112 protein-coding genes, 3 tRNA genes and 4 pseudogenes (2 of these 119 cut by a window edge) are annotated in these 110,880 nt (G+C 62.0%); 46 read left to right on the top strand and 73 right to left on the bottom strand.

Translation table 11 applies throughout. From position 1 onward, the window contains the following. From AC56QP_RS03365 to AC56QP_RS03375, 3 genes are all read left to right on the top strand, one after another. Positions 1–412: the end of an undecaprenyl-phosphate glucose phosphotransferase gene (locus AC56QP_RS03365; RefSeq protein ID WP_489860942.1), read on the top strand. 1,124 nt of this gene lie to the left of the window's left edge; the window shows 412 of its 1,536 coding nt (coding positions 1,125–1,536); its start codon lies off the left edge, out of view; the stop codon is at positions 410–412. Further along, positions 409–1,677, top strand: a complete 1,269-nt coding sequence (locus tag AC56QP_RS03370; protein WP_489860941.1) for an O-antigen ligase family protein — start codon at positions 409–411, stop codon at positions 1,675–1,677. The genes AC56QP_RS03365 and AC56QP_RS03370 overlap by 4 nt, the downstream gene beginning before the upstream one ends. A 56-nt stretch (positions 1,678–1,733) precedes the next feature. Next, positions 1,734–1,810 (top strand) — tRNA-Pro (locus tag AC56QP_RS03375). A gap of 163 nt (positions 1,811–1,973) precedes the next feature. On the opposite strand, the gene AC56QP_RS03380 is transcribed toward AC56QP_RS03375, so the two are convergent. The 3 genes from AC56QP_RS03380 to AC56QP_RS03390 form a co-directional block, all read right to left on the bottom strand. Continuing rightward, on the bottom strand, positions 1,974–2,471 hold the full coding sequence (locus tag AC56QP_RS03380; protein ID WP_489860940.1) for a hypothetical protein: 498 nt from the start codon (positions 2,469–2,471) through the stop codon (positions 1,974–1,976). Between the two features lie 474 nt (positions 2,472–2,945). Beyond that, positions 2,946–3,407: a YbaK/EbsC family protein gene (locus AC56QP_RS03385; RefSeq protein ID WP_489860939.1), complete on the bottom strand. Its 462-nt coding sequence runs from the start codon at positions 3,405–3,407 to the stop codon at positions 2,946–2,948. A gap of 184 nt (positions 3,408–3,591) precedes the next feature. Further along, positions 3,592–4,173: a helix-turn-helix domain-containing protein gene (locus AC56QP_RS03390; RefSeq protein WP_489860938.1), complete on the bottom strand. Its 582-nt coding sequence runs from the start codon at positions 4,171–4,173 to the stop codon at positions 3,592–3,594. On the opposite strand from AC56QP_RS03390, the gene AC56QP_RS03395 reads away from it, so the two are divergent. From AC56QP_RS03395 to AC56QP_RS03405, 3 genes are all read left to right on the top strand, one after another. After that, on the top strand, positions 4,154–4,768 hold the full coding sequence (locus tag AC56QP_RS03395; RefSeq protein ID WP_489860937.1) for a hypothetical protein: 615 nt from the start codon (positions 4,154–4,156) through the stop codon (positions 4,766–4,768). The two genes, AC56QP_RS03390 and AC56QP_RS03395, sit on opposite strands and share 20 nt — an antisense overlap. A gap of 197 nt (positions 4,769–4,965) precedes the next feature. Continuing rightward, positions 4,966–5,163 (top strand): hypothetical protein, encoded by a 198-nt coding sequence (locus AC56QP_RS03400; protein ID WP_256750795.1) that lies wholly within the window; start codon positions 4,966–4,968, stop codon positions 5,161–5,163. 256 nt (positions 5,164–5,419) lie between these two features. Next, positions 5,420–6,397, top strand: coding sequence for an ATP-grasp fold amidoligase family protein (locus AC56QP_RS03405; RefSeq protein WP_489860936.1), 978 nt, complete (start codon positions 5,420–5,422; stop codon positions 6,395–6,397). Positions 6,398–6,472: 75 nt separating this feature from the next. Here AC56QP_RS03405 and AC56QP_RS03410 read toward each other — a convergent pair whose 3' ends face one another. Both AC56QP_RS03410 and AC56QP_RS03415 read right to left on the bottom strand, forming a co-directional pair. After that, positions 6,473–6,775: an MDR/zinc-dependent alcohol dehydrogenase-like family protein gene (locus AC56QP_RS03410; RefSeq protein ID WP_489860935.1), complete on the bottom strand. Its 303-nt coding sequence runs from the start codon at positions 6,773–6,775 to the stop codon at positions 6,473–6,475. A gap of 91 nt (positions 6,776–6,866) precedes the next feature. After that, entirely contained in the window at positions 6,867–7,406 is a 540-nt protein-coding gene (locus AC56QP_RS03415; RefSeq protein ID WP_127412982.1) for a MerR family transcriptional regulator, read from the bottom strand. Here AC56QP_RS03415 and AC56QP_RS03420 point away from each other — a divergent pair. Then, positions 7,405–7,587, top strand: a complete 183-nt coding sequence (locus AC56QP_RS03420; RefSeq protein ID WP_489860934.1) for a hypothetical protein — start codon at positions 7,405–7,407, stop codon at positions 7,585–7,587. The two genes, AC56QP_RS03415 and AC56QP_RS03420, sit on opposite strands and share 2 nt — an antisense overlap. 37 nt (positions 7,588–7,624) lie before the next feature. Here AC56QP_RS03420 and AC56QP_RS03425 read toward each other — a convergent pair whose 3' ends face one another. From AC56QP_RS03425 to AC56QP_RS03445, 5 genes are all read right to left on the bottom strand, one after another. Continuing rightward, entirely contained in the window at positions 7,625–7,948 is a 324-nt protein-coding gene (locus AC56QP_RS03425; RefSeq protein ID WP_111545727.1) for an integration host factor subunit alpha, read from the bottom strand. Between the two features lie 103 nt (positions 7,949–8,051). Further along, a complete protein-coding gene (locus tag AC56QP_RS03430) occupies positions 8,052–9,023 on the bottom strand; it encodes a beta-ketoacyl-ACP synthase III (protein WP_489860933.1) in 972 nt (323 codons plus the stop codon). Positions 9,024–9,032: 9 nt separating this feature from the next. After that, positions 9,033–10,103, bottom strand: a complete 1,071-nt coding sequence (gene plsX / locus AC56QP_RS03435; RefSeq protein WP_489860932.1) for a phosphate acyltransferase PlsX — start codon at positions 10,101–10,103, stop codon at positions 9,033–9,035. A gap of 113 nt (positions 10,104–10,216) precedes the next feature. Next, complete coding sequence (locus AC56QP_RS03440; RefSeq protein WP_489860931.1) at positions 10,217–10,765, bottom strand: YceD family protein; 549 nt, start codon at positions 10,763–10,765, stop codon at positions 10,217–10,219. A gap of 11 nt (positions 10,766–10,776) precedes the next feature. Beyond that, positions 10,777–11,319, bottom strand: a complete 543-nt coding sequence (locus AC56QP_RS03445; protein WP_489860930.1) for a ubiquinol-cytochrome C chaperone family protein — start codon at positions 11,317–11,319, stop codon at positions 10,777–10,779. 115 nt (positions 11,320–11,434) lie between these two features. Here AC56QP_RS03445 and AC56QP_RS03450 point away from each other — a divergent pair, with 115 nt between their 5' ends. Then, positions 11,435–11,950 carry an outer membrane protein assembly factor BamE gene (locus AC56QP_RS03450; protein WP_489860929.1) on the top strand — a complete coding sequence of 172 codons (516 nt, stop codon included), beginning with the start codon at positions 11,435–11,437 and terminating at the stop codon, positions 11,948–11,950. Positions 11,951–12,258: 308 nt separating this feature from the next. Here AC56QP_RS03450 and AC56QP_RS03455 read toward each other — a convergent pair whose 3' ends face one another. Then, positions 12,259–14,400, bottom strand: a complete 2,142-nt coding sequence (locus AC56QP_RS03455) for a sodium-translocating pyrophosphatase (RefSeq protein ID WP_489860928.1) — start codon at positions 14,398–14,400, stop codon at positions 12,259–12,261. A gap of 723 nt (positions 14,401–15,123) precedes the next feature. On the opposite strand from AC56QP_RS03455, the gene AC56QP_RS03460 reads away from it, so the two are divergent. After that, the gene (locus tag AC56QP_RS03460) at positions 15,124–15,903 is read left to right on the top strand and encodes a glycosyltransferase family 25 protein (RefSeq protein ID WP_489860927.1); all 780 of its coding nucleotides are present in this window, start codon (positions 15,124–15,126) and stop codon (positions 15,901–15,903) included. 82 nt (positions 15,904–15,985) lie between these two features. Here AC56QP_RS03460 and AC56QP_RS03465 read toward each other — a convergent pair whose 3' ends face one another. The 16 genes from AC56QP_RS03465 to AC56QP_RS03540 form a co-directional block, all read right to left on the bottom strand. Further along, positions 15,986–16,735, bottom strand: coding sequence for an ABC transporter permease (locus AC56QP_RS03465; protein ID WP_091578128.1), 750 nt, complete (start codon positions 16,733–16,735; stop codon positions 15,986–15,988). Continuing rightward, complete coding sequence (locus tag AC56QP_RS03470) at positions 16,732–17,670, bottom strand: ABC transporter ATP-binding protein (protein ID WP_489860926.1); 939 nt, start codon at positions 17,668–17,670, stop codon at positions 16,732–16,734. The genes AC56QP_RS03465 and AC56QP_RS03470 overlap by 4 nt, the downstream gene beginning before the upstream one ends. Next, positions 17,667–18,833, bottom strand: a complete 1,167-nt coding sequence (locus tag AC56QP_RS03475) for an ABC transporter permease (RefSeq protein WP_489860925.1) — start codon at positions 18,831–18,833, stop codon at positions 17,667–17,669. Before AC56QP_RS03475 ends, AC56QP_RS03470 begins: the two co-directional genes overlap by 4 nt. 55 nt (positions 18,834–18,888) lie before the next feature. Then, complete coding sequence (gene osmF / locus AC56QP_RS03480; RefSeq protein WP_489860924.1) at positions 18,889–19,800, bottom strand: glycine betaine ABC transporter substrate-binding protein OsmF; 912 nt, start codon at positions 19,798–19,800, stop codon at positions 18,889–18,891. Positions 19,801–19,977: 177 nt separating this feature from the next. After that, on the bottom strand, positions 19,978–21,195 hold the full coding sequence (locus AC56QP_RS03485; RefSeq protein ID WP_489860923.1) for an MFS transporter: 1,218 nt from the start codon (positions 21,193–21,195) through the stop codon (positions 19,978–19,980). After that, positions 21,192–21,599: a transcription antitermination factor NusB gene (gene nusB, locus AC56QP_RS03490; protein ID WP_489863698.1), complete on the bottom strand. Its 408-nt coding sequence runs from the start codon at positions 21,597–21,599 to the stop codon at positions 21,192–21,194. The genes AC56QP_RS03485 and nusB overlap by 4 nt, the downstream gene beginning before the upstream one ends. Positions 21,600–21,697: 98 nt before the next feature. Beyond that, positions 21,698–22,153, bottom strand: coding sequence for a 6,7-dimethyl-8-ribityllumazine synthase (locus tag AC56QP_RS03495; protein ID WP_489860922.1), 456 nt, complete (start codon positions 22,151–22,153; stop codon positions 21,698–21,700). A 99-nt stretch (positions 22,154–22,252) separates the two neighbouring features. Further along, entirely contained in the window at positions 22,253–22,870 is a 618-nt protein-coding gene (locus AC56QP_RS03500) for a riboflavin synthase (RefSeq protein WP_489860921.1), read from the bottom strand. Between the two features lie 62 nt (positions 22,871–22,932). Next, positions 22,933–24,057 carry a bifunctional diaminohydroxyphosphoribosylaminopyrimidine deaminase/5-amino-6-(5-phosphoribosylamino)uracil reductase RibD gene (gene ribD, locus AC56QP_RS03505; RefSeq protein ID WP_489860920.1) on the bottom strand — a complete coding sequence of 375 codons (1,125 nt, stop codon included), beginning with the start codon at positions 24,055–24,057 and terminating at the stop codon, positions 22,933–22,935. A 2-nt stretch (positions 24,058–24,059) separates the two neighbouring features. Then, complete coding sequence (gene nrdR, locus AC56QP_RS03510; protein ID WP_091578115.1) at positions 24,060–24,539, bottom strand: transcriptional regulator NrdR; 480 nt, start codon at positions 24,537–24,539, stop codon at positions 24,060–24,062. A 438-nt stretch (positions 24,540–24,977) separates the two neighbouring features. Beyond that, entirely contained in the window at positions 24,978–26,291 is a 1,314-nt protein-coding gene (gene glyA, locus AC56QP_RS03515) for a serine hydroxymethyltransferase (RefSeq protein ID WP_091578113.1), read from the bottom strand. 172 nt (positions 26,292–26,463) lie between these two features. Beyond that, entirely contained in the window at positions 26,464–28,104 is a 1,641-nt protein-coding gene (locus AC56QP_RS03520; protein WP_489860919.1) for a Na+/H+ antiporter, read from the bottom strand. Between the two features lie 104 nt (positions 28,105–28,208). Beyond that, complete coding sequence (locus tag AC56QP_RS03525) at positions 28,209–29,462, bottom strand: L,D-transpeptidase family protein (RefSeq protein ID WP_489860918.1); 1,254 nt, start codon at positions 29,460–29,462, stop codon at positions 28,209–28,211. A gap of 492 nt (positions 29,463–29,954) precedes the next feature. Next, positions 29,955–30,470: a transcriptional regulator LdtR gene (ldtR, locus tag AC56QP_RS03530; protein ID WP_013896002.1), complete on the bottom strand. Its 516-nt coding sequence runs from the start codon at positions 30,468–30,470 to the stop codon at positions 29,955–29,957. A gap of 240 nt (positions 30,471–30,710) precedes the next feature. Next, positions 30,711–31,133, bottom strand: coding sequence for a DUF6163 family protein (locus tag AC56QP_RS03535; RefSeq protein WP_489860917.1), 423 nt, complete (start codon positions 31,131–31,133; stop codon positions 30,711–30,713). Further along, positions 31,130–32,173, bottom strand: coding sequence for an enoyl-CoA hydratase/isomerase family protein (locus AC56QP_RS03540; protein ID WP_489860916.1), 1,044 nt, complete (start codon positions 32,171–32,173; stop codon positions 31,130–31,132). Before AC56QP_RS03540 ends, AC56QP_RS03535 begins: the two co-directional genes overlap by 4 nt. A 187-nt stretch (positions 32,174–32,360) precedes the next feature. On the opposite strand from AC56QP_RS03540, the gene AC56QP_RS03545 reads away from it, so the two are divergent. The 3 genes from AC56QP_RS03545 (at position 32,361) to AC56QP_RS03555 (ending at position 35,170) form a co-directional block, all read left to right on the top strand. Beyond that, complete coding sequence (locus AC56QP_RS03545) at positions 32,361–33,185, top strand: DUF8605 domain-containing protein (protein ID WP_489860915.1); 825 nt, start codon at positions 32,361–32,363, stop codon at positions 33,183–33,185. Positions 33,186–33,271: 86 nt separating this feature from the next. Then, positions 33,272–34,303, top strand: a complete 1,032-nt coding sequence (gene hemB, locus AC56QP_RS03550) for a porphobilinogen synthase (protein ID WP_489860914.1) — start codon at positions 33,272–33,274, stop codon at positions 34,301–34,303. Between the two features lie 219 nt (positions 34,304–34,522). Beyond that, positions 34,523–35,170, top strand: coding sequence for a dihydrofolate reductase family protein (locus AC56QP_RS03555; protein ID WP_489860913.1), 648 nt, complete (start codon positions 34,523–34,525; stop codon positions 35,168–35,170). Positions 35,171–35,221: 51 nt separating this feature from the next. Here the strand turns inward: AC56QP_RS03555 and ppk2 are convergent, their stop codons facing one another. Then, positions 35,222–36,142, bottom strand: coding sequence for a polyphosphate kinase 2 (ppk2, locus tag AC56QP_RS03560; RefSeq protein ID WP_489860912.1), 921 nt, complete (start codon positions 36,140–36,142; stop codon positions 35,222–35,224). Positions 36,143–36,414: 272 nt separating this feature from the next. Between ppk2 and AC56QP_RS03565 the strand changes: the two genes are divergently transcribed. Next, positions 36,415–37,458 carry an aldo/keto reductase gene (locus AC56QP_RS03565; RefSeq protein WP_489860911.1) on the top strand — a complete coding sequence of 348 codons (1,044 nt, stop codon included), beginning with the start codon at positions 36,415–36,417 and terminating at the stop codon, positions 37,456–37,458. A 130-nt stretch (positions 37,459–37,588) separates the two neighbouring features. Here the strand turns inward: AC56QP_RS03565 and AC56QP_RS03570 are convergent, their stop codons facing one another. Next, the gene (locus AC56QP_RS03570) at positions 37,589–38,560 is read right to left on the bottom strand and encodes a glycosyl transferase family 90 (RefSeq protein ID WP_489860910.1); all 972 of its coding nucleotides are present in this window, start codon (positions 38,558–38,560) and stop codon (positions 37,589–37,591) included. 196 nt (positions 38,561–38,756) lie between these two features. Between AC56QP_RS03570 and AC56QP_RS03575 the strand changes: the two genes are divergently transcribed. Beyond that, positions 38,757–38,903 (top strand): hypothetical protein, encoded by a 147-nt coding sequence (locus AC56QP_RS03575; protein ID WP_489860909.1) that lies wholly within the window; start codon positions 38,757–38,759, stop codon positions 38,901–38,903. Between the two features lie 54 nt (positions 38,904–38,957). Here AC56QP_RS03575 and AC56QP_RS03580 read toward each other — a convergent pair whose 3' ends face one another. Next, positions 38,958–39,191: a DUF982 domain-containing protein gene (locus tag AC56QP_RS03580; protein ID WP_244529578.1), complete on the bottom strand. Its 234-nt coding sequence runs from the start codon at positions 39,189–39,191 to the stop codon at positions 38,958–38,960. Positions 39,192–39,323: 132 nt separating this feature from the next. Next, positions 39,324–39,989 carry a GntR family transcriptional regulator gene (locus AC56QP_RS03585; RefSeq protein ID WP_489860908.1) on the bottom strand — a complete coding sequence of 222 codons (666 nt, stop codon included), beginning with the start codon at positions 39,987–39,989 and terminating at the stop codon, positions 39,324–39,326. 171 nt (positions 39,990–40,160) lie between these two features. Here AC56QP_RS03585 and AC56QP_RS03590 point away from each other — a divergent pair, with 171 nt between their 5' ends. Then, positions 40,161–41,420, top strand: coding sequence for a multidrug efflux MFS transporter (locus tag AC56QP_RS03590; RefSeq protein WP_489860907.1), 1,260 nt, complete (start codon positions 40,161–40,163; stop codon positions 41,418–41,420). 134 nt (positions 41,421–41,554) lie between these two features. Here AC56QP_RS03590 and istB read toward each other — a convergent pair whose 3' ends face one another. Continuing rightward, positions 41,555–42,448, bottom strand: a complete 894-nt coding sequence (istB, locus tag AC56QP_RS03595; RefSeq protein WP_352722235.1) for an IS21-like element helper ATPase IstB — start codon at positions 42,446–42,448, stop codon at positions 41,555–41,557. After that, positions 42,445–43,959 carry an IS21 family transposase gene (gene istA / locus AC56QP_RS03600; RefSeq protein WP_489859523.1) on the bottom strand — a complete coding sequence of 505 codons (1,515 nt, stop codon included), beginning with the start codon at positions 43,957–43,959 and terminating at the stop codon, positions 42,445–42,447. Before istA ends, istB begins: the two co-directional genes overlap by 4 nt. 226 nt (positions 43,960–44,185) lie before the next feature. Here istA and AC56QP_RS03605 point away from each other — a divergent pair, with 226 nt between their 5' ends. Continuing rightward, positions 44,186–44,482 (top strand): DUF423 domain-containing protein, encoded by a 297-nt coding sequence (locus AC56QP_RS03605; protein ID WP_497100777.1) that lies wholly within the window; start codon positions 44,186–44,188, stop codon positions 44,480–44,482. Positions 44,483–44,600: 118 nt separating this feature from the next. Here AC56QP_RS03605 and AC56QP_RS03610 read toward each other — a convergent pair whose 3' ends face one another. Together AC56QP_RS03610 and AC56QP_RS03615 are read right to left on the bottom strand one after the other, a co-directional pair. Further along, on the bottom strand, positions 44,601–44,747 hold the full coding sequence (locus AC56QP_RS03610) for a hypothetical protein (protein ID WP_489860905.1): 147 nt from the start codon (positions 44,745–44,747) through the stop codon (positions 44,601–44,603). 61 nt (positions 44,748–44,808) lie between these two features. Beyond that, on the bottom strand, positions 44,809–44,952 hold the full coding sequence (locus AC56QP_RS03615; RefSeq protein ID WP_489860904.1) for a hypothetical protein: 144 nt from the start codon (positions 44,950–44,952) through the stop codon (positions 44,809–44,811). A gap of 157 nt (positions 44,953–45,109) precedes the next feature. On the opposite strand from AC56QP_RS03615, the gene AC56QP_RS03620 reads away from it, so the two are divergent. Further along, entirely contained in the window at positions 45,110–46,186 is a 1,077-nt protein-coding gene (locus tag AC56QP_RS03620; RefSeq protein WP_489860903.1) for a LacI family DNA-binding transcriptional regulator, read from the top strand. A 21-nt stretch (positions 46,187–46,207) separates the two neighbouring features. Here AC56QP_RS03620 and AC56QP_RS03625 read toward each other — a convergent pair whose 3' ends face one another. Then, a complete protein-coding gene (locus tag AC56QP_RS03625; RefSeq protein WP_489860902.1) occupies positions 46,208–47,455 on the bottom strand; it encodes an OpgC family protein in 1,248 nt (415 codons plus the stop codon). Between the two features lie 202 nt (positions 47,456–47,657). Between AC56QP_RS03625 and AC56QP_RS03630 the strand changes: the two genes are divergently transcribed. Further along, positions 47,658–48,323 (top strand): alpha/beta hydrolase, encoded by a 666-nt coding sequence (locus AC56QP_RS03630; RefSeq protein WP_489860901.1) that lies wholly within the window; start codon positions 47,658–47,660, stop codon positions 48,321–48,323. 86 nt (positions 48,324–48,409) lie between these two features. On the opposite strand, the gene sthA is transcribed toward AC56QP_RS03630, so the two are convergent. Next, complete coding sequence (sthA, locus tag AC56QP_RS03635; protein WP_489860900.1) at positions 48,410–49,798, bottom strand: Si-specific NAD(P)(+) transhydrogenase; 1,389 nt, start codon at positions 49,796–49,798, stop codon at positions 48,410–48,412. Positions 49,799–50,009: 211 nt separating this feature from the next. Here sthA and AC56QP_RS03640 point away from each other — a divergent pair, with 211 nt between their 5' ends. From AC56QP_RS03640 to AC56QP_RS03650, 3 genes are all read left to right on the top strand, one after another. Further along, the gene (locus AC56QP_RS03640; protein WP_489860899.1) at positions 50,010–50,480 is read left to right on the top strand and encodes an RDD family protein; all 471 of its coding nucleotides are present in this window, start codon (positions 50,010–50,012) and stop codon (positions 50,478–50,480) included. Between the two features lie 138 nt (positions 50,481–50,618). Continuing rightward, positions 50,619–51,383: an arginyltransferase gene (locus AC56QP_RS03645; RefSeq protein WP_489860898.1), complete on the top strand. Its 765-nt coding sequence runs from the start codon at positions 50,619–50,621 to the stop codon at positions 51,381–51,383. Between the two features lie 118 nt (positions 51,384–51,501). After that, the gene (locus AC56QP_RS03650) at positions 51,502–52,398 is read left to right on the top strand and encodes a DMT family transporter (protein WP_489860897.1); all 897 of its coding nucleotides are present in this window, start codon (positions 51,502–51,504) and stop codon (positions 52,396–52,398) included. 27 nt (positions 52,399–52,425) lie between these two features. On the opposite strand, the gene AC56QP_RS03655 is transcribed toward AC56QP_RS03650, so the two are convergent. Both AC56QP_RS03655 and parC read right to left on the bottom strand, forming a co-directional pair. Further along, positions 52,426–53,640 carry an AI-2E family transporter gene (locus tag AC56QP_RS03655; RefSeq protein ID WP_489860896.1) on the bottom strand — a complete coding sequence of 405 codons (1,215 nt, stop codon included), beginning with the start codon at positions 53,638–53,640 and terminating at the stop codon, positions 52,426–52,428. A 223-nt stretch (positions 53,641–53,863) separates the two neighbouring features. Beyond that, positions 53,864–56,116: a DNA topoisomerase IV subunit A gene (gene parC, locus AC56QP_RS03660; RefSeq protein ID WP_489860895.1), complete on the bottom strand. Its 2,253-nt coding sequence runs from the start codon at positions 56,114–56,116 to the stop codon at positions 53,864–53,866. Here parC and AC56QP_RS03665 point away from each other — a divergent pair. Further along, on the top strand, positions 56,072–56,341 hold the full coding sequence (locus AC56QP_RS03665; RefSeq protein WP_489863713.1) for a hypothetical protein: 270 nt from the start codon (positions 56,072–56,074) through the stop codon (positions 56,339–56,341). The genes parC and AC56QP_RS03665 overlap by 45 nt on opposite strands. 102 nt (positions 56,342–56,443) lie before the next feature. Beyond that, positions 56,444–57,634: an aq_1923 C-terminal domain gene (locus AC56QP_RS03670; RefSeq protein WP_489860894.1), complete on the top strand. Its 1,191-nt coding sequence runs from the start codon at positions 56,444–56,446 to the stop codon at positions 57,632–57,634. Positions 57,635–57,750: 116 nt separating this feature from the next. Here AC56QP_RS03670 and aspS read toward each other — a convergent pair whose 3' ends face one another. Further along, on the bottom strand, positions 57,751–59,541 hold the full coding sequence (aspS, locus tag AC56QP_RS03675; protein ID WP_489863697.1) for an aspartate--tRNA ligase: 1,791 nt from the start codon (positions 59,539–59,541) through the stop codon (positions 57,751–57,753). Between the two features lie 198 nt (positions 59,542–59,739). Here aspS and AC56QP_RS03680 point away from each other — a divergent pair, with 198 nt between their 5' ends. Both AC56QP_RS03680 and rnd read left to right on the top strand, forming a co-directional pair. Continuing rightward, a complete protein-coding gene (locus AC56QP_RS03680) occupies positions 59,740–60,984 on the top strand; it encodes an MFS transporter (protein WP_489860893.1) in 1,245 nt (414 codons plus the stop codon). Positions 60,985–61,060: 76 nt separating this feature from the next. Then, positions 61,061–62,212, top strand: a complete 1,152-nt coding sequence (gene rnd, locus AC56QP_RS03685; RefSeq protein ID WP_489860892.1) for a ribonuclease D — start codon at positions 61,061–61,063, stop codon at positions 62,210–62,212. A 40-nt stretch (positions 62,213–62,252) separates the two neighbouring features. Here the strand turns inward: rnd and AC56QP_RS03690 are convergent, their stop codons facing one another. The 3 genes from AC56QP_RS03690 to guaB are packed head-to-tail and all read right to left on the bottom strand — an operon-like array spanning position 62,253 to position 64,775. Beyond that, positions 62,253–62,672: an MAPEG family protein gene (locus AC56QP_RS03690; protein WP_489860891.1), complete on the bottom strand. Its 420-nt coding sequence runs from the start codon at positions 62,670–62,672 to the stop codon at positions 62,253–62,255. 29 nt (positions 62,673–62,701) lie between these two features. After that, complete coding sequence (locus AC56QP_RS03695; protein ID WP_489860890.1) at positions 62,702–63,322, bottom strand: hypothetical protein; 621 nt, start codon at positions 63,320–63,322, stop codon at positions 62,702–62,704. Beyond that, positions 63,273–64,775 (bottom strand): IMP dehydrogenase, encoded by a 1,503-nt coding sequence (gene guaB, locus AC56QP_RS03700; protein WP_091577517.1) that lies wholly within the window; start codon positions 64,773–64,775, stop codon positions 63,273–63,275. Before guaB ends, AC56QP_RS03695 begins: the two co-directional genes overlap by 50 nt. A 285-nt stretch (positions 64,776–65,060) precedes the next feature. Between guaB and AC56QP_RS03705 the strand changes: the two genes are divergently transcribed. Then, complete coding sequence (locus AC56QP_RS03705; RefSeq protein ID WP_489860889.1) at positions 65,061–66,482, top strand: MFS transporter; 1,422 nt, start codon at positions 65,061–65,063, stop codon at positions 66,480–66,482. 10 nt (positions 66,483–66,492) lie between these two features. Here the strand turns inward: AC56QP_RS03705 and AC56QP_RS03710 are convergent, their stop codons facing one another. Next, on the bottom strand, positions 66,493–67,275 hold the full coding sequence (locus AC56QP_RS03710; protein WP_489860888.1) for an RlmE family RNA methyltransferase: 783 nt from the start codon (positions 67,273–67,275) through the stop codon (positions 66,493–66,495). A 58-nt stretch (positions 67,276–67,333) separates the two neighbouring features. Beyond that, positions 67,334–68,746 (bottom strand): Ppx/GppA phosphatase family protein, encoded by a 1,413-nt coding sequence (locus AC56QP_RS03715; protein WP_489863696.1) that lies wholly within the window; start codon positions 68,744–68,746, stop codon positions 67,334–67,336. Between the two features lie 320 nt (positions 68,747–69,066). On the opposite strand from AC56QP_RS03715, the gene AC56QP_RS03720 reads away from it, so the two are divergent. Further along, a complete protein-coding gene (locus AC56QP_RS03720) occupies positions 69,067–69,999 on the top strand; it encodes a lysylphosphatidylglycerol synthase domain-containing protein (RefSeq protein ID WP_489860887.1) in 933 nt (310 codons plus the stop codon). A 170-nt stretch (positions 70,000–70,169) separates the two neighbouring features. After that, positions 70,170–70,243: transfer RNA gene (locus tag AC56QP_RS03725), tRNA-Gln, on the top strand. Here AC56QP_RS03725 and AC56QP_RS03730 read toward each other — a convergent pair. Both AC56QP_RS03730 and AC56QP_RS03735 read right to left on the bottom strand, forming a co-directional pair. After that, on the bottom strand, positions 70,211–71,800 hold the full coding sequence (locus tag AC56QP_RS03730) for a recombinase family protein (protein WP_489860886.1): 1,590 nt from the start codon (positions 71,798–71,800) through the stop codon (positions 70,211–70,213). The two genes, AC56QP_RS03725 and AC56QP_RS03730, sit on opposite strands and share 33 nt — an antisense overlap. A gap of 386 nt (positions 71,801–72,186) precedes the next feature. Next, the gene (locus tag AC56QP_RS03735) at positions 72,187–72,777 is read right to left on the bottom strand and encodes a hypothetical protein (protein ID WP_084555669.1); all 591 of its coding nucleotides are present in this window, start codon (positions 72,775–72,777) and stop codon (positions 72,187–72,189) included. A gap of 136 nt (positions 72,778–72,913) precedes the next feature. Here AC56QP_RS03735 and AC56QP_RS03740 point away from each other — a divergent pair, with 136 nt between their 5' ends. Beyond that, the gene (locus tag AC56QP_RS03740) at positions 72,914–73,150 is read left to right on the top strand and encodes a helix-turn-helix domain-containing protein (RefSeq protein WP_489863695.1); all 237 of its coding nucleotides are present in this window, start codon (positions 72,914–72,916) and stop codon (positions 73,148–73,150) included. Between the two features lie 204 nt (positions 73,151–73,354). Here AC56QP_RS03740 and AC56QP_RS03745 read toward each other — a convergent pair whose 3' ends face one another. From AC56QP_RS03745 to AC56QP_RS03770, 6 genes are all read right to left on the bottom strand, one after another. After that, the gene (locus AC56QP_RS03745; protein WP_489863694.1) at positions 73,355–74,107 is read right to left on the bottom strand and encodes a GntR family transcriptional regulator; all 753 of its coding nucleotides are present in this window, start codon (positions 74,105–74,107) and stop codon (positions 73,355–73,357) included. A 16-nt stretch (positions 74,108–74,123) separates the two neighbouring features. Next, positions 74,124–75,407: a TRAP transporter large permease gene (locus AC56QP_RS03750; protein WP_352463692.1), complete on the bottom strand. Its 1,284-nt coding sequence runs from the start codon at positions 75,405–75,407 to the stop codon at positions 74,124–74,126. A gap of 2 nt (positions 75,408–75,409) precedes the next feature. After that, on the bottom strand, positions 75,410–75,931 hold the full coding sequence (locus tag AC56QP_RS03755) for a TRAP transporter small permease (protein ID WP_489860885.1): 522 nt from the start codon (positions 75,929–75,931) through the stop codon (positions 75,410–75,412). Positions 75,932–75,984: 53 nt separating this feature from the next. Beyond that, the gene (locus tag AC56QP_RS03760) at positions 75,985–76,950 is read right to left on the bottom strand and encodes a TRAP transporter substrate-binding protein (protein WP_489860884.1); all 966 of its coding nucleotides are present in this window, start codon (positions 76,948–76,950) and stop codon (positions 75,985–75,987) included. A gap of 73 nt (positions 76,951–77,023) precedes the next feature. Then, complete coding sequence (locus tag AC56QP_RS03765) at positions 77,024–77,419, bottom strand: hypothetical protein (RefSeq protein WP_489860883.1); 396 nt, start codon at positions 77,417–77,419, stop codon at positions 77,024–77,026. Continuing rightward, positions 77,419–78,777 (bottom strand): aminotransferase family protein, encoded by a 1,359-nt coding sequence (locus AC56QP_RS03770; protein ID WP_489860882.1) that lies wholly within the window; start codon positions 78,775–78,777, stop codon positions 77,419–77,421. Before AC56QP_RS03770 ends, AC56QP_RS03765 begins: the two co-directional genes overlap by 1 nt. A 135-nt stretch (positions 78,778–78,912) precedes the next feature. Here AC56QP_RS03770 and AC56QP_RS03775 point away from each other — a divergent pair, with 135 nt between their 5' ends. From AC56QP_RS03775 to AC56QP_RS03785, 3 genes are read left to right on the top strand one after another with little or no spacing between them, the layout of a single operon-like run. Next, entirely contained in the window at positions 78,913–79,482 is a 570-nt protein-coding gene (locus AC56QP_RS03775; protein WP_489860881.1) for a putative glycolipid-binding domain-containing protein, read from the top strand. A gap of 45 nt (positions 79,483–79,527) precedes the next feature. Next, positions 79,528–80,811: a RuBisCO large subunit C-terminal-like domain-containing protein gene (locus tag AC56QP_RS03780; RefSeq protein WP_489860880.1), complete on the top strand. Its 1,284-nt coding sequence runs from the start codon at positions 79,528–79,530 to the stop codon at positions 80,809–80,811. Then, a complete protein-coding gene (locus AC56QP_RS03785; RefSeq protein WP_489860879.1) occupies positions 80,804–82,117 on the top strand; it encodes a four-carbon acid sugar kinase family protein in 1,314 nt (437 codons plus the stop codon). Before AC56QP_RS03780 ends, AC56QP_RS03785 begins: the two co-directional genes overlap by 8 nt. A 231-nt stretch (positions 82,118–82,348) precedes the next feature. Here the strand turns inward: AC56QP_RS03785 and AC56QP_RS03790 are convergent, their stop codons facing one another. Together AC56QP_RS03790 and traA are read right to left on the bottom strand one after the other, a co-directional pair. After that, positions 82,349–82,564, bottom strand: coding sequence for a helix-turn-helix transcriptional regulator (locus AC56QP_RS03790; RefSeq protein WP_489863693.1), 216 nt, complete (start codon positions 82,562–82,564; stop codon positions 82,349–82,351). 130 nt (positions 82,565–82,694) lie between these two features. After that, entirely contained in the window at positions 82,695–85,739 is a 3,045-nt protein-coding gene (traA, locus tag AC56QP_RS03795) for a Ti-type conjugative transfer relaxase TraA (RefSeq protein WP_489860878.1), read from the bottom strand. Positions 85,740–85,912: 173 nt separating this feature from the next. Between traA and AC56QP_RS03800 the strand changes: the two genes are divergently transcribed. Then, the gene (locus tag AC56QP_RS03800) at positions 85,913–86,239 is read left to right on the top strand and encodes a conjugal transfer protein TraD (protein WP_489863692.1); all 327 of its coding nucleotides are present in this window, start codon (positions 85,913–85,915) and stop codon (positions 86,237–86,239) included. Position 86,240: 1 nt separating this feature from the next. Continuing rightward, on the top strand, positions 86,241–86,489 hold the full coding sequence (locus tag AC56QP_RS03805; RefSeq protein ID WP_489860877.1) for a conjugal transfer protein TraD: 249 nt from the start codon (positions 86,241–86,243) through the stop codon (positions 86,487–86,489). Positions 86,490–86,577: 88 nt separating this feature from the next. On the opposite strand, the gene AC56QP_RS03810 is transcribed toward AC56QP_RS03805, so the two are convergent. From AC56QP_RS03810 to AC56QP_RS03820, 3 genes and pseudogenes are all read right to left on the bottom strand, one after another. Continuing rightward, positions 86,578–86,652, bottom strand: a tRNA-Ala gene (locus tag AC56QP_RS03810). A 536-nt stretch (positions 86,653–87,188) separates the two neighbouring features. Further along, a pseudogene (locus AC56QP_RS03815) lies at positions 87,189–87,633 on the bottom strand (Ros/MucR family transcriptional regulator). 98 nt (positions 87,634–87,731) lie between these two features. After that, positions 87,732–88,055, bottom strand: coding sequence for a hypothetical protein (locus tag AC56QP_RS03820; RefSeq protein ID WP_489860876.1), 324 nt, complete (start codon positions 88,053–88,055; stop codon positions 87,732–87,734). Between the two features lie 310 nt (positions 88,056–88,365). Between AC56QP_RS03820 and AC56QP_RS03825 the strand changes: the two genes are divergently transcribed. Next, positions 88,366–88,623, top strand: coding sequence for a hypothetical protein (locus AC56QP_RS03825; protein WP_489860875.1), 258 nt, complete (start codon positions 88,366–88,368; stop codon positions 88,621–88,623). 25 nt (positions 88,624–88,648) lie between these two features. Here the strand turns inward: AC56QP_RS03825 and AC56QP_RS03830 are convergent, their stop codons facing one another. Beyond that, the gene (locus tag AC56QP_RS03830; RefSeq protein WP_489860874.1) at positions 88,649–89,017 is read right to left on the bottom strand and encodes a hypothetical protein; all 369 of its coding nucleotides are present in this window, start codon (positions 89,015–89,017) and stop codon (positions 88,649–88,651) included. Next, positions 89,014–89,307, bottom strand: coding sequence for a hypothetical protein (locus AC56QP_RS03835; protein ID WP_489860873.1), 294 nt, complete (start codon positions 89,305–89,307; stop codon positions 89,014–89,016). The genes AC56QP_RS03830 and AC56QP_RS03835 overlap by 4 nt, the downstream gene beginning before the upstream one ends. A gap of 59 nt (positions 89,308–89,366) precedes the next feature. Between AC56QP_RS03835 and AC56QP_RS03840 the strand changes: the two genes are divergently transcribed. Next, entirely contained in the window at positions 89,367–89,549 is a 183-nt protein-coding gene (locus tag AC56QP_RS03840) for a hypothetical protein (RefSeq protein ID WP_489860872.1), read from the top strand. On the opposite strand, the pseudogene AC56QP_RS03845 reads toward AC56QP_RS03840, so the two are convergent. Together AC56QP_RS03845 and AC56QP_RS03850 are read right to left on the bottom strand one after the other, a co-directional pair. After that, positions 89,546–90,262: pseudogene (locus tag AC56QP_RS03845) on the bottom strand (SOS response-associated peptidase). The gene AC56QP_RS03840 and the pseudogene AC56QP_RS03845 sit on opposite strands and share 4 nt — an antisense overlap. Positions 90,263–90,340: 78 nt before the next feature. Beyond that, a complete protein-coding gene (locus AC56QP_RS03850; protein ID WP_489860871.1) occupies positions 90,341–90,562 on the bottom strand; it encodes a DUF768 domain-containing protein in 222 nt (73 codons plus the stop codon). A 130-nt stretch (positions 90,563–90,692) separates the two neighbouring features. On the opposite strand from AC56QP_RS03850, the gene AC56QP_RS03855 reads away from it, so the two are divergent. Then, the gene (locus AC56QP_RS03855) at positions 90,693–90,938 is read left to right on the top strand and encodes a hypothetical protein (protein WP_489860870.1); all 246 of its coding nucleotides are present in this window, start codon (positions 90,693–90,695) and stop codon (positions 90,936–90,938) included. An 8-nt stretch (positions 90,939–90,946) separates the two neighbouring features. Here AC56QP_RS03855 and AC56QP_RS03860 read toward each other — a convergent pair whose 3' ends face one another. Further along, a complete protein-coding gene (locus AC56QP_RS03860) occupies positions 90,947–91,171 on the bottom strand; it encodes a hypothetical protein (RefSeq protein WP_489860869.1) in 225 nt (74 codons plus the stop codon). Next, positions 91,158–92,014: pseudogene (locus AC56QP_RS03865) on the bottom strand (ATP-dependent DNA ligase). Before AC56QP_RS03865 ends, AC56QP_RS03860 begins: the two are co-directional and overlap by 14 nt. A gap of 127 nt (positions 92,015–92,141) precedes the next feature. Here AC56QP_RS03865 and AC56QP_RS03870 point away from each other — a divergent pair. After that, positions 92,142–92,405, top strand: a complete 264-nt coding sequence (locus AC56QP_RS03870) for a hypothetical protein (RefSeq protein WP_489860868.1) — start codon at positions 92,142–92,144, stop codon at positions 92,403–92,405. Between the two features lie 432 nt (positions 92,406–92,837). Then, positions 92,838–93,053, top strand: coding sequence for a Y4oE-related protein (locus AC56QP_RS03875; RefSeq protein WP_489860867.1), 216 nt, complete (start codon positions 92,838–92,840; stop codon positions 93,051–93,053). Between the two features lie 61 nt (positions 93,054–93,114). On the opposite strand, the gene AC56QP_RS03880 is transcribed toward AC56QP_RS03875, so the two are convergent. The 3 genes from AC56QP_RS03880 to AC56QP_RS03890 all read right to left on the bottom strand — a co-directional run bounded on the left by AC56QP_RS03880 (position 93,115) and on the right by AC56QP_RS03890 (position 95,097). After that, positions 93,115–93,339, bottom strand: a complete 225-nt coding sequence (locus AC56QP_RS03880) for a hypothetical protein (RefSeq protein ID WP_489860866.1) — start codon at positions 93,337–93,339, stop codon at positions 93,115–93,117. A 680-nt stretch (positions 93,340–94,019) separates the two neighbouring features. Beyond that, positions 94,020–94,316 (bottom strand): hypothetical protein, encoded by a 297-nt coding sequence (locus AC56QP_RS03885; protein ID WP_489860865.1) that lies wholly within the window; start codon positions 94,314–94,316, stop codon positions 94,020–94,022. A 580-nt stretch (positions 94,317–94,896) separates the two neighbouring features. Then, positions 94,897–95,097 carry a hypothetical protein gene (locus AC56QP_RS03890; protein WP_489860864.1) on the bottom strand — a complete coding sequence of 67 codons (201 nt, stop codon included), beginning with the start codon at positions 95,095–95,097 and terminating at the stop codon, positions 94,897–94,899. A 984-nt stretch (positions 95,098–96,081) separates the two neighbouring features. Here AC56QP_RS03890 and AC56QP_RS03895 point away from each other — a divergent pair. Continuing rightward, a complete protein-coding gene (locus AC56QP_RS03895) occupies positions 96,082–96,408 on the top strand; it encodes a hypothetical protein (protein ID WP_497100776.1) in 327 nt (108 codons plus the stop codon). 580 nt (positions 96,409–96,988) lie between these two features. Here the strand turns inward: AC56QP_RS03895 and AC56QP_RS03900 are convergent. The 6 genes and pseudogenes from AC56QP_RS03900 to AC56QP_RS03925 form a co-directional block, all read right to left on the bottom strand. Continuing rightward, positions 96,989–98,794, bottom strand: a complete 1,806-nt coding sequence (locus AC56QP_RS03900) for an OmpA family protein (RefSeq protein ID WP_489860862.1) — start codon at positions 98,792–98,794, stop codon at positions 96,989–96,991. 372 nt (positions 98,795–99,166) lie between these two features. Continuing rightward, positions 99,167–100,444, bottom strand: coding sequence for a class I SAM-dependent methyltransferase (locus tag AC56QP_RS03905; protein WP_489860861.1), 1,278 nt, complete (start codon positions 100,442–100,444; stop codon positions 99,167–99,169). A gap of 1,562 nt (positions 100,445–102,006) precedes the next feature. Further along, a pseudogene (locus tag AC56QP_RS03910) lies at positions 102,007–104,492 on the bottom strand (caspase family protein). A 280-nt stretch (positions 104,493–104,772) separates the two neighbouring features. Then, complete coding sequence (locus AC56QP_RS03915; RefSeq protein ID WP_489860859.1) at positions 104,773–105,183, bottom strand: curlin; 411 nt, start codon at positions 105,181–105,183, stop codon at positions 104,773–104,775. Between the two features lie 171 nt (positions 105,184–105,354). Next, positions 105,355–105,753: a curli-like amyloid fiber formation chaperone CsgH gene (csgH, locus tag AC56QP_RS03920; protein WP_489860858.1), complete on the bottom strand. Its 399-nt coding sequence runs from the start codon at positions 105,751–105,753 to the stop codon at positions 105,355–105,357. A gap of 69 nt (positions 105,754–105,822) precedes the next feature. Further along, positions 105,823–106,260: a curlin gene (locus AC56QP_RS03925; protein ID WP_489860857.1), complete on the bottom strand. Its 438-nt coding sequence runs from the start codon at positions 106,258–106,260 to the stop codon at positions 105,823–105,825. Between the two features lie 629 nt (positions 106,261–106,889). Here AC56QP_RS03925 and AC56QP_RS03930 point away from each other — a divergent pair. The 6 genes from AC56QP_RS03930 to AC56QP_RS03955 all read left to right on the top strand — a co-directional run. Then, complete coding sequence (locus AC56QP_RS03930; protein ID WP_489860856.1) at positions 106,890–107,318, top strand: divalent metal cation transporter; 429 nt, start codon at positions 106,890–106,892, stop codon at positions 107,316–107,318. 24 nt (positions 107,319–107,342) lie between these two features. Beyond that, the gene (locus AC56QP_RS03935) at positions 107,343–107,975 is read left to right on the top strand and encodes an NRAMP family divalent metal transporter (protein ID WP_489860855.1); all 633 of its coding nucleotides are present in this window, start codon (positions 107,343–107,345) and stop codon (positions 107,973–107,975) included. 132 nt (positions 107,976–108,107) lie between these two features. Continuing rightward, positions 108,108–108,650, top strand: a complete 543-nt coding sequence (locus AC56QP_RS03940; protein ID WP_227347342.1) for a Chromate resistance protein ChrB — start codon at positions 108,108–108,110, stop codon at positions 108,648–108,650. Between the two features lie 31 nt (positions 108,651–108,681). Beyond that, complete coding sequence (locus tag AC56QP_RS03945) at positions 108,682–109,899, top strand: MFS transporter (protein WP_489863691.1); 1,218 nt, start codon at positions 108,682–108,684, stop codon at positions 109,897–109,899. 46 nt (positions 109,900–109,945) lie between these two features. Further along, positions 109,946–110,497 carry a phosphatase PAP2 family protein gene (locus tag AC56QP_RS03950; RefSeq protein ID WP_489860854.1) on the top strand — a complete coding sequence of 184 codons (552 nt, stop codon included), beginning with the start codon at positions 109,946–109,948 and terminating at the stop codon, positions 110,495–110,497. Positions 110,498–110,562: 65 nt separating this feature from the next. Further along, a protein-coding gene (locus AC56QP_RS03955) for a flagellar basal body-associated protein FliL (RefSeq protein ID WP_489860853.1) crosses the window boundary here: on the top strand, positions 110,563–110,880 show its 5' end (the start). 345 nt of this gene lie beyond the right edge of the window; 318 of the gene's 663 nt are visible here — the first part of the coding sequence; it begins with the start codon at positions 110,563–110,565; the stop codon falls past the right edge of the window.

A 110,880-nucleotide genomic window follows, 5' to 3' on the forward strand; every position in this document is an offset into this window, starting at 1 on the left:
GGACCGGTCGGACCCGACCGCCAAGCAGACGGTGACCAGGAACGACCCGCGCGTCACCCGCGTCGGCCGCTTCATCCGCAAGACCTCGATCGATGAGCTGCCGCAATTCTTCAACTCGCTGCTGGGCTCGCTGTCGCTTGTCGGCCCGCGCCCGCACGCCATCGCCGCGCAGTCTCACAACCTTCTCTACAACGAAGTGGTCGACGGCTATTTCGCCCGCCATAAGGTCAAGCCCGGCGTTACCGGCTGGGCGCAGATCAATGGCTGGCGCGGCGAGATGGACACCAACGAGAAGATCCGCATGCGGACGGAGTACGACCTCTATTACATCGAGAACTGGTCGCTGCTGTTCGACTTGCGAATCCTGTTCCTGACGCCGATCCGGCTGCTGAACACGGAAAACGCTTATTGAGCGCGATTTCCCACGAGCTGCCACTGGGCGCTGTCAACGCCAAGCTGATCGCGCTGATCTCATCGGCGGCGGTTTTCCTCGGCATATTCCTGTCCGGCTTCGTCATCAGCGAACCGGCGCCCTATGAACTCTACATGGCGGGGCTGATCGCCATCTGGGCGCTCTTCGGCCTGAGGATTTCGCGTGCGGCGCTGCCGCTGCTGGTGCTGCTGGTGACGATGAACATCGGCGGCATGATCGCCATGACGCAAATGTCGGACCTCGCCAACACCCCGCTCTATCTCTCCGTTTCTCTGTTTCTCGCCTTCACCGCCGTGTTCTTCGCCTCGGTGACGGCGGTGCAGCCCAGCCTCTACCGGCTGATCTTCTTTGCCTATGTCGTGTCGGCGGTGATCACGTCGCTGCTCGGCATTGCCGGCTATTTCCATGCCTTCCCGGGCGCGGAGATGTTCACCAAATACGACCGCGCCGCCGGTGCCTTCCAGGACCCGAACGTCTTCGGGCCGTTCCTCGTGCTGCCTGGCATCTATCTGCTCTACCTGCTCTTGACCGGGCCGATCCCGCGCATGCCGCTGCTGGCGGTACCGCTGCTGATCATCACCGCCGGCATCTTCTTCTCCTTCTCGCGCGGCGCCTGGGGCATGTTCGCTGTCTCGGCCATCCTGCTCACCGGCTGCTTGTTCCTGCAGAGCGCCAGCGGCATGTTCCGGCTGCGCGTCGTGGTGATGACGATCGCCGCGCTATCGCTACTGGTCATCGCCATGATCGTCATCTTGCAGTTGCCGGGCGTGGCGGAGATGTTTTCCAACCGCGCCCATCTCGAACAGAGCTACGACACGGCCCGTCTCGGCCGCTTCGCCCGCTACGCGATCGGCTTCCAGATGGCGCTCGAGCACCCATTCGGCATCGGCCCGCTGGTCTTCGGCACGATCTTCGGCGAAGACACGCACGACATCTGGCTGAAGATGCTGATGGACTATGGCTGGCTCGGGTTCGTGTCGTTCCTGACGCTCGTTGCCTGGACGATAGCGGCCGGTTTCCGCATCCTGCTGCGCGACCGGCCGTGGCAGCCCTATCTCCTGTGCGCCTATGTCGCCTTCATCGGCAATATCGGGCTCGGCACCTTCATCGACATCGATCACTGGCGCCACGTCTATCTGCTGCTCGGGCTGATCTGGGGCGCAATCGCGCTGGAATACCAGCATCAGCGGCTGTTGCGGCCGGCATTGCCGGGTTCTCCCTCACCCGCAATCGCAGCAAGATAAAAGTCGCCGAATTCGGTTGACCCGAGCGGGGTTATCACGATACATCGCGACCGGTCCGGAGTGTAGCGCAGCCCGGTAGCGCACTTGACTGGGGGTCAAGGGGTCGTCGGTTCGAATCCGGCCACTCCGACCATTAGTTCCTTGAAGTCCCTGGTTTTGTCGAAGGCGCCGAAAGGCGCCTTTTCTCGTTTTCGGAACGAAGGCGCTCAGATTTCCCGCTTCGGAACCCGGAGTCCCGGACACGGGGGCGAAGGCTGGCATCATCGACGCCTCCGGTGATGGTCAGCGTCGGAAGGCTAAAATAACTGACATCCTACCGGCACATTCGGCGTGATGCAGGGTTGGGGACGGGTGGTGTCGAATGCGCCATTGTATGGAACAATGCCCCAGCTTTCCTTGCGCTTCAATTTGCCGTGGTCGTAAGGATCTGGAAAGACGGTCCCATCGGGCATCTGCTCTACAATGCTCAGCCACTTCCTGCCCTGTTCGGGCAGGCTGCTGACCCAAAGGTAGAATCCGAACGCCGCGCCACCGAGAAGCGCGAGGCCTGCAACCAAGGCGGTGATACGGCGGCTCTCCCACGCGCTGAATAGAAAATGCCCGGCGAAGATAAGATTTCCACCAATGCTGAGGGCTCTCAACAAACCGTCATTATCTGTAATCTCGAGATGGTGGCCGGTGATCCACTCGTAGGCTCGAACAACCCCTTCAACAAAGACGTAGAAGGCGAAGATCGCGCCAAGCGTGAAAATCGGCTCAACAGTCGGCTCATGCTTCTGCTGCTCAGCGCTCATCTCGCTCTAACCGAAAGCTTCGCCGCCACCGATCGGCGCGCATATAATACCTCGGGTTATCGATCTTGCCAGCCTTTCAAACCACGGAACGCGCGTTCACGAAAGCACCAGCGCCGCGATTGAAAATATGCCCTCCAGTTTGGATTTCAGATGACCAGACCACAGGTCCACGAGGCGCTTCTACGGCCGAGGTTTGCGCCTTGCGACGCCTCGGCATTAGATCGCTCTCGAGGATAGGTCAAAATTCCAATCCACGCGCCCCCACGGACAACTAAAAATTGGCCGGCGCCGCATATAGGAGAGAGGGCAGCGCCGGCCTGGCGGAACAGGTCCGCTGCGGGGCAAAAAACGCAGGAATTTCTGCCGGGGCAACCTGTAGGTCATCCCGCCCACGCCATTGGGAGCCGCGTTCATCATGTTAGCGGCGACACCATGTCTGAGCCCGCGCTATGCGCCGCCCTCAACCTATCGCTCCTACCCCTGGCACACATCGACCCACTCAGCCCCGGTAAGCTCAACCATCCTCCGCGGCGCAAGTCGCACGGCGGCGTTGGTGGCGCCGGCGGCGGGCACGACCTCGTCGAATCCGCGCAGCGACACGTCGCAGTAGACCGGCAGCGGCGCTGGCAGGCCGAACGGGCAGACACCGCCGACAGGATGGCTCGTGGCGGCGACAACCTCCTCAGCATCCAGCATGCGCGGCTTGCCGCCGAACTGGTCCTTGAACTTGCGGTTGTCCAGCCTGGCGATGCCGCTGGTGACGACGAGCATGGTGCGGTCGCCAACGCGAAGGCAGATCGTCTTGGCGATCTGCGCCGGCAGTACGCCATGCGCCTCGGCCGCCAGCGCCACTGTCGCCGAACTCGCCTCCGTCACGATGACGTCGATGTCGGGCGCTTGGGCGGCAAAGAAGGCACGAACGGATTCCAGGCTCATATCGAAAAACCCACGGTTCAAACTTGGACGGCCGACTTGATGGGCAACAGTGAATCTGCCCGCCCGCATAAACACGGGCGATATACCAATCGGCAAGCCGCAGCGACGGGAACACTGCTGCTCCAACAAACAAACCCGCCAAGGGTATAACCTGGCGGGTTCCGTGGGCATGCCTGGTGCTGATTTATGCCAGGGATCGACCTTGTGCGGCGCGCACGTCTGAACCGATGAAAGCGTCCTGTGGAAGTCGAAGCGCGGACGCAATACGACGCAGCTTCGACGGGTCGACCGCCCTGCCGTTCTCGATATCCTCAATCTCGTCGGCCGCCAGACCGCAGGTCAGGGACAGTTTTTCCACGCTGTATCCGAGGGTCTCCCGGATCGCTTTGAGGGTGCTGTAATCTGGCCCGATCCCGTTGGCTACCGGTTCGGAGAGGGCTTCGCTTCTTGCATTGTGGGGCATTGGCAACTCCGTGGGCTGAAAGAGTTTGGTAAAATGACGATGTTGCCTGAGACGATCGAGAAGATGCCCGCTCGCCGGCAGTTTGCCAAGTGCCAATCGGACCGTCACGGTATCGTGAACCAGGCGCCCGCGCGGCCGCCTCGCGCGCACGCCGCGATCAAGTTGTTTTGAATGCTCGGGCCCCTTTTTGCCCAGTGGTTTCGGCCCACCTGTTCGTTGTTCTGATGCGCTGGCGTGAAAACCATCCGGTTCCAGCCAGCTATTTCCCGGAAGGATTTCTGCAATGAACTTCAAGACATTCATGGTCGTGCTCGGCACCATCTCCAGCCTCACCGTTGCCGGTACGGCCGGCGCTCAAGCGGCGGACGCGCTGCGGGTGCGCGGCACGGTGGTCAGCTTCGAGTCATCGCTGCTCACCGTGAAAACCCGCCAGGGCGATACAGATGCGATCAAGCTTGATGCCGGCTGGAAGATCTCGGGCGTCGCCAGCGCATCCGTGAAGGACATCAAGCAGGGTGATTTCCTCGGCGTCGCATCCGTCTCGAAAGCGGATGGCGGCAGCGGCGCCCTGGAGGTGGTGGTCTTTCCAGCCGCTTTGAAAGGCACTGGCGAGGGTGACCGTCCCTGGGACCTGCAGCCAAACAGCCGCATGACCAACGGCACCGTCGCCGACGTAACCGATATAAACGGGCGAGCCGTCACACTGACCTACGACAATGGGCAGACAAAGAAGATCTCGATACCCGACAACACGCCTGTCGTGACCTTTGCGACCGCCACGCCGACCGATCTCAAGCCAGGCGCGACGGTCTTCGTTGTCGCTCAGCGTGACGGTGACGGCACACTGAGCGCCGGTCGCGTCGTGGTCGGAAACAACGGTGTGGTTCCGCCGATGTAGGCGAAACAGGCGGCAAGGTCGCGGCCTTTCGGCCTTTGTCGATGATGGTGGTGGAAGCCCGTTTCGTCAGAAACAGTCCAGACACAAAAATCTACAGTCGGGAAATACTGACGAAAAAATTCAGGAGCGTAATCCCACTCGCGGCGGTCGGGCTGTCGCCCCGGTCTATGTCAGCCTGCTAGAAAAGGAAACGATCCATGAAGAAGTCCCTCCTCTCGGCCCTCGGGCTTGCGGTTGCACTTGCTTTCACGGCGCCGGTGATTGGCGCGACGAGCGCGGATGCTGCCCCCATGGCAAAGCATCATCGTCACCACCATCATCATCGCTACCACCACCGCCATCACCACGTTCATCATCACCACCACGTGAAGAAGATCGTGAAGAAGGCCTACTAAGCACTGCCAACGAGAAGACCTGCCTTGGCTTCTTGTTCAAGGCTGGTCTTCTCGTGGTAACGCAACGCGAAGCGCGACGCGGGCACCTCGAATTTCCCCCCAATGGCGGTGCTGGTTCCAGGATCCCGGCGCAAAAACCACCACGGCGACGCTGGCCAACCTTTCACGCGAAGGCAAATCGCGGTACGGCAAGGGATGTTTCTGACCGGCGCACTCCCACCGGATCAGGCTTTGCCAACGAGGCCCAGGTATCCTGATGACGGCCAAGGCCGATGTTTCGTGGACAAGCCGCATTGTCCTGTCGACCGCGCGCCTCTGGCTCACCCTTCGGCATCCGGCTCTGATCTTGCGCTTCGTGCGCCGGCTGGGTTACCTGCCAAACCCGGCGGAACCCAGGAGCTACCATGAGCGATTGCTCTGGCGAAAGATCGTCGACCGCAATCCGCTGTTCGTAACGCTGACCGACAAGTTGGCGGCGAAGACCCATATCCATAATGCCTGCCCGGATCTGAAACTGCCCGCAACGCTGTGGGCCGGCAGCGACCCGGCGGCGATCCCACCGGCATTGCTGGCCGGCGACGTGGTGGTGAAAGTCAACCATGGCTGCGAGATGAACATGTTCGTCGCCGATGGCCTGCCGGATCGCGACGCCATCGTCTATCGCACCAGCCGCTGGCTGAGGAGGCGTTTCGGCGTTCGCGACGGCGAATGGGCCTATTGGCCGATTGTTCCGGCCGTCTTCGTCGAACAGCGGCTGGCGCTAAGCGGCGGAACGATCGCCACCGACATCAAGGTTCATGTCTGCAGCGGCGTGATATCCCATGTCTGGGTCGAGGATACGCAAGCCAGTCGTTCGCTGCTGTTTGATCGCGAAGCCAATCCGCTGCCTGGTCGCGATCCCGACTATCCTCGCGAGGATCAGGCCTTGCCCGTCAATGCGCGGCTGATCGATTATGTTCGCCAGGCGATCTCGATCGCGCCAGCCATCGCCGGCGACCTCGACTACATCCGTGTCGACTTCCTCGTCACCGACGACTGTCTCTATGCCGGCGAGATCGCCGTCTATTCGGCGGCGGGCTATGCCACCTGGACCAACCCGGCGATCGTCAGGGAAATCGAGCGATGCTGGCGGCTTGACCAATCCGCATTCCTGCGCCGGCGGCACAGCGGTGCCGTGCGCCTCTACGCCGAGGCGCTGAGCGCCAGATGCCAGAGCGACAGCAGAAATCGCTAATCGTCGGGTCCGGTGAACGCCTCGGGGGAAGGCGCCTGGGCCCGAACTGCGGGAAGGCGATCCGAGGCTTGCCGCTCAACGCCTGCTGAACAGCAGACTGGCGACGAGACCAACCACGACAAGGCCGACCGCTGCCGCCACCGCCGGATGGTCGCGAGCCGATCTCTCGATCACCCTGCCCTGCTTGCGGATTGCCGGCATCGCCTCCCGCAAACGCCCTGCGAGATCGGAATAGGTGTCGAGCGCGGCATCACGACCGTCTTCGTAGACGGCGCCGCCTCGCGTGGAGACCGCCTTTTTCAGAGCCGCCAGTTCCCTGGAGAGAGCAGCAACCTGCTTGTCCAGATCGATATCCGAGAGGGTCGAGAACGATGCCATGATGTGTTTCCTTGCTTGCAGAAGGAAACGTAACGCGTCACCCGCAGGCGGGTTCCGGTTTTCGGGATATCACCGGCGCTTCGGGCGCCGGTCAGCGCACCTGGTCGAGCAGCCGCTTGCATTCCAGGAGGTCGAACAACGCTTCCTGCAGCAGGGCGCGATTGTCGCGCGAGAGTTTCGACGCATCCGGCTGGACCGGACCTTCCTCATCGCTCTTGCCGAGACCAAAAAAGCGCCGGCTTGGCTTTACGCGCGGTTGGCCAACCAGTTCGTCATCCATGCCGCGCGGCTGGGCTGCCGGTGTCAGTGGCACTTGATCGGCCTGCCTACGCTGCGAGATCGCCTCGACGGCGGCCATGTCGCCATTGCCGATGGCGACGAGGAAATGATTGCCATTCTCGCGCAACAGCTTTTGCACGCCCTTGATGGTGTAGCCCTGGTCGTAGAGCATGTGCCGGATGCCCTTGATCAGTTCGACATCCTGCGGCCGGTAGTAACGACGGCCGCCACCGCGCTTCATCGGCTTGATCTGGTTGAAACGCGTTTCCCAAAAGCGCAGCACATGCTGCGGCAGGTCGAGATCCTCGGCGACCTCGCTGATTGTACGGAAGGCGTCAGGGCTCTTGTCCATGGGCGAAATCCTCACGCTGGAGCGTGATCCGGAACGGTCTTCAGACGAGATCACGCTCACCAAAGAGAGAAGCTCATTCCGTTTCCGCGGAATGGATCATACGCAGAACACCAATCCAGCCATGCTGCCGAATCGGGCCTTATTTCAGCGGTTTGTGAAGCAATATTCAAGCCCGGCGTGATGACGGGGTCGGTTTTCAACCGCGCAGTAGAACGAGACTACTTGCCGCCTTTGGCCTTTCCGCTTTGATGAGACCGCAAAATGCGGCTCTTCAACACGTTCGACGATTTGAAGGTCATCACCCGGCGCGGCAGGATCGGCACCTCTTCGCCGGTCTTCGGGTTGCGGCCGATGCGCTCGTTCTTGGAACGGACGTGGAATGTCGCGAAGGACGACAGCTTCACCGTCTCGCCACGAACGATCGCTTCGCAGATTTCGTCCAGAACCGCTTCAACGAGTTCAGCCGATTCAGTGCGTGACAGGCCGACCTTTCGGTAGACGGCCTCGGCAAGGTCGGCGCGCGTAAGTGTCTTTCCCCCCATGCGACCGTCCCATCAGCTCAAAACATAAAATTCGGCACAACAACGGCAGAGCCTAAGTAATTGATCCGGCAAGGTCAAGGACCGAAACCGGACCGTTCGGCACTTACCAGCGAACGAGAACAGCGCCCCATGTGAAGCCGCCACCCATCGCTTCCAGAAGCACGAGATCGCCCTTCTTGATGCGCCCGTCGGCGACGGCAACCGAAAGCGCCAGCGGCACGGAAGCCGCCGAGGTATTACCGTGCAAATCGACCGTTACCACCACCTTTTGCTCTTCTATCCCGAGCTTCCTGGCGGAAGCGTCAATAATGCGTTTATTGGCCTGGTGGGGCACGAACCAGTCGAGATCCGCGGCGGTGATGCCAGCTTGCGAGAACGTCGCCTCGATAACGTCGGTGATCATGCCGACCGCATGCTTGAAGACTTCGCGGCCTTCCATCCTGAGATGGCCGACGGTCCCCGTGGTCGATGGCCCGCCGTCGACAAAAAGCTTGTCCTTGTGCGTGCCGTCGGAGCGCAGGCTGGCCGCCAGAACGCCGCGGTCGGCGATCGTGCCTGCGCCCTCGCCCGCCTCGAGCACCAGCGCGCCCGCGCCGTCGCCGAACAGCACACAGGTCGAGCGGTCGCTCCAGTCGAGGATGCGCGAGAATGTTTCCGAGCCGATCACCAGCACGCGCTTGGCCAAGCCGCCACGGATGTAGAGGTCGGCGGTTGTCACGGCATAGACGAAACCGGAACAGACCGCCTGCATGTCGAAGGCAAAGCCGTGATGCATGCCGAGCCGGTTCTGGATCTCGACCGCGGTGGCCGGAAAGGTGTTGTTGGGCGTCGAGGTCGCCAGCACGATCAGATCGATGTCATCGGGCGTCAGGCCCGCATTGGCAAGTGCGGCGCGCGCGGCCGCTTCACCCAGCGAGGCCGTCGTCTCGTCGTCACCCGCGATGTGACGCTGGCGGATACCAGTGCGCTGGGCGATCCACTCGTCCGAGGTTTCGACCATGCCTTCGAAATCGGCATTCTTCATGATGCGGCGGGGCAGCGCGGCGCCCGTGCCGCGCACGACTGATCTGATCAATGCTCTTTCCTATTCCTTCGCGTCGGTAACGACGTCGGATTTCCTAGATGTCATGGCATGCGGGTTGCGCGCATGAAACAGGTCCAGATCGGCCTCGATGCGGTCAAGCAAATTGTTGCGCACCATGTCGTAGCCGAGCTCGATCGCCGCGGCGAACCCGTCCGAATCGGCCCCGCCATGGCTTTTGACGACGATGCCGTTCAGCCCCAGGAAAACACCGCCGTTGGAGCGGCCGACGTCCATCTTTTCGCGCAGGCGGTCGAAGGCCCCCTTGGCGAAGACATAGCCGATCTTGGCCATCAGGGTGCGGCTCATCGCGGCGCGCAGGTAACCTGCTATCTGGCGCGCGGTGCCTTCCGCGGTCTTCAGCGCGATGTTACCGGCGAAGCCTTCAGTGACCACCACGTCAACCGTACCCTTGCCGATATCGTCGCCCTCGACAAAGCCGTGATAATTCATCGAGGCCATATTGGCCTCGCGCAGCATGCGTCCCGCTTCCTTGACCTCTTCCTGGCCCTTGATCTCCTCGACGCCGACATTGAGCAGGCCAACCGTCGGCCGGGCGATGCCGAACACGGAGCGCGCCATGCCGGTGCCGAGAATGGCAAAATCAATGAGTTGGTGCGCGTCGGCACCGATGGTGGCGCCGACGTCCAGCACCACGCTTTCGCCGCGCAATGTCGGCCAGAGTGCCGCGATCGCCGGGCGATCGATGGTCGCCATGGTGCGCAGGCAGAATTTCGACATCGCCATCAGCGCGCCTGTGTTGCCGGCGGAGATACAGGCATCCGCCGCGCCCGACTTGACCGCTTCGACCGCCTTCCACATCGACGACTTCCAGCGGCCGTGGCGCAGCGCCTGGCTCGGCTTGTCGTCCATCCTGACCGCTACCTCGCAATGGATGAACTCGCTGACATCGGCCAGCTTGGGAAACTTGGCCAGTTCAGGGCGCACCGCATCCTCGCGCCCGTAGATGACGAACCGGATGTCGGGACGGCGGGTCGCGACCGTCATGAGCGCCGGAATGACCACGGCTGGTCCGTGATCGCCGCCCATGGCATCGATGGAAATCCTGATCACGCGGTATTCATCTCACGGTTAGGCGGCAGGTCGCTTTAGCGATCGCGAAGGTTCGGCGAAAATAACGGTTTTGGGCTGCCGCACAACCGACTTTTCCGTCGCGGGCGAGGTTTTCAGGATTTTCCAAGCAAGGATCGCAGTTTTTGCTGAAATTCATTTTCCGCCGGTTCGATCTCTCCGCCGGCATCCAGCGATGCGCCCTGCTTGCGCGGATAAGGGTCGATGGCCAGCCCGAAGAACTGCTCGGCGAGCGCGCCGACATCGATCGTGTCGCCGGAAAATGTTTCCGGGCTGTCAGGACCGTCCGCATCGATCAGGATCTCGCCGCCGCCATCGAAACCCTGCCGTCCGAGCTTGGAGTCATCCGGCAGGAACAGCGCCTCGATCGCCTCGTCGATATGCGCTTCGACAGGCTCGAGCGTGACGATGCAGGCCTGGGTTATGTCGGCCTCGACGCGGCCGCTGACTTTGACGCCGTTGCGCTTCCATGGCTCCACCAGGAGCTCCACGCGATAGGTTTCGACCGACAGCAGGTCATGCTCTGCGGCAAGAGCCGCGCGTTGGGCAGCGTCGGCGGTGATGACCACCGGCAGCCCCTTGTGCGGCAAGCGGGCGACATTGGCGATGAAGGACACCGGGCCTTGTGGTTCTGCATGTTTCATCGCTGCCTCCTTCAGTCTGCCTTGGCGGTTGGAAACGTCACCGTACCGGAGAGAATCGATTCGGTCGGCTGAGCGGCAAGATGCGTTGCCGCATCGGCGACATAGAGGGCCAGCCGTGACGCCTGCGGCCAGGCGCCGGCGTCGGGCCGGACATTGCGGGCAAGGGCAGCGGTGAGCCCGTCGTGGTCGTTTCGCTGCAGGGCATCATCATAAGCGGCGGTTCGGCCATAGAACATCTTCGCCAGCTTTTTCATGCGTTTGGGCACGCCGACGTCGCCAATGCCCAACTCCCGCAGCGAATGATCGACGTCGAGGAAGAACTCATCGATCAGCACCTGGGCGACCTCTTGGGCCGCACCGCCTTCGCCGCGCAACCGGTGCTGGAACAGGAACATGTGCAGCGACAGCATCTCGAAGCGACCAAGCGGCGTGTCGGGTACATTCCAGTGGGAATAAAACACAGTCTGCCGCGCCGCCGCCACGATTTGTGCGTAAAGCGCCTCGGTGATGGCGCGGTTGGCATGGCGTTCGCGGCCAAAAAGGCGCTGGAACATTGGGGATGGTCTCCCGGGACCGTTTGTTTAGTTGGCCTTGTTGCATCGGCAGGCAAGCTGGTTTACCGGTTTTGCGGCCCAGCGCAAGTTGCGGCGATATAATGGAGAATTGTTGTTGCGCGCGCTGAATTTCAAGTCGTCCTTCTCGTCCAGGCCCGCCGGTGCGATCACGCTGCTGCTCGCCGTTTCGGCGCTGTCGGCGTGCCACACCAACAAGATGATCGGTGACCTAAGCCCGAGCGAGACGCTGACGCAGGGCTATGTCATCGACCAGCAGGCGATTGACCTGGTGCCGGTCGGATCGAGCCGCGAACAGGTGCTTCTGGCACTCGGTACGCCGTCGACCACGGCGACGTTCGACAACGAGGCCTTCTACTACATTTCCCAGACGCGCAAGCGCTACGTCGCCTTCGACAAGCCCAGGCTCATCGACCAGCATGTGCTGGCGGTCTATTTCGGCCCCGACGGTCGCGTCACCCAGATCGCCAATTACGGCTTGAAGGACGGCAAGATGTTCGACTTCATCGCGCGCACGACGCCGACCGGCGGCAAGGACCAGAACTTCCTCAGCCAGATCATCAACGGCGCCAGCAAGCTGGCGCCCGGCATTCCCGGCGGCGGCACTCCCTGATCCTCGGACCTGCCTTCCCGGGTCCTCCAGGAAGCAGCAACATCTCAGGCAACTAAAAACCCGCGGGAGCGATCCCGCGGGTTTTGTTATGACCAGACGGAGCGGTCCTGGCGGCATGCTAAACAGCAAGGGGAGTGGCTTCCCCATGGCCATCCCGTGAACCGAACCTGAAGGAAATGCCTGCGCTCGAATGCAAGCATTTCCTGGAGCCGACAAAGAGAAGAGCTGAAGGGTCCGCACCTCATTCGCCTCAACAAAAACCCGCGGGATCGCTCCCGCGGGTTTTGACTTTGAGCGTTGGACGCCGTTCAGCCGTGCGCGAGCACGGCGAGCAACAACAGCGCGACGATGTTGGTGATCTTGATCGCCGGGTTGACGGCCGGGCCGGCGGTGTCCTTGTAGGGATCGCCGACCGTGTCGCCGGTGACCGAGGCCTTGTGCGCCTCGGAGCCCTTGAGATGCTTGACGCCGTCCTTGTCGACAAAGCCGTCCTCGAAGGACTTCTTCGCGTTGTCCCAGGCGCCGCCACCCGAGGTCATCGAGATGGCGACGAAGAGGCCATTGACGATGACACCAAGCAGCGAGGCGCCAAGTGCCGCAAAGGCGGAAGCCTTCGAACCCGAGATCAGCAGCACGCCGAAATAGACGACGAGCGGCGCCAGCACCGGCAGCAGCGACGGGATGATCATTTCCCGGATCGCCGCCTTGGTCAGAAGATCGACCGCGCGCGCATAGTTCGGCTTCGAGGTGCCAGCCATGATGCCCGGATCCTCGCGGAACTGCTTGCGCACTTCCTCGACGATGGCACCGGCGGCGCGACCGACGGCTGTCATGGCGATGCCGCCGAACAGATACGGGATGAGGCCGCCGAAGATCAGGCCGGCGACGACGTAAGGGTTGGAGAGGTCGAAGGAAATCTCGCCCATGCCCTGGAAGTAAGGATATTTGTCGCCATTGGCGGCAAAGAACTTCAGGTCGTTCGAGTAGGCGGCGAACAGCACCAGTGCGCCGAGGCCGGCCGAACCAATGGCATAGCCCTTGGTTACGGCCTTGGTGGTGTTGCCGACCGCGTCGAGCGCGTCGGTGGAATGGCGCACTTCCTTGGGCAGACCGGCCATTTCGGCAATGCCGCCGGCATTGTCGGTCACCGGGCCAAAGGCGTCGAGCGCGACAATCATACCGGCCAGGCCGAGCATGGTGGTGACCGCGATCGCGGTACCATAGAGGCCGGCCAGCTGGTAGGTCGAGATGATGCCGCCGACGATGACGATCGCCGGCAGTGCCGTCGATTCCAGCGAGACCGCAAGGCCCTGGATGACGTTGGTGCCGTGACCGGTCACCGAGGCCTGGGCGATGGAGTTCACCGGGCGCTTGCCGGTGCCGGTATAATATTCGGTGATCACCACGATGAGACCCGTCACCAGGAGGCCGATCAGGCCGCAGATGAACAGGTTCTTGCCAGTGATGACCATGCCGGCGACGGTGCCGATCTCGCCCCAGCCGAGGCATACCGAAGTGGCAACGCCAAGACCGACGATGGACAACAGGCCGGTGACGATCAGCCCCTTGTAGAGAGCACCCATGATCGAACCGTTGGCGCCGAGCTTGACGAAGAAGGTGCCGACGATCGAGGTCAGGATGCAGGCGCCGCAGATGGCCAGCGGATAGAGCATCGCGGCTCCGAGAACGGCGGTGCCGCCGAAGAAGATGGCGCCAAGGACCATGGTGGCGACGACCGTCACCGCATAGGTCTCGAACAGATCGGCGGCCATGCCGGCGCAGTCGCCGACATTGTCGCCGACATTGTCTGCGATGGTGGCCGGATTGCGCGGATCATCTTCCGGAATACCTGCTTCGACCTTGCCGACCAGGTCGCCGCCGACGTCAGCACCCTTGGTGAAGATGCCGCCGCCGAGACGGGCGAAGATCGAGATCAGCGAGGCGCCGAAGCCGAGTGAAACCAGCGAGTCGATGACGATGCGGTCGTTGGGCTGAAGGCCCATGAAATGGGTCAAGACAAGGTAGTAGATCGACACGCCGAGCAAGGCGAGGCCCGCCACCAGCATGCCGGTGATGGCGCCCGACTTGAAAGCGATGTCGAGGCCGGCGGCGAGGCTGTTGGAGGCCGCCTGCGCGGTGCGCACATTGGCCCGCACCGAAACGTGCATGCCGATGAAACCCGCGGCGCCGGACAGAACGGCGCCGATCAGGAAGCCGATCGCGGCGGTGATCGAAAGCAGCCACCAGGCGAGCACGAGCACGACCACGCCGACGATGGCGATGGTGGTGTACTGGCGCGCCAGATAAGCTTGCGCGCCCTCGCGGATGGCCGCGGAGATTTCCTGCATGCGTGCATTGCCCTGATCGGCCGCAAGAACCGAACGTGTCGCCCAGATGGCGTAAAGGACAGAAAGCAGACCGCAGGCGATGACGGCGGAAATAATTGTCATTGCCGGATTTTCCTCGATTGATGGCCCAAAAGAACCCCTCCCTGGGCCGTTGAGACAGAGACCGGATTCCGCAGGCGGAATCCGACCCTTCGCAGCGGTGTATGCGAAACAGGGCTCGGAACGTCAAGATATTGTTCGGTTTTTGCCCGGCTTTCGCCGTAATGCTTTCGTGCAAACCGATTGAATTGCATTCAGGCCGCGCCGTGCCCGGCGCTGAAGGGCTTGTCGTGGCCCTGAAAGCGCGCCGCTCGGCGTCCAGCCACCAAGCGACCTGCTCGTCCGTCGGCCCGTCAGATCAGGCGGCATGTCCTGAACTTTGTCCCAGCCGCGCGCGGCGAAAAAGAGTCTATCGCCTTGTGGTCCTGCCAGTAGTCGCGGAGGAAGGCTGGCCAGCACCGGGCACAGATGTTCGGGCGACACCCAAGAGACCTGGTAATTCTTACCGCGCCGTGGGCGTCCCAAGGGCAGGCTGTTGCGTCAGATTCTGGGGATGTTCGCGAGGGCCTCCGCAAAGGTACGGGCCATAGCTTTTTGCTGTCCTATTATGCTCTTGGAGCACGCCAACCTGGCCCAATGGCCGCGACCACAGTGGCGCTCAGGGAAGGTTTAGCGCGCCCGTATACAATTTCGACAGGCGACAATAACTGATGGTCAACTTTCCGCATAAGTATAGAGCGCATATAATTCTTTTATGCCCGGGGGGGGTCGGTAGTGAGGTGTCTGGTGATCAATCTTGACCGATCAATTGATCGGCTCGCTGACGTCACGGCAGAATTTTCCCGCATTGGAATTCCTTTTGAACGCGTTGCAGCTGTCGATGCGACTGCCGGGGCTCCGTTCATCGCGGCCCCGCTCACCGAGGGGGAAATCTGTTGCTTCCTTAGCCACCGCCTCTGCTGGCAAAGGATCGCCGATGGCCCTGATCGGTATGGCGCAGTCTTCGAGGATGACGTTGTTTTCAGCCACGACGCCGGAGCAATGCTTGCCGATGATACCTGGGTTCCGCGAGACGCAGACGTGGTCAAGCTCGAAACATTCTTTGGGCGGGTGAGGATTGGGAGCCAGTCCGTTCAAGTTAAGAATGGATACTTCACAACGCGGCTGTTCGGACAGCACCTGGGCGCGTGCGGGTATCTGATTTCTAAAAAGGCCGCCCAAAAACTGCTCAAGGACACGAAGCGCCTCAAGGCAGCGGTCGATCTCGCGCTCTTCAGTCCAAACGAGATGACGACCGCACGCAACACCACCTACCAGTTGATGCCCGCGCTCTGCGCCCAGGCCCAGTTCGTTTCTGAAAGCGGCGGCCCTGCGACCTTGATCCAATTCGCTCGGCCGCCCCACAGAAACAAGCGGGTCATCGACAGAATCCAGGCAGAGGCGACTCGCGGCTTTGGATATCTTCGGAACAGAAACTTCTTGGCTACGAAGAAGGTCGATGCCGTGCCGTTGCGTTTTCCGTTGGCGGCGCACGCCGATATGGATACCGCGCCCGTGCCCGCTTAGAATAGAAATGTTGCGCAAATGAACGGAGTCAAACCTCCAAGATTTAGAACTGCTTCCTGCTGACGCCAGGTGAGATCGTAAACTACGCTGTCTCCCTGCCCATGCGGCGCGCGGTATAGCGTTCGACCGCCGACAGCCCGTCATAAATGAGCACGGCAAGTGCCGCCACGATCAGGCCGCCCTGAAGGATGAAGGCGAGGTTGTTGGACAACAGCCCAGCGATGATCACCTCGCCCAGCGTCTTGGCGGCCACGGTCGAGCCGATGGTGGCGGTGGCAAGGCCGATGACAACCGACAGCCTGATACCGCCGAGTATGATCGGGGCGCTGAGCGGCAGCTCGACCTTGACCAGTCTTTGCCAGCCGGTCATGCCGGCGCCGCGCGCCGCCTCCATCACATTGGCCGGCAGCGTCGTCAGGCCGGTCAGTGCATTCTCGAAGATCGGCAGCAGGCCATAGAGAAACAACGCGATCAATGTCGGCTTTTCGCCAAAGCCGACCGCCGGCACCGCAAGCGCCAGCACCGCCACCGGCGGAAAGGTCTGGCCGATATTGACCAGGCTGCGCGATAGCGGCAGGAACTCGGCACCGGCGGGCCTGGTGACCAGGATGGCAAGCGCCACCGCAACGATGGTTGCCGCCATGGTGGCGATCAGCACGATGCGCAAATGCAACAGCGTCAGGGTCAGCAGGCTGCCCTGGTTATAGATCACCGGGGCGTTGTTCTCGGTCAGCGGCTTCAGCAGCGGTTCGAACCAGCCGGGATTGGTGAGGAAGGCGACGAGCAGCACGACCAGGGCCAGTCGCAGCAGCGCCGGAAGCCAGGCTTTCATGCCGGCCTCGCCGAGCGTTTGACCAGACCGTCGAGGGTGACGCGGCCGAGCGGCTTGCCGTCGGCGCCTTTCACCGGCAACGCCGGCCGGCCCGACCACAGCAATTCCGCCAACGCATCGCGCTGGCTGGCATCGCCGGGGATCGCCTCGCCATCAGCGGTGCCCTTCTCCACCGCGTCGCGCACCCGGCCGAGCGACAGCAGCCGAAACGGCCGTTCGCTGGCGCCGACCAGGGTCTCGACGAAGGCATTGGCCGGTCTCGCCAGGATCTCGGCGGGCTTGGCGTATTGCACGAGCTTGCCGGCATCCATCACGGCGATCTTGTCGCCCATATGCACGGCCTCCTCCATGTCATGGGTGACAAGGATGATGGTGGTGCCGAAGCGCTTCTGGATCGTCAGCAGGTCTTCCTGCGCCTTGGTGCGAATGATCGGATCGAGGGCGCCGAACGGCTCGTCCATCAACAGCACGTTGGGCTCGGCGGCGAGCGCGCGGGCAACGCCGACGCGCTGCTGCTGGCCACCGGAAAGCTCGTGCGGGTAGCGCGGGCCAAACGCCTCGGGATCGAGCTGGTAGAGCGTCATCAGCTCTTCGACGCGGGCCTTGATGCGGGCCTTGTCCCAGCCGAGCAGAACCGGCACGGTGGCGATGTTCTGCGCCACCGTGCGATGCGGAAACAGGCCGTGGCCCTGGATGGCATAGCCGATGCTGCGGCGCAGTTCATAGCCAGGCAGCGAGCGGTTGTCGGCGCCGTCGAGCTTGATGACGCCAGCGGTCGGCTCGACCAACCGGTTTATCATGCGAAGCAGCGTCGTCTTGCCGGACCCGGACGTGCCGACAATGACGGCGATGGTGCGCGGCTCGATGACCATCGAGACGTCGTCGACCACCGTTGTCGCATCGTAGCGCTTGGTAATGCCTTCGATCTCGATCATGCCGGGCTTGCCTCGCGTCGTCTGGTGGAGGTCATTTCGATCACCGCGTCGAGTATGATGGCGGCGGCGAAGGCGAGCGCGACCGTCGGCACCGCGCCGAGCAGCACCAGATCCATCGCCGTCTGGCCAACGCCCTGGAAGACGAACACGCCAAAGCCACCGCCGCCGATCAGCGCGGCAATCGTTGCAAGGCCAATGTTTTGCACCAACACGATGCGGATACCGGTGAGGATCACCGGAAAGGCCAGCGGAAACTCGACGCCGAACAGACGTTGCCTGTCGGTCATGCCCATGCCGCGGGCAGCGTCATTGGCGGCGCGTGGCACGCCGGCGAGGCCGACCACCGTGTTGGCCACCACCGGCAGCAGTGAATAGAGGAACAAGGCGACGAAAGCCGGCGCGGTGCCGATGCCGCGAATGCCGAGCGCCGCAGCCCCCGGCACATGTGACGCGATCCAGCCGAGTGGCGCGATCAGCAGCCCGAAAAGCGCGATCGAGGGAATGGTCTGGATGATGTTGAGCACGTTGAGGACGCTCGCACGCAGCCTCTCGACGCGATGGCAAAGGATGCCGAGCGGCAGGCCGATGATCACCGCGGCAAGCAGCGAACCGAGTGCCAGCGTCACATGCTTGGAACCTTCGGCCCAGAAGCTGTCGGCGCGGTTGGCGTATTCCTTGAGGATGGACAGGTCGTTCCAGCTTCCCGAAATCAACAGCAGACCGACCGCCGCGCTAGCCACTACCAGCACGCCGACGCGGCCCCAGGGGGAAAGCTCCAGCCTCGTCAGAACGTCGGCCAGCAAGAGCGTGAAAGCAAAGATGAGGATCCAGAAGCCCGAGGCCGGCGAAATCCTCGTAAAGGTGTTGCCGGCAGGCGTGAGGAACGTGCCGGCGACGCCGATCAGCAGCGCGAGCGCGGCAAGTGCCGCCACGCTGGCGGCAAGGCGCAGCATCAGCGGCGTCTTGAACAGCGCGACAAGTGCGGCAGCGATAATGATGGCGAGCAGCAATGGCCCGGTGGCTGGCGGCAACGCCTCGATAATCGAACGCGCCTGGCCGGGAACGATGCGGTTGGCACGGAACGTGGCAAAGGGCGCGGCGAAAGCCGCGTAGGCTGCTATCGCGGCGATGACCACGCCGAGCTTGTCGAAGCGGATTGGCACGCCCTCCCCCGTCAGTCGTTCCGGCGCGCCACGAATGCGGCGCGCCGGAATCGCTCTACTTCAGGAAGCCGTTCTTCTTCAGGAAGTCTTCGGCAACGCCCTTGACCGGCTCACCGCCGACCTGGACGCGGCCGTTCAGCTCCTGCAGCGTGACGAGGTCGAGCTTGGCGAAGACCGGCTTCAGCAGCGTCTCGATCTCGGGATGCTGCTTGAGCACCGCTTCGCGGATGATCGGCGCCGGCTGGTAGACCGGCTGCACGCCCTTGTCGTCGTCGAGCACGACGAGACCGGACGGCGCGATGCCGCCATCGGTGCCGTAGACCATGGCGGCGTTGGCGCCGCTAGTCTGGTTGGCGGCCGCCGCGATGGTCGCCGCCGTGTCGCCGCCTGAGAGCGTGATCAGTTGCTCGGGTTTCAGCGTGAAGCCATAGGTGGTTTGGAAGGCCGGAAGCGCTGCCGCCGAATTGACGAATTCTGCGGAAGCCGCCAGCACCACCTGGCCGCCGCCAGCGACATACTTGCCGAAGTCGGAGAGCGTGGCGAGCTTGTTGGTTTCGGCAACCTCCTTGCGCAGCGCGATCGCCCAGGTGTTGTTGGCTGGCGACGGCGACAGCCAGACTATCTTGTTGGCGTCATAGTCGAGCTTCTTGGCCGTCTCATAGGCCTTGGCGGCATCCTTCCAGACCGGGTCGTCGGCCTTCTCGAAGAAGAAGGCGGCATTGCCGGTGTATTCGGGATAGATGTCGATCTCGCCGGCGGTGATCGCCTTGCGCACCACCGGCGTGCCGCCGAGCTGGATGCGGTCGGTGGTCTTGATGTTGTTGGCGTTGAGAACGAGCTGGATGATGTTGCCGAGCACGCCACCCTCGGTGTCGATCTTCGAGGAGACAACCACCTGGGCGCTCGCGGAGGCAGCGGTGATGCCGAGCGCAAGCGCCGCGCCGGCCAGAGCCTTGATCGAAAACATAGTGAAATCCCCTTGCAATGAACCGAAATTCGGTAGCCGCATATGAGCATGGCCCAAACGCGCCGTCGGGGCATACGGTTTCATAAGAACAGGGATCGGCGCAATAATTTTGTTCGGGCGTCGACGCCTTCGCCGAGTCCATCCTGACAGCATCGTGTCAAGCAAAGCGATCCGGGGTCAGGCGCCGGCTCTGCGAGTGCCCGTCAGCTTCAGCGCGCCGAGGGCCACGAAGCACAGAACGGTGACCGGAAAGATCATCCAGTTCAGCATTTCCCAGCCCCAGGCGTTGTAGACCATGCCCGACATCAGCGAAGCGCAGGCCACAGAGCCGAACAGGACGAAGTCGTGGAAACCTTGCACCTTGCCCTTTTCCGACGGCCGGTAGCTGGCCGCCACCATCGCCGTGGCGCCGATGAAGCCAAAATTCCAGCCAAGGCCGAGCAGGATCAGCGCCGTCCAGAATTGCCACAGCGCCAGACCCGACAAGGCGACAATGGCGCAGCCGGTCAACAGGATCAGGCCGATGGCCACGATCCGCTCGGCGCCGAAGCGATGGATCAGCGAGCCGGTGAAGAAGCTCGGTGCGAACATGGCCATGACGTGCCAGGAAATGCCCAGCGTCGCATCGTCTTCCGACAGGCCGCAGCCAACCATGGCCAGCGGGGCGCCGGTCATGACGAAGCTCATCAGCGCGTAGCTGCCGACCGCGCAGAACAATGCGGCGACGAAACGCGGCCGCGTGACGATTTCAGCCAACGGCCTGGCGTCGCTGTCGGCGATTTCCGCTTTCCCTGTTGCCTTCGCCGGCAGTCGCAGGAACGACAGGACGATGGCGCCGACCGCGGCCAGCGGCAGGATGGAAGCGAACGAGCCGGCAAACATCACCGGCGCGAACAATTCGCGGGTGAAGATGACGATCTGCGGCCCTAGGATGGCGGTGACGATACCGCCGGCCAGCACGAAAGAGATGGCGCGCGCCTTGAACGCCGGTGGCGCGTTGTCCGCGGCGGCAAAACGGAACTGCTGGACGAAGGCACCGCCGACCCCGATCAGCAGCAGGCCGAAGGCAAACAGCCAGAAGCTGCCATGGAAAAGCGCCAGGGTGGCGACCAGCCCGCCAAACGCGGTAACGACAGTGCCGGTCATGAAGCCGCCGCGCTGGCCCAGCCTGCGGATGATCGCCGCTGCCGGCAGCGCGCCGAGCGCCACGCCGAGGTTGAAGCCGGTGATCGGCGCCGTCGCCAGCGACTTGTCGGCGGCAAGCAGATATTGCCCGGCCAGCGCACCCATGGAGATGGCGATGGGCGCAGCCGAGCCAACGATCGCCTGCGAGGCGGCGAGGATCAACGCGGTGCGACGCGCCTCCTTGCCTGCCTCGACGGCGATTGCCGTCATGATGCGTCCTTGCCGCGCCCTTCGCCACGCACCCGGCGTGACACGCGGTCGAGTACGGCGTTGACCAGCTTCGGCTCGTCTTCCTCGTAGAAGGCCTTGGCGATGTCGACATACTCGGAAACGATGACTGCGACGGGCACGTCCTCGCGCTTCATCAGTTCGTAGACGCCGGCGCGCAGGATGGCACGCAGTGTCGAGTCGAGCCTTGACAGCGGCCAATCCTCGGTCAGCGCCTGGCGGATGATCGGATCGACGGTCTTCTGGTTCTCGACGACGCCGGAGAGAATGGCGCGAAACCATTGCGCATCGGCCTCGCGGTAGAGCGCCCCGTCAACTTCCTTGCCGAGGCGAAAGGCCTCGTATTCGGCTGTGATCTCGAAGACACCGCTGCCGGCGACATCCATTTGGTAGAGTGCCTGCACGGCAGCCAGACGGGCAGCGCCACGCTTGTTGGCCTGGCGCACCGGCGGTCGGTCCTTGTCTCCGGATTGCGTCACGCCGTTCAGGCTCCGAGCCGTTTCTTCACCGCGATCATGGTCAGTGCGGCACGGGCCGCAAACCCACCCTTGTCGCCTTCCGTGCGCCGGGCGCGGGTCCAGGCCTGTTCGTCGTTCTCGGTGGTCAGGATGCCGTTGCCTATGCAGACGGCCTCCTGCACGGACAAATCCATCAGGGCGCGCGCCGATTCGTTGGCGACGATGTCGAAATGATGCGTCTCGCCGCGGATCACGGTGCCGAGCGCAACGTACCCGTCATACTCGGCACCCTCGCCTTCGGCGGCGTCGAGTGCAAATGAGATCACAGCCGGAATTTCCAGCGCACCCGGCACGGTGACGACATCGTACTTGGCGCCTGCCTCATCCAGCGCGGCCTTGGCGCCGTCGAGCAGCGCATCCGCCAAATCGTCATAGAAGCGCGCTTCAATGATCAGCAGCTTGAGTTTCTTGTTCCTGGGCATTTTGGCTCACGTTTCCGGCGGAGCCGGTGACTTAGGCCGAAGCCGACAAGTTCGCAAGCTTTCCGAAGGTGACCCTGGGTCGAAATTCCAGGCAGTCGCTCAAAACCCTTCCTTCGCGGCCTCGACAAGGCGTGCCGCGTAGCGGGCCATGGTGTCGATCTCAAGATTGACGCGGTCGCCGACCTTGCGCTCGCCCCAGGTGGTCACGGTCAGCGAGTGGTGGATCAAAAGCACGTCGAAGCGCGTGCCTTCCACCCTGTTGACGGTGAGCGAGGTGCCATCGAGCGCGACCGAACCCTTGGGCGCTATGAACTTCGCCAGGTCGCGCGGCGCCTCAAGCGTGAAGCGCACTGCATCGCCCTCATCCTTGCGCTCGATGATCTCGGCCATTCCGTCGACATGACCCGAAACGATGTGACCGCCGAGTTCGTCGCCGATCTTCAGCGCCCGCTCCAGGTTGATCCGCGTGCCCGATTTCCAACCTATCGCCGTCGTCAGTCTGAGCGCCTCTTCCCAGGCCTCGACTTCGAACCAGCGCGCGTTCGAGCCACTGTCTGGCAAGGCCGTAACTGTCAGGCAGACACCGGCGCAGGAGATCGAAGCGCCGATGGCGATGGTCTGAGGGTCATAGGCCGTGTCGATGCGCAGCCCCACCCCTTCCCTGAGCGGTTTGACGGCCGCGACAGTGCCGACATCGGTGACAATCCCGGTGAACATCAGATCCTATCTTTCCGATTGACCACGATCCTATCCCGGTTCCCACTTTTCGGGACCATGATCTAGATATCCCTTACCCACTCTGCATAGCTGTCTTCGCCGAAACGCATGTCGCGAAGCTTGCGAAATCCTGCCGGGATGTGGTCAGCGTCGATCGGCGATCCAATGCCGTCATCGCCGATCGCTTCGGGCCCCTGGAACAGCACGATACGGTCGACCAGCCCATCGGCCAGGAAAGCCTTGGCCACCTTGGCGCCGCCCTCGACCAGGACACTTGCCATGCCGAGCGCGGCGAGATCCTCGAGCAGCTCCGGCAGCGCGACGCCGCCTTCATGTGTTTCTGTGCCGATGAAGCGCACGCCGGCGCGTTCGAGTGCTGCCCGCCGCAGCGGATCGGCCTCCAGGCAAGCGGCGACGTAGAGCGGCACCCGGTCCACGCCCGAAACCAGCTTGGAGGCCTCCGGCAACCTGATCTGCCTGTCGAGCACGATGCGCGCTGGCGAACGGTTCTCCAGTCCGGGCAGCCGCACCGTCAGTGCCGGATCGTCCTCCAGCGCGGTGCCAATGCCGACCAGTATGCCGTCGGCCTCGGCCCGCATCAGATACACCTCGCGACGGGCGATATCACCGGTGATCGACACCTGCCCCTCGCCTTCCCTGCCGATCTTGCCGTCGCTGGAAAGCGCAAGCTTGAGAATCACTTCGGGCCGTTTTTTCAACGATCGAATCAGATAGCCGGCCATCTGCTCGGCGGCTTCCACCGCCAGTACCTTTTCGACCACCTCGACACCCGCGGCGCGCAGGATCGCATAGCCCTTGCCGGACACGCGCGGATCGGGATCGCTGGCGGCGCCGACGACGCGAGCGACACCGGCATTGACCAGCGCGTTGGCGCAAGGCGGCGTCCGGCCATGGTGGGCGCAAGGTTCCAGCGTCACATAGGCGGTGGCGCCACGCGCCAGCTCGCCGGCCTCGGCCAGGGCCTCGGTCTCGGCGTGCGGGCGGCCGCCGACCGCGGTGACGCCGGTGCCGACGATCATCGGCCCGGCGCCGTCATCGCGTATGATCAGCGTGCCGACGGAGGGATTGGTCGAAGTGCGCCCGGCATTCTTCCGCGACAGTCTGAGCGCCGCCGCCATGAAACGGCGATCAAGGGCGGCCTGTCCGGTCTTGTCGCTTGCGGTCATGCTCAGCTGGCGTCCTCTTCGCCCTTTGTTTCATCTCCCTTGAGCTCGCCGAGCAATTCGTGGAAATCCTTGGCCTCGCGAAAATTGCGGTAGACCGAGGCGAAGCGCACATAGGCGACATCGTCGAGCGACTTCAGTGCTTCCATGACCAGCCGGCCGACTTCGCCGGAGGCCACTTCCGTTTCACCGGAGCTTTCGAGCTGGCGCACGATGCCTGTCACCGCTCGGTCGATGCGCTCCGGATCGACATTGCGCTTGCGGACGGCGATCTCCACCGAGCGCAGCAGCTTGTCGCGGTCGAACGGCACTTTTCGGCCGGACTTTTTCACCACCACCAGGTCGCGTAGCTGGACGCGTTCGAAGGTGGTGAAGCGGCCGCCGCAATCGGGGCAGACACGCCGCCTGCGGATCGCCGCGCCATCCTCGGCGGGGCGCGAATCCTTCACCTGCGTATCTTCGGACTGGCAATAGGGACAGCGCATGGAGAGCCTTGGGTTCGCGAATCTCGTGGGACGAAAGGCTTAGTGCTTTTTACAACGATGGCAAAGCATGCACGGCCCTTCGCGCCTCAGAGATAGCGAGGCGCAAGGAAAATTGCGAGAGCAGCCAGCAGCCGGACGGCGATGCCGCCAAGCACGGCCAGCCGGTAGTCGACCTTGTCGGAAGGCGAGATAGGCGGGGATGGTCACCCCGGCCAGACAGGCCTCGCGAAAGGCCACGGCCGTGGTCTGAGCCGGGGCAGCTTGCGTGGGTGCGGTTTAGGCCAAGGTGATGCCTGGGAGCGGCAGGGCGGCCAAAGCGGTCGGGGCGCGCGCGGCGCCGCCGAGACGAAACATGCCTATCATCAAGGCTCCTGTGGATCACACCGGCCTTGCCGCGACGCTTGTCGTCGTGACAAGGCGGCGAGACCCGAAGTCTCGTCAGCCGAGATAGGGATAGAGCGGGAAACGATCGGTCAGCGCCATCACCTTGGCCTTGACCGCCGCTTCGACAGCAGCATTGCCCTCGTCGGAGTTGGCGACCTTGAGACCATCCAGCACTTCGGCGATCAGCTTGCCGATCTCGCGGAACTCGGCCTGGCCGAAGCCTCGCGTGGTACCGGCCGGGGTGCCGAGACGCACGCCCGAGGTGACGAAAGGCTTTTCAGGGTCGAACGGAATGCCATTCTTGTTGCAGGTGATGTTGGCGCGACCGAGCGCTGCCTCGGCGCGCTTGCCGGTGGCGTTCTTGGGACGCAGGTCGACCAGCATCAGGTGGTTGTCGGTGCCACCGGAGACGATGTCGAGCCCGGTTTCCTTCAGGCTCGCGGCCAGCGCCTTGGCATTGGCGGCGACGCTTTCGGCGTAGACCTTGAAGCTCGGCTTCAGCGCCTCACCGAATGCGACCGCCTTGGCGGCGATGACATGCATCAGCGGGCCACCCTGTAGGCCGGGGAACACCGCCGAGTTCATCTTCTTGGCGATCTCCTCGTCATTGCACAGGATCATGCCGCCGCGCGGGCCGCGCAGCGATTTGTGCGTGGTGGTCGTGACCACATGCGCGTGCGGCAGCGGCGACGGATGCACGCCGCCGGCGACGAGACCGGCGATATGAGCCATGTCGACCATCAGATAGGCGCCGACCGCATCGGCGATCTCGCGAAAGCGCTTCCAGTCCCAGACGCGCGAATAGGCGGTGCCACCGGCCAGGATCAGCTTCGGCTTGGTCTCGTGGGCGGTCTTCTCGATGGCGTCCATATCGAGCAGATGGTCATCCTTGCGCACGCCGTAGGAGACCACCTTGAACCATTTGCCGCTCATGTTGACCGGCGAGCCGTGGGTCAGATGGCCGCCGGAATTGAGGTCGAGGCCCATGAAGGTGTCGCCGGGCTGCAGCAGCGCCAGGAACACCGCCTGGTTCATCTGGCTGCCGGAGTTTGGCTGGACGTTGGCGAAGTTGCAGCCGAAGAGCTTTTTCGCCCGCTCGATGGCCAGTTCCTCGGCCACATCGACGAACTGGCAGCCGCCATAGTAGCGCTTGCCCGGATAGCCCTCGGCATATTTGTTGGTCATGATCGACCCCTGCGCTTCGAGCACGGCGCGCGAGACGATGTTTTCAGAGGCAATCAGCTCGATCTCGTGGCGCTGGCGACCAAGCTCGTTGCGGATGGCGCCGAAAATCTCCGGATCGGCATCGGCAAGCGTGGTTTCGAAGAAGGATTCGAATTTGTTCGACACTGCCGCTGCTGTTGCCATGGCTTGAAATCCTCGGAGTTCGGGGGTCGATCTTTGTTGAGCATGTCGTCGTCCTGAACCGCTGCGTAGTTTTGGGCGACATTCGCCGCGCATTAACACAGTTGCTTTCGCCTCGCCACGTTTGCAGCGCGAAATTTGCTGGCCGGTTTGCGGCAGAAGGGCCGCGAGACCGCTATTTCCTTTTCTGCCGACCCGTCAGCAAAGCTTCGGTGAGGGTGATCTCGGAAAACAGGGCCCGCATCGTATGGTCGTTGATCTCGCGGCTGCGAAACATTGCCCGGACGGCGGTGCGTTCCGCCTCGATGCCGGCGAGCCTGAGTTCGAGCTCCAGCTTCCCGGCTTCGCGGGCCTCGGCGCGCGCTTCGTCGGCCTCGTCGGAGGCGGCGATGCGGCGCCGGTAGCCGGCGACGATGCTGTCGGCGACGGCCAGCCTGGCCTCCGCCACCTCGCCCTCGCCTGCGTCATTGGCGATGCTCTCGATCCTGGCGATGGCAGCATTGGCCGCGCCGACTCGCGCCCGGCGCTCTTCGGCCGCAGCTGGATCCTCGCCCGGTTCGACCAGCCCGCGCGCGATCTTCGGCAAGGCAAGGCTGGCGATGGTGAGCGAGCAGATGATGACGCCGGCTGCGAGGAAGATGACAACATCGCGCGCCGGAAACGGCGAACCATCCGGCATGGCGAGCGGCAAGGACAGGATGCCGGCCAGCGTGACGGCGCCGCGCACGCCTGCAACCGAACCGGCGAGCCGGACGCGCAGGCCGAACACCTTGGCCTTGCGCTTGCCCAGCCGCGCGGCGATCGCCTGCGCGATATCGCCAATCCAGATCCATACGAAGCGCAGGCCGATCAGGCACAGCGTCAGAGCCAGTATTGTGGCGACCGGCTCCGCCAGCCAATGCCGGCTGGTGAGTTCGGGCGGAACGTTACGGATGATATCGGGCAGCTGCAGGCCGAGCAGGATGAAGAGCGCGCCGTTGAAGACGAAGGACAGCGTCGTCCACAGCGACATCGTCTGCATGCGCGCCGAGACGCCAAGATAACGGAAAATGCCGGAGCCGCCAGTCAGCAAGCCGGCGGTGACCGCAGCCAGGATGCCGGAGGCGCCGGCATGTTCGGCGCCGAGATAAGCGATGAAGGGTATCAGGATCATGACCAGCACCTGCGCCTCGGCCGGCACGCCGCCGATGCGGCTCAAGAGCTGCAGCGTCTTGGCGGCGACGATCAGCGCCGCCACGCCGGCCAGGATGCCGGCCGCCACGGCATAAAGAAAGCTCAGCGAGGCCGCCGCGAAGGAAAAGCTGCCGGTCAATGCCGCCGCCACGGCGAAGCGGAACATGACGAGGCCCGATGCGTCGTTGAGCAGCGACTCGCCTTCCAGGATGTGCATCAGCCGCGCCGGCACGACGTTCCTGTCGACGATCGAGGACACCGCGACCGCGTCGGTCGGCGACAGTACGGCGGCAAGCGCGAAAGCGACGACCAGCGGGATGCTCGGCACCAGCCAGTGCAGGGCATAGCCGAAACCGACGACGGTGAAGAAGACGAGCCCGATGGCAAGGTCCAGGATCGGCCCGCGCAGCGCTATGAGTTCGCGCTTCGGCGCGGCAACGGCATCTGCAAACAGCAGCGGCGGAATGAACACCAGCAGGAACAGATCCGGATCGATCTCGACATGGATACCGCGCACCGGCCAGGCGAGTGCGGCTCCTATGGCGATCTGCAGCACCGGCAACGGCACCCGCACCAGTCGCACCAGCGCGCCGGAGACCGCGACGAAGACGAGCACGACCAGGATGAAGACGGCGACCTGCATGGGCGCGTTTCCGAGTGTTTTCCGGACCATGCGCAAACAGCTCCGGTCCGTCCAGAAAAAGAAAAGGCCGCCCGAAGGCGGCCTTTGCGATACCGAGAAGCCTGTTAGAGCGCCGACGTGATCTGTAGCTCGTTGGCGCCGTCGAGCGCGTAGACGTCGTCGCGGAACTGCACAACGCCCGGGCCTGTCGACCAGGCCGAGAGATAGAGGAAATGCACCGGCACCGGGTTGGTGATCTGGATCGGCGTGTTTTCGCCAGTCTTGATCGCCGCCTCGAAATGCTGGCGGTCCCAGCCGGGCGTGTCGCGCAGAATCCAGGTGACGAGGTCGCGCACGTTCTGCACGCGCACGCAGCCCGAGGAATCGAAACGCATCATCTTGCCGAACAGGCTCTGCTGCGGGGTGTCGTGCATATAGACGCCGTCCGGGCTCGGAAAATTGATCTTCACCGAGGCCATCGCGTTGCCCGCGCCCGGATCCTGGCGGAAGCGGTACTTCGCCGCGTCGTCAGTCGACCAGTCGACATTGAGCGGATCGACCTCGCTGCCGTCTGGAGCGAACAGGCGGATATGGCTGTCCTTCAGATAATTGGGATCCTTCCGCATCAGCGGAATGATGTCCTTGCGCACGATCGAGACCGGCGCGTTCCAGTAAGGATTGACGATGATCTCGTTGATCTTGGAATTGACGATCGGCGTCTGGCGATCGATCTTGCCGACGATCGCGGTGTGGCGAAGCACGACGCGGTCGTTCTCGACCGCTTCGACCTGCGCCGCCGGAATGTCGACCAGCACATAGCGGCTACCCAGCGTGCCGGCCTTCTCCTTCAGCCGCTGCAGATTGGTCTGCAACTGGCCAAGCCGGATCTGCGCCGAGACATTCATCGCGGCATAGGTGTACTTGCCCATTGAGCCGTCAGCCGGCAGGCCGTGGCGCAACTGGAAGCGCTTGACCGCCGAGTCGACATAGGAATCGAAGGCCGTTGAAACGCCGGCGCTCTGCGCAAGGTCGCCGGAAACCATCAGACGCTTGCGCAACGGCACGACATCCGGATCATCGACGCCGAGTTCCAGTTTCTTGGTCGCGGGGACCTCCACCCAGCCGCCCTGCGCGACAATATTCTGATACTGGGCGACCGCCTGCTCCGTAAAGGCAACGGTCTGCAGGCTGAAAATCGGCAGTGTCGAGGCCACCTTGCCGCCCTCGCTGGCGCGAGCGTCAAACTGATCGTCCCAATTGCCGCGGGCCGACGATTTCAGGATATCCCCGATCACATCCTGCGCATTGGCGCCGCCGGCGACCATCGCTGCTGCGAGCGCGGAGGCTCCGGAGAGGAAAAAACGGCGGCTGGTTCTCATAGACGTTCCAGACATTCTTGTAGCGTTCGATCTACTGCATTCGGTTATCGGGCGATCTCGCCCGCACTCTAGAGTTGGCAACCTTAACAATTGACCAACCATGTCCGCATCAGTTCGGCCACAAACGCGCGGGGCACGATACGGGTTCCAGGTGAAGGCACGGCTTTCACCACAGCATCACCGACATCCTCGGTCCCATTGGAATATGGCGGCAACGTGGCTTCCGGCCGAATTTGGCCCGGCCGTCACGGCGAAATGAAAGACCCGTGCTCTTTCGGTACCGATCGGCGATCGCCTGCATGACGTCATCGGGTGAACCACCAGCCATTGACGAAACAACGACTAGCCCCGCAAAGTCCGCTGACAGCCGTAACCCGAAGATCGTGAAACCCAAAAGAAAAGGCCGGTGCTTTCGGCCCCGGCCCTGACTGAAGGTCGCTGTTTCGGCCGCGCTTCTTTGGCGCGGGCCAGATCCGATGCGCCGGATGCGCCTTACATCCGGTAGGCGATGGTGTCGTTCCAGAAGCGGTCGAGCCGCTGCAGGGCGCGGTTCATCTGCTTGAACTCGTCGGTGTTGATACCGCCGACCTGTTCGATCGAGCCGACATGGCGCTCATAAAGGCCGGCGACGACGTCAGCCACTTCGTTGCCCTTCGGCGTCAGCGAGACACGAACCGAGCGGCGGTCGATGCGCGAGCGCTGGTGGTTGATGAAGCCGAGATCGACCAACTTCTTCAGATTGTAGGAGACGTTGGAGCCGAGGTAGTAGCCCCGCGAGCGCAGTTCGCCGGCGGTCAGCTCGGAGTTGCCGATGTTGAACAGCAGCAGCGCCTGGATGGCATTGATGTCGGAACGGCCGTTGCGGTCGAACTCGTCCTTGATCACGTCAAGCAGGCGGCGGTGCAGCCGCTCAACAAGCTGCAGCGATTCCATGTACAGCGAACGGATAGCCTCGCGGCGATCGTCGGATACGTTGGCGGTCTTCGCCGCCGGACGCGAATTGATCATTGTCTTTGCCTCTCGTTTGTCGCCCTGGTGATTTTTTGTTTTTCACCTTGATCGCGACACTATCGAATACTCATAAAATTCGACTTAAACGCTAGGGCTAACAAGAGCTTACCGGTAAGAGGTTTCGAAAGAGGCTTAACGAACGGTCACCCGAGCAAGGATAATTAACCTAAAGATTTAGCCAAGGATTTTGGAGGCCCAATTCGCCCCCTGTTGGACCGCGCGGGCGCCCACCGGGCCTTACCCTCGCACCGGCCGCTTCTGCATATGGATGACGACGCGGAAGACGATATAGAGCACCGCCACCGCCGAATGCGAGACGATGATCAAAGGGCGGGAGCCGAAAAGTTCGGGAAAGCCGGCATACATGACGATCTCGGTCACCGCGCAGATGAACCAGATCACCGGTCCCCAGGAGGCCAGCATCCACAGGCCTGCAGCGGCGAAGGGGAAGAACACGGCCAGCACCACCGCCGCCACCTGCCAGTGGACCGGCATCAGATCGAAGCGCCATAGCGAGCCCGGATAGAAGCCGATCAGCTTGATCCAGTACAAGATGCCGAACAGCAGGCAGTAGCCTGATATGACGCGCTGGAACCAGGCGAATATCACCTCGACCGTCGAGGGCTGGAGCACGACGCGTCTCGAGGTCACCTCGCTCACAGTTTGAGCTCCCGTTCGCCGAGCGAGGCAAAATAGGCGTCGACATCCGCCTCGCTGACCGCAGCAAGGCTGGCGGGCCGCCATTGCGGCTTCGAACCCTTGTCGATGATGGCGGCGCGGATGCCCTCGTAGAAATCATGGCCTGCCAGCATCCGGTTGAGGATGCGGAACTCCATCTTCATGCAATCATCCATCGACAGTGTCAGCCCGGCGCTGATCTGGCGCCAGGCGACGCGAAGGCTGGTCGGCGAGCGCGTAAGGATCGTCGCCAGCGTCCTTGCCGCGAAATCGTCGGTGCTTGCCGCCTGTTCCAGGCTGTCGATGACGGCCTTGAGCGATGGTTGCGAAAAATGGCTGGATATTGCCTGCAGCGTCGGGCCGTCGGTCTCGCGCTTCGCCTGAGCGAAGAAACCGCGCAGTACCGTTTCCGGATCGCCGGTCAGCGTCATCTGGTCGAGGAAGCCGGCCTGGTCCTCGGCCTTGATGGTGTGGGTAGCCAGCCCCGACCACAGCGCGTCGCCATAGCGGATGCGATTGCCGGTCAACGCCAGATACATGCCGAACGAGCCGCCGAGATCAGGCAGCAGATGGCTGGCGCCGACGTCCGGAAAAAAGCCGATGCCGACCTCCGGCATGGCGAACTGGGCATTCTCGGTCATCACCCGGTGCGAGCCGTGGAAGGAGATACCAACGCCACCGCCCATGACGATGCCGTCGATGAGCGCCACATAGGGTTTCTCGAAGCGCGCGATCTGGGCGTTGAGGCGATACTCGTCGGCGAAGAACTCGACCGGCGGCTTTCCAGCCCGGCCGGCTTCATAGATGTGCAGGATATCGCCACCGGCCGAGAACGCCCTGCCCTCGGCCTTCACGACCACGACATCCACAGCGTCGTCGCGCTCCCAGCAATGCAGCGCTTCGCCCAGCGCCTTGACCATGCGGTGCGTCACGGCATTGAGCGCCTGCGGCCGCGTCAGCGTGACGACGGCTGCCCTGCCCAACCGTTCGAAGCGAATTTCGTCGCCTCCACCAAAATCCATCGCCAGAGAATCCCTCCCCCGCGCCTGCGGGACTGAAGTGCTAAAGGCGGCGCATGGGTGCGTCAATGGCAGCAGTCCGTCGGCCACTGTCTTGGCCACCGGCGGCGGCCGGTGCTACGAAGATCACCGCCGTTGCCAGCCGTGCGCCGATACCGTGCGCTGCCGACGGCTTAGGGGGCGGATGGCCATGTCCAGATTTTTGCGTCTCACACTGTTGACCGTCGCGCTAATGGTCGCCGGCCTTGCACCGCGCGCGGCTTTCGCCGCCACGCCCGACGAGCTCTATCAGTCACAGACGATCGTCACCGGCCAGGGCGAAGTGAACAGGCAGATCGGCTTCAAAGACTGCCTGGACCGGGTGCTGGTCAGGGTTTCCGGCGACCAGCGGCTGCCGAAGAAACCCGAAATGGCTGGTCTGCGCGACAAGGCCGGCAGCTTCGTCGATTCCTTCCGCTATCATGACAGGCTGGAAGGCATTCCGGTGCATGACGAGCAAGGCACGCATGACCGGCCGCATGATCTCAGCTGCCTCTACAAGCCGACGGTCATCGACAAAGTGCTTGGCGAACTCGGCAGCAAGCCGTGGCTTGGCGAGCGGCCACGGCTCGCCGTGTTCCTCACGGCCGAGCAAGGTACAAGGCATTTCGCGCTGACGGCTGATGATCCGCCAGGGCAGGCGATGCGCGAATCCTTCGTCAACGCGACCGGCCCGCTCATGATGCACATCGCATTTCCGCCGGCCTCGTTGATTTCCGGCATGGACGAGAAAGCCGAGCGCGCCGCCGACATGGCAAGCCTGGACCGGCTCGCCCAAAAGGCAGGCGCCGATCAGGCGCTTGCCGGCAGCATGGTCTGGAGCGACAAGGATCTAGGCTGGATCGCCGATTGGCGGGTTGCCATGGCCGGCAAGAGCTACCACTGGCAGGTGCGTGGGGTGAGCTTCGACGAGGCGTTCCGTGTCGCCATAAGGGGCGCGGCGCAGATCCTGTCGGGCAATGGACAACCGAAATAGGACGCGACTGGGTCGCTGGCACAAACGTGTCGCATTGGTCAGCGGCAAGGGCTCGTGGTAAAAGCCGCCGATCTGGAGTTTTGGCGATGAACAAATTCACCCCGACAAAGCCAGCCGGCGCGCGCAGCGTCGACGACATCACCGGCAGCCGCCGTTTGCGCCGCATGCGCAAGGCCGACTGGTCCCGCCGCCTCGTGCAGGAGAACCGGCTGACGGTCGACGACCTGATCTGGCCGATCTTCGTCGTCGACGGCAGACAAGTGCGCGAGCCGATCGCAGCCATGCCTGGCGTCTTCCGCCTGTCGATCGACCTTGCCGTCAAGGAGGCCGAACGCGCGGCCAAGCTCGGCATTCCCGCGCTCGCCACCTTCCCCAATGTCGACATCTCGCTGCGCGACCAGACTGGTTCGCACATCCTCGACCCTGACAACGTCATCAACCGCGCCACCCGCGCGATAAAGGATGCCGTGCCTGGGATCGGCATCATCACCGATGCCGCGCTCGACCCGTTCACCAGCCACGGCCATGACGGCATTTTGCGCGACGGCATCATCGTCAACGACGAGACGGTTGAACAGGTCGCGGCGGCGGCGGTCATCCAGGCGGCTGCCGGTGCCGACATCATTGCGCCGTCCGACATGATGGACGGCCGCATCGGTGCCATCCGCGACGCGCTCGACGCCAATGGCTTCCAGGACGTGGCGATCATGTCCTACGCGACCAAATTCGCCTCGGCCTTCTACGGCCCCTATCGCGAGGCGGTGGGCACCGCCGGCCTGCTCAAGGGCGACAAGAAGACCTATTACATCGACCACGCCAATTCCGACGAGGCGGTGCGCGAAGCCGAGCAGGACATCGCCGAAGGCGCAGACATGCTGATGGTCAAGCCCGGCATGCCCTATCTCGACATCATCCGGCGGCTGAAGGACGAATTCCAGATGCCGACCTTCGCCTACCAGGTGTCGGGCGAATATTCGATGATCAAGGCGGCCGGCGCCAATGGCTGGATCGACGGCGAGAAAGCGATGCTGGAATCGCTGCTCGCCTTCAAACGTGCTGGCTGCGACGGCATTTTGACCTACTTCGCACCTGAAGTGGCGGAGCTGCTCAAGGGATAACTTTCCTTCTCGCGGAGGCCGGTAGCGGCGAGCAAATGCCGGCGATCCGCCTCGACATCCAGGATAATTTCCGGCTGGCGGCCGGGGAACCAGAGCGAAGGTCGTTGGACCAAGTGCCTTAGGCTTCTTCGCGCCCAAAAAATACCGCTTGCAATTCGCAATCGGTTTGCTAAAAAACAGCTGCTTGCAAAATACGATCGGTTGTCGAGGAGGCCTGTCATGCCCAAGCTGCGTGTCAACGCATTCACCCTGTCGCTCGACGGCTACGGCGCCGGTCCCGATCAGGATCTGCAAAATCCGCTCGGCGTCGGCGGGGAATCCTTGCACAAGTGGTTTGTCGATACCCGCACCTTCCGTAAGATGGTGCTCGGACAAGATGGCGGCACCACCGATATCAACGAGGCGTTCGCGGCGCGCAGTTTCGAAAATGTCGGCGCCTGGATCCTCGGCCGCAACATGTTCGGGCCGATCCGCGGTGAATGGCCTGACGAAACCTGGAAAGGCTGGTGGGGCGACAACCCGCCCTATCATGTCCCGGTTTTCGTGCTGACGCACCACAAGCGGGCGCCCATCACCATGGAAGGCGGCACGATTTTCCACTTCGTCACCGACGGCATCCATTCGGCGCTCGAGCAGGCGAAGTCGGCGGCCGAAGGCAAGGATGTGCGGGTGGGTGGCGGCGTCGCCACCATCCGGCAATATCTCCAGGAGAAGCTGATCGACGAGATGCATCTGGCGATCGCGCCGGTGCTGCTCGGGGCCGGCGAGAACCTTTTTGCCGGCCTCGACATGCCCAGGCTTGGATACCAGTGCACTGAACAGGTGGCGACGGCGCTCGCCACCCATGTTGTCATCAAGCGCGGCTAGGTGGAGAGCCTAATCTCCCCCCGCGTGGGGGAGATCGCAGCTTCATCTACCTCAATATTTCTCGGGCACATAAAGCTCGCGCGGCAGTGTCTGGCGCTCGTATTCGGGATTGAACACACGCTCGGGCAGCGTGATCTCCTCGTGTGGTACCTCTTCATACGGCATCTGCTTCAGCAGATGATCGATGCAGTTCAGCCGTGCCCGCTTCTTGTCGTTGCCCTCGACGATGAACCAGGGCGCTTCCGGGATGTTGGTGCGGGCGAAGGTCTCTTCCTTGGCCTTGGTGTATTGTTCCCATCGCACGCGCGACTGCAGGTCCATCGGCGACAGCTTCCACTGCTTCATCGGATCGTGGATGCGCATCAGGAAGCGCATCTGCTGTTCCTCGTCGGTGATCGAGAACCAATATTTGACCACGGTGATGCCGGAGCGGACGAGCATGCGCTCGAACTCCGGCACGTCGCGAAAGAACTCCTCGACCTGATCCGGTTCGGCAAACCCCATCACCCGCTCGACGCCGGAACGATTGTACCAGGAGCGGTCGAACAGCACGATCTCGCCGCCGGCCGGCAGATGCGGGACATAGCGCTGGAAATACCACTGCGATTTCTCGCGCTCGGTGGGCGCCGGCAGCGCCACGACACGGCAGATGCGCGGATTGAGCCGCTGCGTGATGCGCTTGATAACGCCGCCCTTGCCGGCGGAATCGCGGCCCTCGAAGATCACCACCAGCTTCTTCTTGTGATAGGCGACCCAGGACTGCAGCTTGATCAGCTCGGACTGCAGACTGATCAAGTCGCGAAAATATTGCATGCGATCGATCGATGGCGGATGGGCGTTCTTGTAGATCCTGGCGATCTCCATCGACAGTGCCGGCTCCGATATTTCGAGCTCATAGTCCTCGTCGAGCGTGTCGGCGAGCTCGGCTTCAAGCCAGTCCTTGGCCCCGGATTTCAGTGTGGGTTCGTTCATCTGCACCGCTCCGCATGCAAGCTGCCGTCCGTGATCCTGGCAGGCGCCCTCGTCCGGCCGGAAAAGGACCGTGAGCCGACTTGATATAGGCCAGCAATGACGGTTTTATTGCAGTCGGCCAAGGTCCAGGCCGCCGGGGCAGATTCCGCGAGGCATGATCGATCGGTCGTCGTGGCATGGCGACAAGTCATCCAAATTGTCCTACAAATAGCAGCCACATTCGCGGTGCCTTTCGCGGCACCCCTTTTCCAAATGCAATCGCGAGGACTGACATGGAATACCGTACTCTCGGCCGTTCCGGCTTGAAGGTTTCCACACTGACCATGGGCACCATGACCTTCGGCGGCGCCGGCGCGTTCTCCGCGGTCGGCAAGACCGACCTCGACGAGGCGCGCCGGATGATCGATCTGTGCATCGACGCCGGCATCAACGTCATCGACACCGCCAATGTCTATTCGAACGGCATCTCGGAAGAGATCATCGGCGAGGCCCTTGGCGGCAAGCGCAAGGGCGACGTGCTGATCGCCTCCAAGGCACGGATGCGGATCGGCAAAGGTCCGAACGATGAAGGCCTGTCGCGCTATCACCTGATCCGCGAATGCGAGAAGAGCCTGAAGCGGTTGAAGACCGACGTCATCGACATCTACTTCCTGCACGAGTGGGACGGAGTGACGCCACTCGAAGAAACCATCGCCGCGCTCGACACGCTGGCTGCCCAAGGCAAGGTCCGCTATGTCGGCTGCTCCAACTATTCCGGCTGGCAAGTGATGAAGGGGCTCGGCATCAGCGATAGCCATCGCCAGCCGCGCTTCGTCACCCAGCAGATCCACTACACGCTGGAGGCGCGCGAGGCGGAGTACGAGTTGCTGCCGATTTCGGTCGACCAGGGGCTAGGCGTGCTGGTCTGGAGCCCGCTCGCCGGCGGATTGCTGTCGGGCAAATACCGCCGCGACAGCCCCACCGCGCGACAGCTCGCCGGCTGGTCCGAGCCGCCGATCCGCGACGAGGACCGGTTGTGGCGCATCGTCGATGTCCTTGTCGATATCGGCACGCAGCGCGGCGTGTCGGCGGCCCAGGTGGCCCTAGCCTGGCTGCTTGGCCGGCCAGCGGTCTCCTCGCTTGTGATCGGCGCCCGCAACGAAGTCCAGCTCAAGGACAACCTAGCGGCCGCGAGCCTGGTGCTCACCGACGACGAACGCAACCGCCTGGATGCGGTCAGCCGGCCGCCACTGCTCTACCCCTATTGGCACCAGCAATTGACGGCAAGGGACCGGTTCGGCGCCGCCGATCTCGTGATTGACCGAAGCGGCGTGTGACCGCGGGGTTCGACGAGGAGCCCGGCCGGCGCTGTCCGCCGGGCAACTCTATCTTTTTGACGCAATTCCCAAGGGAAAGCGCTACGTGCTTTTCCCGGGAAAACGGTTTCACGCTTTTCCTGGAATTTCTTCAGCCCGTGATGTAGCGCCAGACTTCGGCGTCCGGTTTGATCTGGCCGCTGAGGACGAAGTATTTGTAGAGCACCAGCAGGGAGATCGCCTGCTCGGCCTGCTCGTTGGCGAATGTCCTGCAATAGGCATTCGCAGCGGCGATGATGCGCTCGGCTTGCTCGGGATGGCGTTCGAAATACGCCACGCGTTCGGCAAGATTGGAGAAGTCCGCTTCCAGCGGTACATAATGGACATCAGCCTGGAGCTGTCTCTCCGCGAACCATGTCTCGTAGGTCGGCGGCGGCATCAGGCACAGCGACTTCGAGTTCATGATCCATTTCAGGTTGGTCGCCACGTCATTGCCTTCGAGCGAGACGATGTAGCGATAACGCTGGTGCTGGCTGATGCTGAGGAAGGGCTTGCTGTACTCGGCCGGCGCGTTCGGCTTGTGTGAGCCGGCGTCGCAGAACGGCAGGTCGCGCACGGCGTTCAGAAACCTTGTGCGTATAGGATTGTTGAGGTCGCCGCGCCAGACCACGGCCGGAAGCTTGTCGGCGAACGCGGTTGCGTCGGCAGGCATCTGGAAATGGCGAAACTTGTCGAGCTTCATGATGACCGCATTGCTGTCGTCGGCGACGATCGGCCGGTCCTTGACGATCGAAGGCACCTTCGGCACCTTCCTGACGTCTCCGTATTCCACGTCGATCAGCAGCGCGCGATCGAAGTAGCGGGCAAATTCCTTCAGGTCGTAATAGTACATGGTCGGCGTAAACGGCAGCTCGCCTATGCGCACGGCATCAGCGCTGGGCGTAAACGCATCCTGCAGCTTGTTGTAGTAATTCAGCCGCCGGCGAACCGAAGCGTCCGGGAGCCTTGCCTTTTCGAGGCGAGCGGCCAGCCTGTGGCGAAACAACGCCTGCGGGGCGATATCGCGCGCAAAGTTTCGCGCATAGTAGAAAACCCTTGCCGTCGTTCGCGCAATTGTGGCCATGGTTCACTTGATCAAAACAAGCGGGCGGCTCTCAATATCTTGGCGCCCCGGTTCCTCCTACACCATTGTGCCGCGCATCTTGCAAGCCCCGCACCATCATCGACGCCACAGCCGAGCAGTTCACTTCAGCTGTTGTGTTTGGCGGCCAATGCTCCTAGGCAGGGTCAGAGCCGCGAGGCAGTGAAAAGGAGCCGATATGGCGCGAGCACCAAACTACGATCAGGAACGCAAGGAACGCGACCGCCAGAAGGCGGCCAAGAAGGCTGAGAAGCTGGCGGCCAAGGTTGCCGCGCGGGAACGTTCGCAGCCCGAGAACGAGACTGAAACCGAAGCAGCGAAATGACGGCAAAAGGCCCGCGAATGCGGGCCGTGCCTCAATCCGGATTGTCGCCTTGCGTCAGGCCGTCGCCTTGTCGCTGACGAAGACGTCCACTTCGCGCGCCGCGGCAATGAAGGCGCGCCTGGCGTTCATCGCCGGCTTGTCGCCAGCCAGCGCATCGTGACAGGCCTGCAGCGCCGCGCGATGCTTGGGGCTGCGTTTGCCCGGCCAGCTGTTGAGCAGGTAGTCGGAAGCCTCTCGGGCCGAGCGCAAGAGCTGAGTGCTTCCCGCCGCGACTGACTTGACCGTCACGGGTGTTTCAAATCGGTTGTTTTCCATCGCCGCTCTTACGCCATCGGCGCTCGCGAAGCGAGGCCGAAAGTGCATCTCGCGTCCGGGGCGTCGCCTTTTGCACGGCGACCACCCTGCCCTGCAGCCGCCGCACTAAGCGGCAACGACGGCAAAACCCCTGGCGCGAAGACCACGGCGATCGTTGGCGAGCGACGTCACCAGCCTGTCGCGGCTGCCGACGATGTGGGCCGAAAGCTGGCGTGCGGCCTCTTCGGCATCGCCAAGACGTGTCGTCGCCAGAATGGCGCGATGTTCGGCCCAGGCACGGGCAAGGGCCGCCTCATCGCGAACCTCCAGCCAACGGGCCCGCGACAGGCGCGTCATGGCATCGCGGACCGCGCGAAACAGGAATTCGTTGCCCGACAGGCGCGCCAGCTCGATGTGGAAATCCATGCCGACACGATGCCATTCCTCGCGCGGCGTGTTGCTGTCGCAGGATTCGAGCATCGCCTCGATGACATCGACCCCGCTCCTGTCGGCCAAGGCACAGGTCAGGCGAAGTGCGGCAACCTCGACCGCCTCCCTGTAGACGGCGATCTGCTCGAGTTCAGCCAAATTGATGGGCGAAACCGTCCAGCCACGGCCATCCCTGCCGACCAGGCCTTCGGTCTCGAGCCGCAGCAGCGCGGCCCTGACGGGGGTTCGCGACGCGCCGAAGCGACTTTCGATCCAGCGCTCGGTCAGTTTCTCGCCAGGACCGATCTCGAGGCCCAGGATCATCTCTCGAAGTTGTTTTTCGACGCTCTGCATCTGCGACATTGTCGTTCTCGTTTTCTGGCCGTTTGCTGGCGACCGGCCTGCGTCCGATCACGTTTGAGAGGGTCGCATTGACAGCGGCCGGGCTAGCGTCCATGACGGATACCAGCTTGGTATCCCAAAATGGTATCCGCAGCAACAGGCACTCCAAATTGCTCGGGCAGGACATTCGACATGCCGCAGAACACGCCCCCGGCGACCGACAGCGCCTACAACATCCACTGGCGGCGCAATCTGTTCGTATGCTTCGCCGGTTCGTTCTCGACGCTTGTCGCCATGACGTTGCTTCTGCCGTTCCTGCCGCTCTATATCGAGCAGCTCGGCGCCGAAGGGCATGCAGCGATCGTGCAATGGTCCGGGATTGCCTATGGCGCGACATTCTTCGCGGCGGCACTGGTGGCGCCGCTCTGGGGACGCCTTGGCGACCGCTACGGCCGCAAGTCGATGCTGGTTCGCGCCAGTTTCGGCATGGCCATCTGCATGTCGCTGACCGGCATGGTGCAGACAGTCTGGCAACTGGTGCTGCTGCGGCTGCTGATCGGTTTTGCCGGCGGCTATTCCTCGGGATCGACCATCCTCGTCGCCATGCAGACGCCCAAGGAGCGTTCCGGCTGGGCGCTGGGACTGCTGTCGGCCGGGATCACTGGTGGAGCACTGGTCGGCCCGCTGGTTGGCGGCGCCTTGCCGCCGCTGATCGGCATTCGCGCCACCTTCCTTTTGTCCGGCGGCGTCATCTTCCTGGCCTTCCTGGCGACCACCTTCCTGATCAAGGAGAATCCTCGGCCGAAGACAACAGATGCCGCATCGAAGGCGAAGCCAAAAGGCGGCTGGGCACAAATTCCCGACAAACGGCCTGTCATCGCCATGCTGGCGACCGGCATGCTGTTGAGTTTCGCCACCATGTCGATCGAGCCGATCATCACCGTCTATGTGCAGCAGCTCATCGAGGACCAGAGCCGCGTCACGCTGATCTCGGGCGTCGTCATGTCGGCGGCGGCGCTTGGCGCCATCCTGTCGGCGTCGCGCCTCGGCAAGCTCGCCGATCGCATCGGCCATTGGAACGTCATCATCGGCGCGCTCGCCGTCTCGGCCCTGCTGCTGATCCCGCAGGCCTTCGTCACGCAAAGCTGGCAACTCATCGGCCTGCGCTTCCTGATGGGCCTGGCGCTGAGCGGGCTGCTGCCCTGCATCACCAGCGTGATCCGCCACAATGTTCCCGATGGCGTCGGCGGCAATGTATTGGGACTCTCGATCTCCGCCCAATATGTCGGACAGGTCGCCGGCCCCTTGCTTGGCGGCTTTGCCGGTGGCCATTTCGGCATGCGCTCGGTGTTTCTCGGCACCTCCGTCTTGATGGCGGGAGGAGCGATGTATAATTGGCTGGCGCAATCTCGCCGCGAGCAGGACATGCTCACCAACCCCGGCAAGTCCTGACCGGGGTGGCCGCATCCCTTGAACGTCACGGAGCCACGGATATGAGCACGGTCGAGCAGTCTTCCGGCAACAGCGGCCGCATCCTATAGCGCGTCGATCTGGAAGAGACCTGCGCGACAATCTGGATGAGACTCTCAGAGCGCGGTCACGGGCAAATTATCATGCTGATTGTCGCTGGCAAGAGTTTCGCCGTTTTCTGATTGTCGCTCCGCGACAAGCTCGTGCGTGTTTTTGATTGTCGCGTAGGAGGCTGGCCTGCCGCGCTGGCGTTTGGCTTCGATGGCGGATCTGCGCCGGTAGCTTTCGACATTCATCTCGAAGATCGTTGCGTGATGAACAAGTCGGTCGACCGCGGCGAGGGTCATGGCGGGGTCGGGAAAGACCCTGTTCCATTCTCCAAAGGGCTGATTGGCGGTGATCATGATGGAACGCCGCTCATATCTTGCGCAGATGAGTTCGAAGAGCGCGCTCGTTTCGGCCTGGTCCTTGGTGACGTAGGCCAGATCGTCGAGGATGAGCAGATCGAACTTGTCGAGCTTGGCGATGGCGGATTCGAGTTGCAGCTCACGCCGTGCGACCTGAAGCTTCTGGACGAGATCGGTTGTTCGGGTGAACAGCACACGCCAGCCGTTCTCGATGAGGGCGAGCCCGATAGCTGCGGCGAGATGCGACTTTCCGCCGCCGGGCGGGCCAAACAACAGGATATTGGCGCCCTTTGCGAGCCAGCTATCGCCGGCGGTCATGGCCATGACCTGCGCCTTGGAGACCATGGGTACGGCATCGAAGGCGAAGCTGTCGAGTGTCTTTCCGGGCGGCAGATGCGCTTCGGCCAGATGGCGTTCGATCCGGCGCCGATCGCGCTCGGCCAACTCATGCTCGGCAATGGCCGACAGGAACCGGGCGGCGGGCCATCCCTCTCGATCAGCCTGTTCGGCAAATTGCGGCCACAGGGTCTTGATCGTCGGCAATCTGAGTTCGTTGAGCATGATGCCGAGACGGGCTTCGTCGATGATGTGGGCGGCCTTCATGCGACGTCTCCCGCATAGGCCGTGCCGATCAGGGCTTCATAGCCGTTGAGGGAAGCGAGTTGCACCGAGACGGTCGGCAGCAGTGCGGGATCCGGGCCGAATAGCGATCGAAAGACAGCAATATCGGGCAGGTCGCCGGCGTCGAGGGTCTCGGCGAGCTGCTCGGCAAGTTCGCGCTCGCAGCCTCGATCATGGGCCAGCGCCAGCAATTCGACCATCACCTTGCAGGCCTGCCTGTCCGGCAGCCGCTCAATGAGCACATCGAAGGCCCTGCGGTATTCCTGCCGCGGGAAGAGCTTGTCACGATAGACGAGATTAAGAAGCGCCATCGGCTTTTTGCGCAGGGAATGGATGACGTGCCGATAATTGACGACCTGATCGTGCCTTCCATCCGCATGCCCGCGGCTTCTGGGCAGCGTCATCAGGTGTGTTCCTCCGACAAAGACCTCGAGGCGATCGTCGAACAGCCGGACGCGAAGCCGATGTCCGATCAGGCGGGAGGGAACGGTGTAGAAGACCTTGCGCAAGGTGAAGCCACCCGTCCGCGACACGGTCACGGCCACCTCCTCGAAGTCGCTGGTCCGCCGGTCGGGGAGTTCCTGCAGATGAGGGCGTTCGGCATCAATGCGTTTGCCATGATTGGCGTTGTGCCGGCTGGCGATCTCATCGATGAAGGCGCGGTACGCGTCGAGATCGTCGAAGTCCCTGCTGCCGCGCATCAGAAGGGCGTCACGGATGGCGCTCTTGAGATGACCATGGCTGCTTTCAATCGACCCGTTCTCGTGGGCGATGCCCTTGTTGTTGCGGGTCGGCGTCATGCGATAATGGGCGCAGAGTTCCTCGTAGCGCCGTGTCAGGTCCTCCTGCGCATCGGCACTGAGATTGCGGAAAGCCGCCGACAGGCTGTCGCTGCGGTGATAGAACGGCGCTCCGCCAAGTGACCAGAGCGCGTTCTGCAGTCCTTCGGCCAGGGCCACGAAGCTCTCGCCACCGAGAATGACGTGGCTGTGTTCGAAGCCCGACCAGGCGAGCCGGAAGTGGTAGAGCAGATGATCGAGCGGCTGGCCAGCGATCGACACGCCCAGGCTGCTCATGTCGGTAAAATCCGACAGCCCGAGCCGGCCGGGCTCGTGAAGCTGACGGAAGATGACCTCCTGCTCTTCGCCGTGGATGGCGCGCCATGACCGAATGCGCCGCTCCAGGGTCCGGCGAATGCCCTCGCTCAGTTCCGGGTGCCGCCGCAGCATCTCTTGGTAGATGGCGACTGTACGGATGCCTGGCGCCGCCTTCAAAAGGGGAACGACTTCAGCATCGAAGATGTGCTCGAGAGGGTCAGGCCGTCGCCGGCCGCGAGCCTTTTGCTTTTGCGATGGCAGGTCCGGATTCTTTTTGATGCGATAGGCCGTCGCTCTGCTGATCGACGCCTTGGCCGCGGCAACCTCGGTCGTGTGTTCCTGTCGTAACTTCATAAAGAGCCTCATCTGATGGTCGGTTACATGACGGCCTGGCACAAAGGTGATTCTCCATTCTTCAGAAAATCGCCAAGGTACTTCAGCCAACCGCGCTCAACAGACGCCGGCAGTGACGCCGCGGGGGTGGTGTAACTCCGTTCGGGCTACGCCCTCAGTGCGTCACACCACCCCCGCCGAGTCTCATCTTGATTGACGCTGAATCTCATCCTAATCGCCGCGCCGCAGCATCCTCATCCTGGCCGCCGGCCTCTGTGGCGCCGCCGGCGTGGCGCTGTCTGCCGCGGCTGCGCATCTGGGCGGCGCCTTTGTCGGCACCGCCGCATCCTTCCTGCTCATGCATGCGCCGGTCTTCCTCGCCTCAGGATTGCTCGGCGCGAACCGGATCCTGCGTATTGGCAGCCTGGTCCTGCTGGTAGGACTTCTCCTGTTCTGTGGCGACCTGCTCGCCCGAGACTTCCTCGGCTCGCGGTTGTTCCCGCTGTCGGCGCCGATCGGCGGCACCTTGCTCATCGCCGGCTGGCTGGTGATCGCGGCCTCTGCGCTGGGGCGGGCGCGTTCCTGATCCGGCTGAGTTCCCACACCAACGGTTCCGAAAAGGCGAATGATGCCTTAGGGCGCCCTGCCCTCGGACTGGATCGGGTCGCGAAGACTCATGCCAGGACGCTGCCTGTCACGAACGATCAGTCCTGGCAACGCTCCGGCTGAATAAGCAACTCGCGATTTCGCCGTAACCCGGTCGGACGGCGCGCCTCCGGCCGGCGGCGAGCAGGCGAGATGCCCCAATAGTTGCGGTAGATGTCTTCGAACAGATAGCTCAGGGGATGCATAGCGCGTTCTCCTTTAAAAACTTGAATCGATCCAATCGGTCAACAAAAAATGCGGCGCCATTCAGCTCCGCTTGCGCTCCACGAGGAACCGCAACTCACGAACCCATGGGCTGGCGACGCCACGGCGCCTCTGCGTCACGGTGCGCAAGGCGACGCTCCAGTCGTTGCGATAGATGTCCTCGGACAGAAAATTGACGGGGTGCATGGCACATCTCCCTTGATCACGGATTGAATCGATCCAATCAATTAGATCACTACCCACTTGGATCGATTCAAATATACCCCTCGCCGAACCTTTGATCAAGTCAAAATTTGAACCGATCCAACGAAAGTGTTAGGTAGGACGCAGTCAGGAGACGAAGATGGCGCCATTGACCTCTGGAAAGACAAGACCGGTCCGGCTGGCAGACATCGCCAAAGCGGCCGGCGTGTCGCACGGCACTGCCTCCAACGTGTTCGCCCGTCCGGAGATCGTGCGCGAGGAAGTCCGCGAGCGGGTGAAGGCCGCAGCCGAGGCAATGGGATATGGCGGACCGGACCCCAAAGGACGGCTGCTGCGCGCCGGCAAGGTCAACGCCATCGGTGTGGCCACCGGCGAACCCCTGTCCTATTTTTTCGACGACCCTTTTGCCCGGGTGATGATGGCCAGCATTTCGCAGGCTTGCGACGCGACCGGCGCCGGGATCTCGCTGGTCTCGGCCGCCAACAGCGAACAGCTGGCCTGGAACATCCAGAGCGCCCTGGTCGACGGGTTCATCGTCTTCTGCATGGAGGGCGACTCGCGACTGGTGCAATTGGCACGCGAACGCAAGCTGCCCTTTGTGGCGCTCGATCTCGATTCGGACGACCAGACGGTCGCGGCGATCGGTATCGACAACATCGCCGGGGCTGGCCTGGCGGCCCACCATCTGGCCGAACTTGGGCATCGTCGCTTTGCCGTGCTTGCCTTGCCCTGCACGGACGCCGGCTTCGGTCCTACCAGCCAGGCACAAGTGGAGATGGCCCTCTATTCCGGTACGCGCGACCGCCTGCGCGGCTATTTCGCGGAGCTCTCCAATTTCGACATCGACGTCTCGCTTGTGCCGATCTACGAAACCGTCAATGACGAGAAAAGTGTCTGGGCCGGCCTCGATCATATTTTCGCCGGCGCCGAGGCGCCAACGGCAATCCTGGCGATGTCGGACAGGATCGCCCTGCATGCACTGGACTGGCTGCGACAGCATGACATCGCCGTGCCGGGCGACGTTTCGATCGTCGGCTTCGACGGTGTCCCGGAAGGCGCGATCTCCGAGCCGCCGCTGACCACCGTCGCCCAGCCGATTGCCGAGATGGGCCGCCGCGCCGTCAAGGCGATCCTGGAAAATGATGGCTCGCTCAGCCGGCAATTGCTGCCGGTCGACCTCGTGGTGCGGGCCTCGTCCGGCCCCCCGCCGGCCTGAACCGCCGGTCGCCTCAAAGCGTCATCGGCTCACTCTTGCCGTCATGGGCGGCATGCCGAAGGATGCATGGACAGGCGGCGGCGCGTTGGAAACCGGCCTGCTTTTCCCGGACCAGCCAAGGCCCGAAAGCCATTCTAGATAATAGGCGAGCGCAAACTGCATGGCGATGCCGGCGGCAATCAACAGGCTGTCATAGGTGAACCCGCCAGGATTGATCTGCTTGAGCACCTGCGCCGCCATGGCCAGCACGGTGCCGGCGATGAAAACCGGCAGCGATCGCTTGCCCAATATGGCAAGCGGGTGGTCGCGCCCGGTGCGAAACAGGTTGGAAATCGCCGGGAATGCCACGATCAGGTAGCTTACCGCCAGGATATGCAGCAGCCTCGGCAGCGACAGAAACGTCTTGTCAAAGCCGGTCACCACGGAAGGCAGGCCAAGCCAGGAAATCTGTCCCCAGAGCGGGCTGTGCACCCATACCAGCGCCGTGGCGGCGTAGGCCAGAGCCGCGCCAACCAGCCAGCGATTGACCGGGATGCTGCCGCCGCGACGCACATGCAGTGTGCCCGCCAGGCCGATGTTGAAGAGGAACTGCCATGACAGCGGGTTGAGGAACCAGAAGCCGGGCTCGGGATAATTGGGCGGCGCGATCTGATAGATCCCCGCCACCAGCCATAGCGCACCGGAAGCGGCCAGCGCTGGCAACGGCCGGTGGCTGACAACAAGCAGGAAGACCGGCGCCAGCAACAGCAGAACCGCATAGACCGGCAGGATGTTGTTGTAGCCGAGCTGATGACCAAGCGTGACGATGCCGACCAGGACTTCCGGCGTGTTCTTCATGAGCGGCTCGATGTTGATCATCTTCAGCAGCTCAGGCCGCCTGGCGAATACCGCCGCGGCGCAGAACAAGGCCATGACCACCATGGTGGTGACGATGTGGGCGGCATAGAGCACACCGGCGCGCCGCCACATTTTCAGGGTCGCCAATAGCCGGTTGCCCGGCTGAAATTTCCTGCCGTAGGCAAGAGCGACCGAGATGCCGGAAATCAGCACGAAGACCTCGGCCGCGTCCGAAAAGCCGAAATTCTTGTAGGTCAGATATTCGAAGGCGGTGCCCGGTACATGGTCGACATAGATGGTCAGCAGAGCGAGAGCGCGGAAGACATCAATGCGCGTGTCGCGCTCCGTGACACGCATATCCCGGTCCGGGACACGCGTGTCACGGTCGGGGACACGCGCAGAAGCGCGATCCGGGGAAATTGGGGTGGTCATCGACAAAAGGCCTCAAAGCTGGTTGTTCATGCCGGCAATGCGACCCCCGGCGCACCGCTTCGATTCCTCCCACGGGAACGATATCGGCGAAGAAACGGACTGTAATGCGCCCGGTTCAATCAACTTTCGCGGAGCTTGAAAATATTGCGTTTTGAAGCCGGCAAAATGAACAAAAGTAACTTGAAATCAAAAGGCTGTGATCGTGACTGAAGAAGCCTTCGAAGACGTCGCCCCGCGGCGCGATCTGGGTTTTTTCTACCGCCTCTACCGGCCCGCCAATGCAACCGGCGAAGTGCTTTTTCTGCTGCACGGATCCGGAGTCGACGAGACCACTCTGGTCCCGCTCGGGAAACAGATCGCGCCGCGCGCGGTGCTGGTGGCGGTGCGTGGTCATATCGCCCAGGAAGACGGTTTCCGCTGGTTCACCCGGATCACCCCGACGCGCTTCGAGCAGCATAGCATTCGCGACGAGGCGGACGCGTTTGCCGGCTTCATCGGCGAAGCGGCGCTGCATCACAATCTCGATCTCTCCCGCACGACATTCCTCGGCTACTCGAACGGCGCCAATCTGCTTTCCAGCGTTATGCTGTTGCATCCCGGCCTAGTCGAACGAGCCGCATTGCTGCGGCCGATGCCGGTGCTGGACGATGTACCGCCGACGGATCTGTCAAAGGTGCGTGTGCTCATCATCGCCGGCGCCGCCGACGTGACCTATGCGCCCTTCGCGCCAGCACTGGTGACGCTGCTCAGCCAGCATGGCGCCGACCTTGACGCCCGGATTGTTCCGTCGGGTCACGAATTCGGTGACGCGGATGCGGCAATCGTCAGGCAATGGCTGACAGCGCCCCAGTCACAGGACGCTGGTTGACGGCGGCGAAACCATCATCCGGGGCTGGTATGGAGCGCGGGGGCGGCGCTCTCGACGGCGGGAGAGCGGCCGAATGAACTGGTCGCCTACCCTCGTCCCATCCTGTTCCACGCGTCCAGCCCGGCGATCTTGTAGGCTTCGGCGAGCGTCGGATAGTTGAAGGTGTTGTTGACGAAGAAGTCGACGGTGCCGCCGAGATTGATCACCGCCTGGCCGATATGGATCAGCTCGGTGGCCCCCTCGCCCACTATATGCGCGCCAAGCAGCCGGCGCGTCTCGATCGAGAACAACAGCTTCAGGAAGCCGGTGTTGACGCCCATGATGTGGCCGCGCGAGGTTTCCCGGAAGCGCGCCACGCCGACCTCGTAGGCGGCCCCACTCTCGCGCACCTGTTCCTCGGACTGGCCGACTGTCGAGATCTCCGGCACCGCATAGATGCCGTAGGGAAAGGTTTCCGGTGGTGGCGGCAAGGGCACGCCGAAGGCGTGGCAGGCCGCCACCCTGCCTTGCTCCATCGAGGTGGAGGCGAGGCTCGGAAATCCGATGACATCGCCGGCGGCGTAGATGTTTGCCACGCTGGTCTGGAAAGTCTGCTGATCGACCTTGATACGACCCCTCGAGTCGGCGTCGATGCCGACAATATCCAGCCCGAGGCTGCCGACATTGCCGGTGCGACCGGCGGCGTAGAGCACGACCTCGGAACGAATGGTGCGGCCATCAGCCAGTTCCACTTCGGCGGTGTCCGGCTTGGACCGGATTTCCTTCACCGCGCTGCCCAGGCGGATCGTCATGCCGCGATCGCGCATCTGGTGGATGAAATCGTCAACGATTTCACGGTCGACGAAATCAAGGATCGAGTTGCGCGGCTCGACCAGCGTCACCGGCACATCGAGCGCGGAAAAGATCGTCGCGTATTCAACGCCGATGACGCCGCCGCCGATCACCGTCAGGGTACGCGGCAGGCGGTCAAGCTCCAGCATCTCGTCGCTGTCGAAGACGCGGGTCTTGTCGAAAGGCACGTCGCGCGGCCGGTGCGGCCTTGTGCCGACCGCGATCAGCGCATGGGCGAAACCGACCTCGCTGTAGTCGCCGGCATCGGTGGTCAGGCTGACCTTGTTGGGGCCCAGAAATTTCACATCCGCGCGTGCGCTCTTGACCGTGTTGCGCATGAACTGGTGCTGCAGCACCTCGACCTCGTGATCGAGCGTCTTGTGCAAGCGTTCGATCAGGTCGCCGACCGAGATGTCCTGCTTGACCCGATAGCCGCGGCCGTAGAAGCCGCGCTCGCGCCAGCCCGACAGGTTGAGCACCGTTTCGCGCAGCGTTTTCGACGGGATGGTGCCGGTATGCACCGATACTCCACCTAGACGCCGGCCCCGATCGACCACCAGCACCGATTTGCCGAGCTTGGCCGATTGCACCGCGGCGCGGCGCCCGGAGGGCCCGCTGCCGATGACCAGCATGTCGTAGTCCATGGTGCCCCGTTCCCTCTGCCCCTGCGGGCTTTGTTGCGCCGCAGCAAGCTAATGCTATCCGCAAAGCAAATTCAACCGATTCGCATTGCATCTCATGCCGTTCGAGCCTTGTCGGCTGTGAAAAGCCCGATCTTGATTCCGCCGCGGGCCTTCACCATTTCAATGCCGAGCGGCCCGCACCCTATGTCGGGCCCTGTTACGAGGAAATGACATGAACGCGCGCGTTCTCGACGGCGAAATCATCACCACCAGGCTTGACGACGTGCGGGCCTATGACGGCGTGCGCACGCGGCGCATCCTGGCCTTCGTGATCGACTATGTCATTGTCGCGCTGCTCACCATCCCGTTCGCCATACTGGTGTTTTTCCTCGGGCTGCTGACCCTCGGCCTTGGCTGGATGCTGTTTGGCGTCCTGGTGCCGGCCGTCGCCATCCTCTACATCTGGAACACGCTTGGCAGCGCCGACCAGGCTACGACGGGCATGAAAATGATGGGCATCCGCCTCGACCGGCTCGACGGCAGGCCAATCGACGGTCTCACCGCCGTCGTCCATTCGGTGCTGTTCTGGGCCGGCAATGTCATCCTGTCGCCGCTGGTCCTGCTGGTGACTTTGTTCGCCGATCGCAAGCGCACGCTGCATGATCTGCTGCTTGGCACGGTGGTCAGCCGCACCGACCGCTGACGGCATTTTCGGGAGCGCCGCGGGCCGTTTCGGTGCAAATGTGAAGCGTCGTCTCAACCACGCCCTCACAATCCTGTTGAATTTTTCGCCGTCCGCGCCAAAGGTAGAGCGATTCGAAGGAGTGTATCCAAAGGCTCGATGACGCAGCATCCGACCCAGTCGCCGCAGTTCTTCCTGACCGCGCCGTCGCCGTGCCCCTATCTCGACGGCCAGTTCGAGCGCAAGGTGTTCACGCACCTCGTCGGCGACAAGGCGTCGGAGATGAACGACCTGCTTACGCAAGGTGGCTTCCGGCGCTCGCAGAACATTGCCTACCGGCCGGCGTGCGAGACCTGCCGCGCCTGTGTTTCCGTGCGTATCCTGGCCCAGGAATTCGTCGCCAGCCGCAGCATGAAACGGGTGCTGCAACATAATTCCGATCTCGTCGGCGCCATGCACGGTGCCGAACCCTCCACCGAACAATATTCGCTGTTCCGCAGCTACCTTGATGCCCGTCACCGTCGTGGCGGCATGTCCGACATGACGGTGCTCGACTACGCCATGATGGTCGAGGACACCCATGTCGACACCAAGGTGATCGAGTACCGGCGGCGCGGACCCGACACCTTCATCACCGGCAAGGGACAAGGCGAGCTGATCGCGGTTGCGCTTACCGACAAGATGGCTGACGGCCTGTCGATGGTCTATTCCTACTTCAATCCCGATTTCGATGAGCGCTCGCTCGGCACGTTCATGATCCTCGACCATATCGCGCGCGCCCGGGCGATGGGCCTGCCCCATGTCTACCTTGGCTACTGGGTCAACGGCTCGCGCAAGATGAATTATAAGATGCGCTTCATGCCGCAAGAGCATCTCGGCCCGAAGGGCTGGGAGCGCTACACCAACGAAGCGGTTGCACGCTGAGTTTTTCCACGATCCACGCTTAAACTGTTTCAAGGCAGGGATGCTGGTCTTTCAGCCGGTTGGCTGAGAGTGCGCCATTGCAACCGGGTCACCTGCATTTCATTGCGAAAGTTGCCGCATGTCTTCCCACAACGACCACCAGAAGGGACTTTTGATAACCGCCATTGGCGGACTGACACTGACCGTCGACATTCCGCTGATCCGCCTCGCCGACGGCGGCGCATGGACGATTCTGTTGCTGCGCACCGGCACCACCTTCGTGGCGGCCATGATTATCTGGTCGATCTGGCGCGCGCTCAGCCGGAACGCCCCGCAGCTCATCCCCGGCTGGTCCGGCCTCGTCGTGGCGATATGCTACGGGCTGACCTCGATCACCTTCGTCACCGCCGTCTATCACACCTCGACCGCCAACCTGGTGTTCATCCTGGCTTTCAACACCGTGTTCGCGGCATTGCTGTCCTGGATATTCCTGAAGGAGAGGCCGCGGCTGGTGACGCTCGCCGCGATGCTGATCATGATCCTCGGCGTGCTGGTCATTGTCGGCGGTTCGGTTGGCACCGGGCACCTGTTCGGCGATTTCATGGCGCTGTGCTCGGCTTTCTTCATCGCCGTTGCCATCACCATCTCGCGCGCCAGCGGAAAGGACATGGGGTTCACGGCCCTGGTCGGCGTCCTGCTGCCGCTCGCGCTGGCGGCATTCATGGTCACCGGCGAAGGCATCCAGGTGAACGCGCCATGGTGGATCATCTTCAACGGCGCCGTCGTCATGCCGATCTCGTTTTTCTGTCTCGCCAACGGGCCAAAGTACATTTCAGGGCCGGAAGTGGCGATGTTCTACCTGCTTGAAACCGTGCTGGCGCCGGTCTGGGTCTGGATGATCTTTGCCGAAACACCGACCCGCAACAGCCTGATCGGCGGCGCGATCCTGATCATCACGCTGGTCGCGCATTCGCTTTGGCAACTGCACGAGGGACGCAAGCGCCGTACTGACCTCGCGGTGCATCATCCGGCCTAGCAACATGGCGCGAGCCGGCTTTCGGGATCAGGCGTTGGCTTTCTTCACCGCGACGGGCTCCGCCAGAATCTCTATCGGCCGACCAGCTTCGATTTCGGCCACCGAATCGGGAACCACTTCATCGGCCAGTTCCACCTCGCGCAGCCATTCGCGCCAGATCGCAACCAGCAGGGCCATCAGCACCGGGCCGATGAACAGGCCCAGAAAACCCATGGTCTTGACGCCGCCGATCAGGCCAAAAAAAGTAGGCAGGAAGGGCAGTTTTATCGGGCCGCCGACGAGCTTCGGGCGCAATGTCTTGTCAACGATGAACAGTTCGACCGCACCCCACAAAAACAGCGCCAGCCCGGCCATCGGCGAACCGCTGGCGGCAAGGTAGATCGAGACCAGGGTGAAGGACAATGGCGCGCCGCCGGGGATAAGCGCCATGACACCTGTCAAGGCCCCGAGCGTTACCGGCGACGGTACGCCGGCCAGCCAGTAGGCGATGCCCAGCACCAGCCCCTCGCCGATGGCGATGACGGTCATGCCGGTCACGGTCGAAGAGATCGTCGCCGGCACGACGCGCGAAATCCGCTCCCATCTCGTCGGCAGGATGCGTTCGCCAAGACGATCGACCTGGCCAGCAAAGTGCTCGCCGTCACGATAGGCGAAGAACAGCGCGATCATCATGAACAACAACGTCAACAGCAGGCCGAAAGCACTGCCGCCGGCAGCCAGCACGCCGCGGTAGATGCTGCCGATATTGGCGCCGCTGACCAACTGGATCAGTTCACCAATGCCGCCGGGATGGCCGATATTGGTCGTCCACTGCTCGTTAAGCCACTCGCCCACGACAGGCAGCGTGGCGATCCAGTGCGGCGTGACCGCGCCGTGCCGGTTGGTCTCGATCGCCCAACCGACCCATTCGCGCACCTCGTTGATGGCGTAGGTGCCGGCAAGCGCGATCGGGATGACGAGGAAGGCGAGGATGAACAGGATGGCAAAGGTCGCGGCGATGGTGCGGTTGCCGCCGACACCGGCCAGCAGCCGCCGATACAGCGGCCAGCTGGCGAAAGCGATAACAAGCGCTGCCAGCACAGGAAACAGGAACCCGTGAAAGAAGTAGACGCCGGCGGCGACGATCAGCACCAGCAGCCAGCGCGCCGCCGACAGCGGCGGGATGACGGCGGACCTCAACGGCGTCGACAGGCCAAACAGGCGCTGCTGACGTTCCGGCTTCTGGATTTTTGCTTCCTTCAAACGCCTGCCTTTCCCAACACCCTTCCCACTTATGCACTGATATAGTGCAGCAATCGTGACGACATTCCAAATGGTGCTGGTGAAGCTGCTGCGCTCCCCCTCGAGGGCGGCTGAACTGCCGGTTCGCCGAAGGCGAATTCATCGTGCCAGTGGCATGCGCAGGCCGGCGAACGTTGCAAAGCAGCGGGACCTGGCAAGGTTGTCAGTCAGCGAATGCCCGGCTTTAACCGAACTTCCCTGTCCTGGGGAACCCTTTTGGCACCATGCGCCCAGCCGAAGCACGAGTGCCGATCCATTCGGCCAGTTCCTCGCGCGATCTGGTGAAGGTGCGGTCGGCCGAATCCTGCCAGGTGAGGCCGGTCTCCAGCGTGAACGGCTTGAGGTCGAGAAGGCCACCATCCTTGTATTTCTGCAGGCGCACGCCCTTGCCGCGTCCCATTTCCGGAATCTCGGAAAGCGCGAACACCAGCATCTTGCGGTTCTCGCCGACGATGGCCAGATGATCGCCCGCGACCGGCACGCAGCGCTGCGCCTCATCGGGCGCCTTGACGTTCATCACCTGCTTGCCCTTGCGGGTGTTGGCGACCACCTCTTCCTCCGGCACGATGAAGCCATTGGCGTCATGCGAGACCAGCAAGAGCTTGCGCTTCGGATCGTGAACGAAAGCGGTGACGATGTCCTGATCATTGTCCATGTCGACGATGATGCGGATCGGCTCGCCGTGGCCACGCCCGCCGGGCAGCCGGTCGGCGCCGATGGTGTAGAACTTGCCGCCGGTGGTGAAGACGAGCACCTTGTCGGTGGTCTGGGCATGGAAGGCGAGCTTGAGGCTGTCGCCTTCCTTGAAGGTCAGGGTCGAGAGATCGGCCAGATGCCCCTTCATCGCTCTCAGCCAGCCCTTTTCCGAGACGACCACGGTGACCGGCTCGCGCTCGATCATGGCGTGCGCAATGTCGGTCAGATCGTGCTCGGGCGCGTCGGCGAACTGGGTGCGGCGCTTGCCGAGCTCGGTCTCTGGGCCGAACTTGTCACGGATGTTGGTGACTTCCCACTTGATGGTCGCCCATTGCTTGTCGTTTGAAGCAAGCAGCGCCTCGATCTGCTTCTTCTCGCCGCTCAGGCCGTCGAATTCCTTGCGGATCTCAAATTCTTCCAGCTTGCGCAAGGCGCGCAGCCGCATGTTGAGAATGGCTTCGGCCTGGGTGTCGGTGAGCGACCAGCGGGCCATCATCACCTGCTTGGGCTCATCCTCCTCGCGGATGATCCTGATCACCTCGTCGATGTTGAGGTAGGCGATCAGGTAGCCGGCAAGGATCTCCAACCGCTTTTCGATCTCGCCGAGCCGGTGTTTCGAGCGGCGGATCAAAACATCGCGGCGGTGCTCGAGCCATTCCTGCAGCACGCCCTTCAGCGACAAGACGTTGGGCACCTTGCCCCGCGACAGGACATTCATGTTGAGCGGAAAACGGCTTTCAAGCTCGGTAAGCTTGAACAGCGATTCCATCAGGATGCCGGGGTCGACAGAACGGCTCTTCGGCACCAGCACGACGCGGATGTCCTCGGCGCTCTCGTCCCTGATATCCTCGAGCAGCGGCAATTTGCGCGCCATCAACAGCTCGGCGATCTTCTCGATCAGCCGCGCCTTCTGCACGCCATAGGGAATTTCGGTGACGACTATGCTCCAGGTGCCCCTGCCCTGGTCCTCCTGGCTCCACTTCGACCGGACACGAAAGCCGCCGCGCCCGGTCTCATAGGCTTCGAGGATAGAGGCGCGGCTGTCGACGATGATGCCGCCGGTCGGAAAATCCGGGCCCTGGACGAAGTCCATCAGCTTCGCCACCGGTGCATCGCGATGCTCGATCAGTTGAAGTGCCGCATCGCAAAGCTCGGCCGCGTTGTGCGGTGGGATCGATGTCGCCATGCCGACAGCGATGCCGGACGAGCCGTTGGCCAGGAGGTTCGGAAAGGCGCCGGGCAAGACCACCGGCTCCTCATCCTCTTCATTGTAGGTCGGCCGATAGTCGACGGCGTCCTCGGTGATGCCGGACAAAAGCTCGGTCGCCACATCGGTCATGCGCGCTTCGGTGTAGCGCATGGCGGCGGCGTTATCGCCGTCGATGTTGCCGAAATTGCCTTGCCCGTCGACCAGCGGGTAGCGCATCGAGAAATCCTGCGCCAGCCGCACCAGCGCGTCATAGATCGACTGGTCGCCATGCGGGTGGAACTTGCCCATCACTTCGCCGACGATGCGGGCGCATTTGGCAAAGCCCTGGTCGGGATTGAGGCGCAGCAGGCGCATGGCATGCATGATGCGGCGATGGACCGGCTTCAGTCCGTCGCGCACGTCGGGCAGCGCCCGGTGCATGATGGTCGACAGCGCATAGGCAAGATAGCGCTCTTCCAGCGCCTTCTTCAGATCGACCGGTTCGATATGATCGCCGCCGCCATCTTGAGGCGGCAAAAGCCTTTTTCCCATGGGCTGGGACTAGCCGAGCGGATGATTCGCGGCAAGAGGCAGGCAGATGTCCCGCCCCTTCTGCAACATCAAACCATGCATTGGAGGATGTTGGCCAACATCAGCCCGTTACATGCGGTCTCTATGGCCAAGCGCAGTGACACCCGGCAACCGGATATTCATGACAAATTCACCGGTTTGCGCAAAGACGGTGGGATCGGATTTGCCTTTCGCCGTGATTTTTGACCATTGTGCCGGGACACGCCTTTTTCCCGTCCAGTTCGTCACGGAATGGTGATGGCGCAAAGAATTGAAGAACAATTTCAGGACACTCTCAGGGAACTCGCGATGACAATCAAACGCTCGACTCTTAGGAAATTAGCTTTTTCGACCTTTTTGCTGACGCTGCCGCTGAACGCGGCCCTCGCACAGGATACGGCGGTCGCCGACCGGCTGAAGGCAGCGCTTGCCGCGCAGGGTGTCGACGTCTCCTGGACCGGCGTAACCGGTGACAACACCAGCATGGTGCTGCAGGGCGTCTCGGTCAAACCGGCGGCCGAAAAGGAAGCGCTTGTCATCGGCGACGTCAAACTCGAAGGCGTCACCGCGGCAAACGGTGGCTATGACATCGCAACTGTCTCGACGTCGGCGTTCGAGCACAGCAAGGATGGCGTCACCCTCAATCTCAGCCCCTTCGTCATCCATGACATGACGGTTCCGGCCGACGGCGCCACCGGCCCGCTGGGTTCGCTGATGATGTACAAGTCCGCCGAACTCTCAAACATGACGGTCAAGGTCGCCGACAAGACCGCCTTCTCGATGGACGGGCTCGCCATCGAGATCACACCGCCGGCCGACGGCAAGGCGATGGAATTTACCGGCACAACGGAAAAGTTCAACGCCGACCTGACGCTGGTCGACGACCCCAAATCCAAGGAAGTCATCGACGCGCTCGGCTACCAGAACATCGCGGGCAATTTCGAGATGGCCGGCACATGGCAGCCGGCTGACGGTAAGATGGAACTGTCGAAATACGACATTTCCGTCGAGAACGCCGGCACGCTCGGCATGACCTTCGATCTCGGCGGCTACACGATGGACTTCATCAAGTCGCTGCAGGAGATGCAGAAGAAGATGGCGGCGCAACCGGAAGGCGCCGACAATTCGGCGCAAGGCATGGCCATGCTCGGCCTGTTGCAGCAACTTTCGTTCAACAGCGCCTCGATCCGCTTCGACGACGATTCTTTGACCAACAAGGTGCTCGAATATGTCGGCAAGCAGCAAGGCATGTCCGGCAAGGACATCGCCAACCAGGCCAAGGCGATCGTGCCGTTCGGGATGGCGCAGCTCAACAACCCGGAACTGACGGCGCAAGTGACGGCCGCTGTCAGCAAATATCTCGACGATCCGAAGAGCCTCGAAGTTTCGGCCGAGCCGCCGGCATCGGTGCCGTTCGCGCTGATCATGGCGGGCGCCATGTCCAACCCGCTCGACCTGCCGAAGACGCTCGGCGTCACGGTCAAGGCCAACGAAGACTGATCGAAGCGACTTCGACACAAGAAAAGCCCGGCAGCGATGCCGGGCTTTTTTGTGGAATTAGCGAATCGAATGAATCGGTTCGGACGGTTCTTTAAAGCATCGCCCGACGCTGGCGATCATGCGTCCTTCTTGGGCACCGCAACGCGCAGCGCCAGTTCGCGAAGCTGTTGCGGGCTCGCCTCCGAAGGAGCGTTCATCAACAGGTCATAGGCCTGCTGGTTCATCGGGAACATGGTGATCTCACGCAGGTTCTTGGCGCCCACCAGCAGCATGACGACGCGGTCGACGCCAGCGGCCATGCCGCCATGCGGCGGCGCGCCATACTGGAAGGCGCGGTAGAGGCCACCAAAGCGCTCCTCGACCGTGGCGCGGTCGAGCCCGACCGTCTCGAACGCCTTGACCATGGTCTCGGGCAGATGGTTGCGAATGCCTCCGCTGGCGATTTCGAACCCGTTGCAGACCATATCGTACTGGAAGGCCTTGATGCCGAGCAGGTCCTGGCCGTTCAGCGCATCGATGCCGCCCTGCGGCATCGAGAACGGGTTGTGGGCGAAGTCGATCTTCTTCTCCTCCTCGTTCCATTCGAAGAAGGGAAAGTCGACGATCCAACACAGCTCGAAGCGTTCGCGGTCGACAAGGTTCAGTTCCTCGCCAGCGCGCGTGCGCGCCGCACCCGCAAACGAGACGAACTTCTTCGGGTCGCCGGCGACGAAGAAAGCGGCGTCGCCATCGGCAAGGCCGAGCTGCTGGCGGATCGCCTCGGTGCGCTCCTCGCCGATGTTCTTGGCGAGCGGACCGGCGCCTTCGAGTTTGTCGCCCTCCTTACGCCAGAAGATATAACCCAGTCCCGGCTGGCCCTCGCCCTGCGCCCAGGCGTTCATGCGGTCGCAGAAGGCGCGGCTGCCGCCGGTCTTTGCCGGAATGCCCCACACCTCGGCCTTCGGGTCGTTGGCGAGGATGTTGGCGAACACCTTGAAGCCGGAATTGCGGAAATGATCGGAGACGGACTGCATCTCGATCGGATTGCGCAGGTCGGGCTTGTCGGAGCCATATTTGCGCATGGCGACATCATAGGGAATGCGCTGGAATTTCTGCGTCACCGGCTTGCCGTTGGCGAAGGTCTCGAACACGCCGCGCATCACCGGTTCCATGGTCGACAGCACGTCGTCCTGCTCGACGAAACTCATTTCCAGGTCGAGCTGGTAGAATTCGCCGGGCAGGCGGTCGGCGCGCGGATCCTCGTCGCGGAAGCAGGGCGCAATCTGGAAATAGCGGTCGAAGCCCGACACCATGATCAGCTGCTTGTACTGCTGCGGCGCCTGCGGCAGCGCGTAGAACGTGCCTGGGTGGATGCGCGACGGCACCAGGAAGTCGCGCGCGCCTTCCGGCGACGAAGCGGTGAGGATCGGCGTCGAGAATTCGGTGAAGCCGACCTCGCCCATGCGCTTGCGCATCTCCGCGATGATCTTGGTCCGCGCCACGATGTTCTTGTGCAACGTGTCGCGGCGCAGGTCGAGGAAGCGATACTTCAGGCGGATATCCTCGGGATAGTCCGGCTCGCCGAACACCGGCAGCGGCAATTCCTTGGCCGCCGACAGCACTTCGATTTCGCGGGCGAAAATCTCGATCTCGCCGGTCGGCAGGTTGGCGTTCGTCGTCTCTGGCAAACGAGCCTTGACCTCGCCGTCGACGCGGATGACCCATTCGCCGCGCACGGTCTCGGCGATCTTGAAGGCCGGCGAATCCGGATCGGCGACGATCTGGGTCAGGCCGTAGTGGTCGCGCAGGTCGATGAAGAGCAGGCCACCATGATCGCGCACGCGATGCACCCAGCCCGACAGGCGAACGGTCGAGCCGACGTCGCTCTTTCTCAACTGGGCACAGGTATGGCTGCGGTAGCGGTGCATTGTCATTGGTAAAGTCCGGGGTGCTGGGTTGCGGGCCAAAGCGTCAAAGCCCGGCCCAAAATTTGCGCGAAAAGCGCATGGGAGGCCGGATTTGTCAAGGCGAGCGAGGCTGGCGGCGGAGGGTCTTGCCGGGAATTGCCGCTGGCATTGGCCAAGGTGATGGTCCAATAAGGATCACCGACACGTGATCACCCCTTCATGTCCTCCATCCGCCCGCTGCTCCCGCTCCTTCTCGCTGCCGGCATCCTGCTCGGCGGCAATGGGCTGCAGAGCACGCTGATCGCACTGCGCGGCGCGCAGGAAGGGTTTTCCGCCTCGGCCATCGGCCTGATGGGCACCTTTTACTTCGCCGGCTTCCTGCTCGGCTGCCTGGCCATCACCCGCATCATGAAGGCGGTTGGCCATATCAGGGCGTTTTCAGCGCTGGCGGCCATCGCCTCGGTCGGCACCTTGCTGCTGGTGCTGGTCCTCGATCCGGTGATGTGGTGCGCGGTGCGCTTTATCGGCGGCTTCTGTTTCGCCGGGCTGTTCACCATCGTCGAAAGCTGGCTGAATTCCGGCGTCGCCAACAAGGATCGCGCCCGCGTGCTGGCGATCTACCGGATGGTCGACACCGGTTCGGTAACCGGCGCCCAGTTCCTGATTCCCGTTTTCGGCGCCGGCGGCTTCACTATCTTCGCCATCATGTCGATCATGATCACGCTCTCGCTGGTGCCGGTCTCGCTCGGCGACCGCTCTAACCCGACCCCGCCCGAGGAGGTCAAGCTCGACCTGGCGCGCGTCTGGCGGATTTCGCCGCTCGGTTGCTTCGGCTGCATCGCCGTCGGCGTCACCAACAGCGCCTTTCGCACCCTGTCGCCGGTCTATGCCGAGCAGATCGGCATGTCGGTGGCCGATGTCGTCACCTTCGTCAGCGTCGGCATTTTCGGCGGCGCCATCATCCAGTATCCGCTCGGCTACCTCTCCGACCGCTGGGACCGGCGCCGGGTGCTGTTGATAACGACCTGCTGCGCGATGCTGGCGGCACTGGCGCTGGTGTTCATCGCCGGCAGCAATCCGACGCTTAATTTCGTCATCATCTTCATCTTCGGCTGTTTCGCCATGCCGCTCTATTCGCTGTCGGCGGCGCATTCCAACGATCGCGCCGACACCGGCGAGTTCGTGCTGATCAACGCGGCGCTGATGCTGTTCTACTCCTTCGGCGCCATTGGCGGGCCGTTCGCCGCCTCGACGGCGATGCAGTATTTCGGGCCGAGCGCGCTGTTCGTGTTCAGCGCCCTGGTCTACGCGATCTTCATCGCCGTCATTCTCTACCGGATGCAGGCCCGGTCCGGCGTTCCTGCGGGCAAGCGCGGCCGCTTCACCGCGCTTTTGCGCACCTCGACGGTTTTCGCGCGACTGGCCAGAAGAAACAGCGACCCGGACGGTCCGGTGGGGTCGTAACGACGGTGCCGGCGCTTGACGAAAGCCTTGCCGGCTGAAATTGAAGAAGACCCTACTCTTTGCCAAAAGCGATTTGATGCACGTCATCACCACCCAGAAAGAACTCGAGACCGTTCTCGCCGCTTTCGAAAAGTCGGATTTCGTGACCGTCGACACCGAATTCATTCGCGAAACGACCTTTTGGCCGATCCTGTGCCTGATCCAGATGGCAGCACCTGGCGTGACGGCGCTGATCGACCCGCTGTCGCCCGACATCGACCTCACGCCGTTCTTCAAGCTGATGGCCAACGAGGCGGTGGTCAAAGTTTTCCATGCCGCGCGGCAGGACATCGAAATCATCGTCCACCTTGGCGACCTCGTCCCGCATCCGGTGTTCGACACGCAAGTGGCGGCGATGGTCTGCGGCTTCGGCGACAGTGTTTCCTACGACCAGCTCGTGCAGCGGATCACCGGCGCGCGGCTCGACAAGTCGTCGCGCTTCACCGACTGGCGCCACCGGCCGCTTTCCGACAAGCAGCTCGACTATGCGCTGGCCGACGTCACCCATCTGATCGAGGTTTATCAGCACCTCAGCACCGAGTTGGCGCGGGAAAACCGTGCCCACTGGCTGAACGAGGAAATGGATGTCCTGACCTCGCGCGAGACCTACGATCCGCACCCCGAGGATGCCTGGAAGCGGCTGAAGATGCGGCTGCGCAAGCCACAGGAACTGGCGATCGTGCAAACCGTGGCCGCATGGCGCGAGCGCGAGGCGCGCGAACGCGATGTGCCGCGCGGCCGCGTGCTCAAGGACGACGCCATCTACGAGGTGGCGCAGCAGGCGCCGCGCGACGCGGCAGCCCTTGGCAAGCTGCGCACGACACCGAAGGGCTGGGAGCGCTCCTCGACGGCAACGGCACTGCTTGGCGCGGTCAACACCGCCCTTGCCTTGCCCAAGGAGCAGATGCCGAAACTGCCAAAGAACTTCCAGCCGCCCGAGGGCTCGAGCGCGGCGGCGGAACTCTTGAAAGTCCTGCTCCGGATCGTCGCCGAAAAGGAGGGCGTGGCCTCGAAGGTGCTGGCCTCCAGCGACGACATCGATCGCATCGCGGCCGAAGGAGAAGCCGCCGACGTACCGGCCCTGCAGGGCTGGCGGCGCGCCGTATTCGGCGAGGCGGCGCTCAAGCTGGTGCGCGGCGAGATCGGCATCAAGTTCGACAACCGCAAGATCGCGGTGTTCGACCTTTAGGTTTGCGAAGCGACCCTCCCACAAGGGGGAGGGTAACTGCTCACACGGCCCCGAGCAGGTGAAGCGCGAACCATATCCACCCCAGCAAGAGGATCACCGCCCCGACGAAGAACGACCGGCTGCGCAGGCGCAGATTGTTGCTGGTCAGGTGAACCCAGGCATGGAAATAGCGGGACGCGACAAAGATCCACACCAGGGCCAGGGTCAGATAGTTGACGCCATTGGTCAGATGCAGTGCCAGGCACAGCACGTAGAAAAGCACCGGCAGTTCGAACTGGTTGATCAAATTGTTGGCAACGGTGACGCTGGATGACGGCTCGGTCGAGCGCACCTTGTACTGACCGACCTTGGCCTCGCCTGACTTGATGGCGAAATATCTGCGCCGGCCCATGACGCAATAGACAATGTAGATCAGCAGTACATGCGCCAGGATAGGCCAGAAGATCGTGGTCTGGTTCATGGAACCTCCTGCCCTGATGCCGGATCAGGTCAATGTTGTTTCTGTGCCACCAGCCAGAAAACGGCAATGACGATGACCGGGATGGCGAGAAGCGCGAATTTGGTGACGATGAGCGCCGAGGCGAAAGACAGCGAATCCGGGTTGGCCGACAGGAAATCCGACAGCAGGCTGGCCACCGCGATGTTCTGGGCATAGTCGGCAAGCGTGTAGGGCAGCACCAGCACCAGCGCGAAAATCGACTGTATCTGCCCCGGCAGCATACGGAAATTCTCCAGGCGCCGGCCAGTGGCCAGGATCAGGCTGACCAGCGTCATCGACAACAGGGCCGGGAACAGGAGATCGAAGGTCAGATAGTGCCAGACGAGAATGATCTCGCCACCGCGCCGGCCGAGCGACGTCAGCCAGGCCATGCCTTCGTCCGGCGTGAAACCGAAAAAGCGCGTGTCGAGTGACGGCAGGCCGCCACTCAACTGGCGGAAGTAGAGGAACTCCATCGCCGTCATGGCGATGAAAATCGCCGCCGACAGGAAACAGAGCGCGGCCGCGTGGCGTGGCAGCCTCAGGATCGTGGCTGTCAGGCCTCGCCCGAACCCGTACGGATCAGACTCCGCCGGGATAGTTCGGGCTTTCGCGGGTAATCGTGACGTCATGGGCGTGGCTTTCACGAAGTCCGGCGTTGGATATGCGCACAAAGGTGGCGCGTTCGCGGAAATCGGCAAGATCGCGGCCACCGACATAACCCATAGCGGCTTTCAGCCCGCCCGCAAGCTGGTGCAGCACTCCAGACACAGGTCCTTTGTAGGGAACCTGCCCTTCGATGCCTTCCGGGACCAGTTTCAGCGTGTCGCGCACCTCGGCCTGGAAGTAGCGATCGGCGGAACCGCGCGCCATGGCGCCGACCGAACCCATGCCGCGGTATGCCTTGAAGGAGCGGCCCTGGTGCAGATAGACCTCGCCCGGGCTTTCGTCGGTTCCAGCCAGCAGCGAGCCGATCATGGCGGCGCTGGCACCGGCGGCGAGCGCCTTGGCGAGATCGCCGGAATATTTGATGCCACCATCGGCGATCACCGAGACACCCGATTTGTGCGCGGTTTCCACCGCCGACATGATCGCCGAAAGCTGCGGCACGCCGACCCCGGCAACGATGCGGGTGGTGCAGATGGAGCCCGGTCCGATGCCGACCTTGACGGCGTCGGCACCGGCGTCGATCAGCGCCTGCGTGCCTTCCGCGGTGGCGACATTGCCGGCCAGGATGCGAACCGAGTTGGAGAGTTTCTTGGCCCGCGTCACCGCGTCCAGCACGCGCTGCGAGTGGCCATGCGCGGTGTCGATGACCAGAAGATCGACGCCGGCCTCGATCAGGCGCTCGGCGCGCTCGTAACCGTCGTCGCCGACGCTGGTGGCGGCGGCGGCGCGCAGGCGGCCCTGCGCGTCCTTGCTGGCGTGCGGGTTGAGCTGCGACTTCTCGATGTCCTTGACGGTGATCAGCCCGACGCAATTGCCCTGCTTGTCGACAACGACCAGCTTCTCGATGCGATGCTGGTGCAGCAGCCGCTTGGCCTCGTCCTGGTCGACATTCTCCTTGACCGTGATCAGGTTCTCACGGGTCATCAGTTCGTAGACCTTCTGCGCCGGATCGGACGCAAAACGCACGTCGCGGTTGGTCAGGATGCCGACCAGCCGGCCGATCTTCTGGCCGCCGGTGCCGCCATTCTCGACCACCGGAATGCCTGAAATCGAGTAGGTGCGCATCAGCGAAAGCGCATCGGCAAGGGTGGCGTCGGGGCCGATGGTGACGGGATTGATCACCATGCCGGATTCGAATTTCTTGACCTGGCGCACCTGCTCGGCCTGCTCGGCCGGCGTGAAATTGCGGTGGATGACGCCGATGCCGCCGGCCTGGGCCATGGCGATGGCGAGGCGCGCCTCGGTGACGGTGTCCATCGCCGCCGACAGGATCGGCACATTGAGGTCGATGTCGCCGGCGATGCGGGTGCGCACATCGGTCTCGCCGGGCATGACCTCGGAATGACCGGGCTGCAGCAGCACGTCGTCAAAGGTCAGCGCCAGTGCGCCGGTGGACGTTTCGATAATTTTTGCCATGGCCAGCCCTCGGAATACAAAAAAGCGCTGGACCGGAATGGACAGCGCCGACTCGTTTCTTCCCTTTCAGGATTGGCGCTGGCTGGTACCACGTCCCACCGCCGATGAAAAGCCGATGATTTCACGCTCCCGGAAAGGTGACTTGTTGCCGAAAGGACGCCACCTGTGGTTGCCGGTCGCATAAAAGTGACAGCAAATTAATGCGACATGCGGGTCCAGCCGTGATACCCGCCCCTCGTACCGGTTTGCCCCCAGCCGGAAAGAGACTCTGAAACGGGCACGCTCGTGAATCGCACCATCCCGCTCATCCTGGCGGTCGCACTTTTCATGGAAAACATGGATTCGACCGTGATTGCCACATCGCTGCCGGCGATTGCCATCGACATCCACACCAGCCCGATCGCGCTCAAGCTGGCGTTGACGGCCTATCTCGTGTCCCTGGCGATCTTCATTCCGATCAGCGGCTGGATGGCTGACCGTTTTGGCGCCAAGAATGTCTTTCGCGCCGCGATCGCGGTCTTCATCGTCGGCTCGATCGCCTGCGCGCTTTCCGGTTCGCTGCCGGCTTTCGTGGTTTCGCGTTTCCTGCAAGGCATCGGCGGCGCCATGATGACACCGGTCGGGCGGCTGGTGCTGGTTCGGGCGACGCCGAAAAGCGAACTGGTCGCGGCGATGTCATGGCTGACCGTTCCGGCGCTGGTCGGGCCGTTGGTCGGTCCGCCCGTCGGCGGCTTCATCACCACCTATTTCACCTGGCACTGGATCTTCCTGATCAATGTGCCGATCGGCCTGATCGGCATCTGGCTGGCGACGCGTTTCCTGCCGGAGACCGAACCGGCGGAAACGCCGCCGCTCGACTTCATCGGTTTCGTGCTGAGCGGGCTGGCGGCATCCGGCGTGGTGTTCGGCCTGTCGGTGGTCAGCCTGCCTGCCCTGCCGCCGATCGCCGGCTTCATCACCGTGGCGGTCGGGCTGGCGTCGGGCGTGCTCTATCTGTTGCACGCGCGCCGCGCCAAAAATCCCCTGCTGGCGCTCGAGCTGTTCCGCAACCAGGTGTTTCGCTCCTCGGTGCTTGGCGGCTCGCTGTTCCGCATCGGCATCGGCGCCGTGCCGTTCCTGTTGCCGCTGATGTTCCAGATCGGCTTCGGGCTGACGCCTTTCCAGTCCGGCATGATCACCTTCGTCTCGGCGATCGGGGCCATCGGCGTGAAATTCATCACCGCGCTGATCTTCCGCGGCGCCGGGTTCCGCCGCGTGCTAGTCGTCGGCTCGCTGGTCGCCGCGGCATCGATCGCCGTCAACGGCCTGTTCACCCCCGACACGCCTTATCTGCTGATGCTGGCCATGCTTCTGGTTGGCGGCTTTATCCGGTCGATGTTCTTCACCGGCGTCAACGCACTAGCCTATGCCGAGGTTTCGGCGGCCGACACCAGCAAGGCGACGCCGATTGCCGCCGTCTTCCAACAACTGTCGATCGCGCTTGGCGTTGCGGTGGCCGGCGGCATCCTGGAAGTGTCGACGAGCATCCATGGCAGGTCGCTGACGCTGGCGGATTTCCATACCGCCTTTTTCGTCGTCGCGGCGATTTCCGCCGCAGCCTCGCTATCCTTCATCCGGCTGGCACCCGATGCTGGCAATGCCGTTTCCGGCCATGGCCGGCTGACCACGCCCAAAACGCTGGAAACGGTAAGCCCGCCCGGCAACTGATCCGGCAGACTCAGGCTTCGGGCTCGCCCTGCCCTTCCTTGTCGCTCCGGGCGCTCGAAGCTTTCGAAACGTCCACTGGTCCGCCTGACGGCGGCTCCCGCCCCTTGAAGTCCTTTGCCAGCAGATAAAGCTCGACCGATTCGTCGCGCGAGGCCGGTGGCTTGACGTGGTGCACCGAGCGGAAATTCTTCTTCAGCATCGAGAGCAGCTCGTTTTCGGCGCCGCCCTGGAAGGTCTTGGCGAGGAAATGCCCTCCCGGCTTCAGGACCGACAGCGCGAAATCGGCCGCCACCTCGCACAGATGCATGGTGCGGATGTGGTCGGTCCGCTTGTGGCCGGTGGTGGGTGACGCCATGTCGGACAGCACGATATCCGGATCGCCACCCAGCGCCTCGGCCAGCTTCTGCGGCGCCAGCGGGTCGAGGAAATCCATCAACAGCACGGGGGCGCCGGGCACCGCGTCCATTTCCAGATAGTCGATACCAACGACGTGTGGGTTGTCGGCCGTCGATTTCGTGCGCGCGGCGGCGACCTGGCACCAGCCGCCCGGTGCGGCGCCCAGATCGATCACCTTCATACCGGGCTTCAAGAGATGGTGCTTGTCGTCGATCTCGATCAGCTTGTAGGCCGCGCGCGAGCGATAGCCGTCAGCCTTCGAACGCTGGACATAGGGATCGTTGATGTGGCGCTGCAGCCAGCGGCGCGACGATTCCTTCAGGCCGCTCTTCTTCTTGATCCGCGTCTTCAGCACGCGAATGTTGGCCGATCCTGGTTTTTCCGGTTTCTTGGTCATTGTTTGATTTCTTGTCTGAGCATGTTCTTTTGCGAAAACCGGTCGCCACTTTTCTGGATCATGCTCTGCCACGCCCATCGTTGCGCCAGACGCCGTCATCGGCCATCAGCTCGCTCAATATGCCTTCGCGCAGGCCACGGTCGGCGACGCGCAGCCGCTCCGACGGCCACACGGCGCGGATCGCTTCGAGGATCGCGCAGCCGGCCAGCACCAGATCGGCACGATCGGCACCGATGCAAGGGTTGGCGCAGCGCTGCTGGAAATCCCAGCCGACCAGTCTTTCGACCATGCGATCGACACTGTCGCGGTCCATCCACAGCCCGTCGACACGGCGGCGGTCGTAGCGTTCGAGGTCAAGGTGAACGCCAGCCAGCGTCGTCACCGTGCCCGACGTGCCGAGCAGATGGAAGTTCGGGCTGGCCTTGAGATGGCTCAGCCGGTCGCGGCCATCGAAGCTGGCCAGACGGCCGGCGACGTCGTCGACCATGGCGGCGAAGATCTCGCGCGTCACCGTGCGGCCGCCGAAACGCTCGGCCAGCGAAACCACGCCGACCGGCAGCGACGTCCACGACACGATGTGGTTGGCGAGCCGCGGCGAGCGGCGGCCGCTGAGATCGATCAGCGCGATTTCGGACGAGCCGCCGCCAATGTCGAACAGCACGACGCCTTGCGTGTCGCGCTCGACCAGCGAGCCGCAGCCGGACACCGCCAGCCGCGCTTCGGTCTGGCGGTCGATGATCTCGAGTTTCAGGCCGGCCTCGCGCTCGACGCGATCGAGGAACTCGACGCCATTTTCCGCCGTGCGGCAGGCTTCGGTGGCGATCAGCCGGGCCTTGCGGATCTTGCGGTTGCGCAGTTTGTCGCCGCAGATCTTCAGCGCCTCGACGGCACGGTCCATCGCCGGCTGGCCGAGCCGGCCATTGGCGGTCAGCCCCTCGCCCAGCCTGACGATGCGCGAAAAGGCGTCGATGACGCGGAACTGGCCATGACGCGTCGGCACGGCAACCAGCAGCCGGCAATTGTTGGTGCCGAGGTCGAGCGCCGCGAACACCGGGAGCTCCTGCATCGGCGGCCGACGGGTGCCCTGTTCGGAGCGTACCGGCGCGGCTGCGGGCGAGGCCACCGCCTCCGCCGGTCTGCGCGCTTCATTGGCCGGGGCAGCGGTCTTGCCGGGCGCCGGCGACCCGATCTCCGTGGGCCGCGCCTCGTCGCGCGCGAAAACCTTGCGCCCGCGCCTTCGCTTGCGCCGTTTCTTGGGTTTGCCCTTGTTGGCAGCGTCGCCCGCCTGCCCGTCGGCGGAGCGCGCCTCCGTCGGGCGGCGCTGCTGCCAACTGGCGGTCCCCGAGCCAACCGGCCCTGGGGAAGCGCTGGACGCGCCCACCTCCGGCGCGCCGGCGCCGGTGTCGCGGTCTTCCACTGTCGTTCCTTCCGGCGCCGCGCGAACCGATGATGGACGCTGCGGGCGCTTCAGTGTTTTAAGTTGCCGTCAGACTAACAGTGCCGCGCCCGATCACCAAGAGCCGCATGCTGAATTTTGCCGGCTGGGCGCACGAACCGCCTTTCCGGCCACGCCGCGCAATGTATCCGCAAGCCAGGATTGCTGGCGCAACGCCTGCCGGCGCCTCCCGTTCGACCGCTCTCGACAACGACAAATCCTGGTTGTGCCCGGCGCGACAAGCGTTCGCGGTTGAATAGCCGGCTTCAATGAGGCATTCCTGAAATGGAAGAATCCGGACCAGCCGGCCTCCCGACAGAAAAGGAAGCGGATCCGCAACGCATGGCAATCAGGCAATGAACTGGAGACGCTATTTCTGGCCGGTCGTCGGCCTCGCGGCGGTGGTTTTCTCGCTGCTGCTGCTCTGGCACGAACTGCGCGGCATCTCCCTCGACGATGTCTGGGGCGGCATATCGGCGATTCCGACCCGCGGCTGGATCCTCGCCGCGCTGAGTTCGGTCGTCGCCTATGCCTCGCTCGCCGGCTACGACCACATCGCGCTCCTGCATATCGGCAGGCGAGTTTCGTGGCTGTTCGTCACCCTGTGCTCCTTCACCACCTATGCGCTGTCGCACAATATCGGCGGCTCGGTGTTTTCCGGCGCCGTCATCCGCTACCGCGCCTACGGCACCAGGGGCCTGACCGGCCAGGATGTCGGCATCCTGGTGGCGATCTGCTGGATCACCTTCGTGCTGTCGACGCTGCTCGCCTCCGGCCTTGTGCTTGTCTTCGAGCCGCAGATACTCGACCGGTTTTCCGGCATCGCCCATCACGGCCTGTCGCAGGGGGCGGGCGTCGTCATGCTGCTGCTGGTCGCCGCCTATATATTCGGCAGCTGGCTGCATCTGCGGCCGCTGAAGATCGCTAGCTTCCAGTTGCACTATCCGGCGCTGCCGATCGTCGCCCGGCAGTTGCTGATCGGCCCGATCGAACTGCTGGCGGCCGCCGCGATCATCTTCTTCGCCCTGCCCGAGGCCCACAATCCCGGCTATTTCGTCGTGCTCGGCGTCTTCCTCGTCTCCTTCTCGATCGCGCAGATATCGCACGCGCCGGGCGGGCTCGGCGTGTTCGAGGTGGTGTTCCTGGCCGGGCTTTCCGACATGGACCCGGTCGGCGTGCTGGCGGCGCTGCTGGTGTTCCGGCTGTTCTACCTGATCATCCCGCTGATTCTAGGCCTGGGCGTGGTGCTGTATTTCGAACGCTCGCAATTCAGCCGCAGCGAGAGCTGAGGCGCGGATTGGCTCGAAGCCGCGCGACCTTTGACGCAGCGCCTGAAACCCGCCGACAAAACCTACCGATTGAACCGCAGAGCAGGCTTGACTATTTTCCACTGGCGGCTACAAGGCAGCGCTCACAGCGGCTTGCCCGCTCGGCCCGCGCGGTTGATGACCGCGCCTGCTGGGGAATAGGTTAACGGTAGACCCACGGACTCTGACTCCGTTAGTCCTGGTTCGAATCCAGGTTCCCCAGCCAAACTGGACTCCCTGTCGATAAAGCTGCCTGCTGTGCACCCATTGCTACGCCGGCCACGACCGTTTCCGCAAGTAGATCAAACGGTTGCCTAAAGACGGCGTGAACTTCGCCTTTGTCCCATTTGCAGTTCGACAGCACCAGATTCAGTAGTCGATTTTTCTCGTGCGCAGGCTGTTTCGCAAACAGTCGGCTGGCTTTGCGTGCTAGTTCCAACAGCCGGATGCCGTCCTCCATGTACGATTCCTCGGCGCTACCATGACGCTCTATCTCGCGAAGCAGCCGCGTTTGTTCGGTCCGCCACTGTGCTGACATCCGATCATAGAAGGCGTTGTCGATGCGGCCGTCAAGCTTGTCGAGATACATGGCATGCAGCCGATCCTCGAGCCGCTTGTACTCGACCTGGCATCGATGGATCGCCTGTTCATGCTCGCGGCGCTCGTCGGCATGGCTGGCCAAGAGGGCTGCCTTTACCCATTCCAGTATCTCTTCATCGAAATGCAACCGGTCAAGCAGGTTGGCGAATTTCTGGTCGAGCACTTCCTCGCGGACGTATTTGCGGCGGCAATCACCGTATCCACCCCGACCTTTGTTGGCGTGCCCCGTGCAGTGATAGTAGATGTATTTCCGCTTCTTGATCTCCGCCACGACGGCGCAGCCGCATTCGGTGCAGGTCATCAGGCCGGTGAAGGCGAACTCGTTTCCTATCGGGTGGGTCGGCACCGAATTGCGGCCCGTCAGAACGCCCTGGACGCGCTCCCATAGTTCGATCGATACGAGAGGTTCGTGCTTGCCCTGGTGCAATTTGCCGTTCCACTGGAACAGTCCGGTATAGAGGCGGTTGCGCAGGATCATATGCACGGTGCTGACCGGAACCGGGTTACCGCTCTTGGGGTAGATCAGCCCATCGCCGTGGGCTGCCTTAGCCAAGGCCTTCAGCGAATACCGGCCGGTTGCGTAGCGCTCGAACAGCTGTGTGACGACTGGAGCCAGTTCAGGATGCGGCTCAATAACCTTTCTGCCATCCTTTCCCGTAGTGTTGACATAGCCCATCGGAGCCTTTGTCGGCCATATGCCCTGCTCCGCCTTCTCCATCTGCCCCTTGCGAGCTTCTTCCGACAGGTTGTCGATATAGTTCTTGGCCATCAAGACCTTGATGCCGTGCATGAACTTTTCAGACGAGCGCGAGTCTCGTGATAGCGTCACACTTTCTTTCGCAAGGTGGATTTCCACATCCAATTCATCGAGAGTCACCCAGTCCTTCAGGTTGCGATAAAGGCGGTCAGTCTTCTCGACGAGGACGCTTCGAATGCCGGGATGCTTTCGCAGATACTTGACCATTTCGGTGAAGTTGGTCCGGCCAGAGGTCTTGGCCGTCTCGACGTCGATAAACTCCTGCACGATATCGAACCGCTGTTGCTGGGCATAGTTGCGCAGGAGCTTGCATTGCGCCGGGATGGAAAAACCTTCCTTCTCCTGCTCCTTGGAGGAGACGCGCGCGTAAAGCAGCGCCTTTACAAGGCCTGCTTGCTTGGCGGTCCGGACATGTCGTTGGTTCATCTTGGGGGCCCTCGTTCATCGCTCGATCGCACCGAAGGCCTTTAGGTGAGCACGAAGCGTCAACTATTTGCCCCGGTCAATCCGTTCCCATTCGGCGAGGATGCGGAAGAATTCGCCGAGATTGTCAACGATTTCCCGGGCACTTTCCGCTGACAGGGGTCGCCCCATGCGAGCCTCGAACAAGCGGGCTGATCGTTCCAGGAATGCTTCGTCGACGGCGCGATGGCATGAAAATAGATCGGTCTCGGCGTCGCGTCTAGCGCCGCGTTTTGCAGCACGCCGTGTCGCCTTCACCGTTTCTGTCCCGAGCATATCTCCATCGGGACAAGGATGGCCGAGATCGCCTCAGCGCCGAATGGCCGTTATGTGCGCTTGCGTATCCTTTTCTACTTTGTATCAATACCAGCGGCCGGTTGCTGACCAAAATGGAGGTCAGCGGTGCGCTTTTCGAGACCGATCAAATCGGCCGCGATTGCTTGATATCGCCGACAGTCCGCCTGAACGATGGATCGATCAGGTCGCTCAAGCGGCACACTCCCGGTGATTTCCTTCAAGTCATGCAGGATCGACTCGATATGTGGCCAGGGAAAATCTGTTGGGTCGTCGATGTCGCGATCTGCGCCCACGATTATCTCCAGCTTGGCGACAACGCCGAGAAGTGAGTGTGCGGGCGTCCGCGGAACTCTATCCTGAATCTTCAAAGCCACTGTCGCAGCCTCGACTTCCGCTTGGCAGGCGATCGAGTAACCAACCTTCGCATCTGTCGCCGCCGGACAGGCTGCGCCGAGAACGCGCGTTTCCAAACGTTGCTGAAGTCGGCAGAGGACCTGCGAAACATGCTGCGCCCGCAACCAGTCTCTTAGCAGCGCAAGCGCCGGATCTGCTTCGTCGGAACGAGCAGATCTTTTTGTAGCCTGCTCGCCGCCTCCCCCGAGCGTGACGGAAGACAAAGTCATGCTATTGTCGGAATCAGCCATGATCCGAGCTCCACAACAGCTTGCACGTGGCTAGGCCGGATCGGTGTTGCATCACCTATCCGGCCGCCCAATTGAAATCGAGACTACACAAAGTGCAGCATATGATCAATCGAAATCACTATATTATGGTGATTTTATGAACCCGGTGCAGTGTCGCATGGCACGAGCTGCATTGGGCTGGGGCGTTTTAGAGCTTGCTAAACAGGCCGGAGTCTCAACTCAAACGGTTGTGAGATTCGAACGAGGCGAGGCGTTGAAACAGTCCACAATAGTTCAGCTTAAAGCAACGTTCGAAGCAGCCGGAATAGAGTTCATTGCAGAGAATGGCGGCGGCCCTGGTGTGCGCTTGTCACGCGGTAATGCAAACACCTAGCCGAAGGCGGCACCTGCGGGCTGCACTAGGGATTATCTGTTTCCGATCAATGTCAGCAACGCGCCCAATCTCGGTCGTTGCAGTTAGGTTTGCGACTGCCTTAAAGCGGACATTACCAGCGTCCGCGCCGGAGGTCGCGGCCGTCTTTCGCAAGTACCCGCATACTCGCGGCCCGCGAATCCTACCCAGTCGAGATGATAGCGACTATGCCGATTTCAAATGAGCTTCTTGAGCGAGGCTCCGTGCCAGTGCCTCTCCGTCGACCTGGTTGTGCCTGGCAGACAAACGGCCAGCGGTTTCTGCGTCGCCCACCAATATCGCTTCAGCGATAGGCTCGTGGATCGGAATCATGTCCGCGAAAAGATCGACATGCATGGATTCGGTCAGCGCCATGAACAACCGTATCTGTGCCTCCAAAAGTCCATACGTCTGTATGAGGCGTTTGTGCTTTGACATCTCGACGACAAGCCTATGGAAGGACAGGTCAAGCATCATGCATGCAGTCCGGTCACGCTTCTTCACCGCGCCCTGCATTTCCGTCATGAGCTTTCGCAGCGCATCTTTTTCTGACTTGGTGGCATTCTGTGCGGCCAAGCTAGCCGCCAGCGCCTCAAGAGCATCACGCAAGGTGCACAGCTCCAAGGCGTCGCTGGGGTCCATTGCAGAAACGAAGACACCCCTGCGTGGCTTCAATTCGACGAGTCCCTCGCCTTGCAGATGTCTCAAGGCTGACCGGATGGTGCCATTGCTCACCTCGAACTCACGCGCAAAATCTGCTTCGACCAGATGAGCACCGGCGGCAAGCTGACCGCTGAGGATCTTCTCACGGATGCCGTCGGCGACGACAACGTCCAGGCCGGGCCTGTCTGCAGCAATTGCACGAACCATAATGTCCCTTATCATCCGATGATTATGAATAATCAACAATGTGGAGGGCTGGCAAGTTGCGCCAGCCATCACAGACAATGACAGATCAATTTACCCCCATCAGTTCGGGCAACCACAACACCGTTTGCGGCACATAGGTGATGACGCCGAGAACCACCAGCATGATGCCGATGATCGGCAGGCTCTCCCAGACCACCTCCTTCATCGGAGCCCGTGAGATAGCCTGGGTGATGAGCAGGTTGAGGCCGATCGGCGGATGAATGAGACCGATCATCAGATTGAGAACCACGACGAGTCCGAAATGGGTAGGATCGACGCCGAAGCTGAGAGCGGCAGGCAGGAAAATCGGCACTAATATGATTGTCGCCGGGGTCGAATCCAGGAAGATGCCCGCGATCAGGAAAACCACGTTGACGATGAGCAAGAATTCGATCGGCCCAAGATCGCTGTTATGCAATGCCGACTGGATGTCTTTTGGAATTCCATGGATGACGATCAGATAGGCAACGAACGAACTCACGCCAACGACCAGCATGATGTTGGCAGTCTGCAGGGCGGCATCGGTGAGCATCCCCGGTAGCTGCCGCCATTTGAATTCGCGGTGGATCACCCAACCCACGAAGATGGCGTAGAACACCAGAACCGCGCCGAGTTCGGTGACCGTGAACAGGCCGCCCTTGGCGCCCACCATCAACAAGATCGGCATACTCAAGGCCCAGGCGCTGACGCGAAACTTGGAACCCAGTTCCGACCAGGCCATGCTGCCGCGCGACGACAGGTTCTGGCGGCGCGCAACATAAAGAACGTAGGCCGTCAACACTGCGGCAATGATCAGGCCGGGAATGTAGGCAGCGACGAAAAGCCGTGTGATCGAGACCTGGGCTATCACCCCGTAGATGACCAGTGGGATGCTGGGCGGGATGATCGGGCCGATGATTGCGGCACCGGCCGTGAACGCGGCCGCAAAGGCGCCGGAATAGCCCTCCTTCTTCATTTCGGGGATGAGCAACGCCCCGCTCGCCGCCGCATCGGCGACGGCTGACCCGGATATTCCGGCGAGAAAGACGTTGGTTCCGACGTTGACGATGCCGGAACTGCCACGCACCCTGCCGAGGGCACCGGCAAACAGGTCTATGACTCGGGTGGTCACACCGCCACTGTTCATCACCGACGCCGCCAGAATGAAAAACGGGATTGCCAGCAGGGGAAATGAATCCATGCCGTTGACCACTTTCTGCGCGAACAGGAAGCCGGGCATGCCCCAGATTTGGATGACGACGAGTGCGGCGAGCGCCATGGCAATGGCGATCGGGACCGCGAACATGGTCAGCGCGAAAAATACGATCGAAAGCGTTGCAAGCATTACCATTGTCACAATCCCTTGTGAGCGTAAGCGACGGAATCCTCGACTTCGGTGGCATCATCGGTAGCGCCGCAAACGAGGCGTTCGACGATGAAGAACAGGCCGCAAACGCTGAACACGATAGGCGGCATGTAGAACAAGCGGTACGAAAGGCCGGTGGCCGGCGCTATCTTGAGTTTCACGACGTCGATCAGCTGCGCCGCGTAGATGGCGAACGCGACCAGAAGTATGGCCGTGAGAATGTCGACCCCAATGCCGAGACTATTCGATAGCCGTCCGCTCAGCCGGCCATGCATGAGATCAATGACGATCAGCTTGCGCTGACTGACCAGGACAGCGGCGCCGATGAACACCAACCAGATGAGAAGTATCCTGCATAGTTCGGCCAATTCGAAGGTCGAGCTGTGAGTGATGTAGCGGGCGAGGACCTGGACAAAGACGAGTATGATGATGACGCCGAGAAGCGCAGCCACCGCGTGGCCCAACACCGATCTCAAAACGTCGCCGAGCCGGCGCAGCATGTTCGACATGATTTTCTCCGATGGAACGGTGTCCACACGAGTGACGGGCAGGCATTGATCGCTCACTGAACCGCGCGGATCTTGTCGATGATCGGCTGAAGTTTCGCATCGAACGTCGCCGTCTTGGCTCGCTCGGCGAATTCATCAAGGTTTGGCGTGTGCACGACCACGCCGGCCGCCTTCAGTTCGGTGATGATCTGGTCTGTGTTCTCCTTGGTGTATTTGCGATACCAGTCGGCACCAGCGTCAGCAGCCTTGCCGATCGCTGCCTTGGTTGGGGCATCCAATTTCTGGTACCAGGGCTCACCGCACATGAAACCCATCGTTTCGGCCATGTGGTTGGTCATAACCAGATGCTTGGCCACTTCGTAGAAGCGATGATCCTTGATCGCGACTAGAGGCTGTTCGAGCCCGTCCACGACGCCTTGCTGGAGCGCTGCATAGGCTTCCTCGAATGCGACGGAAGTCGGGCTGACGCCGAGCGCCTGGATGGAGGTCACATAGGCAGGGATTCCCGGCACGCGGATTTTCATGCCTTGCAGGTCGGCAAGGCTGTCGACCGGCTTCTTGACCAGAAACTGGCGAAAGCCGCGAAATCCCGGCCCGAGTACGCGGAAGCCGGCTTCGTTCGCTATTGTGTCCAGGATCTCTTGTCCGACGGGGCCGCGCCAGATGCGGAAGAAATGGTCATCGTCGCGGTAGAGATAAGCCACGCCTTCGATGTTGGCCGCCGGAGCAAAGTCGCCAAGGTCGCCGACGCTTTCATAAAGGCATTCAAGCACTCCACCCTTGACCTGCTCGACCATCTCGCTCCAGGTTCCGAGCTGTGATGCCGGAAACAGCTCGACGGTGACATCTTTCCCGAGCGCCGCCTCGACCTGCTGCTTGAACAGCTCGATGACCTTCGTATCGGGCGAGTCCGGGGTGCCGGTACCGCCGACGCGGATATGGAGTTCTGCATTGGCGCACGCGATGCTTGCCGTCGAGATGAGACATGCGGCTATGACAGTCTTGAGAATTGCTTTCATCGTGGTTCCCCTTTGGTTCTTGTTTCCGGCAAGCGGTTTGTCCGCGTTGCCGGCCTGCACTGCGTAATGCGTCTCAACGCGAAATGAGGTCATCCAAGGCCGCGCGAAGTTTCGTTCCGGGCGCCAGACCAAGCGCGCGAGCGGCCGCGTTTACATAGGAGATGACGCCGTTGTCCCACATGTCCTGGGAGTCGCCGATGCGCGCACTCATGTGAGCGACGGCGCCTGCCGGAATGCCCTTGGCCTGCAGCATGTCTAGCGCGACGATGCCCGCATTTTCCTTCCCGACGCCGGCATCGTTGAAAAACACGCCACCAAGCGGCACGGCCAGGGCAAACTCCCCCGAACTGGCTCCGCCATGAGAGGCGGACACAACAATGGCGCCCTCATCTTCCAGGGTCACCTTGGTGATCGAATCCATGACTATGACGCGACCGCCAACGCCACTTCCAATCTCGCTCTTCAGCATCAGACATCTCCTTTGGGCTGCGGTGGTTTCTCGCGAAAGGCGTCAGGCATTGCGGTCAGCACGTCGTCCAGCGCGTCGACGATCTGATCGATCTCCGATTCCTTGATGGTGAAGGGCGGGCTGATCTGGATGTGATCGCCACCACGTCCGAAATTGACGCCCGGCACGCCGGGGTTGATGATGACGTCGCGTTTGCGCATCTCCGATGCCAGCATCGCTGTGAAGCCGGCATCTTCCGGGAAGGGCGCGCGCGAACTGCGATCCGCCACGAACTCCAGGCCGGCAAAGAGGCCGCGACCTCGAACCTCGCCGATGCAGGGATGGCGCTGCTGCAGAGCATCCAGACGGGAGAAGAGATATTGTCCGATGATTCCGGGACGAGCGAACAACTGCTCGTTCGTCATGATTTCGAAGACCTTCTGGCCTATGAAACATGAGGCGGCGTGTCCGCTGTAGGTGAAGCCGTGGACGAAGCGGCGCTTTCCCGAGCGGAAGAATTCGGTGATCTTGTCGTTGACGATCACTGCGCCAAGTGGCGCATAGCCGCTGGCGATCGCTTTGCCGGCGGTGATCATGTCCGGCAGCACGCCCCATTGCTCGATGGCGAAGGGGGTGCCGGTTCTGCCGTAGCCGGTCAGGACCTCGTCGGCGACGAACACCACGCCATAGCGGTCGCAGATTTCGCGGATGCGCCTGTAGTAGCCAGCATGGGGCACGACGCCTGAACACGTCGTTCCGATGATCGGCTCGGCGAAGAAGGCCGAGATCGTTTCCGGCCCTTCGAGATTGATCGTTTTCTCGAGCTCGTCGGCGCAATCGAGCGAACAACCGTTTTTGTCGGCGCAGTATGCGCAACGATATTCGTAGGGCGGTGCGATATGAATGACCGGCAACATGTACGGGTCGTAGGGCTTGCGCCAACTGGTTCGACCCGACATCGCCAACGTGGCGAGGGTAACGCCATGGTAGCTCTGCCACCGGGTGATGATCTTGTGGCGTCGCGGCTCGCCCCGCTCCAGGTGATATTGGCGGGCGAGCTTGACCGCTGTCTCGTTGGCCTCCGAGCCACCCGAGACGAAATACACCGAAGCCATGCCTTTCGGCGCGACCGAGAGCACTGACGCCGAGAGCTGCTCCTGCCAGGGATGCGTGAACCCCGCTGTATAGACGAAGGTGACGCTGTCGCCGGCGTCGGCAAGAGCCTGGGCGATCTCAGTTCTCCCATGGCCGATGCCGACGACCCCAGCGCTGCCCATCGCATCAAGGTAAACCCGGCCGTCGTCGCTATGAAGGAACACGCCCTCGCCGCGCGATATCCGTATCGGGGCAACCGAGTAGTCCCTGGAGAATACGGTCATGGCCGCTCCCTGGTTCGTTTTGAGATGCACCTGGGCCGATTGCCCAAGTCATCCTCAAATGAAAGCGAGCGCTCGCTCTTGTCAATAGAAAATAATTAATTATTATGTGTTTCAGGTTTGGAACTGGAGATTCATGTGCGTGTCATTCGCTGGAAATCGGAAAATGGGCTGGGGTTGGAACACCTTGTCTTCGATCGCGACGCAGCCGGCGTTACCGCTGACGGCACAGTGATCGGAGAGCGGCAAGGGCAAGCCTATGGCATGCGCTACCGCGTCCGCTGCGCAATGGATTGGACGGTTCAGGAGGTTGCGATCGACATCGTCGGAGGCGGCAAGATACGCCTCGAAGCGGATGGCCGCGCCGAATGGCGGGACGCCAACGGGATCATCCGTGCCGATCTTGCCGGATGCATCGATGTCGACATTTCCGCGACACCCTTCACCAACACCTTGCCGATCCGGCGACTACGGCTCGCTGTAGGCGAGCGTCGGCCGATCCGGGTCGCCTATATCGCCATTCCTTCCCTCGAGGTGGCGGCGGCCGAGCAGGCCTATACCTGCTTGAAGCCCGGTGAGCGCTACCGCTACGAAGGTATTTTCCGAAACTTCCAAGCCGAGCTCGATGTCGATGAGGACGGCCTCGTCCGCGACTATCCGAGCCTTTTCAAGCGGTGCGCCCCGGGCGATGGCTCGGCGCAAGTCTAACTGTCAACGAACTCAAATAGCGGCTTTTGCCGCGGAGAAGAGCCTGTGCCCGATCGTATCCGATGCACCTATCTGCTGGAAGCTCCAATCGACATCGGCAGGGCCGCCGAGCTGCTGGCAAGCGAACAGTCGATCGGCTCCTTCACCCGGGTCGCCGGAGAGACAGACGAGATCATCGAACGCTTCGGCGGCCGTGTGGACGAGTTGCGTGTCGTCGCCGAGGACACGCCTCCAAGCTTGACAACATCGCTGCCCGGCATCGACGAACGCTCCCGGTGCAGCCGGGCGATAGCCACAATATCGTTCCCTGTCGAAAATTTCGGCCCGAACCTTCCATCGCTTTTCGCCATCCTGCTCGGCAACCTTTTCGAGCTGCAGGAACTGACCGGCGTCCGACTTGAGGATGTCGATATCCCCGCGAGCTTTGCCGACCGGTTTCCGGGGCCGGCCTTCGGCATTTCCGGAACGCGTCGATTGAGTGGCGTCGTCTCGGGCCCAATCATCGGCACCATCGTCAAGCCGAAACTCGGACTTGAACCCGCAGCCATCGCCGATCTGGTGCAGATGCTCGGCGATGCCGGAATCCATTTCATCAAGGACGACGAATGCATGACCGATCCTCCATCCGCGCCGTTCTCGAAGCGCGTCGAGGCGATCGCCCCGGTTCTCGATCGCCTAGCCGACAGGCACGGCCGCAAAGTCATGTACGCGTTCAACATCAGCGACGACGGCGACCGCATGTGCCGCAATCATGACCTGGTCGCCAACAGCGGTGGAACCTGCGTCATGGTTTCGCTCAATGCCTGCGGCCCTGCCGCCATCGCCCAATTGCGGCGCCACGCCTCGCTGCCGATCCATGCCCATCGAGCCGGCTGGGGAATGTTGACCAGGCACCCCGCCCTCGGATTGAGCTTTACGGCCTATCAAAAGCTGTGGCGCCTAGCCGGCATCGACCAGATCCATATCGGTGGCATCCAAGGAAAGTTCTCCGAAGAAGATGCTACCGTCACCCAATCAGCACGAGCGTGTCTTGGCCCATTCGGCGATCACGCGCCGATCATGCCGGTGATTTCGTCAGGCCAATGGGGCGGCCAGGCACCCGTCACATTCAAGGCATTCGGCAGTGACGATGTCATTTACTTGGCCGGCGGTGGAATCCTTGGGCACCCGCTCGGTCCTGCGGCTGGCGTGCGCGCAATAAGTGAGGCCTGGGAGGCGGCAAGGCTCGGCATAGACCTTGTTGACTACGCCCGCTCACACGAGGCGCTGGCAAGCTCGATCGGTTTTTTCGGAAATCTCAGGCAGATGAGAGCAACTGGCAATGGCTGACACCAATCCATACCTCTGTTTCTATGGAGACGACTTCACAGGCTCCACTGATGCACTCGATGCGTTGACAGCTGCCGGTGTCGCCGCGGTCTTGATTCTCGATCCGTCGCAGGATGTCTTGTCTCAATTTCCCGGTGTGCAGGCCGTTGGTCTGGCAGGGACCACCCGCGCAATGTCCCCTACCGAAATGGATAAGGAATTGCCGCAGGCCTTCCGGTGGATGGCGGATCTGAAGCCCCGTATCATTCACTACAAAGTATGCTCGACCTTTGATTCCTCACCAGAAACGGGCAGCATTGGCAGGGCCATGGAAATCGGACTGACAACGCTAGGCGGCGGCAGCGTACCTATTGTGGTCGGCGCCCCGCGTCTGGGTAGGTTCGTGGCATTTGCCAACCTCTTCGCTCGTGCAGGGTCGGCGCCGACCATTCATCGGATCGATCGGCATCCGGTCATGGCCCGGCACCCCGTAACTCCTATGAAGGAGGCTGATCTCCGGTTGCATCTCAAGGCACAGACGAAGATCCCGATCGACCATATCAGCATAATCGACATGGAGGCGGGGAACTGGCCAGTCATCGATGGCGATACGAGGGCGATCCTGTTCGACACCGTTTCTGCTGATCAACTCACTGCGATTGGGAATTGGCTTGGCAAGCAAAGCCGGGACACACCCGTCTTTTGTATCGGGTCGAGCGCCGTGGAAACAGCTCTGTCGCCAATTATGTCGGCGGAGACTCGATCCGTCGCGCCAGCGCCGACGGAAAACCCAAGCCATCGCGGACCGATCCTTGTGGTTTCCGGCAGTTGCTCGCCAGTTACAGCGCGCCAGATCGACGTCGCGGTTGGTGCCGGCTTTACACCGATTCCAGTTTCAGCCGCAGCGCTCGCAAATCAGGAAGCCTGGGAGGGGGCTTGCACTAAGGCGACCAACACCGCACTGGCGGCATTGGCAGGGGGAAGATCCGCGATTGCCTATACCGCACATGGCGAGCCCGACTTGATCCCTGGCGACGGCGACATAAACCTGCGCTCGGAAACCGAACGGATTGGCGTCGGACTGGGGCGCATACTTTCTGCTGCCGTAGATTCCTTGAAGCTCACCAGGGTTGCAGTTGCTGGAGGCGACACCTCCGGGACTGTAACGCGAGCGCTTGGCATCACCGCGCTGCAGATTGCTGCGCCTATCTCTCCCGGTGCGCCGCTTTGCTACGGTTTGCTCCGCCAGGGCGGGCGCATAGAGATTGCGTTGAAGGGCGGTCAAATGGGCGCGGACGACTTTTTCTGCCGGGTGAGGGATCTCTGACATTTTGTGCAGCTCAATAAGCAACAAAAATGATCGCTTCTGGCGCGATCGTATCACTCCGTTCGTGCCAGCTTTGGTCAGCTCAGGTTGATAGACGCAGGGTGGCTGAACGTCCGCTCCTGACATTCTGAGCCTCGAAGCCGTAAGTCTGGTTTCGGCCGCTTCCCAGTCGTTGAACTTGCCTCAGAGAGGAGTGTTCAACGGTGGCAGCAACGTGCCACTCGACCACCACTAGTCGCTGTTTTCTCTTGATGCACTGGTGTGCCACGAGACAGGATCGTCGACCCATCGATTGATATCGGATTCACGCCAGCCAGCCCCGTTGACACTGATCTTGATCTGAGCCGGGAACGTGCCTTCGGCGATCTTGCGATAGAGGGTTGAACGGGACAGGCCAGTCCTGGCAAGGACGGTTTTGAGGCGAATGATACGATCCAGTCCAGGCATGGCTGCCTTGCCTTTCGCTGAGAGCATTTGGCACCTGCTGGAACCAGACAGGATAACAAAGGCCGGCGCGCAATCAGATTTGTCATTTCATCGATCTGCGGAGTGGAAACGGCGGCAAATCGGCATGCCTTTAGATCCCAATGCCCCGCCCCTTACCGATGCCATGACTGAAGGCCAGTTCCGCGCCCAAGCGACGACCCGAATCCACGTTGATGCCAAGCTCGCGCTTGCGGTTTGCCAGTAGGGATTCCAGCTGCGGATCGCGTTCGAGGCTCTTGGCCATATCGGACATGGCCGAGCGCGTTGACTTGTAGCCGGACATGTCGCCGGACTGATATTGCTCCCGTCCCGTCCGGTCGAGCTTTTGCCAACGTTCCACGAAACGGTCAGCGCGGCGGCCAGGATCGATGTCTAGTCCGGTGCGGATTTCCGTTTCGAGCTGGAGAGCAAGCACGATGCGGCTGACGCGGCCGGCCCCCGCTTCGCGAACCAACTTAGGATTCTTGACGTAGGCCGCTTCGGCATCGCGCCAGCCATGCGGCCGCACCTTCTCGAAAGCGCTACGGGCATCCCTCAATTCGCGCATCTGGTCTGGAGTCCCCTGCCCCTCCGCAGCTGCGTTTTGCGACATCGCGTCAATCGCGCGCGCGTGACGCACAAGCGCCTTCGTGCGTGCGCTGCGCAACGCCGCTTCCGCGTCCACCGGTACATTCGTGTCGCGCGGCACTCCCCTGGCAGAAGGATCCCTTTCCGGCGTCCGGCCTGAATCTCCGATCCGCACCCCAACTCTCCTCCTTCCCGACCCAGGTCCTCCTTCCTGCATGGGCTCGCCATCTCCGGGCGAGCGCAACCCATCCAGCAGCTCGCCGATCCTGTCGCGCAGCTTCTCCGGAACAATCCGGCGCACGATCTCGACCACGCGCTCGCGGAACGTGATGCCGCGCCGCTCGGCATAGCGCTGCGCCGGCTCCATCCGGTCGTAATCCGACGCCATGTCCTTGGCGCGGTCGCGTGACAGCGTCCGGACGAGCCGTTCGCGAGTTGCGAAGTCATCGTTGCCGTAATGCAGTTCCATCCCTTCGCGATGCCGCGACAGGGCAACATAACTGCCATGGGCATCCATGCCCGGCGTCGCCAGCACATGGACGCGGTCGACCGTCATGCCCTGAGCCTTATGGATGGTCGCGGCATAGCCGTGGTCGATGTGCGCGTAGTCTTTCAGGTCGAAGCGAACCGACCTGTCATCGGTGCGCACGGTCATGCTCTGTGTGCTGACCTCCTCCACGATGCCAAGCGTGCCGTTGTTGACGCCGAGGCCGCGCTCATTGCGCAGGAACACGACACGGTCGCCAATGGCGAAGGTCCTTGCACCTCGTTCCACATTCACGTGAACCTCGTCGCCGAGTTCTCCAGCAGCCTGCATGCGCTCGCGCGCTGCCTGGTTGAGTACGCGCACCTCGTCGTTTGTGTGGGTGAGAATGATCCGGCTTGCCTCTGGATGCGCCTGCCTGTCTCGATCCCAGCGCTCGACGAGTTCGCCTCGCGCTTCGTCGCGCGTTGCAGCCTGATGAACCATGCCTTTGCCGTCATAAGCGCTGATCGCAGCGCCGATCCTGCCGGTTGCCAGATCGCGCGTTGCGTTACGCTGCCAGTCCTCGCGCTGCCGACGCACCTGGCCGATTTCGACGCCGGCGTGTCGCTCATGGATAGAGCGGAATGCAGCGCCCGCTTCGATTGCCTGCAACTGCTGCGGATCGCCGATGAGAACGACTTTTGCGCCAACGTCCGCGGCATGGGAAAGCACGCGCTCCAACTGGCGCGTGCCGACCATGCCGGCCTCATCGATCACCAGGACATCGCGCGTGGTGAGAAGATCCCTGCCCTGTCCCCAGCTATGCTCCATACTGGCGATGGTGCGTGACGGGATGGCTGATCCGCCTTCCAGATTCTCGGCGGCAATGCCCGAGAGTGCGGCGCCTCGAACCTCGTAGCCAGCCGCTGCCCATGCCTGGCGCGCAACACCCAGCATGGCGCTCTTGCCCGTTCCGGCAAAGCCGACAACGACACCAAGACCGCGGCCATCGGTGATATGCGCAAGCGCATCGGTCTGCTCGCCCGAAAGGATGAGCCCGTGTTCCGCAGCCCGCGCCAGTGCTGCCTCGCGATGTGCCTCACTCACCGCGTGTCGCTCGTCCAAATCGATACGCTCCGCCGCGCGGTGAAGGCGCTGTTCGGTCTCGATCATCTGCCTTGTGGTGAAACGGTCTTCGCCGCGTCCGTCCTTGCCGAGTTCGACCAGATCGGGTGCGTTGCTGATGGCTGCCACCACTTCGTTGAACTGCTCCATTCCCTCGCTGTGGCGATGCGAGAACTTGGCCATGTCCCTTCGGGTGAAGGTCGATTGCTGATGCGTGATAGCATCGAGCGCCACGGATGGATCGGCAATGATGCGCGCGCCATTGTTGCGCGCGATCTCGCGGTGCAGTTCGGCGCGATCTGCTTCAGTGTCGCCAGCGTCCAGGCCACAGCCCTCGATGCGCTGAGCCGGTGCACCAATCTGCGTTTGCGGCTCCAAGGCAATGCCCTGCGCTTCCAGACTGCGATGATCGATGCGCGCGTCGATGTCGAGTTCGGCCAGGCGCTCATTGGCTAGTTCCGCCCATCGCTCGCGCCAGCGCTCGACCAGCTGGGTGGCATTCCAGTCTCGAACCTTTGACCCAAAACCATTCTCGTCCACGGACCGCATGGTCAGCATGACATGGGCATGCGGTTTGGGGCTGCCATCCTCTGCCCTGTCCCAATGCACATTGAGATCGGCGACCATGCCCTTGCTGACAAACTCGACTTGTACAAAGTCGCGCGCCAGTTCGATGCCTTGCGCCTGGCTGAGTTCACGCGGCAGCGCAAACTCGACCTCGCGCGCAAGCTGGGCATCCTTGCGGACCTCGAACGCCTCGACATCGTTCCACAGCCTCTCGCGGTCGCGCCAGGCCTCCGGTGCATGCTGCGGCAACATCACCTCGGAATGGACGACACCGCGTTTGGCTGAAAAATCGTGGCTGCGTTCGATCCGCTCGTCGCGCAGCCGCGAAGCCGAGCGGTAGGCGGCTGACGCCACAGCACTGCTCCCAGCCTTGCGGCCAATGACCTTGACGTGAAGATGATAGATCGCCATCGCGACCAGATCATTTGCACGTCAAAACGCACGTCGGCACGACGTATAAGCGCGCCCTCCCTCGAAAAAATCTCGGGATGGACCAGCCCGTCCCGGGCTGTCTCGGCAACCTTGAAGCCTTCCGGCAGGCGGTCACCTATCATCGTCGCATCAACAATCCATGGAGACCTGACATGCGTAAACCACGGGACTTCGACGCCGAACTGAAGGCGCTGGAAGAAAAAGCGCGAGAGCTCAAGACGCGAAAGGTGCAGCAGCTTGGCGAGCTGGTGATCGCCACAGGCGCCGATCAGCTCAGCACCGACGAACTGGCGGGTGCACTGGTCGCAATCACTGAGACGAAAGACACCTCAAAGCGTGAGGCATGGGCCAAGCGTGGGGTGATGTTTTTCGAGAGCGGGTCCCGGCGAACTGCTCCGACATCTGAGCGCAACCCACGCAGCGCTTCGGCACAATCGGGCAGCGCGCAATCGCCGGCAGGCGGCACGGGCTCGGCATGATATGCGCACTTGGCAGGTCGAGCGCCGCCAGCGCACCCGACATCTGATCGAGCTCGGCGGGCTCGTCGTCAAGGCAGGCATCGTCGAGCTGAGTAAGGACGATCGCGCCATCATCTACGGAGCGATGCTCTGGATCGCCGCCAAGCTGCAAAGCCATGAAGGCGAGCAGGCAAGAGACCTATGGGCCGCGAAGGGAAGGCAGGCGTTCGATGCGGAACGGCATGAAGCCCAAAAGACTCAGCGAACTTAGCGGTGATTGGCGATCGGCAGGGCGCGAAGCCGCGAACAGCGGCATCTGCCAGCCGCTCGCCAGCTGACGGCGCTGCGTTAAGGATGGTAGCGATTTGGGGGACAATCAGCAGCGACCCCCAGCACTCCCTTGCCAAGGGAGTGCTCTACCACTGAGCTACCGCAGCAACGGGCGTCTGAATAGCCGCTGACGCCTTCAATTGCAAGCGTTCCGGCCCCTATCTGCACAATCGTCGCACCGGGACGATTGGAACCGTACTGGCACCATGCGAGCACGAAACAGCCTCCAGCTGACACCATTCAGCTTGAAGCTACACCGTTCTTGAAACCGGTTTGGTGCCATGCCGGACACGCATTGAAATAGAGCCCCGTGGAGGGGTTTCTCCCCCCCCACCCTTCACTCACTACCGGCGAAGGCCCTCGCGCTCGTCCTTGCCCCCGCCGCAGCTCGAAATGATACGTTTGCGAGGTTCATCCTCACCCGATTCAGCGCCTCGCTTGTCGCGGACGGGGCCGAGGGCGATGACGCCCCAAAATTTGCGGTTGGGCGCTCACAGTAGGTTTTGGCGGAAAGAAAGGCCGGCGCCAATTTGGGGATCGGGGGTGGGCTTTGGGTGACGCCGGCCAAGCGGACACTTGGTCCGCCGCAATGGAAACAAAGCCGATTTGGCAGTGGTTCCCAATGGTGCGATCGCGGACCCTACGCTTTGGCCTTCCGCTTAGCAGGCGCCTTTTTGACTGGAGCAGCCTTGCGGCCAAGCCCCGATGCCCTAGCCAGCGCCGACCGAGTTGCAGCGTAGTTTGGCGCCACCATTGGGTAGTCGCGCGGCAGGCCCCATTTGGCGCGGTACTCATCGGGCGTCATGCCGAGCAAAGCGAGGTGCCGCTTCATCGATTTGAATTTGCGACCGTCTTCCAGGCTGACGACGTAGTCGGGGAACACTGACTTTTTCGGATTAACCGCAGGCACCAGCGGTTCGCTCGGCGCTACTGCGGGCCCACCAAGACCGGACAGCGACATATGCACGGATGCTATCACGTCCGGTAAGCTGGCCACGGGCAAAGGATTTGCTCACATATGCGGAAACAATTTCTGCCGTTAGATCGATGAGCTCGACGGCGCGGTAGTCCGTGTCTTCTGTCATTTGTTCGTCCTCTGTTTGTGGACAGCTATTACTGGAGGGGCTTCATCGGCGCAATGCACTTCGCAACTGTCGACCACCCGCGAAACAACCGGCCCGATCTACTCGACGATCTGTTCTACGCGCGTGAGGTCCTGCGCGCTGCCATCCGTTTCGCTTTCCTCATGGATCATTCGCACTGGCAGATAAGCATTCGCTTCCAGCCACTCGCGCAGCACGATCTGAATGAGTTCCGACCGGCTTAACTTCACCTCGCCGGCAATGGAGTTCAGGGCGTCTTCGGTCGCCGGCTCCAGCGGCACGCCAGCCACATTTCGAAGCATCAGGGCGGCCCGTCGCAAAATGATCTGTAGATCGGGCCTCGCCATGTCCGCGATGCGGTTGGCGGCGTTCTCGAGTTCTTCGGCGATGGATAGACGGCTCATCTAGGAATGCTCGCGGAATTTAGTTCTTCTCGCAAGTAGGGTGCGCGCCAGCCGCGCGGGACGCTTCTGCAGGTGTAGGACAGCGGGCAGCGCCAAGCGAGGGTAATGCCACTCATATCGTCGATGTCTCACAACGGATCATTTGCGGTTGGCATCGGAATTGCTTCGTCCACCACAACGGTGGGATCCACATGGGGTCTGGAAAGCAAGGCGGAATGAGGCCGAAAGCCCGGGCGATTTTCATTCTGGCGAAGGCTCATGCCGAAGCGGGCGCTCCAAATCGCCTAATTGAACTCGCAAAGGTCGCAAGATGGTGGAAGCAACTCAATATTCGTTCACCTTGACCGAGGTCGCGACGGCACTGCTTCGACAGCAGGGGATCAAAAATGGCCGGTGGTCGCTTGGGTTTGAATTTTCCCTTGGAGTTGGAGCTTTTGGGACCAGCGAGGCTGAGTCCAAACCAGGAGCGATGGTGCAGATCCGCGCTGTGACTTTGATGCGGGTGCCAGACGAAAGTCCGCCTTCGACAGCCAGCTATGTCGTCTACGCTGCAGAATTAGATGAATGACGCCACACTAACCGGTTCGATGCCTTCAACGAGGCCAGTCGGCCTTCGCGACCCATCGGGTGTAGGCGCGCTCGACCTCGACGACGGCTTCTTCCTTTGTCTCCACGCTGCCCTTCGATGATCCCTGGTACCAGAACCACATGCCGGCAGACGGACCATGCAACTCTTTCCTGATCCGCCCGGCATTGTCGCTCTGGAAGGATGCCGCGAAGTCATACGCGGCTGTGCGACCTGCGATCTCCGTCCTGCCCCAGTCAACGTGAACCCGGGCACCACGCTCGACCAGGAACTGGAACGCCGCTTCCTTCGTGTCGAAGGTGTCCACGATCGCGCTGCCGTCCACGACTTGCCAGCCGCGCTGATAGGCAAGGCGGATCTTCAGGCGTTCACTCACCAGCGGAACCGTTCCGTGTACCAGGTGATCTTGCCGTCGACCTTCATCGGCTTGTGGATCATGAGGCGCTTCGGCAGGTGTTCGGGGTGCACCTCAAGCAGCGTTATCTTGACCTGCGGCTTGCAGCGGCTGCAGTCGAACTTCAGGGCCAGCGGATCTACGCCGCCGCCATAGACCATCATCAGGTCGGCCGACCTGCAGTAGCGGACGTTGCCGCAGCTGCATTCCGCTTTCACAAGCATGTTGTGCCGGGTTGCCTTGCCCAGCGTGTCGATCGGTTCGTGCGCCATGAGAACGAATAAAGAACATTTCTCTTGCCCGTCAAGCCGGCCCGTGGAATGTTTTCGCCATGAGCGACGAACCGACACGCCTTGCCGACACTATCACGCCAAGGGAGCACGCTCCGATCCTCGGCCATATCTGCGAGCATCAAGGCTGCGCCAGGCATGCGGGCTTCGGCTTCGCACGGCCGCGACAAGAACCTCGTTGGTTCTGCTTCGCGCATCGCAGTGATGGCGAGCGCTACCTCTAGACGTCGAACAGGTCGGATGGCCCGAGGCCGATCTCGTCGATGATGTCAGGCGTGTTGTTGCGCGGGCTGCCGACCTTGCTGTCGATCGGCCACATCTTCATCAGCTCGGACGGATAGGGCTTCATCAGGTCGCGCGGATCAGGCTCCGGACCAAGCCAGCGCATGTAGTCGGACGGCGCCAGAATGACGGGCATGCGATCATGGATAGTGGCCATCAGCTCGTTCGGCTCACAGGTGGCGATGGCGAATGTGCGCACCAGTTCACCAGTGGCCTTGTCGGCGTATTCTTCATAGATTCCGGCCATGGCGAAGGGATCGCCAGACTTCATGGCGATGGCATAGGGCTGCTTCTTCTTGCCTGAAGGGTCGAGCTTCCCATTCGAAATAGCCGTCGACGGGCACCAGGCAACGGCGTGAGGCATAGGCTTTCCTAAACAGGCCATTGGAGGCGATGGTCTCGCAGCGTGCGTTCACTGGCGGCGGCCGGCCGCTGCCTTCCCTGGACCAGCGGGGGACGAGGCCCCACTTGGCCGATATGAACCCGGCCATGCTCGTGAATAGCTCTTCGCGAACGATGATGGGGTACATGAGCTTGGCGCGCCATTCCAGATCGGAAACGCGTTTCCCATGCGCTCGATTTCACCAGGATGGGCAAACTCGAACCGCCGCACCATGTCGGGGATGGTCGATTTGACGAAGACGCGTCCACACATTTGAGACCAGGCTCACTCGTCACGTCAGGGGAAGACCAAAATGGGAACGCACCCGGAACGAGTCAAGCCTGAACCGCGTCACTCCGGAGCACCGGCATCGTAGTGCACGATGGCATCCAGGATGGTGCGGTAGAGGCTGTCGACCTCTTCGTTGATCTCTTCCCGCTTGATGCCGAGCGCCTTGGCATCGGCGATCAGCTTGTGTGTCAGTTCGTCGACGGAGATGACATCCGCCTTTGTCGTCTCGGGAACGTTGTTGGTGATCCATCGATCGAGGAAGTTTATGCCGCGTGTGCTCATCTGGCGACAAGCTCGCGAAGGCGTTTCGGTTCCGGCCCGAGCTTCTGCGCGGATCGAAAATCGCACTTGTGAGTTTACGGATTGCGGCACGCGCGCCGTTCGGCTGCACCGAACAGTTGAAGGAGGCGAAATGATCAATCCGCCAAAGCGACAGGGCGAGTACCTAGACCGTGATGTCGACTGCCAGGAGGCCATGGAGCCCGGCTTTCAGGCGATCGTCGATTGCATGTTGGAAGTTGGCTGGACGCGAGGCGAGATCCAGCGATCACTGCGGAGGCTCATTGCCGCGGACAACATGACCCAAAAAGAAAACGCCAAGACGGAAGCCCAGCTGGCGATCGCGCGCGCCATGATGCGCGCCGGCAAGCTGCTATAGATGCGGCTTCAAGGCTTGCTCACTCCAGCTTCGTCAATCTCAGCTTCCATCTGGTCGCTGACGGGCTTGTTCTTGCCGCCGGCGAGCGGCTCGCCATCGAAGCCCTTCAGCCACGCATCGGCGAATTCGTCCCAGACCTGCGGCACAACGCGCTCCCTGCCGTCCTTGCGGGCCTGCGCACCGTACATCCACGCGTAGGTGATGCGCTCCTGGTCCTTCTTAGCCACGGACATCGTCTAACTCCCAGAAATCTTGCAGCGAAGCGTGCCGCAAATCTTCATCGCCGCGCAAGTGCTTGACGCGGCCGATCAGTCCCAGCCTGACCCAGTGGGTCGCTGGTGGGCGCCGGGCCTGCGTGCTCCTGGACACGCTTCCACAGGCGCTCACGGATCGCACGACTGGAATTGATGAAGGCCGAGCCGACATACTTGCCTGTCGCCCGATCCGCCATGAGCGCGAAGGCCGGCTTGCCGGCCTCGCGCTCGACGCCAAGCAATTGGTATTCGTCGATGGCGTAGCATTTCGTCTTCAGCCAAATTGTCGACGGGCCGCCGCGGTACTTGCTGTCGCGGCGTTTTGATACCATGCCCTCGAGTCCGGCCTGGTCGAGCAGATGATAGATGGCATTGGCGTCGCCCGGCAGCGGCTCGCTGAACTGGATGCGCCCGCCCGGCTCGATCATGCCGGCCAGGATCTCGCGCCGCTCTTCGAGCGTCATGTCGCGCAGGTCGTGGCTATTGAGGTGCAACAGGTCGAAGGCGACGAAATAGAGATCATGCTGCCGGCGCGTGATCGCCTGGCGCAGCTCGCCGAAGTCGGACAAGCCGGCTTTGTTGAGCACGATGATCTCGCCGTCGACAATGGCGCTTTCGGCGGCGAGGCTGGCGGCTTCCTTCACCAGGTCGCGATACTTGGCCGTCCAGTCGTGGCCGTTGCGCGTGTAGATCCGGGTGCCGGCGTCGTCGATGATCAGCCGCGAGCGATAGCCGTCGAACTTGACCTCGTGAATCCAGTCGTCGCCTTCGGGAGGCTGCTCCACCAAGGTCGGCATCAGGCGCGACGAACTTCAAACGCATACGGGAACCCACACAAACCGCGATTCAATTAGCTTGCGCTGAAATGGTTCCGGAACATTTTAGCTAAGTTGAATGTTTCAATGATTACCTTGCACAAACGAGGGACCGGATGGCACGAAACCTGAGAGTGGGCGACGAGATCACGCTAACCGCCACAATCCTGAAGGTGGTGAGCGACGGCGTTTCGAGCGTCAGCATTCCCACTTACAACTTCCCCCTCGCAATAGATTCGCCGAAACACGCCAAGCCGGGGCAGAAGGTTGAAATCAGGCGGTTCGCCACTCGCGTCGATGACGAGGATGGCAAGGTCACGGTTCGGATCGATGGGGGCGGCCTGGTGACCGTGGATCGACATCGCGGGTTGCGGTACGCGAGTAGCCTTTGCGCGTAAGCTGCACTTGCACGAAAGAACATGCCGGCCTAGCCGATTGAGGTATCCGGGCGTAGTCACTCCCCTTCGAGAAAGGCAGATATAATTCCGGCGTTCCCGACGCCGGATTGGCCGGTTTCGGCGAACAGGGAGGGTATGATGCTACGTGCAATATCTAGGGTTCTGGCTATCGTCGTCCTCTGCTCCACCGCCGTCGGAATCACGACCAGCCTGACCATGGCTGACCCGCGCGATGTGGGCCACAAGCCGGGTGATAGAGGGAACTAGTTCCACCGCCCGGTACCGACGTGCCCAAGTGAATGGCCCGTTGCCCTCGCAGCGGGCCTATTTTCGTCTGAGGCACGTCGACGAGTTCGGCAACGGTGATGCTGAGGTCGCGCGGGTAGTGACCAGCGATCAAGCGAAAGGTACGATACAGGCGGAGGCTTAGAAATGCCGAACGCCGAAATCCCCACCTTGACCGTGGCCGGGCTCGCTGACCCCAACCGAGCCATCCAGGCAGCGGTCGCGCTTTATGGATCAGACGCAGCGACCGCCGTTGCGTGGTGTGCCCTGGAAGCGCGTTTCGCCGGCCGTGAAGCGGACTACCGCTTCTGGTGTGGCGTCATCAAGCAACTGTACGCGACAAAAAAGAATGCCCGCCACTGACAAAACAGTGACGGGCTTTCTGTTACACCTGCCGGTGAGGGGACCGAGCATCAATAGAACTTCACTGCCGCCAGTCGGTTCCGAAAAAAGCCGGCCATTCATCAGTTGAGATCGCACGGCCTTTTGCCATGCCCTCTTCATGCCTACGGCCGCCTTCGACGATCAGCTGCTGAGCGGTAGCAGTTGAGCTCGACCTCGTGAATTCAGTAGGCTGCTCCACCGAGGTCGGCATCAACGGCGCGACGAACTTCAAACGCATGAGATGAACCGCAAAACCGAGATTCATTCAATTGGCTGACCTGAATTGGTTCCGGAACTTTACGCGGTGACGATGTTTCCTCAAATGCCGAAGCTCTCAGATCGCGCGCCACCTACGCACGGCAAGCCACACGACGGCGAGCCAGGAAATCAACGTCACCACTTCATCGTGTGCTCGGTCTGCGGCCAGCAGATCGATATGTGGGATTTTCGGCACCTCGCACATCATGCCGATCAGGCGCACAAGCCGCTGAGATGGGGGTCTGGACGCGTCTCAATGAGCGGCGGCGGGATAGCTTGAAATAATCAACTCGGCTGTCGCCCAAAATGCGAGGCCGGCGAAAAACAGAACCGCCACCGAGATGAACAACACTCGCTGGAAATCCGTAATCCTGAAACCTCGCCACACGATTGAAACCGGATCTGTTAAAGCCGACAGCCCGCTGCCAAGGTTGATTGGGACGAGGCAGCGGGCCGCTGGGTGTGGTGCACCCAATGAGCAGCGGGGGTCTGCTGCTCGTTCACTTAAAATCGCTTGGCCTCCCAAAAACGAGTTTCCTTATCACTGAACATTAGACGCGCCTTATGGATTGTTCGCCGCAGATAGAAGCGGCGAACCCTTGATTTGGCTCCGTATGCTGAGACGTGTCGAAACGAAAAAACCCGCCGGCGCACGCCGGCGGGCGATCGGGAGCTAGGCCTAACTGATCAGTTCGCGCCGCCGAGCTGCTTTGTCATTTTGCAGAAATTGTCATGTGACTTCGCGATAGCCTCGTCGCCACATTCCTTCATCATGCCCGCACGGTCTTCTTCCTTCATGGCCATCCAGGCGGCCTTGAATTCCGCTTCGGACTTCATCGTCTTCATGCCGGCATCAGTAAAGAAGGGCGACATCTTCGCCGGGTCATCGAGCGCGGACGTTCCGGTGCTGCCGCCCGCAAGCGCTGAACCAGTCATGATCGCAAGCGCCATAGCGCCCGTTGTCAGCATTTTGAAGTTGTTCATGGAAAATTCCTCCGGTTACGGCTGCCAGAAAGGCAGCTTGTTCCATCAACTCCGTCATTGGGAAAAAGTTTCCCTCAAAAAGGAAGCCGACCGCCCTACCCCAACCGGGAGGTTCCGTTGATCCTTCAAAAAAAAAGTCCGCCCGGTATACATTTTCGAGCGGGCCAAACGCCCATCCGAATGGAGAATGGGTGGGCCAAGGTCTGGAGTACGCTGGGTTAGCCAGCATAGCCAGACGAGCGGCGGCGAGGTTGGTTGCGCATATGGGCGTCAGCTGATCGTCGAGAGCAAAGCGTCTCTGGCAAGCCTGTGGATAGTAGCCGTTGAAGGCGAGCCGATCACGCCTATCGTGGGGTTGCCACCCCGCCCGGCAGTCGATGCTTTCACGTTTCTCAGGCAAGTATGCGTCGACTGCCGGCCCCCCAAAACATCAGGCACTTCTGTTGCTTACGCCGCACATCCTACGCTCACGCTTCATGCCCCGGATGGCGTCAGGCGTGCCGTAGCCTGCCGTTTCAAAAAAGAAACGCAAAAAAGAATCCCACCCGGCCGAAGCCGATGACTGGAAATGACGTATGGGTCAAGCGGTGCGCAGCACCTTCATGATGGCTTCCCACGCCCACCCATGCTCAAACCAATGCCGGCTCTGGCGACGCCATCGGCCCGCCACCGCCTCTTCTCGGGACGATTGCACGGTAGGCCGGACAGGGTGGAGGATCATCGTCATCCCGCCTGCGACGATGCGGCCAAGGCGCCCACTTGTCCTGACGGCGTCGAGCATGCGGCACTCCCCAAAGCGTGCGATTTCGATTTGGACGGTTGTCATCCGACACGCCGTCCAGGGTCTTTAACGCGCACAGGATGTCGTCAATCGTGGCTATCGCTCCATTCTCCAGCCGACGCAGCAGAGGTATCCCGGAACCGAGCAGGCGTCGGACGCCCAGGAAGCCAAAATCGCCCGCTTCTCGGCAGCAGTCAGATCTGGAAGGCCTACAACATCTTCAGGATGGGCAATCCTTGTTGAGCCGTATTGCATTTCCGATTTGGCAATAATTCGTGTCCGGTTGTCATCTCCATGGCGCTATCGATGCTGCCGTCTAGTCGCCGCGTGGGGGCGCGGATTGTCCCTACGTAGTCTGGCGATCCTGGTGACAACGACCGCTTGAAGCTGGGCGCCCGCGCCGCCTTAGTCAGGCCCCAGTTTCGGTCGCTGTTTTGTCAGTACCAGCAGCAGCAGCGACGGTCTCGGCCTTTTGGGCGTGGTAGATTTTCAGTAGAGTGGAAGCCGTTGCATCGGGCGTCCACCCCTGCGCTTCTGCGGAAGCTACCAAGGCCGCAAAGGCTGCTTCCAAAGCCACCTCGCAGTTGACCTCCCTGTCTGGGCTGTTCTCCGGCAAGATCGGTCCTTCAACGGCTTGGGACATCTGAAAAGCAGCTGGCCGCCGAAAGGTTTCTCTTGCCACGGTTTTGCGCCGCGTCGTGTCCCCCATATCGGGTTGACGACAGTCTGCATCTCTGGCCGAGCCCCCCGCTGGCGTCTCTGTGCCCTCCACTGTGTCCTCGATCTTTACCCCTCTCCATCGCCACCACTTCCGCCGCATAGTTGCAACCCGGGCACAGGTGGCGGCGAATGACACTTCCTGACTAAAGGGGCAGGGGTGCGCCCGTTCTCAGAGCTCGATGATCTGTGTGATGTCGAGGGAACAACCGCTGCTCCAGAGCGTTTTTGTCCCGACGGGACATTCTCAGCTCATGGAGAGTTGTGATGTTTAGAAAACTGGTTCTCTCATCGGTGATCGCGGTCACTTGTGCTGCCGCCGCCGTCTATCCGGCAAACGCGGGCGGTGTCATCATCGACTTTGGTAGTGGTTATGGCGACGATTATGGAGACAATTATGACTACTATGGTGACAGTGATCGGTACCCCGATTATTACGGTCAACGCTATTCCCAATACGACGACATGTATGACAACGGCTATAGGCCCCGTTACTACCATCGGCATCATCGACACCATTGCCGCGTGGTGCTGATCAAGCATTGGCGTCATCACCACCGCGTCATCGAGCGAGTTCGAATCTGCAGGAGGTAATGGTATCAGGTCCGGCCAATCTGGGCGGACTGAGCGCTTGAGTTCTACAGTTCCCGCAGCCGATAGGGGTACTTAACGCAGGTGGTCCGCTCGATCGCGGAGACGTGTCCGCTCGGGCGGCCTGCCGTTTTTCAGACGGACATGACGCTGCCTTTCTCGGCAACAATTCTGCCCTTTGCCCGCTTCGCGGGCGGTAGGTGGCCATGCTTAACGAACTGCGGACGACCAAGCGCCGCGCGCACCACGCAGTGGGCGGGTACATTCTGGGGGAAGTTCAAGTTCCGCATCAAACACCAGCGCGCCGGCGGCGAGGCAGTCCCCGCATTTTGATAAGAGCGGCGGGCTTGTGCCTCAGGTACCCGTCGCTCTCTAAGAGCGACGGGCGGTGTTGCCTGAAAATGCGGAACTGCTACTTTAGCCGCAAGCGGGATGCTAAACCGCTCGGTAAATGGAGTCTTAGAAAAGCCCCGTCGGGGTTTGAAAGACAAGCATCTTCCGTCATCGGAGCACGCCGGGGTTTGGTCCTTGGCGCAAGTGTCTCGCGATTCGGGAGCTTTACCGAATCGCGAGATTGTCTTGGTCAGTTGGAACTGGCGACCGGCGCCACAAGCGGCGTGATGCGGCGAATAGCGACGCGGCGGTTCTGTCGTTCCGGCCCTGTCGTATTCACCTTAAGATAACGCTCGCCGTAGCCTTGGGTCGTCAGGTTCTCTGGCGCTATGCCAAAGGCGTTGGTGAGGGCCTCGGCAACTGCCTCGGCTCGCTGGTCGGACAAGGCCAGGTTTGCAGTGTCACTGCCGACGGCATCAGTGTGACCTTCGATCAGGAATGTTTCGGCTGGGTTCTTCTTCAGCAACCGCTCCATTGCATCCGCAACCCCTTGCAGCTTTTTGACTTCGCTGTCCGAGATCGATGCCGAACCGGAGTCGAAATTCAACGTGTCGAGATCAACGCGCCGGGCGATGTCGCGCACACGCGCCGAGCGTTTGACCTCGTCGACCGAGTAGAGACGCTGGACCTTTTCCACGGGCGGTTGCTCAAGGAAGGTGTAGTAGTCGCCAGGATCCTCTACCAAATCCGATTCCAGGATATATTGCTTGCGCGGAATGGTTAGCCGCATCGGCGGCAAGTCATCGCCAGGGTCGCGCCAATCTTGCACGTCCTGGTAATACCGCTCGTCGACATAGCTCAACACATACTCGCGACCGTCGGGCGTGATGCGGGAGCGCTGGATGACGTCTCCATTGCCGTTGCGGATGGTGACGATCTGGTTGCCGTTGTCGCGAACGACGGTCTCGCGTGTACGGCCGCCCGGCAGATCCTCGTAATACACGTCCTTGGCACCACGGTTCATGCGCGGCGCTTCGTTGCTCTGGACGATCGTCTGGTTGTTGAACTGTATGATGACCCGGCCGCCAATTTCCGCGAGGACATCGGCGCCTTTTGGACGCTCCGGCGCTTGGGTGTCGGGCGCCTTGTCACGGCGAGTGCCCTTTTCGTTCGTCACCGGAACGATCTTCTCCGGCTTGATCTCCTGTTGCGCTGACTTGTCGTCAGCAGGTGGTGGTGCGGCATCTGCGGGGGCGGCCGCAGGCGCGGTGGCCTCATCGCTGCCGTTCTGCGGGGCGACGTTGCCTTCCTTGCCCGGACGTTTCGCGTCCTTCTGGCTGTCCAGGATGGGGGCAGCGTTCGGATCGGCTGGCGCCTCGCCCTGGACTGGCTTTTCGCTTGGGGCGGGCGCGGCCGGCTCACCAACGGCCGGTTTTCCGCTGGGGGGCTGCTCGGTCGAAGGTGGGGTTTTCGTCACGGGCTGGTTTGGTGCAGGCGCCTCGGCGGCAGGCTGCTCGGCGGCAGGTTTTTTCGTAGGTTCAGCCGGCTGTTCGCTCTGTACAGGCGCAGGCTGATCGGTCGCAGCGGGCGCTTGGGGAGCCGGGGTGGGCAAAGGCGCCTTGTCTGCGGGCGGCTGGACTTGCTTGCCTGCCGGTTCGTCGGGAGCCTTGGAGGCAGGCTCGGCTGGCGGCGCCGGCGCAGGTTCGGCCGTTTGCGCGGGCTGTTGCTTCGTCGAAGGTTCAGTGGGTGGCGTGGATTCTGGAACGGGAGTTGCCTGCGACGCCGGGGCTGCCTCTTTTGGCTGGGCCTCCGGTTTTGGAGCAGGCTGTGGTTCGGTCGCTGGAAGTGGAGCAGCTTCGGACGGAGCCTGTTGCCTTAGCGCGCAGGCTTCGGCGGACTCGCCCTCGCTACATTTCAACTTGATAAAAATCGGCGGTGCGGATGCGGCGAACCGTGCCGCACCGAATGCTGCGCTGCTGAGCGAGACCCCGAACGGCGCTGAGGCGATGAGCAGCCCGAGTGCGGTGCTGGCCAAAATCTTTGGTCGGCGTGTCATTTGAATTCTCCGTGTCGTGTCCCGTCACTATCCAAACTGGGCGCTGGCACATTGGTTCCCCGTCAAGATCGAATGGCGCGTTTGCCAGCAGACACGACACGCGGCTGAATCGCTACACTGCCTCTCATTGGCACTAGTTGTGGCTATTTTTATCTGGTGACTAGCGATGCCGGCCGGCCGCCTCACAAGATCCGCGTAAGCCCATCTGAACCCTTCTGGCGCCAAATCCCCGCTAGGCCGCACCAACCGTAGGCACAATAACCAGCAATCTCGAATCCGAAGGCATGCGCGGCTGCGAGCAAGTGGTGTGCAAATGCGCCCCCACCGGCTCTGGGGCTGGTCGCTACCTGATCGTGATCGAGAGACCGCGCGTCACCGTCGATAAATGTCGGCCCGCGTCGGCGGCAGGCCGCTCGGACCCCGCGCGCGTTTGGTGACGACGGTCTGGAAAATCTGTGCCGAGGCGCGCTCGAAGGTGATCGAACAGCCCGTGAGATAGAGCAGCCACAGCCGCGCCTTGGCCTCGCCGACCTCGGCGACCGCCTCGTCGAAGCGGGCCTGCAGCCGCTCGGCCCACAGCCGGCAGGTGCGTGCATAATGTTCGCGCAAATTCTCGACGTCGTAGACGAGGAAGCCATGCGCCTCGAGATTGCCCAGCGTCATGCCGATCGTGTCGAGTTCGCCGCCGGGGAAAATGTATTTGAGCAGTGCCTTGAACTCCGGGCCCTTGCGCAGGGTTTTCTTCATGTCGCCCTTGCTGCGCCGTGTAATGGCGTGGTGCAGATAGATGCCGCCTGGTTTCAGCAGGCGATGGATGGTCTTGAAATAGGTGGCGTGGTTGGCAAGTCCGAGATGCTCGAACATGCCGATCGACGATATCTTGTCGAAGGAGCCGGTGAGCTCCGCATAGGATTTGATCTCGATGGTGATGCGGTCTTCCAGCCCCTCGGCGCGGATACGCTCGCGGGCGAGGTCGGTCTGCGCCTGCGACAGCGACACGCCATGGCCGACGACGCCGTAATTCTTCGCTGCATGGATCAGCATGGCGCCCCAGCCGCAGCCTATGTCGAGCAGCTTTTCGCCCGGCTTCAGCCGCATTTTGCGGCAGATATGGTCGAGCTTGTCGGCCTGCGCCTGGTCGATGCCGTTGGCGAAATCCGTGAAATAGCCACAGCTGTAGACCATGCGCTCGTCGAGGAAGAGCCGATAGAAGGCGTTCGAAATGTCGTAGTGGTGCTGGATCGCCTCCTGGCTCGAACCGCTGACGAAGGGATTGCGCCCGGATAGATCGGCGCGCGCCGTCATCCGTTTCCTCGAAAACAGCACGGCCGGCAGGTCGCGCAGGATCGCCAGTTTCGGCAATGACTTGAGCTTCGTCCGCAGCTTGCCTTGCGACGGCAAGGCATAGAAATCGAACAGCGATCCGTCTTCGACGTCGATCGTCTTGGAGATCCACATCTCGATCAGCGTCGAGAAGGCGGGCCGGCGGAGCACCTGCCAGACGATGTCCTGATCGTTGATGGTGAGCACCGGGCCAGTGGTGGGGCCGATCCGCTCGCCGGTCCACAGCCTGACTGCGAAACCCGGCTTCAGCGTTTCGACAACCGTGCGAACGATCCGTGCTGCCTTGTCGGCGGCGTCCTTTGGCATTTCCCCGTCCTGGCGCAAAGCTAACGATGCCTCCGAAAGTGTGACTTCCATCAACAGGCAGTCCATAATCTAGAGTCTTAGACAGACTCAGCAATCCCCGACGGCGCGTGTGCCGTGGCTACTAAAGCCGCACCAACGGCGCGCCCATCCCTGATCCGCACGGCCACGGCATTGTCCAAATCGATCAGAAAAGGGAACCTTCTCTATCATTCAAAGGTAGTCCTACGCCGCGTGTCCTTTCCACTGTACCGAAACGACGAGCAGCCCCTTCTGCATATTCCGACGGCTCTGCACCCCTATTCGATCATCGATCTTGGAGCCAAGCCTGGCGACAGGATGAGATTCGAAGGGGAAGTTGTGCATGTGGACGAGGATTTGAACAGGGTCACAGTGCAGGTGGTGGGGCGCGTCACGGTCGACACTAGCATGGTCAAGTTGGTGCGAAGATATCGGCCGCCGACCCGAAGCGAGCCGCTGCGTGAAACGGCGGTAAAGCGTTAGAGGTCCTCTCAAGCGCGTCGTGTCCCCGCCGGGGCCGTACGTTTTCGAGTTCGCGGGCGGCTTCCTCGCTCCTTCCGGGAGGCGCGCTTACCGGCGAAGTAGCGTTGGTGGTGATATCGGCACTGGCGTTTTGTTCGAGCAACGTGATTGGGCCATGCTGGTTTGCATGCTCCAGTCCCCACCACGTCGTTTCGCGTTTCTGCCAGCGCGATAATTAGCTCACCCAGCTTGGTGTGATGGCGGCGGTGTCGCGATAGCCCTGGATCAGCACCACACCCAGTTGCACCTCAGTTCACCGCGGGCCACCCTTAAACGTTAATGTAGCGTTCGGTGGGATGACGTGCCGAGTTCGGCCTCGACGACGTTCATCGCGGTCACCTTGGCCGAGGATATCCGCCCGTGGTCGTCGGCCAGGTGCTGCGCAAACGAGTTCTCAAGGGCCTTCCTGTTTCGGCGGGTCACAAATGGGAGGTCTATTATTGTGCAAAGGCGCCAGCTGGCCGGGAGCCAGCGGGCGACGGACCTTGCGGCCCTAATGACCGCCTGGAGGGGACCGGCGGGCAAATGGGATGACTTTCAGCGCCGCAATCTGAGCTGCAGGCGGCGATTTTCAGTCAGTTTCAAAAAATCGATCTGATTCAACGATTCCGTTGGATTGCCTACGGGACCCTGTGCCTTGGGACGTTCATCGGCCTTGTTCGAAGGCGCGGATGCCTCGAATAGGCTACCATGGTTCAGATGCGTACAGTGCTCATAGCCATGGTCGCGCGCACCGCAGCGAGAACAGCACATCGAGATTTGGCCTATCAGCATTCACTAAAATGCGCGACTTGGATTTTGGTTGCCGAGGCTAGAAGCAAACATTCGGGTGCTGAAGACCCTCAAGGGCCTCACGCCGTACGAACACATCTGCAAAAAACCTGGGCAAAATAGCCCGAGCAGCCGGGACTAAACACCGAGTGGGCCACCGTCCCTCCCGTCGATCACGCCTTTCGCTCCACCCCATTTCGAGCCTCACCGCCCACCTCGCGCGGCTGATGCCCTGATTGCCTTCCGGCCTCCTACTTGCCGCAGGCCGGCTCGCCCTGATGCCCGCAGGACAGCTTTTTACCAGGCAACTGCTGCGGCTTGGGCTGCTGTGGCAGGCGTTGTTCTTGGATTTGGGGCTTCGGCTGGGCACGGAACTCCGGCTTGGGCTCGGGCGGCGGACGTCGCTCTTGTACCTGGGCTTTCGGCTGGACGTGGAATTCCTGCTTCGGCTTCGCATGAAACGTCGGCTTCTGCGGCTTGGAGAACATCTGCACGTTCGGCTTTTCCTTCGGCTTGAGCTGGCGCTGCGGATTCTCGTTCGGCTTCTTGACCTTGAAATTCCGCTGGACGTTGATTTCCGGGCCGGTGGAACCTCCACCGCTGTTCTGCATCTTGCGGATTTTCTTGTTCCCGTTGCCCGGGGCCTGATCGCTCGGTCCGACAACGGCCTGGCCAGCGGACAGATCCTTGCGCGTCAGCTTCTTCGGCTTGCCGGCGTTCTGGTAGGACAACGCGTTGGGATTGTTCTTCCTGAACTTCTGCCGAGCGTTCAGACCTTGCCCGGCCGGTGCACCGTTGACGGTGGGCAGCTTGCGGAATTTGCCATTCTTTCCCTGCCCATTGCCGGCTCCGTTCTGCTGTTCAGCGCCCTGCCCCTCCGTCACGGCGGCGCCTGGATTCCCTGTAGTCTGCGGGTTCCCGCTCATCGTACCCTGCTTGCGCAGCTTCCTGAACTTGTCATTGGACAAGGTCTGGCTGTTGAGCACCGGCTTGCCGTTGACGAGCGGCAGCGTCTTGCCGTTGGCGCCGGGCAAGGCGTGATCGGTCGAAAGCTTGCCGCCAGGTAGCGTCTTTGACATCGGCATGGTGCCGCCTGGCTGCTCGCCCTGCGCTGCACCCTGGCCGAGCTTCGCCGGCAGGCCGCTCGGCTTCTGCTTGACCAGCGCGGCCCTTTTCTGCAGCAGCGGCGGCAGCGCGACCTTGGCCGCGAACGCGGCCGCGCCCAAGCCCTCGGCGCCGAGCTTTTGGGCGGTGGTAAGACCGTCCGGCGCGTTGCCATTGCTCTGCCCGCCCTGATTGTTGGTCTCGTTGTTGATCGTGGTGTTGTGGATGTTGTTGAAGACGATGTTGTCCCGAGGCGGCACGACGTTGTGCGGCGGGTTAACCCACACCGGCACCGGCACGAAGACCGGTACCGGCAGAACGAAGATATCGACTGCCGGCCGGGGTGGCGCCAACACGATGAAATCCGGCGGAGGTGGCGGCAGGAAGATCACCGCCGCCGGCGGCGGCGGATCGAAGGCGAAATCGTCGAAATAGAGCACGGGCCGGTCGACATAGATAATCTCTTCGGGCGGCGGCGGCGGCACGTCATAGTCATAGACAGCAAAACTCTGCGGCGGCTCCAGGGGGCGTCGAAATGCTCCAGCCTGCGCCGGGCATCCCAGGCGTGCGGGCCGTGCGGATAGCGATCGAGGTAGGACCAGTAGGCTTCGGGCGTATCCCTGAGCCAGGTCTGGCGCCAGGTGATCGCCTCGCGCCGCGCCGCCAGGATCGCGCGCACGCGCTTGGCCATCGGGTCGTGCGGATAGGCGACGATGAAATCCTCGTAGCCGCGCATCGTATCGCGATCGAGGGCCGCGACGTAAGCATCGCGCGCGTCGAAGTCGCGGATCGGCTTGGTCCGCATCGTGCGGGCCTCCGCCGCCGAAACCTGCGGCGCGGGAGCATCCGGAGCGCGATCGAAGAAGACAAAGGGCTCCGTGATCTTCGAGGCGTTCCAGGGCACTTCAGCGCCTTGCGTCACTTCGTTGACGCGCAGCCTCGTGCGGTCGAACACATCGCTGAGCGGCAAGCCACCTTCGCGCATCATCTCGGCAAGCGCCTGGGCATAGGCGCCGTATGGGCCCTTGCCGTCGGGCGCGACCGTGCCGGGAGCGGCATTGAAGGCGATGAGCATGTTCGGATCGGGATCGACCAGCGCGAGGCCGCCGGCAAGTGGCTGCTTCGATTGGGCCAAGGAATTCGGCCGCGCCGCGTCGAGCACGACGATGTTGACTTTCGACGGCAGCGCGGCGAGTGGCTTGGTGAGATCGGAAACCCGCACCGCCGCAATCGGCACGTCGGCTGCATTCGAGATCTGGGCGTCGACCGGCAGGAAATAGTTCTCACCTTCGAACTGCACGCCATGACCAGCGAGATAGACAAAGACGACCGCGTCGGGACCGGCGGCCGAAACCTTGGCGAGGAAATCACGAAACGAGCCGCGCAGCGATTCCTGGTCAACGTCGCGCGCGCCGACAACATCAAACCCTGCCGCCTGCAAGGTCTGCGCGATCAGGCCAGCGTCGTTTGAGGGCGTCGCCAGCTCGCCGGATTGGTAGGCGGCATTGCCGATAACAAAGGCCAGGCGCCTTTCGCTTTGCGCGAGCACTCCCGTCGCGAAACAGACCGCAAAGATAGTAAGCGCGGCAAGGAAACCGAGGAACTTGCAGAGGAACTTTTGGAGTGTCCGCATCACAATCTGCCATCCTTACAAACTACGACGCCGCAGAGACGGAAACCTCCCGCAGACAGTTCGAAGCAGAATCTCGCGCGGCTTTGCGGCACAATTTCGACCAAAAAAGGCGGTATGGGTTACCAGACACGACCGCAGGGGGGCCGGGTCGCATAGCTTGGCACGCGGACGTGCGATCGGCATTTCGGACATAGCGACGGTGAGGCCGGCGCTACGAGATCACCAGGCATCGAGCTGCGGCGACCCGCAATGACTATCTCGGGGCCGATCTCGTCGGTCTCTACCAGCCGTAGCTGAAAGTCGCGCCGCCGCCATCGCCGTTCTGCACGACGTTGGCGTGGGTATTCCTGCCGAACTGGAAAATTCCGTAAGCGTTGTCATTGCCGTTCTGCCGAAGGGTAGCTGAGTGGCCATTGCCCTGCTGTTGGATGATACCCAGATTGCCGCGGCCGTTCTGCGCGATCCCGGCAACATTGCGGCGCCCCGATTGGCGGATGCTGGCGCCGCGCAGGCCGTGATAGAGCGAGTAGACCCGCAGGCCGGTCGCCAGGGCGCCAGCATCGCGGGCGTTGGCAGGGGCATAGGTCGCAGAAACCCAGCCGCCGGCTAAGGCCGGTGCGGACAGCGCCCCCTGGCCGATGCTGCCGGCAACGAGAGCGACTGCGAGGGTCTTGAACATGTAGTAGGTCATCCTAGTCTCCATTTCCGGCCGTCTTTGCCATGACTGACTAACCTTCTCATTTCGGGGCTGAACCCTGGCGGAACGTCGTTCAGCAGTCGTTCAGTCATTGTGCCCAGGCCTGACGCTCATAGAAAAGAGCGCCCCGACCCCGACGCCCTTTTTGTAATCTTGGCGATGCGATCAGGTTGCACCACCGACCCGCTCGGCGCAGCCGATTCTCTTGCCGCCGACGGTTACCTCGAGCTTGGCGTCGTAGATGCCGCCCTTCGCGTCGAGCGTGACGGTGCCGAGGGTGACAGGGGGGCCGGGCGCGGCGCTGAAAGCGCCGCCCTGCTCGATATCGGTGCCGCCGGTGTGACCGGCACTTTCGACATGGAAGGAATACGTGCCGCTCACATTTGTGTCGGCATGGGCGAGCGCCTCCAGCGAAACCATGCCGCCTTCCGGCGTGACACGGATCTCGCAGCGTACCGGCCCAAGGGACTGGTCGGCGGTGGCCATGGTTGCCAGCGCGTTGGCCGAGACCAGGACCAAGGCGAGTGCCGCGACGCGGCGGGGATATTTGGTTATGCGTGGCATGGTTCGTCTCCTTGGCGTTCGTTAGCCGCGACCGCAGCCCTTTCCGCGGTCGCTTGCTCGTGCTGCCTATTACTGGCAGGCCTGGACGAAAGCAGCCACGTTGCCGCTGCCACCCTGGCTGACATTGGCATCACAGCCGTGCCCCACCTGCACGCCGGCAGCGATGTTGCCGTTGCCGTCCTGCGTCAGAATGGTGGTATGGTTCGAGCCGAATTGGCCGACCCCAGCCACGTTGCGGTCGCCGTTCTGGTAGGTGGCGCCATAGTTGCCGACGCCTTCCTGGCCGATGGCCGAAAGGTTGTGGCGGCCGCGTTGCTGGCCGATCACCTTGTTGAAGCGGCCGTTCTGATAGACACGGATACGGTTTCTGAAACCGTTCTGAGCGCCGCCGGCTGAGTTCGACCAGCCATATTGCTCGATGCGTACATCGTTTGCCATGGCCGGTGCGACGGCGGTGAGACCGACAAGAGCGGCGAGCGCGGTTGCGACGAAAGAATTGCGGATCATGAGAGCGTCTCCTTTGGCGGACGGGGCCGCGCGTTGAACGGCTTCTTTTTAGGAAACGCCGTTCGAACCGAAGCTGAAGACGGTGTTCAGATGGAGTTCAGGAAGGACTAATTGATCGCGATATTGTGATTTTGAGAGCGCTTCCGGCATTCGGGCCGAAACATTCACGCGGAGCGGGCGGTGAATAAGGCTTCTCTCGGCTGCTTGTCAAAACCTGGCAGCCATGCCCTTCCACCATCTGTTTAAGGTGGGCGGCCATACCAATTTGTAATGTTGGCGCATGGAACCGAACCGGGGTTTGCAGCTTCCTAGCTTTCAACAAAGGATACGTAAGGCGAGCCTAATGTTCAGTGACAAAGAAACACGATTCTTAGAGGCAGGGCTGTTCGTCGCTGTGCCGCTCTCAATCCTGGTCGCGGTGCTGATGGTTAGCCTTACGTTCGGCTGGTTTGGATGAGCAACAAGTGGGATTCTTTGTGGCAAGGAGAAGACTGTCTTCGTCGTCGGTGCGAGCCTCCTTTGCGCGGGATCGGCACCCATATTCAGTAGGTATTACTAGCGGTTTAGATCGGGACCTTTATCAATCCGCACGTTAGCTGACGGATTTTTACGTTGGGCGGGGTCTAGTCGTGGACGCAAATGCAGCAAACCCGGTTTTCGGGCCATCCAGGCGGCGCCTGCTTGGCATCCTTGGACCCGGCCTAATCGCGGGTGCCTCGGACGACGATCCGAGCGGCATTGCCACCTATTCTCAGGTTGGTGCTCAGTTCGGCTACGGCATGGGTTGGGTCATGCTGTTCAGCTGGCCCTTGGTGTGCGCCATTCAAGAAATCAGCGCCAAGATCGGACGCGTCACCGGTAGAGGTATCGCGGGCAATCTGCGAAAGCACTATCCTGCTGGCGTTGGTATTTCGATCGTTTCACTGCTCATGATCGCCAATATCATCAACCTCGGCGCCGACCTAGGTGCGATGGGAGCCGCGTTAAGACTCATCATCGGCGGACCGCAGTTGCTGTACGTCGGCGACAATGTGAGTCACTTCAGCACAGACACATAGCGGGAGTAACGGGAAAATCAGGAGGTGGAGGAGGTTAACGAGCGCGATGAGGCCTCGCCGCTCAAAGTCGCTCCCGAACAGGCACCAGAAGAACTGACACGTATCCGCATCGATACCTATTTTGGCATGGCAATCTCCAACGCCGTTGCCCTTTTCATTATCGTGACAACGGCGGCCACGCTCAATGCCAACGGTGTGACCGACATTCAGACTTCATCGCAGGCGGCCGAAGCGCTTCGTCCGATCGCCGGCCCGTTTGCGTTCTTCGTCTTTGCGCTTGGAATTATTGGCACGGGCTTGCTGGCCTTGCCCGTACTCGCCGGGTCGTCCGCCTATGCGTTGGGAGAGACACTCGGCTGGAACGTGGGATTAGCCAAAAAACCACATCGGGCCAAAGCGTTTTACAGCACGATTGCTGTGGCGACGCTGGTTGGCGGCGCCCTCAATTTCACCCCGATCGATCCGATAAAGGCTCTGTTCTGGAGCGCTGTGATCAATGGCGTCGTGGCTGTTCCGGTCATGGGGATGATGATGCATCTCTCGAGCAAGCGCGCGGCAATGGGAGACTTTCAGCTGCCGGTAGGACTCAAAATTGTCGGCTGGCTGGCCACCGCGGTCATGGCCGTGGCTGCAGTTGGCCTCTTTGCGACGTGGTAATATGGGCTTGCGAACGATAGAACGGGTTTCTGATGCGTCGGGCCTCACGGGATTCCAAAACGCCTCAAGTAGGTTGCTCAAGGCGTAATCGTTGTCGTTGACTTGTTACGACCGTTACATCATGCTGAAGCGATGGTTGTCCTCACGTGGCTTCTTTTGACATACAAAGTACCTCCAGAGCCCGCCACCAAGCGCGTTGCGCTATGGCGGCGGCTGAAGGGCATGGGCGCGATTTACCTGCAGAACGGTGTCTGCCTGCTGCCGAAGACCGACGACCATGTGCGCCGACTGAAAATGCTGGAGAACGATGTTTCCAAGATGGGTGGTGAATCCGTCATCCTGGAGACTGTCGCCCTTGATCGCGCTCAAGAGGACAAGGTGGTCGCCCGCTTCAAGGCGGATCGCGACGACCAGTACCGCGAGTTTCTCGGTCGGTGCGCCGGCTTCGAGGTCGAGATCGCCAAGGAAATCACGATCAACAAGTTCACCTATGCCGAGCTTGAGGAAGAAGACACCGATCTGAAGAAGCTCCAGGGCTGGCTGGAGAAGATCAAGAAGCTCGATTTCTACGGTGCATCACTTGCAGATGAAGCTGCCGAACGGCTGCGGGCATGCGAGGCGTTGCTCGACAGTTACGCTCAACGGGTCTTCGACGCACACGATGAAAATCGGTGAGTGGAGCGGCCAGTATGACGGAACAGGCGCGATGACAACCGAGACAGTGGATCGCTCCGGAACCCGGCGGGGGATTCCCGTCGGCATTTGGGTCCTCGGCTTCGTCTCGATGCTGATGGACATCTCATCGGAGATGATCCACGCGCTGCTGCCCATCTACATGGTGACGGTGCTTGGCACTTCGGCCCTTACCGTCGGCGTCATCGAGGGCATCGCCGAAGCGACCGCCTCGATCACCAAGGTCTTTTCGGGGGCACTGAGCGACTGGCTGGGCAAACGCAAGCTCCTCGCCGTCTTCGGTTATGGTCTGGCGTCCTTGACTAGACCGATCTTTCCGTTGGCGTCCTCGATCGATTGGCTTATCGCGGCGCGTTTCATCGACCGTGTCGGCAAAGGCATTCGCGGCGCCCCGCGGGACGCGCTTGTCGCCGACCTAGCCCCGCCGCATCTTCGCGGCGCGAGCTTCGGCCTGCGCCAGTCGCTCGACACGATCGGTTCGTTTCTCGGGCCGCTTATTGCCATCGGCCTCATGTGGGTGACAGCCTTTCACTTTAAGGCGGTGTTCTGGATTGCGGTCATCCCGGCATGCCTGTCCGTCGGACTGCTCCTCGTCGCCGTGAAAGAACCGGAACGCCCGAAGGAGCAGCGCCGTGTCCGCATGCCGCTGCATCGCGACGAGCTCCGCCGACTGGATGCGACTTACTGGTGGGTCGTGGCAATCGCGACGGTTTTCACTCTTGCTCGCTTCAGCGAAGCATTCCTTATTTTGCGTGCGCAATCCATCGGTCTGCCGATGGTGCTGGCCCCGATGGTCCTCGTGATCATGAGCCTCGCCTACTTCCTGTCGGCCTATCCCGTCGGCGTGCTGTCCGATCGTGTGAACCGCCTGACAATCCTGATCGTTGGCCTGTTTCTGCTCCTCGCAGCAGATCTGGTTCTCGCTTTCGCCCCGGGGACATTCGGACTTGTGCTCGGAGTGGTCCTCTGGGGGCTGCACATGGGTTTCACCCAAGGATTGCTGGCAACCTTGATCGCCGACGCCGCTCCAGCGGAATTGCGCGGGACCGCCTTCGGCGTGTTCAACCTCGTTACGGGGTTGGCGCTCCTTGTTGCCAGCGTGACCGCAGGGGCTCTCTGGGATGCGACGGGACCGCAAGGCACTTTCCTCGCAGGCGCTGTCTTCACTGTGCTGACCTTGGTGGGCCTGCTTCCTGTTCGAGCGCGGTTGGGTAAGCGGGAGGCGTCATGAGAGCGGGCTGTCTCGCAATTTCTTTTCGAGCTGGAATGGTGATGGAATGGAAAATCTGGATGCGCAGGTCACCGGCTGGATCAATAGCCTGTCAGGGCACAACAACCTGATCGATTTGTCCATGATCGCTGTGACACAGGTGGGCGTTCCCCTGTTGATCTTGGCCGTGGTGGCGTCCTGGTGGTGGGGTGGCGGCGGTCGCTCCGGGAGGCACGTTGCGGTTGCCTGCGGCCTGACGTTCCTGCTGGGATTGGCTCTCAACCAGGTCATCCTGCTCGCCGTCCATCGTTTGCGCCCCTATGACGCTGGCGTGTCACACCTGCTGATCACGCGCAGCGCCGATCCGTCGTTTCCCTCGGATCATGCGACTTCCAGCTTTGCCATCGTCTTCAGCTATGCGTTCAGCGCCCATGTCCGGAAGGCACTGTGGTTCTTCGCGGCCGCCCTGCTCGTAGTGATTTCCCGTGTCTATGTCGGGACCCACTATGTCGGCGACATCCTGGGCGGGACAGCGACCGCGCTTGTTGCCGCCGGACTGGTCAGGATTGCTTATCGGGAGGACACCCGCATCGATCGATGGGTGACCGGAATTCTGTAAATGAGCGGCAGCAAAGTCCGCAATGTCGTGACAAAGGCAGCAGCTCAGAATTGGGAAGGCTCCGCATGCCGCACGAATCCCTGTTATCGAACTGGCTCGATCGATCCCGCGTACTCACGTTTGCCTTGGCCTTGCTGGTCACCTGGCTCGTGATCCCGGCTTCCATCAGCGCTGCTCTCGAAACTCCAACGGCGGGTCTCGCGGATGCGACCGTTCTGATCATACGTCATGCCGAAAAACCGGATAACGGGACGGGGCTCTCCCCTGCAGGCGAAGCACGGGCGCAGGCCTATGTCGGATATTTTCAGCATCTCCCCCTGAATGGGGTCGCATTCCGCCCGGATACGCTGATAGCGACCGCCGATTCCAAAAACAGTGCGCGC

The organism is Mesorhizobium sp. RCAM 05104 (assembly GCF_059683645.1).

What these genes read in the sequence shown, in the direction of transcription:
- AC56QP_RS03695 (WP_489860890.1), bottom strand. Translation starts at nt 63,322, where the DNA reads ATGACGTCACGATTACCCGCGAAAGCCCGAACTATCCCGGCGGAGTCT.
- AC56QP_RS03820 (WP_489860876.1), bottom strand. Translation starts at nt 88,055, where the DNA reads ATGAGCCGTCTATCCATCGCCGAAGAACTCGAGAACGCCGCCAACCGC.
- AC56QP_RS03940 (WP_227347342.1), top strand. Translation starts at nt 108,108, where the DNA reads ATGGTTGTCCTCACGTGGCTTCTTTTGACATACAAAGTACCTCCAGAG.
- AC56QP_RS03760 (WP_489860884.1), bottom strand. Translation starts at nt 76,950, where the DNA reads ATGAAAGCAATTCTCAAGACTGTCATAGCCGCATGTCTCATCTCGACG.
- AC56QP_RS03585 (WP_489860908.1), bottom strand. Translation starts at nt 39,989, where the DNA reads ATGTCGCAGATGCAGAGCGTCGAAAAACAACTTCGAGAGATGATCCTG.
- nusB (WP_489863698.1), bottom strand. Translation starts at nt 21,599, where the DNA reads ATGGATGTCGCCGGCAGCGGTGTCTTCGAGATCACAGCCGAATACGAG.
- AC56QP_RS03620 (WP_489860903.1), top strand. Translation starts at nt 45,110, where the DNA reads ATGGCGCCATTGACCTCTGGAAAGACAAGACCGGTCCGGCTGGCAGAC.
- AC56QP_RS03650 (WP_489860897.1), top strand. Translation starts at nt 51,502, where the DNA reads ATGTCTTCCCACAACGACCACCAGAAGGGACTTTTGATAACCGCCATT.
- AC56QP_RS03555 (WP_489860913.1), top strand. Translation starts at nt 34,523, where the DNA reads ATGCCCAAGCTGCGTGTCAACGCATTCACCCTGTCGCTCGACGGCTAC.
- parC (WP_489860895.1), bottom strand. Translation starts at nt 56,116, where the DNA reads ATGGGAAAAAGGCTTTTGCCGCCTCAAGATGGCGGCGGCGATCATATC.
- AC56QP_RS03540 (WP_489860916.1), bottom strand. Translation starts at nt 32,173, where the DNA reads ATGGATTTTGGTGGAGGCGACGAAATTCGCTTCGAACGGTTGGGCAGG.
- AC56QP_RS03950 (WP_489860854.1), top strand. Translation starts at nt 109,946, where the DNA reads ATGGAAAATCTGGATGCGCAGGTCACCGGCTGGATCAATAGCCTGTCA.
- AC56QP_RS03645 (WP_489860898.1), top strand. Translation starts at nt 50,619, where the DNA reads ATGACGCAGCATCCGACCCAGTCGCCGCAGTTCTTCCTGACCGCGCCG.
- AC56QP_RS03495 (WP_489860922.1), bottom strand. Translation starts at nt 22,153, where the DNA reads ATGCCCAGGAACAAGAAACTCAAGCTGCTGATCATTGAAGCGCGCTTC.
- AC56QP_RS03625 (WP_489860902.1), bottom strand. Translation starts at nt 47,455, where the DNA reads ATGACCACCCCAATTTCCCCGGATCGCGCTTCTGCGCGTGTCCCCGAC.
- AC56QP_RS03565 (WP_489860911.1), top strand. Translation starts at nt 36,415, where the DNA reads ATGGAATACCGTACTCTCGGCCGTTCCGGCTTGAAGGTTTCCACACTG.
- AC56QP_RS03570 (WP_489860910.1), bottom strand. Translation starts at nt 38,560, where the DNA reads ATGGCCACAATTGCGCGAACGACGGCAAGGGTTTTCTACTATGCGCGA.
- AC56QP_RS03890 (WP_489860864.1), bottom strand. Translation starts at nt 95,097, where the DNA reads ATGCTCGACGCCGTCAGGACAAGTGGGCGCCTTGGCCGCATCGTCGCA.
- csgH (WP_489860858.1), bottom strand. Translation starts at nt 105,753, where the DNA reads ATGCCACGCATAACCAAATATCCCCGCCGCGTCGCGGCACTCGCCTTG.
- AC56QP_RS03420 (WP_489860934.1), top strand. Translation starts at nt 7,405, where the DNA reads ATGGGCGAAATCCTCACGCTGGAGCGTGATCCGGAACGGTCTTCAGAC.
- AC56QP_RS03380 (WP_489860940.1), bottom strand. Translation starts at nt 2,471, where the DNA reads ATGAGCGCTGAGCAGCAGAAGCATGAGCCGACTGTTGAGCCGATTTTC.
- nrdR (WP_091578115.1), bottom strand. Translation starts at nt 24,539, where the DNA reads ATGCGCTGTCCCTATTGCCAGTCCGAAGATACGCAGGTGAAGGATTCG.
- AC56QP_RS03405 (WP_489860936.1), top strand. Translation starts at nt 5,420, where the DNA reads ATGACGGCCAAGGCCGATGTTTCGTGGACAAGCCGCATTGTCCTGTCG.
- AC56QP_RS03800 (WP_489863692.1), top strand. Translation starts at nt 85,913, where the DNA reads ATGCGTAAACCACGGGACTTCGACGCCGAACTGAAGGCGCTGGAAGAA.
- AC56QP_RS03385 (WP_489860939.1), bottom strand. Translation starts at nt 3,407, where the DNA reads ATGAGCCTGGAATCCGTTCGTGCCTTCTTTGCCGCCCAAGCGCCCGAC.
- AC56QP_RS03745 (WP_489863694.1), bottom strand. Translation starts at nt 74,107, where the DNA reads ATGGCTGGCGCAACTTGCCAGCCCTCCACATTGTTGATTATTCATAAT.
- AC56QP_RS03425 (WP_111545727.1), bottom strand. Translation starts at nt 7,948, where the DNA reads ATGGGGGGAAAGACACTTACGCGCGCCGACCTTGCCGAGGCCGTCTAC.
- AC56QP_RS03875 (WP_489860867.1), top strand. Translation starts at nt 92,838, where the DNA reads ATGCCGAACGCCGAAATCCCCACCTTGACCGTGGCCGGGCTCGCTGAC.
- AC56QP_RS03730 (WP_489860886.1), bottom strand. Translation starts at nt 71,800, where the DNA reads ATGAACCAACGACATGTCCGGACCGCCAAGCAAGCAGGCCTTGTAAAG.
- ldtR (WP_013896002.1), bottom strand. Translation starts at nt 30,470, where the DNA reads ATGATCAATTCGCGTCCGGCGGCGAAGACCGCCAACGTATCCGACGAT.
- AC56QP_RS03400 (WP_256750795.1), top strand. Translation starts at nt 4,966, where the DNA reads ATGAAGAAGTCCCTCCTCTCGGCCCTCGGGCTTGCGGTTGCACTTGCT.
- AC56QP_RS03750 (WP_352463692.1), bottom strand. Translation starts at nt 75,407, where the DNA reads ATGGTAATGCTTGCAACGCTTTCGATCGTATTTTTCGCGCTGACCATG.
- AC56QP_RS03640 (WP_489860899.1), top strand. Translation starts at nt 50,010, where the DNA reads ATGAACGCGCGCGTTCTCGACGGCGAAATCATCACCACCAGGCTTGAC.
- AC56QP_RS03825 (WP_489860875.1), top strand. Translation starts at nt 88,366, where the DNA reads ATGGTGGAAGCAACTCAATATTCGTTCACCTTGACCGAGGTCGCGACG.
- AC56QP_RS03545 (WP_489860915.1), top strand. Translation starts at nt 32,361, where the DNA reads ATGTCCAGATTTTTGCGTCTCACACTGTTGACCGTCGCGCTAATGGTC.
- AC56QP_RS03520 (WP_489860919.1), bottom strand. Translation starts at nt 28,104, where the DNA reads ATGCAGGTCGCCGTCTTCATCCTGGTCGTGCTCGTCTTCGTCGCGGTC.
- AC56QP_RS03880 (WP_489860866.1), bottom strand. Translation starts at nt 93,339, where the DNA reads ATGAATCTCGGTTTTGCGGTTCATCTCATGCGTTTGAAGTTCGTCGCG.
- AC56QP_RS03455 (WP_489860928.1), bottom strand. Translation starts at nt 14,400, where the DNA reads ATGACAATTATTTCCGCCGTCATCGCCTGCGGTCTGCTTTCTGTCCTT.
- AC56QP_RS03665 (WP_489863713.1), top strand. Translation starts at nt 56,072, where the DNA reads ATGATCGCCGCCGCCATCTTGAGGCGGCAAAAGCCTTTTTCCCATGGG.
- AC56QP_RS03465 (WP_091578128.1), bottom strand. Translation starts at nt 16,735, where the DNA reads ATGAAAGCCTGGCTTCCGGCGCTGCTGCGACTGGCCCTGGTCGTGCTG.
- AC56QP_RS03790 (WP_489863693.1), bottom strand. Translation starts at nt 82,564, where the DNA reads ATGCCTGGACTGGATCGTATCATTCGCCTCAAAACCGTCCTTGCCAGG.
- hemB (WP_489860914.1), top strand. Translation starts at nt 33,272, where the DNA reads ATGAACAAATTCACCCCGACAAAGCCAGCCGGCGCGCGCAGCGTCGAC.
- AC56QP_RS03755 (WP_489860885.1), bottom strand. Translation starts at nt 75,931, where the DNA reads ATGTCGAACATGCTGCGCCGGCTCGGCGACGTTTTGAGATCGGTGTTG.
- AC56QP_RS03590 (WP_489860907.1), top strand. Translation starts at nt 40,161, where the DNA reads ATGCCGCAGAACACGCCCCCGGCGACCGACAGCGCCTACAACATCCAC.
- AC56QP_RS03395 (WP_489860937.1), top strand. Translation starts at nt 4,154, where the DNA reads ATGAACTTCAAGACATTCATGGTCGTGCTCGGCACCATCTCCAGCCTC.
- AC56QP_RS03860 (WP_489860869.1), bottom strand. Translation starts at nt 91,171, where the DNA reads ATGTCCGTGGCTAAGAAGGACCAGGAGCGCATCACCTACGCGTGGATG.
- AC56QP_RS03895 (WP_497100776.1), top strand. Translation starts at nt 96,082, where the DNA reads ATGTTTAGAAAACTGGTTCTCTCATCGGTGATCGCGGTCACTTGTGCT.
- guaB (WP_091577517.1), bottom strand. Translation starts at nt 64,775, where the DNA reads ATGGCAAAAATTATCGAAACGTCCACCGGCGCACTGGCGCTGACCTTT.
- AC56QP_RS03945 (WP_489863691.1), top strand. Translation starts at nt 108,682, where the DNA reads ATGACAACCGAGACAGTGGATCGCTCCGGAACCCGGCGGGGGATTCCC.
- AC56QP_RS03485 (WP_489860923.1), bottom strand. Translation starts at nt 21,195, where the DNA reads ATGACGGCAATCGCCGTCGAGGCAGGCAAGGAGGCGCGTCGCACCGCG.
- sthA (WP_489860900.1), bottom strand. Translation starts at nt 49,798, where the DNA reads ATGGACTACGACATGCTGGTCATCGGCAGCGGGCCCTCCGGGCGCCGC.
- AC56QP_RS03850 (WP_489860871.1), bottom strand. Translation starts at nt 90,562, where the DNA reads ATGAGCACACGCGGCATAAACTTCCTCGATCGATGGATCACCAACAAC.
- AC56QP_RS03615 (WP_489860904.1), bottom strand. Translation starts at nt 44,952, where the DNA reads ATGCACCCCGTCAATTTTCTGTCCGAGGACATCTATCGCAACGACTGG.
- AC56QP_RS03805 (WP_489860877.1), top strand. Translation starts at nt 86,241, where the DNA reads ATGCGCACTTGGCAGGTCGAGCGCCGCCAGCGCACCCGACATCTGATC.
- AC56QP_RS03835 (WP_489860873.1), bottom strand. Translation starts at nt 89,307, where the DNA reads ATGGCGCACGAACCGATCGACACGCTGGGCAAGGCAACCCGGCACAAC.
- AC56QP_RS03740 (WP_489863695.1), top strand. Translation starts at nt 72,914, where the DNA reads ATGAACCCGGTGCAGTGTCGCATGGCACGAGCTGCATTGGGCTGGGGC.
- AC56QP_RS03925 (WP_489860857.1), bottom strand. Translation starts at nt 106,260, where the DNA reads ATGATCCGCAATTCTTTCGTCGCAACCGCGCTCGCCGCTCTTGTCGGT.
- aspS (WP_489863697.1), bottom strand. Translation starts at nt 59,541, where the DNA reads ATGCACCGCTACCGCAGCCATACCTGTGCCCAGTTGAGAAAGAGCGAC.
- istB (WP_352722235.1), bottom strand. Translation starts at nt 42,448, where the DNA reads ATGAAGGCCGCCCACATCATCGACGAAGCCCGTCTCGGCATCATGCTC.
- AC56QP_RS03390 (WP_489860938.1), bottom strand. Translation starts at nt 4,173, where the DNA reads ATGAATGTCTTGAAGTTCATTGCAGAAATCCTTCCGGGAAATAGCTGG.
- AC56QP_RS03905 (WP_489860861.1), bottom strand. Translation starts at nt 100,444, where the DNA reads ATGCCAAAGGACGCCGCCGACAAGGCAGCACGGATCGTTCGCACGGTT.
- AC56QP_RS03440 (WP_489860931.1), bottom strand. Translation starts at nt 10,765, where the DNA reads ATGAAACATGCAGAACCACAAGGCCCGGTGTCCTTCATCGCCAATGTC.
- osmF (WP_489860924.1), bottom strand. Translation starts at nt 19,800, where the DNA reads ATGTTTTCGATCAAGGCTCTGGCCGGCGCGGCGCTTGCGCTCGGCATC.
- AC56QP_RS03415 (WP_127412982.1), bottom strand. Translation starts at nt 7,406, where the DNA reads ATGGACAAGAGCCCTGACGCCTTCCGTACAATCAGCGAGGTCGCCGAG.
- AC56QP_RS03840 (WP_489860872.1), top strand. Translation starts at nt 89,367, where the DNA reads ATGAGCGACGAACCGACACGCCTTGCCGACACTATCACGCCAAGGGAG.
- AC56QP_RS03855 (WP_489860870.1), top strand. Translation starts at nt 90,693, where the DNA reads ATGATCAATCCGCCAAAGCGACAGGGCGAGTACCTAGACCGTGATGTC.
- glyA (WP_091578113.1), bottom strand. Translation starts at nt 26,291, where the DNA reads ATGGCAACAGCAGCGGCAGTGTCGAACAAATTCGAATCCTTCTTCGAA.
- AC56QP_RS03410 (WP_489860935.1), bottom strand. Translation starts at nt 6,775, where the DNA reads ATGGCATCGTTCTCGACCCTCTCGGATATCGATCTGGACAAGCAGGTT.
- AC56QP_RS03765 (WP_489860883.1), bottom strand. Translation starts at nt 77,419, where the DNA reads ATGCTGAAGAGCGAGATTGGAAGTGGCGTTGGCGGTCGCGTCATAGTC.
- AC56QP_RS03445 (WP_489860930.1), bottom strand. Translation starts at nt 11,319, where the DNA reads ATGTTCCAGCGCCTTTTTGGCCGCGAACGCCATGCCAACCGCGCCATC.
- ribD (WP_489860920.1), bottom strand. Translation starts at nt 24,057, where the DNA reads ATGACCGCAAGCGACAAGACCGGACAGGCCGCCCTTGATCGCCGTTTC.
- AC56QP_RS03575 (WP_489860909.1), top strand. Translation starts at nt 38,757, where the DNA reads ATGGCGCGAGCACCAAACTACGATCAGGAACGCAAGGAACGCGACCGC.
- ppk2 (WP_489860912.1), bottom strand. Translation starts at nt 36,142, where the DNA reads ATGAACGAACCCACACTGAAATCCGGGGCCAAGGACTGGCTTGAAGCC.
- AC56QP_RS03785 (WP_489860879.1), top strand. Translation starts at nt 80,804, where the DNA reads ATGGCTGACACCAATCCATACCTCTGTTTCTATGGAGACGACTTCACA.
- AC56QP_RS03525 (WP_489860918.1), bottom strand. Translation starts at nt 29,462, where the DNA reads ATGAGAACCAGCCGCCGTTTTTTCCTCTCCGGAGCCTCCGCGCTCGCA.
- AC56QP_RS03915 (WP_489860859.1), bottom strand. Translation starts at nt 105,183, where the DNA reads ATGACCTACTACATGTTCAAGACCCTCGCAGTCGCTCTCGTTGCCGGC.
- AC56QP_RS03900 (WP_489860862.1), bottom strand. Translation starts at nt 98,794, where the DNA reads ATGACACGCCGACCAAAGATTTTGGCCAGCACCGCACTCGGGCTGCTC.
- traA (WP_489860878.1), bottom strand. Translation starts at nt 85,739, where the DNA reads ATGGCGATCTATCATCTTCACGTCAAGGTCATTGGCCGCAAGGCTGGG.
- AC56QP_RS03885 (WP_489860865.1), bottom strand. Translation starts at nt 94,316, where the DNA reads ATGAACAACTTCAAAATGCTGACAACGGGCGCTATGGCGCTTGCGATC.
- AC56QP_RS03500 (WP_489860921.1), bottom strand. Translation starts at nt 22,870, where the DNA reads ATGTTCACCGGGATTGTCACCGATGTCGGCACTGTCGCGGCCGTCAAA.
- AC56QP_RS03770 (WP_489860882.1), bottom strand. Translation starts at nt 78,777, where the DNA reads ATGACCGTATTCTCCAGGGACTACTCGGTTGCCCCGATACGGATATCG.
- AC56QP_RS03710 (WP_489860888.1), bottom strand. Translation starts at nt 67,275, where the DNA reads ATGACCAAGAAACCGGAAAAACCAGGATCGGCCAACATTCGCGTGCTG.
- AC56QP_RS03670 (WP_489860894.1), top strand. Translation starts at nt 56,444, where the DNA reads ATGACAATCAAACGCTCGACTCTTAGGAAATTAGCTTTTTCGACCTTT.
- AC56QP_RS03720 (WP_489860887.1), top strand. Translation starts at nt 69,067, where the DNA reads ATGAACTGGAGACGCTATTTCTGGCCGGTCGTCGGCCTCGCGGCGGTG.
- AC56QP_RS03735 (WP_084555669.1), bottom strand. Translation starts at nt 72,777, where the DNA reads ATGGCTGATTCCGACAATAGCATGACTTTGTCTTCCGTCACGCTCGGG.
- AC56QP_RS03680 (WP_489860893.1), top strand. Translation starts at nt 59,740, where the DNA reads ATGTCCTCCATCCGCCCGCTGCTCCCGCTCCTTCTCGCTGCCGGCATC.
- AC56QP_RS03610 (WP_489860905.1), bottom strand. Translation starts at nt 44,747, where the DNA reads ATGCATCCCCTGAGCTATCTGTTCGAAGACATCTACCGCAACTATTGG.
- AC56QP_RS03470 (WP_489860926.1), bottom strand. Translation starts at nt 17,670, where the DNA reads ATGATCGAGATCGAAGGCATTACCAAGCGCTACGATGCGACAACGGTG.
- AC56QP_RS03690 (WP_489860891.1), bottom strand. Translation starts at nt 62,672, where the DNA reads ATGAACCAGACCACGATCTTCTGGCCTATCCTGGCGCATGTACTGCTG.
- rnd (WP_489860892.1), top strand. Translation starts at nt 61,061, where the DNA reads ATGCACGTCATCACCACCCAGAAAGAACTCGAGACCGTTCTCGCCGCT.